The organism is Methyloversatilis sp. XJ19-49 (assembly GCF_024580145.1).
In the GTDB taxonomy this organism is placed as follows: Bacteria; Pseudomonadota; Gammaproteobacteria; order Burkholderiales; family Rhodocyclaceae; genus Methyloversatilis.
In genome coordinates this window covers 54,438-169,780 of the sequence record NZ_JANINI010000004.1, presented here as the reverse complement: position 1 = coordinate 169,780, position 115,343 = coordinate 54,438, and the positions used below count along the sequence as shown (strand labels likewise).

The window sequence follows — 115,343 nt, the reverse complement described above, 5'->3', positions numbered from 1 at the left end:
GATCATTACCCCGATCACCCGGGCGCGCACTGGCTCGGACCGCTGTTCAGCCTCGGCCAGGGCAGCGACGTCATCTGGCCCGAGGGCAGCGGCCCGCGCGTGTTTGCCTATCTCAAGCCCGGTTATCCGGCGATCGATGCAGCGCTGGGTGCGCTGGCGAAACTGCCGGCGCGCGTGCTGGCCCATGTGCCGGGCGCCTCGGCGCAGACCGTCGCCACGTTTTCGCGCGGATCGATGCGCGTCAGCGTCGAGCCGCTGGACATGGAAGCCGCCCGGCGGGACTGCGATCTGGCGGTCTGCCATGGCGGCAACGGCACGGTGTCGGCCATGTTGCTGGCCGGCAAACCGCTGGTCGTGCTGCCGTCACAGATGGAACAGGTCATGACCGCCAAACGTCTCGAAACCCTCGGTGTCGCCGCCGTGGTGATGCCCGATGCCGCGGCGGCCATTGCGGCGCTGTTCAGGAAGGCCCTCTCGAACGCAGCCCTCGGTCGGGCCGCGCGCGCCTTCGCGCAGCGTCACACCGGGTACGAACCGCAGCAGACGATCCGGGCAGTCGCCGATCGCTGCGAAACCCTGCTGGAGCCGCACCGATGAGCACGCCGTCCCGCGCACCGTCTCGCTCACCGTCTTTTTCCATCGTCATCTGCAACTACAACTACGCGCAGTTCGTCGGGCAGGCGATCGACAGTGCGCTGGCGCAGCGCTATCCGGCCGACAAGGTCGAGGTGGTTGTCGTGGATGACGGGTCGACCGACGATTCGCTCGCCGTGCTGGCGCGCTACCGCGACCATCCGCAGGTTAAGGTGGTGCAGCAGCCCAACCGCGGCCAGACCGCCGCCTTCGACGCCGGCGTGCGCGCCGCCACCGGCGAACTGGTGTGCCTGCTCGATTCCGATGACCTGTGCCTGCCGGACAAGCTGGCGGGCGTGGCGGCCTGGATCGCCGCGAAGGCGATCGACACCGAGCGGCTGTTCCTGTGCCACGACCTCATCCTGCGCGACGAACGCACCGGCGAATCGGCGCTCGACACCTGGTTCCAGATCGTCGGCATCGACAAGCTGGACGACATCTACGATCTCGATGGCCGGCCGATGTTCTTCCCGTTCTCGGTGCCGACCGGGCTGGTGTTCGGACGCACGCTGGTCACCGAGTGCCTGGCCGCGATTCCGGCCTGGGCGTTTCCGCGCGGTGCCGACGGTGCGCTGTGCCCGGCGGCGCTGATCAGGAGCGGCTGCGTTCACTACCTGCGCCAGAGCCTGGGCATCTACCGCATCCATTCGGCCAACGAATTCGGCAGCCTGCGCAACGGCCGCTATGCGCCACGCATCGATCTGCGAGACCGCACGCCGCGCCAGCTGCACTTTCTCGACCAGTGGGTGGACATGGCCGATCTGGAACCGGCGCACCACGCGCGTGCCCGCAGCTACTTCCGGCGCTGGGAAAAACTGCAGCGCATGCCGACCGGCGACCGCGGCGTCGCGGCGGCGCGCATCAGCATCGCGCTGATCGGTCGCGGCGACGCCGCCGGCGTGTCGGCGAGCGTCGCTTCGGCACTCGACCAGCGGCATCCGGCCTGCGAGGTGCTGCTGCCCGCCGCGCTGCCCTGTCCGGCAACGCCCGACGGCGCAGACATCCGCCGTTACGACGACGGCCCGGATGAGACTGACGCCCTGACGCGCCTCATCGCGGCCGCGCAGGCGGCCTCCGGTGAATCCATCGTGTTCCTGCCGGTGGGTGACCGCCTGGACCGCGATTTCGTCGAACGCCATCTGTTCTATCGCCAGTACGGCGCGCTGGTCGGCGTGACCTGCAGCGACGTACGGCTCATCACACCAGGCGGCGAACTGGTGCATCAGAACGCATTCGCGCAAAGCGGCGCCTGGGCGCAGGCGGTGCAGCAGATTCCGCCGTTCGCGACCGGGCTGAGTCAGTGGGTTGCACCACCGCTGGCGGCCTGCATGTTCCGGCGCGACCTGCTGGTCGAACTGGCCGGTGCGCCGGACGGCCAGCCGTGGCCGGCGGACATGGGCGAAGCGGGTGGCTGGTGGCCGGTGCAGCTGGCGCTGCACACGTCAGGCCTGCTGCGCTTTCGGGAAACGCTGTGCAGCGTGCGGCTGGCCAGCGGCACGCAGGCGAGCTACGGCTGGCTGTCGGCGCCGCACACACCGGACGGACGGGTGATCGAACCGGCGGTCGCCGGCGTCACCGACTGGCTGCGCCGCTGGCATGCCGGACATCGGGGCACGCTCGCGGCGCGTTTGCCGGACGCCTGGCAGCAGCGGTTTCCGGCCTGGCTGGACGCCCAGCGTGGCTGATCAGCGCTCGACGAAAGCCCGCTCGATCACGTAATCGCCCGGTTCGCCGACGCCCGGCGACACGACGAAGCCGCGAGCGTCGAGCAGGTCGGCGGTGTCCTTGTTCATGCTCGGGCTGCCGCAGATCATCGCGCGGTCGGTGTCCGGATTCAGCGGCGGCAGACCGAGGTCGTCGGTCATCTTGTTGCTGATGATCAGATCGGTCAGCCGGCCGCGGTTGCGGTAGGGCTCGCGCGTGACACTCGGGTAGTACAGCAGCTTGTCGCGCACGAATTCGCCGAGGAATTCGTCGTCCGGCAGTTCGCGCTCGATGTAGTCCTGATAGGCCAGTTCGTTCACATGGCGCACACCGTGGAACAGGATCACCTTGTCGAAGCGCTCGTAGGCTTCCGGATCGCGGATCAGGCTCAGGAAGGGAGCCAGCCCGGTGCCGGTGCCGAACAGGTAAAGATGCCTGCCGGGCTTGAGGTCGTCGAGCACCAGCGTGCCGGTCGGCTTGCGCCCGACCAGGATTTCATCGCCTTCCTTCAGATGCTGCAGGCGCGACGTCAGCGGACCGTCCGGCACCTTGATGCTGAAGAACTCGAGATGCTCTTCGTAGTTGGCGCTGGCGATGCTGTAGGCGCGCAGCAGCGGCTTGCCGCCGGTGTCCAGCCCGATCATGACGAAATGACCGTTGCGGAAGCGCAGGCTCGGGTCCCGCGTGGTCTTGAAGCTGAACAGCGTGTCGTTCCAGTGATGCACGCTGAGGACTTTTTCGGGTGCGACGGTGGCCATGGCAAGAACCGGATTCGTTGAACAGTCTGCTTTATAGCGAGTTCATCGCATATAACTCAAGAGGCGAACAACCAATGATTCGATAACCAAAGGTTATCCGCCTCGGTGATGGAACCGCGGGCGGCCGCATCACCTCATCCGCGCAGCGCCGTTGCGATCTCTGCGAAGGTCGCGGCGACCTCGACCGAATTCAACGGCATGCCGAGCTGGCGCTCGACCTGCGCCGCAGAGAAGATGCCTCGGATGCGCGGCGGTGCGCCGCGTGTCGCGGCCTCGACCGCCAGCAGGTAGGCATGACCGTAGTGCTGCAGCGCCGCCACGACGCTGCCTACGGTGGCGCGCCCGAGCGCCTCGAAATCCACCGCGTCGATGTCACTCAGCGCCTGCATCACATGCTTCACCGTCAGCTCGGTACGGGTCAGACCCTGCGCCTGTATCAACCGGATCGGCTTGCTACCCTGCAGGTCGGACAGCGTGACGATGCCATCCACGCAGGGCATGTCGCTGATGACGAACAGCATGCGGACGCCGCTTTCGCGCATCCGCTGCTCGGCCGCGTCGAGCGAGACCTGCGGGCCGATGCAGGCGGCGCGCACGCTGGCCAGATCGGTCATGACGGCGGTCGCGGGGCTGTCCAGCGACACGCGGGCCGCCTCGGGCGGCGTGGCCTGGGCGATGCAGGTGCCTTCGGCGAAACGGTAAGTCGACAATGCGGGATGTGACATGGCGAATCTCCTTTTCCTGTCAGGCGATCGGTTCGGTATGCGACTGACGCGCGACGCTGAGGTCGCGATGAACGTGTCGCATACGCACTCCTGACTGTAGACCGCCAACCGGGTTCCGGCTCTGCCGGCCGCCTGGCGACAGCCGGCTTACATTCATGAATTTCCCGACAACCAGCTGAAGAACGGACCGAAACACACGGCCACGGACAGGTTCGCACCGGCCCAGCGCCGCGCCGCGGCCGACATCGCGCGACGCGCGTCCACGTCATCGAGCAGCCGGAGACAGGCGCCGGCAAAGACGGCGGGATCGTCGGCCAGCAGGAAGGCCTCGCCAGCGAGATGTTCAATGCCGCGCGCGCCTTCGCGCGTGGTGACCAGCGGCAGGCCCGATGCCAGTGCCTCGACCGTCTTGATCTTCAGGCCGGAGCCCCAGCGCACCGGATTGATTGCCACGTCGACCTCGGCCCACAGCGCTTCGGGCGCCGGCACGAAACCGCATGCGCGCACCCCCGCGGGCAGGGGCAGCGGCAGCAGCGCCGACAGCGGGCCGGCCAGCTGCAGCTCGACCCGGTGCGTGGCCAGCTGCGGCCATACCTCGCCGAAAAACCACTGCACACCATGTCGATTGGCCGGTGAAGGACTGGCCGCACAGCCGAGCACGCGTGACGCCGGGCGCACCGGCTGCGCCGGCAGTTCGACCGGATGCGGCACGCACAGCGCCCGTTCGCCGAGCACGGCGGCGACCCGCGCATGATCGTCGGGCTGGATCAGCAGCACCCGGTCGTAACGGCGCAGGAAGGCGATCTCGCGTTCGAAACCGAGCGGCTCATCGACCGGCACGCCAAGGTGCCGGCGCGACGCGGCGTTGTCGCTGACCAGATCGTGGGTGTCGATCACCAGCCGGGTGCCGGCGGGCACTGCCTGGCGCAGGAAATCCAGTTGCAGGCGCGACAGCAGCACGACATCGGGCCGAAGCTGCCCGCACAGCTGTCGCACGGCCGCCAGCAGCGCTTCACGCGCCGGCTTTTCGCGGCCGCCATGCGCCAGCCGGTAGCGGTGCGGGCTCGCCGCCACCGCGGCTGACGCGTCGGAATCGGCGGCTTCGAGAAAGAAAACCGTCAGTTCGCACACGCCAGCCAGCGCCTCGACCAATGTGCGCGTACGGGTGGCCTCGCCGTTGCCGGCGCGCCAGTAGCGGCTGCGGGTCACGAACAGCACGCGCGGTCGGGTCATCAACATGCGGGCCGGCAGGCCGGGGGACGGATAGAATCCCGCTTTTACCCGATTTCCAGCAGGAGCCGCCATGCCCGCCTACCGCTCACGTACTTCCACCCACGGCCGCAACATGGCCGGCGCCCGCGCGCTGTGGCGCGCCACCGGCATGAAGGACGGCGATTTCGGCAAGCCCATCATCGCCATTTCGAACAGCTTCACGCAGTTCGTGCCGGGCCATGTGCATCTGAAGGATCTGGGCCAGATGGTCGCCCGCGAGATCGAGAAGGCCGGCGGCGTGGCGAAGGAATTCAACACCATCGCGGTCGACGACGGCATCGCGATGGGTCACGGCGGCATGCTGTATTCGCTGCCCAGCCGCGAACTGATCGCCGACAGCGTCGAATACATGGCGAATGCGCACTGCGCCGACGCACTTGTGTGCATTTCGAACTGCGACAAGATCACCCCGGGCATGCTGATGGCGGCGCTGCGCCTGAACATCCCGACCGTGTTCGTGTCCGGCGGGCCGATGGAAGCGGGCAAGGTCGTGCTGTCCAACCCCGGCGGCATGAAGATCATCGCGGTCGATCTGGTCGATGCCATGGTCAAGGGCGCCGACAGCAACTGCTCGGACGAGGAGTCCGACGCCTACGAGCGCAGTGCCTGTCCGACCTGCGGATCGTGCTCCGGCATGTTCACCGCCAATTCGATGAACTGCCTGACCGAGGCGCTCGGCCTGTCGCTGCCGGGCAACGGCTCGACGCTCGCCACGCACGCCGACCGCAAGGCGCTGTTCCTGCGCGCCGGCCAGCTGGCGGTGGAGCTGTGCCGAAAGTACTACGAGAACGACGACGAATCGGTGCTGCCGCGCTCGATCGCCAGCTTCAAGGCATTCGAGAACGCGATGACGCTCGACGTGTCGATGGGCGGCTCGACCAACACCGTGCTGCACTTGCTGGCCGCGGCACACGAAGCCGGTGTCGATTTCACGATGGCCGACATCGACCGCATTTCGCGCGGCGTACCCTGCCTGTCCAAGGTCGCGCCGGCCAAGTCCGACGTGCATATGGAAGATGTGCATCGCGCCGGCGGCATCATGGCCATCCTCGGCGAGCTGGACCGCGCGGGGCTGATACACCGCGACCTGCCGACGGTGCACAGCGCCACCTTGGGCGAAGCACTCGACAAGTACGACATCGTGCGCACCGAAGACGAAGCGGTGCGCACCTTCTACCGCGCGGCTCCCGGCGGCATCCCGACCCAGGTCGCGTTCTCGCAGGACCGCCGCTACCCGACGCTCGACCTCGACCGCGAAAACGGCGTCATCCGCAACAAGGCGCATGCCTTCAGCCAGGACGGCGGCCTCGCCGTGCTGTACGGCAACATCGCCGAGCGCGGCTGCATCGTGAAGACGGCCGGCGTCGATGACTCGATCCTGAAGTTCTCGGGCACCGCCCGGGTGTACGAAAGCCAGGACGATGCGGTGACCGGCATCCTCGGCGACGAGGTGAAGCCGGGCGAAGTGGTCGTGATCCGCTACGAAGGCCCCAAGGGCGGCCCCGGCATGCAGGAAATGCTTTACCCGACGACCTATCTGAAGTCGAAGGACCTGGGCAAGGCGTGCGCGCTGCTGACCGACGGCCGCTTCTCGGGCGGCACCTCCGGCCTGTCGATCGGCCATGCCTCACCGGAAGCGGCGCAGGGCGGCCTGATCGCGCTGGTGAAGGACGGTGACGTGATCGAGATCGACATTCCGAACCGCACCATCCATCTGGTCATCGCAGACGACGAACTGGCGCATCGCCGGGCGGCGGAAGAGGCGCGTGGCGCCGACGCGTGGACGCCAAGGAACCGTGATCGCGTGGTGTCGCAGGCGCTGCAGGCCTATGCGCTGATGACCACCAGCGCCGATACCGGCGCGGTACGCGATCTGACGCAGTTGCGCCGTCCGTAAGGCCGGCTTGCCGTCGCACCGGTCTTGACCGCGCCGCATTCTGCCGGCCGCATCGCCGCGCTGACCGCGCTGGCGATGTTCGCCTTCGCCGCCAATTCGGTGCTGAACCGGCTGGCGCTGGCCGATACGGCGATTGATGCCGCCAGCTTCACGCTGATCCGCCTGGCCGCGGGTGCGCTGGTGCTGTGGGCGCTGGTGCGCCGCCAGTCGGGCAGCCGGCTGGCCGGCGACTGGCCGGGTGCGTGTGCGCTGTTCATCTATGCCGCCGCGTTCTCCTTCGCCTATCGCGCGCTGTCGACCGGCACCGGTGCACTGCTGCTGTTCGGCACGGTGCAGGTGAGCATGATTGCCGCCGGACTGTTCAAGGGCGAGCGCTTCCGGCCGCTGCAGATCGCCGGCTTCGGCGTCGCACTGGGCGGGCTGGGCGTGCTGCTGGCGCCCGGCGTCAGCGCACCACCGGTCGATGCGGCCCTGCTGATGGCGCTGGCCGGAATGGCCTGGGCTGTGTACTCGCTGCGCGGGCGCCACGCACGCGGCACGCCGCTCGCCATGACGGCCGGCAATTTCGTGCGTGCCGTGCCGCTGGCGATCGGCTTGTCGATGGTGTCGGCCGCCGACGCCCGGATCGATATGGCGGGCGTGCTGTACGCCGTGCTGTCGGGCGCGCTGGCATCGGGCGTCGGCTACGCCATCTGGTACAGCGCGCTGCGCGGGCTGACGGCGACGCAGGCCGCCACGGTGCAGTTGAGCGTGCCGGTGATCGCCGCGCTCGGTGGTGCGCTGCTGCTGGCCGAGCCGCTGACCGCGCGGCTGGCGCTGGCGTCTGCCGCCACGCTGGGCGGCATCGCGCTGGTCGTGACCACCCGCCGCTGAACCCTGCCGCTTGCCCGCCTCCACGCCACCCAGCCGACTGTTACATCCCCTTGCGAGGCTTTTTGATGCCTTGCAGCAAGCCGGGGCGGCCGCTCGGGTAAAATCGCGGCCCATGACACCTTCCGCGCAGCACGATGACGGCCCGCACGCCGACGGTTTTTCGTGGCCGGTGCGCGTCTACTACGAAGACACCGACAGTTACGGTGTCGTCTACTACGCAAACTATTTCCGCTTTCTCGAACGCGCACGCACCGAATGGCTGCGCGCGCTCGGCTTCGATCAGGTCGACATGACGGCGCAGGGCCACGGCTTCGTCGTGCGCTCGGTCACCGGCGAATACCTGAAGCCGGCGCATTTCAATGACGCGCTCGAGGTGCGCAGCACGATCGCCGGCGTCAGCCGGGTCGCCATCGACTTCGCGCAGCGGCTGTACCGCGGCGACACGCTGCTGTTCGACGGTCTGGTGCGGGTGATCTGCATCGATCCGGCGCGCGGCCGTCCGGTGTCGATCCCGCCTGCACTGCGCGCGCGGCTCGTCCCTTCATCCCCGCCCCCTCTTCTGCCCCCGCTCACGAACTGACCATGAACCTATCAGAAGACCTCTCGATCATTTCGCTCATCATGAACGCCAGCCTGCTGGTCAAGCTGGTGATGGCGCTGCTGATCGGCATTTCGTTCATGAGCTGGTACTGGATTTTCCGCAAATCCTTCGCCATCCGCGGCGCACGCAGCCGCACCGACAAGTTCGAGCTGGAGTTCTGGTCCGGCGGCGACCTGAACGCGCTGTTCCAGAGCGCGGCCAACGATCGGCACAACGCCGGCGGCATGGAACGCATCTTCGAAGCCGGCTACCGGGAATTCATCAAGCTGCGCGGGCGGCAGAACATCGACACCGCTACCGCGGTCGATGGCGCCCGGCGCGCCATGCGCGCGACCTATCAGCGCGAGGTCGACGAACTCGAATCTCACCTCGCCTTTCTCGCCTCGACCGGCTCGGTCAGCCCCTACATCGGCCTGTTCGGCACGGTGTGGGGCATCATGAACGCCTTCCGCGGCCTGTCGAACGTCGGTCAGGCGACGCTGGCCCAGGTCGCCCCGGGCATCGCCGAAGCGCTGGTGGCGACCGCGATCGGCCTGTTTGCGGCAATTCCGGCGGTGGTCGCGTACAACCGCTTCGCGCACGACATCGACCGCATTTCCATCCGCTGGGAAAGCTTCATGGAAGAGTTCTCCAACATCCTGCAGCGCCAGGGCCCCGGTAAGGCGCAATGAGAAGACAGCGCCGCCTGATGAACCAGATCAACGTCGTGCCGTACATCGACGTGATGCTTGTACTGCTCGTCATCTTCATGGTGGCGCCGCAGGCCACGCCCACCGGCAGCATCGAACTGCCCAGCGTCGGTCAGGCGTCGCAGACCCCGGCGCAGCCGATCGAAGTCATCGTGAAAGCCGACGGCAAGCTGGCGCTGCGCGACCGCGACCAGGGCGGCAAGGAACAAACGATCACGCGCGATGCACTGGTCACGCGCATCCGCGACCTGCAGGGCGCCAGACCCGACCGCGCCGTGGTGGTGGCCGGCGACAAGGCGGCACGCTACGAAGAAATACTGAAGGTGATGGACACGCTGCAAGGCAATGGCATCACCCGCATCGGCCTGCTGGTGCACACCGGCCAGACTGCGAAACCGGCCCGCTGATGCGCGAGCACGCACTCAAACGCCCGGAACCCGGCAAATGGCAGTCGGCCGTGCTGGCCGCCGGCATGCATCTGCTGCTCGGCCTGTTCCTGTTCTACAGCGTGCGCTGGCAGACCAGCAAACCGGCTGCGGTGCAGGTGGAACTGATCAGCAGCATGCCGACGGTGGAGGCTCCGGTGCGTCTGCCGCCGCCGCCCGAGCCGGTAGTCGAGAAGCGGCCGGAACCGGTGGTCGAGCCGCCGCCCCCGCCGCCGCCGCCCAAGCCGGACATCGCGTTCAAGGAACCTCCGAAGCCGAAACCGGTTCCCAAGGTTGAGCCGAAGCCCGAACCCAAGCCGGAGCCCAAGCCGAAACCCGAACCGAAACCGGTCGAGAAGAAGCCCGACGTGAAGCCGCCGCCGGACATGCGGCGCGAGATCGAAGCGCAGGACAGAATGTTCAAGGAAGCCATGGCCCGCGAGAGCGCCGAACAGGCCAAGCGCGAGGCTTCGCGAGAAGCGGACCTGATCGCGCAGGCCGCCGCGGAAGGCGCGCGCAGGAACGCTGCAAGCGCATGGGGAGACAAGATCAGCGCCAAGATACGCAGCAACATCGTGCTGCCGCCGGGCGCCACCGGCAACCCGGAAGCGCTGGTCGCCATCGCGCTGCTGCCGGACGGTTCGGTGGTCGGCGAACCGCGCATGAAAAGATCAACCGGAAATCCGGCGCTCGATGACGCGATACTGCGTGCCATCGTGAAGTCGTCACCGCTGCCGAAGCCGGACGATCCGTCGGTCTTCGTGCGCAACCTGGATCTGGTGTTCCGGCCGCTGGGACAGTAGCCGCCGCCGCACCACCTCTCATCGAAAGGATCAGATGTTCAAGATATTCAGACTGATGGCCACCACGCTGCTGCTGGCAGCAACCGCCGCCCAGGCGCAGCTCACGGTCGAGATCACCGGCGCCGGCGCCAACCGCATTCCGGTCGCGATCGCCAACTTTGCCGGCGACGGCCTGCTGCCGCAGGCGCTGACCGGTGTCGTGCGCGCCGATCTGGAGCGCAGCGGCCTGTTCAAGCTGGTCGATCCGGGCACCACGCCGGTGCCGGAGAACGCGGCCATCGACCTGAACCAGTGGAAGGACCGCGGCGCCGACGCGCTGGCACTGGCCAGCATCCTGCCGGCGCCGGGCGGCCGCTACGAAGTGCGCATGCGTCTTTATGACATCGCACGGCAGAACAAGCCGGACGGCATGATTTTCCTTTTCGGTGCAGCGACCGTGCGCGAAACGGGCCACCGCATCGCCGACTTCATCCACGAAAAGCTGACCGGCGAGCGCGGCGTCTATTCGACCCGCATCGCCTACGTGGTGAAGACCGGCAAGAGCTACGAACTGAAGGTGGACGACGCCGACGGCCAGAACCCGCGCACCGCGCTGCGCTCGAGCGAGCCCATCATCTCGCCCGCCTGGTCGCCGGACGGCACGCGGCTGGCGTATGTGTCGTTCCAGGCCAAGAAGCCCATCATCTACGTGCATTCGCTGGCAACCGGCACGCAGACCGTCGTGGCCAATTTCAAGGGCTCGAATTCGGCGCCCGCCTGGTCACCCGACGGCAAGCGGCTGGCCGTGGTGCTGACCAAGGACGGCAGTTCGCAGATCTACAGCATCAACGCCGACGGCAGCGGGCTGACCCGCGTGGCCGGTTCGACCACCATCGACACCGAGCCGCAGTTCTCGCCCGACGGCCAGCACCTCTACTTCACGTCCGACCGCGGCGGCAGCCCGCAGATCTACCGCGTCGCGGCCACCGGCGGCACCGCCGAGCGCGTCACCTTCGAAGGCAGCTACAACGTGTCGCCCCGGCTGTCGCCGGACGGCAAGATGCTCGCCTACGTGTCGCGCAACGGCGGCCGGTTCCAGGTCACCGTGATGGACCTGGCCAGCCGGCAGATCCAGATCCTCACCGATTCGTCGCGCGACGAATCGCCGTCCTTCGCACCCAACAGCCGCACCATCCTGTATGCATCGGAAGTGGGCGGGCGCGGCGTGCTGTCGGCAGTATCGTCAGATGGCCGCGTGAAGCAGAAACTGTCCGGACAGGCCGGCGGCGATGTCCGCGAACCGGCCTGGGGACCGTTCAACCAGCCCTGACGCCGCACAGACCAACCTTCGAAATCACGTCACACTCCTCGTTCCGACCACAAGAAAGGCCTCCGCCATGCAAACGTCCGCCAGCAAGATCGCCATCGCCACCCTGACCCTTGCTCTGCTCGCCGGCTGCTCGTCATCCGGTCCGGAGCAACCCGCCGCCCCGACCGAAAGCAAGACGCCGGTTGCGCCCGCCAGCCCGAGCGGCACGCCGGTCGCCCCGCCCGCCGTCAGCGGCAAGACCATGACGCCGGAAGAGGCGCTGATGGCGTCGCTGAAGGACCCGAACAGCCCGCTGTCCAAACGCATCATCTACTTCGACTACGACAGCTACGCCATCAAGGACAGCTACGCCAGCCTGGTCTCGGCGCACGCCAAGGTGCTGGTCGCCAATCCGAAGCTGAAGATGCTGATCCAGGGCAACACCGACGAACGCGGTTCGCGCGAATACAACCTGGCACTCGGCCAGAAGCGTGCCGAAGCGGTCAAGCGCGCGCTGATGCTGCTGGGCGTGCAGGAAGCGCAGATCGAGTCGGTCAGCCTGGGCGAAGAAAAGCCGCGCATGGAAGGCAGCGACGAAGCCGCCTACGCCGAGAACCGCCGCTCGGAAATGCTCTATTCGGGTGAGTTCTGATGTTGGCCCGTCGCGGCATCGCGACGGCGCTGGCCATGTTGTCCATCGGCAGCGCCCCGGCGTGGGCGCTGTTCGATGACGACGTGGCGCGCCAGCGGATCGAAGCGCTCAAGCTTGAATCCACTACCCGGCTGGGCAAGCTCGATGCGCAGGTGGAACAATCGCAGCGCGTGCAGCTCGACCTGAACAACCAGATCGAAGCCCTGCGCGCCGAAATCGCCAAGCTGCGCGGCCAGAACGAGGTGCTGACCTACGAACTGGAAGCCGCCACCAAACGGCAGAAGGATTTCTACCTCGATCTGGACAACCGCCTGCGTGCGCTCGAAGCCGCTCCGGCAGCCGCGGCGGCGGCGGCACCGGCCGCCGATCCGGCGGCTGAGGCGCGCGACTACGAAGCAGCGCTCAATCTGCTCAAGGGTGGCAAGTTTGCCGACGCGCAAGCGGCGTTCGAAGCCTTCATCACCACCTGGCCGCAGAGCAGCTTCCAGCCTGCGGCGCACTACTGGGCCGCCAGTTCGGGATTCCAGGCCAAGAATTACCCGCGTGCCGCCGAGCTTTACCAGGCCGTGCACGCGCAGTGGCCGTCCGACGTGCGCGCACCCGAGGCCCTGCTCGGTCTGGCCAACACGCAGCAGGTCCAGGGCGACACCAAGGGCGCGAAGAAGACGCTGGACACCGTGGTGGCCGAATACGGCAGCACGCCGGCGGCCGACGTCGCGCGTCAGCGCCTGAAGCAACTGGCCCCGCCGCCGAAGAAGAAGTAGGAAGGGACGCGCGCAATGGGCAGTGGGGTTTCTTCGCGGCCGGCCGTCGTGCTGCTGTCGGGCGGCCTCGACTCGGCCACCGTGCTGGCGATGGCGCGTGCACAGGGGCACGACTGCCATTGCCTGTCGGTCGATTACGGCCAGCGCCACCGCGCGGAACTGGTGGCGGCCACGCGCGTGGCAAAGGCGCTGGGTGCTGCCAGCCACCGGACGCTGACGCTCGACCTGCGTGCCTTCGGCGGTTCGGCGCTGACCGACAGCGCGATCGACGTGCCGGTCGACGGCGTCGCGCCCGGCATCCCGGTCACCTATGTGCCGGCGCGCAACACCATCATGCTGTCACTGGCGCTGGCCTGGGCCGAAGTGCTCGGCGCGCAGGACATTCACTGCGGCGTCAACGCAGTCGACTACTCCGGCTACCCCGACTGCAGGCCGGAATACATCAAGGCCTTCGAAGCGATGGCCAATCTGGCCACGAAGGCTGCGGTGGAAGGCGCCCGACTGACCGTGCACGCACCGCTGATTGCATTGACCAAGGCGGGTATCATCCGCGCTGGCGCAGATCTGGGTGTCGATTACGGTCTCACCGTGTCGTGCTACCAGGCCGACGACGCGGGCCGCGCCTGCGGCGTGTGCGATTCGTGCCGGCTGCGCCGTGAAGGCTTCGCTGCCGCGGGCATCGCGGACCCGACGCCGTACAGATAGCGCCCCGTGCGAGGGGCCGACAACCGGACCCGAACACGATGGACCTCAACATCCACACCGAAACACTGGCCGCCGTGCTCGGGCTGTCGATCGCGCTCGGCGCGCTGACCTCGCGCACCAATTTCTGCACCATGGGCGCGGTGTCCGACTGGATCAACATCGGCGATCTCGGCCGCATGCGCTCGTGGATGCTCGCCATCGCCACCGCGATGGCCGGCCTGGTCGGCATGGAATCGGCCGGCATCATCGACCTGAGCACCACCTATCCGCCCTACCGCAGCGCGCAGTTCGCCTGGCTGCGCTATCTGGTCGGCGGCCTGCTGTTCGGCGTCGGCATGACGCTGGCCAGCGGCTGCGGCAACAAGACACTGGTGCGCATCGGCGGCGGCAATCTCAAGTCGGTGTTCGTGCTGGCGGTCGGTGCGCTGTTCGCCTACCTGATGATCTTCACCGAGTTCTACGCGCTGGCCTTCGGCTGGATGGGCAGCTTGACGCTGTCGCTCGAGGCGCGCGGCATCGACTCGCAGGCGCTCGGCTCGGTCATCGCCGGCACCGTCGGTGGCGACGCCGCCACGCTCAACCGCGCGCTGGCCTGGCTGATCGCCGGCGCGCTCGCCGTCTGGGCCTTCGCGAATGCCGAGTTCCGGCGTGACCGGGACAACATCGCCGGCGGCATCGGCTTCGGTCTGGCCGTGCTGGCCGGCTGGTGGCTCACCGCCGGCCCGCGCGCCGCGGCATGGAAGGAGTGGGCCGAATTCGCCGACGTGCTGCCCAGCCGCGTCGAGGCGCAGTCCTACACCTTCGTCGGCCCGATGGCCGACAGCGCGCGCTACCTGCTCGACCCGACCAACACCGCCCTGCTCAACTTCGGCGTCATGGCACTGGTCGGCGTCATCGTCGGCGCCTTCCTGTACGCCATCGTGGCCGGCAAATTCCGCATCGAGTGGTTCCGCAGCAGCGCCGACCTGGTGCGGCACGGCATCGGTGGGGCGCTGATGGCCATCGGCGGCGTGCTGGCCTCCGGCTGCAGCGTGGGCCAGGGCATCACCGGCGTATCGACGCTGGCGCTCGGCTCCGCCATCGCGCTGCTGGCCATCATCGCCGGCTCGGCGCTGACCATGAAGGCCTCGATGTGGTGGCTGATGCGCGAGTAACCGGCACACGCCTGCACGCCGCCGATGCCGGAAAGCCTTGACGCATCAAAACCCGCTTCCTATAATCCGCCCTCTTCGCAAGGCGAGGGTCGGTAGCTCAGTCGGTAGAGCAGCGGACTTTTAATCCGTTGGTCGCGAGTTCGAGTCTCGCCCGACCCACCACCAGGTGGGCCGAAAAACAGGTATTGCGAACCAGTTTCGGGTTGTTAGCTCAGTTGGTAGAGCAGCGGACTCTTAATCCGTAGGTCGAGTGTTCGAGCCACTCACAACCCACCAGTAAAATCAGTAAGTTAGGCCAGTTCTTCGGAACTGGCCTTTTTGTTTTCTGGGCCTGAGTAGCCACGGCGTAGCCAGTTTCAATCAACCAAACTGGGCGGCGTCACCCGCGAAACTCGTGAGCTCGATGTATCGACAAGTAAGGCAGGTGTGCCGTCTGGAGGTCTCGAAGCATCCAATCTTGAGAGATCCCAAGTTGCACATGTGCTAACTCCGGCAATTCCGCAGAGATGCTGACGTGTCCCTTGGCAGAAAACGAAATCCACCCCCATCGAACAGCGCGTCGATGTGCGGCGTGTCAAACGACATCAGGAATTGACCCCTGTTGTTGATCAATCGTTTTGGGTTTCGGTGTTTGCGCTGAGCCCGTAGCTGTCGCCGCGGATCGTGATGACATGGCTGTGGTGGCGTAGTCGATCGAGGATTGCGGTGGCCACCACCGCATCACCGAACACGCCGCCCCACTCGGCCACGCATCGACTTTTGTGAAAGCCCCACCCCTTCCATAACAGAATATTCTTGAAAGTACTTTTTTATCACATGCTTGCATCTAATAAGACAGGCTTAAATTTTCAGTAAAAATACCCCTTTTTCCTGAAGTTCATACGCGTGCTGATATCACCCGGCTGGACAACGCATTAATCTTTAGATTCATTTGGCATTGAAGGTGGCGCGGGATTGGCGATGGCGTAAGAAAATCTTGAGGCGACTGACACATCCTCCACAGGAGTAAGATGCGAACTGGAGGTTTCCACCAGTTCTTGCATTCACGCCACTACAAAATGCAAATGAGGATGGCTTTGAACACAGCTAATGCACACCACTTTTCCGGACATGAGACGTTTCCTCTCCGGCAAATGTGGCTAAAAAAGGTTTTTGATCAATCGGTTGCGGGCTATCGCGTTCCAAAAGCAGCGTTCTCCGATGAGAGCGCTATCGCAGCTTTTGGTGTCGGCAAAAACATGGTCAGCTCTATCCGCCACTGGGCACTAGCCTGCGATGTTTTACGTGACTCTAGTGACTCTCGATTTTTCGACCTATCTCCTGTCGCTATCGAGGTCCTTTGCGATGGGGGCTTGGACCCGTATGCCGAAAGCCCAACAACCGCTTGGCATGCGCACTGGTGGCTCGCAGGAAAGGGAAACAGAGCCACGACCTGGAGTTGGCTTTTCAATCATGTGACCTCACCAACCTTTACGCGACAGGAGCTCGAATCACCTTTGGAAAATTTCGCGCGCAAGCACGACCCAAAGCGACGGCTGTCGGCTTCCACCCTGTCACGTGATTTGGACACGTGCCTACGCAGCTACGCGCCGCGCTTTGCCGGTGGCTCGCCGGAAGACTTTGCTGAACCGCTGCTGGGCGAGCTCGGTTTGATCCAAGAAATACACAAAGGCCAATACGCATTCCGAAGAGGCCCAAAGGCCACTCTTCACAACGCCCTTTTCGCCTATGCACTATTGGACTACTGGGAGAGATCGGAAGTCAGCATGAGCTCAATGGCATTTGAAACCATTGCGTACGGCGAGGGCTCACCGGGACGTGTATTCAAACTTGATGAAAATTCCATCGCTGAACGGCTGATGGGGCTGAACGATCTCACAAGTGGCTTTTTGGCATGGACGGACACGGCGGGTCTGCGCCAAGTGCATAAGCAAGCAGGAGACTCCAATGAAATGCGTCTAAATATGATTCGTAGAGCATATGACTGACGACAAAGGCCAATCTCTCTCAGACTTCGTCCACATTGCACGCCATTACCAACGCTCAATACGCGTGGACGCGGACTTGGGCCGTCTCGACGCCTTGGCAGGCTACATCTGCCACTCCACCGCGACCTCCATCTTGGAGAACATGGCTCGGCAGTTAACGGAAACCAACCAACGTTCATTCACTTGGACCGGCCCTTTCGGCGGAGGGAAGTCATCGCTTGCCGTGGCTCTAGCGAGCGCGTTGCATCCTGACAAGAAGCTGCGGACCCACGCACGAAACGTACTCAAGCTCAGCGCGATGCCCGCCTTTGAAAAGGCATTCCCGACCCGCGACGGATGGCTTGTGTTACCCGTGGTAGGCAGGCGCGGAAATGTAGTCGCCGACCTGAACACCGCGCTGCGCAAAGCCAAGGGCAAGGGCACCGACAACCGCAAAGTATCCTCAAGCAGCTTGATCAATGAGCTGTGTCAAACCGCCGAGGATCGCTCGCAAGACGGCGTACTGGTTATCCTTGACGAGATGGGTAAGTTTCTAGAGGCTTCGGCCTTGGGATACGGAGACGATGTCTTCTTCTTCCAAGAACTTGCCGAAGCTGCAGCACGTGCCAATGGCAGGCTAGTGATCGTTGGCGTACTGCACCAATCGTTCGCCCAATACGGAGCGCGTCTGGGCACCGAGACCCGTGACGAGTGGGCCAAGATTCAAGGCCGATACATCGACCTGCCCTTTGTCGCCGCGAACGACGAAATGGTGGCGTTGATAGGTAAGGCCATCGAAGCAGGGTGCCGCCCGACTTGGGTGAAAGAAGTCTCCACAGCCATCGCTGATTCCATCCGGTTGCGCCGCCCCGTCGTTGGCGGCCAGTTTGCCGACGCGCTTGAAGCTTGCTGGCCGCTACATCCGGCCATGGCTGCACTACTCGGCCCGATCTCCAAGCGGCAGTTCGGCCAAAACGAGCGCAGCACATTCGGCTTTCTGGCATCGGTGGAGCCGCACGGCTTCCGCTCCTATCTCGAAGCGACCCCCATCAAGTCGGCCACTTGGTATCGGCCGGACAATTATTGGGACTACCTACGCTCGAACCTTGAGCCCGCGATTCTCGCCTCTCCCGATGGCCATCGTTGGTCGCAAGCTGTCGAAGCCGTCGAGCGCACCGAGGCTAAGAACTGCAATCCGTTCTTGGTCGAGCTGATCAAGAACATTGCGGTAATTGACTTGTTCCGCAATGGCTCCGGCCTGGCCGCCGACACGGCAGTCCTGGGAACAATCTTCTACAAGCAGCCCATCGCTGAAATTGAGAAGGGCCTTGAAGAACTTTCGCGCATGCGTGTGGCTCTCTTCAAAAAGCATATCGGCGCTTGGTCGGTCTTTGAGGGCAGCGACTTCGACATCGACGCTGCCGTCGCCAAAACCTTGGCCGCCTCGCCAGACGTCGACTACAACCACCTCGCCCACTTGATGGGCCTGCACCCAGTCGTGGCAAAGCGGCACTATCACGCGACAGGCACCATGCGGTGGATGAATCTCTCGCTGAGCAAGCTCGACGAGGCAGAACGCTTGGCCGAGAAATACGTTCCGGCCAAGGGCGAGTTCGGCCTGTTTGCCCTTGCCCTCCCTGGTCGCGGCGTTGGGCACAAGGTCGCGCAGCGTAGGGCGCAGGAGAGCTCGCGCCTGAGTCCTTGGCCGGTGCTGGTCGGCATCCCGCGTAACCATGCCCGTATCGAAGAGCTCGGTGCCGAGCTGGTGGCTCTCGAAACCGTCAAGGATCGCCACGAGCTCCAAGGTGACGCTGTCGCGAGGCGCGAAGTCCATGCGCGCCTCGCCGCCGTCAACGCCACCCTTGAAGAGCAGCTCCAAGCTGCAATTACCAACGTTCAGTGGTTCGATGGAAGCAACGAGTCCATCGAAGCCGGCGCTCGCCTCTCCCCCATCGCCTCCAACCTCGCCGACGAGCTCTATTCAAGCGCTCCGCTTGTGTGGAGCGAGCTAGTCAATCGCGACAGCGTGTCGAGCAACAGCGTCAAGGCGCGCCGCGACCTGCTACACCGCATGCTTTCCCACGAGGGAACCGAGCACCTGGGCATTGAAGGTTTCCCCGCTGAGCGCGGCCTCTACGAGACGTTGCTACACAGCACAGGAATCCACCAGGAAGTCAGCGAGGGGAACTGGCGCTTTGTGCAGCCTGACAGAGACGGCGAAGCCCGTTTCGCCGCGATCTGGCAAGCGACACGCGACATGTTCGTGGACTCGTCATCGCGCGTAAGGGCCTCCGACATCCTTGAGCGATGGTCTGCCGCGCCCTTTGGGGTGAAGGCGGGCATTCAGCCAGTGCTCTTCGTCGCGTTCTTGCTGGCGCATCAATCCAATGTGGCCGTCTATAAGGATGGCATGTTCATTCCACGCCTTAATGACGCCGATATCGACGAATACCTTCAAGACGCTGGCCGCTTCTCGCTTCGTTGGGTGGTCATCGATGAGGAGAAGGCGCGCATCTTAGGTGGCATCGCCAACATCCTGACGGAGCTAGGACATGCCGCCGATGCGCGCGACCCGCTCGAGGCCGCCCGCAGTTTGGTCGGCCTGGCGTTCAACCTGCCGGTGTGGACCCAGCGCACACATCAACTCAGCGACAGCGCCCGAGCCATCCGCGACACCTTGCTAAAAGCGAGCGACCCCCACAAGGTCTTGTTCGTCGACCTGGTGGCTCTGTTAGACACCAGCGATGGCGACGCCTATGTGGAAGCCCTGCGTGGCCCCATCGCCGAATTGGCCGGGGCATACGAAGCGATGCTCAGAAGCATGGACTCGGCCATGCTCGCAGCCCTCGACGCCCCGCCGGCTCGCCTTGACCGTCTGAGGGCTCGCGCTGAGGCCGTTGCCGGCATCACCGGCGACCTAAGGCAAGACTCATTCGCAACCCGCCTGGCCAAGCATGACGGCAGCACGGTCAGCATCGAGGGCATCCTGAGCTTAGCCGCCAACAAGCCGCCGCGTGACTGGACGGATCGCGACATCGACGCTGCGACGCTTGAGATCTCAAAGGTAGCGTTGCGGTTCAGGCAAACCGAGGCGTTCGTCTCAGTCAAGGGCCGCAAGCCCAACAGCGAAGCCTTTGCAGTGGTCATTGGCGCTGGCACAGACGCCCGAACGATCTCGCGCTCCTTCGACATCACCGACCGAAATCGCCAGGCCGTGGAAACCAAGGCCGACGAGATCGCTGCCCAACTGCAAAAGGAAGGCCTGGAAACGGATGTGTTGCTTGCCATTCTGGCCAAGGCGGGCATGCGGCTGACGGCTGACGAGGAGCAAAACCATGGCTGATCGCCACGTTCTCGGACTGTCGGGGGGCAAGGACAGCGCGGCACTAGCCGTGCACATGCGCCAGGCTCACCCAGAACTGACCATCGAGTATTTCTTCACCGACACAGGCGAAGAGCTGCCGGAGGTTTATGAGTTCCTTGGCCGCCTCGAGGGCTACCTCGGCAAGTCCATTGAGCGGCTCAATCCGCGACGCGACTTCGACTTCTGGCTACGCGAATACAACCACTTCTTGCCGTCGCCACAAACGCGGTGGTGCACCCGCAAGCTCAAGCTGACGCCGTTCGAGCAGTGGATTAAACCGATGATCGCTGCCGGAGACAAGGTCACTTCATACGTGGCCATCAGAGCCGACGAAGACTATCGCGAAGGCTACTCGTCCAAGCGGGACAACCTCAGCGTGTCCCTGCCTTTCCGCACGGCCGGCATCGACAAGGCTGGCGTGATGGACATCCTCGAATCATCCGGCGTGGGCTACCCCAAGTATTACGAGTGGCGTTCTCGCAGCGGCTGCACGTTCTGCTTCTTCCAGCAGAAGATCGAATGGGTGCGCCTCAAAGAACGCCACCCCGACAAGTTCGAGGCCGCCAAGGACTTGGAGAAAGACGCCTTGGAGCACGGTTCGCCGTTCACCTGGTCTTCAGGGGAGTCGCTTGCTGAGCTGGAGCAACCCGAGCGGGTCGCCCAAATCGTGGCTGACTTTGAGAAGCGCAGGGAGCGCGCTCGCGCGGTCATCCCGATCAATCCGCTCCGCCCAGTTCGCTCATGCCCCGAGGACATCGACGATGTTTATGGCGAGGACGAAGGCAACGGGTCCTGCGTGATCTGTCACAAGTAGGCTTGGACGTCACGCGCTCCGCTCGATAACAATGGTCAACTGCGGCTGGCCTGCCGTAGCCTCCGGGTGAACGAGTGCGTTATACGCGGTGTCGAGTGCGTTCACACTCTTCACTCTCGTCATCAAGACCCCCGCAAGTCGCTTATCGGCGCGCCAACCCTTGCGCAGCGCGGTGCAAACCAAGTCAGCCTCCACCACGATGCTCAGCTTTGCCAACTCACTCCTAAGCCATAGCGAAATCCAAATACAGGCATCGTCCTGAAAGCTGTATAGCTCGCCTTCAAGCAGTAGAGAGAAAATCTTTCCTGTTTTGGGGTTCTCCAAAACAGTGGTGAACTTTCGAGGCAACGTCGGCTCTTGAAGGAACACCTTCGCTTTCATCATCGCCGGCCGAATCATTTTCTGAGAGGCCGAGCGTGAGATGTGGTTGCTTGTGTCAGCGACGACATGCGAAGCAATGTCGCACCTCAAACGCCCAATGACGCGAAGGCTCTGTTCCCGCGCGCGTTGAACCACTTCGACCAACGGCAAAGCCAAAACCTGGCCAACTTCTATGTCCAAATCAAATTCATGTGGCCCAGCACTGTCGTCAAACTTCAAATTCCGAGCAACCAATCGTGGCTTTGTTGAAGGGTCGGGCTTCTCCCATGTTTGAAGCTCCCGTGCCCGCGCACGGGCAAAAATCAAGCAACCGTTGATGTCCTCATCTCGGCTTATGCCGTTCAAGTCGCATTGCTGAGTTATATGAACTAGGCAAATCGAACCAGTCTTCAAGTCCGGGCCGGCAAGAACAGAGCCAAAAGGCAGGCTTCGGCTAATGTTCTTTGCCGCTTCTGCTTCGTTCTCAGATGTAACAAAAGGCACGGAAGGCAATGCACCCACCCATGTGAAATGCGAGATTAGATTTCGCATTGCGTGGACATCGGTAGTCGGCGCGATCAGCCTGTTTTCGATGGCCTTCCCGTCGGCCGACAGCAGCAGCCGAAAAATGCCGTCCAACTTGGACATGCTCGACGAGACACTCGCATCTTTTTCAATATGGACAAGATGCTCGCGCGCGAGCAACTCATGAAGATGCTGGTCAAAAGGATCATCGTCGCTAACAGACGCAAAATGAATTTGTTGCATGGCCGACGCATCCAGATTCCAAAGCGTGGCCGAGGCCTTCTTCTTGGCTTCATCGAGTGCATTAAGCCAGTTGGCCATAAACTGCCGCATCTCACGAGCCGCCGGGCGCTGACGCGTCAACTGATCAAAACTAAGCCGCAAACCGGGAGCGCCGAAAGCCTCACTTGTAATCTTTTGCTTAGGGAGAATCAGCAAGCCCGCGGCACTAATCTGCGACCTCTCGCTGAAACTCCGCCTGTTTTGCTCAAGCTCCTCATGAGATGACATCAACACGATGGGAGGAATCTCATTTCCGGCGGCTGCCCGCGAGACTGACCGCATGTAGTCAGCCAGTCCGTCGACGGGATTGGCCTCACCATTCTCCAGAAACAAGTCCAAGAACAGACCGTCGAACAACAACACGTCCTGCGGAGGAGGACGAGGGGCAGATCGAATCTCAATCACAAAATGCGAAGCGGGAAATGCTTCACGCACTGCGGCTTCTAGCTTTTTAACGCGCGCCGCACGCTCGACGAAGGGATTCAGCAACGCCTTCAACTCATGGTGGGCACTTTGAGCGAAAGCATCACTCAAAATCAAATTTGAAACGGCGTCGTCTGAACCAAAATACTCAGCCACATCATTGATGTTGCCGTCCATGAGCTCAGCAATTGACACAACTGCAAGGCCCACCTGCCGCAAGTATTCGAATCGCGGATCGTTGACATCGGAAATCACGTCATAGAAATCTGGACTAACTCCCCTGACGTGCTCACAACGCAAGCCCGCGAGCTCGTCATCGACCACAAGTATTCTCTTGAGTACTAGCTCCTGCCCCTCGGGTGGCTGAATAGCCAGTCGGGGCGGATCACCAGCCACGAGGGTATTGTCCGGCGCACCTTCCAAATTGATATTCTGCTCGTTCATTTTTAGCCTTCCTTGGGAAGCTCAAGCACAAAGGTTCTCAGTCTCCCATCAGCATCGCTCGTTGAATCTAGATAGAGCTTTCCGCCATGATATTCAACGAGCTCGCGAGCGATGTAGAGACCCAACCCTTTGCCCCTTTTCCGGGTGGTGAAGTAGGGTTTGAAGACATCTTCGCGATACGAAGGATCGATTCCCGGCCCATTGTCGGATACGGAAATCGTGAAAGCCTGCGAGTCAATATCGACAGACATGTATCGAACAACGTCTGGCTCTCGAAGGCTTTGCTGCACCCAATACACAGAATTAGTTAAAAGATTTTCAAGAACTTGAGCTATCAGTCCCCTGACAAGCTGAACGACGAGTCGTTTCCCAGCGGGGTCTTCGCCATCAACGGTCAACTCGAATTCAATCAGATGGCGCTTGAACCTGGCGTCAAACCCTGCCAAGACAGTTTGTGCCTGAGCGATAACATCGTAGCGTTCCTTACGATTCCGCCCTGACGGACTCATAACGTCAATTGACCGAATCCGCTTGTTTGTTGCAATGATCTGTGTCTGCAGGTTATCAACTAGCGATACCATTGCCGAACTCGCCCCCTCCGTCTTTTTGAGATCAGACAGCAGTTCTCCCGTCCTCTGGGTCAGTCGTGTGAGTTCATGGACAACAATCTCAACGACTAGACCGATATTGGCTAACTCAAGCAATTCAACTCGCGTCTCGCGAGCAAGCTGAAGTGCATTTCGGATCGTTTCCACATACTCGACTTGACCTTGTAGGGCACGCCGAATTTCATCGATCTTTTGTTTTGCAGCCGGAATAGAGCGACCTATTTCTTCGACATTTCGCAATGTCTGTCGCAGTGAGTCCTCAGACTTCTTGAGACTCTCATCCGTAGATTCCTCCTCGATGGCGTGCTTGACTTCAAGCTGCTTCACAGCATCGATGTGCGCGCGCAGGTCTCTGACAATCACGTCTCCAAGCAATGTGACGAGCAAATCCTGCTCTGGGCAAGAAACCAGCCTTTCCCGATTCGCCGCATCGACAAGATGGGGATTGGTTTCAGATGAAATGTTGACGCTTCCCACAGTCTGATACCGGTTAAGCGTAAACCCTTTAGTGCGTAGAGCTTTGGCGTCCCACTCAAGCCAGTCATCATCCATTCCGCCTGTTTGACCGACGCGAAATCCATCTCGGTAAATTGCAAACCCTCCGCACCAAACATTGAGCTCATCGACTATCTTTTTCTTCGAGTGCTCAATGCCACCGTGAATAAGCGATCTATTAAACCAGAGGCAACTCACTGAGAATGGCCCTAGGCGCCGGCAGATTTCTATGGGTACGCTCGCCTCACGAGAAATCTCTTCAAGCGTCCAACTTCTGGATTCAGCACTGGTGGCGCTTTTCCAGTTGAGATCGCGTCGCAGTGCCACGGAGGTGGGAGAGTCACCGGGCGTGTATGTGATTTCAGTCTTGAACTGCGCGCACTCTGTTAGCCAGCGCGGCAACGGAACGATGGGCAGCCTGTGTCCGTTTAAAAGAACATCTATGGGGTAGGGCCGCCTGCGTGAGGAAACTGGGTCTTGTAATCGGCGAATGAACTTATTGAGAAACGCTTGCACCTTGGTGGCTGACCAGTTCGCGATAAGTCTACGTATTGTGATGACCGTTCCCTGAACCTCGGAGGCGTCGCTTTGCCCACGAACAACGTGAAACCTTACTTCTCCGAGATATGCAGCTGGATCATCAAATTTTCGCCAATCAAAAGTTATTGAATGCCAATACCGTTCACCTTCAGTTTTGGATTCGACGATTGCGATGTCGCCCAGCTTCATCATGGACAGACGACCTATTCCTTTTTCGCCCAAAACCAGATGCCCCCCCTCTTTTCTGGTTTTCTTCTCCAAGAATTTGTTAGGCGTCCCTACGACCATGAATCTATTCTGTAGATTCGAAGCCGACATACCTTCACCACTGTCGCTTATCTGAATCCAGTAGTCATCAAGCAAAAATTTTTCGATGCATTGCGCCAAGTCTTCGCGCGAGGCGAAATTCTCCTTGAACAGGCTCAATACCTGTGCCCGTTGATCAAGATCAAGATCCACAGAGATCGCTTTATCGAGCCTTTCGAGCGCGGCGACCTTAGAAATCTTTTGGGCTAAGAGCTGTTCACGAACAAGCGCAACGGCGCCTGCATCCGCTGGCGCGGAAATTGAAACCTTTGCCCGTGGCGCACGCGCATCAAAAGCGTTTTTAATGAGCTCATAGAGAGCCATTTCATCAGATGTAATCAGTTCGGCACCGAGCTGCCGCATCGCACGCGCAGCGATTCGAAAAGGCTGGCCTTCTTCATTAAATGAATTTGTCATACTTAATTTCCTTGGGACATCAGCCGACCCAACTATGTCATGTTCAAACTTGAGGCGCGAATCGCGGTAACCGCCAAGGCAATATCGTCGTCAGACAGGAACGGCGCCTGAGCGAAAACAAGTCCTTGCTCGCCATTGAGCTTTGCGGCCATATGGCCCCGTCCGAGCAGCAGTTCGGCGCCTGGACGATCAAGCGCAATCTTTGACGTGGCCTCGCTGGCAACCTTTAGGATCAGCCGGTTGCCGAGGTTCTCGCGCAACTGCATGGGCATCACGTCTTTGTCGGGCCGCTGCGCTGCGAAGGTCAAATGGATGCCTGCGGCGCGTGCCTTCACGCCAAGCCTCTGCACCGCGGCGCTAACAGCGCCCTTGTAGCCATCGTCAAGCATCCAGTCAGCGAATTCGTCGTGGATCAGGAAAACCATGGGCAAACGAGCGTCGGGGGCTGCCTTTGCGTTAAACGTTGCCAGGTCTCGCGCGCGAGCTTGGGCGAACGCCCTGTATCGGCTCTCCATCTCCTCGACCAGCGCGCCCAACACTTCGGTCGAGCGCTCCTTGGTCGTGATGATCGCCTCACGCATGTGCGGTAAGTCCTCCAACGCCGCATAGTCCACGCCCATCTTGGGATCGATGAGGATGATCTGGGCCAGCTCCTTCGGGTTGGTCGCGGCAATATCCAAAAGAATCGCTTGGATCAGCACCGACTTGCCGCTGCCCGTGGCCCCGGCCACCAGAGAATGCGGTTCATGCGAGGACAGGCCGCCGAACTCGCCGCCGAGATTCAGGTAGAGCAGCGAGCCATTAATTTCTTGAAGCCCCAGGACGAAGGAAGTGTTGATGCCGGCTATGTTGCGGTTGAGCTGCCGCTTGGCCCATAAGTCCCAAAGCGACACCGCCTGCCTCTTGACCCCGGCAATCGTCACCACGATCTCGCCTGGCTTGGGCTGAACCGTCACCAGGTTGATGGCGTGGGTGGTCAGAAGTTGAGTGCGCTTGGCCTCAATGTCCTCGACCCTGAGCCGATCAGAACCCGCCAGGCGTACCAAGCAGCCATTGGGCGTCATGCGCGTGCCCAAGACCGCAGCCTGCAAGCCGTAGCTGTTCAATGCTGTCTTGAGCTTCTTGGTGGTCTCCTGCGCCCAAGCTTCGCGCTCGTCGTCCGCCACGGCCAAGCCCGCTTGCTTAGCGGCGATCAAAGCCGACAAATGCGCCCCCATCGCGACCGCGACTGGCAATGGCGCGACTGCGGCAGCGCTTTCAGTGGCGGGCGCCGCGGAGGCGGTCTGCGCCGGAGCGGGCACTGGCTGGACCGACGGGGGCTGCTTATTGGGCTCAGGCGCGCCAGCGGCTTCCTGCGCCTGTTCCGGCTGCGGCCCGAGCTGCTCCATCATGGCGTGCCAAGCTACGCGCGCGGCCGGGCGGTTGAACGCGACGGACGTCCAAGGCTCTGAGCCGCCCAGCTGTGTCCGAGCGCCGGTTGCGCCTGTTCCCGCCGCATAGGCTTCCACCAGTTTGCGCAGTTCTGGCCGGTCAAACACTTCTTGCCAGGCTTGGACGCCATCCGTATTGTCGATCTCGATCTGCTCGGACGCCGATTGGGACTGGCCTGTTTCGGCCGAATGGACGAAGACTTGGGAATAGCCACGCAAGCCGATGTCCACGTCGCCTTCCCGCAGCTTCGAGCGTGCCCGCTCCAACAGGCCGGAGAGGCCTGGCGGAATCTCAGCGTCGATCAGCAAGTCGGCAAGGCGCGAGAGCCACACATCGCGGTCAAGGCGGCCAGGGTCGCCAAACAAGGCCGCCCGGAAGGTCGTCAACGTCGCCATGAGTTGCGCCTTCGATGAGCGCTTCGCATCAGCTAAGCCATCGGCGGCAACGTATTTGGATTCGACCACTGCGATGCGCAGCCGAATCCCGTCGTCCACCTCTTCGACACAAAGGGCCAAGATGTCGGCGATGCGACTTTCGCGCTGGGCCAACCAATCGGCGTAGTCGTCCAGCAGAAAGAATACGCTGAACGATTGGCCCACGCAGGCCTGGGCTGCAAACTCCTCGGCAACCAGGTGGCGGCTGAGGACAAGCCCGAGCATTTCGCCGGCAGAGACGCCGCGCTTGGCGGCGCGCAGAACGATGTCGCCGGAGACGGACAAGGCATCCTTCTTCATGCGGGCGGCCACGGCATCAAGCTCATCGGAGCCAAGAGAGAGGCCCAGCTCGCCGAGGCGTCGGCGAATCAGCACGCCGAGCAGGCGCAGCTCGGAGGTCGAGCTCACGATCATGTTGCGGCCGTTGGTGGACGCTCGGCGATACCGGACCACCGTGATGCCGTTGTGCTGCAGTTGCCGCTTATCGAGGAGCTCATCATAGGTGGCGACCCACTCGGCCAACGCGTGCGCGTCGTTCATGGTGGAAGCCAGCGCCTCATGCTGCAACGAAATGCGGCGGGCGGGCAGGTAGCGTGCTCCAACCGGCGCATCGGTTTGGCGATGCACCGCCGCCACCGCGCCGACATAGGCCCATCCCGAAGCCGTCTGCCACGGGCAAGTCAGGAAGGTGGTGGATTTGAGCTCGTTTTCGCCGGATACGCTTCGATAGGACCAGCGCGATGGAGCGTGCTCCAGACTAGGCCGGTCGTTGGTCCAGTCCACGGAAAGCCACTCTTCAACCGCCGTGCGCGACACTACGTCATGCAAGAACGCGACGTCGAAGGGCTTGAAGCCGCCTTCGTCTTGCCCTGGCGTGGCCGACGCCGGAGTCACCGCGATGCGCAGCTTGGAGATGAAGTTGTCCGAGGTCTCGCTGACCACTGGCAGCTCCGGGTCGTCGCACGCGTTGTTGACCAGCTCGGCATAGACCCGGCGCAGCTTGGCCGAATCGCTGTGCCTGACCGACACATTGCATTGGAAGTCGTCCTCGGTTTGCAGGCTTGCGAGTTCGCGCACGGTGGCCAGCGGCAGCTCAGCCGCGTCGGCGTTGTAGAGCAAAACGCTGAGGTTAGCCGCCTCGTGGGGCTGCAGACCGATGTAGCGCTCCAAGAGCTCACGCGCCTGCTTGGCGGCGGCCGTCGGATCGACATCGGTCATTGAGTCCTCTTCGCCGCGGACCGGCCGCTCAAACAGGCTGTATCCATTGACGGTGCTGCTCTCGGCGACAAGCAGCGGCTCGCTCCCGCGCTGCAGGACGGCGATTTCGGGATAAAACGGATGTGCGAGCTCTTCGGAGAACTCCCGGAAGAAGATGTCACGGTGCCCAAAGAGCACGCTGTCGCTGTTGAGCAAGTGAGTGACCAGGCCCGCAACGCGGCGAGTCTTGACCGCCAGCGCCTTCATCCGCTCGGGATGCCAAGGCGGGATGATTAGCGACGGCTGCGCGCCCGAAATGCGGGCCGTGGCAATCGAGAGCACTTCGGCGACCAGCTTCGCGCGGCACACATCGCCTCGCGCATGGACCATCAGCGCGTTGAGGAGGGTCGAGAACGACTCAGCCTGCCGTAGGACGGATTCGCCTTGCAGACCTGTATCGATGAAGTCCTTCATAGCCGAGATGTAATCGGCCTCGAACGCATCCCATGCAACGCGCAGCTCGTCGCGCTGCTCCTTGGTCAGGCGTCCCTCATTAGCAAGCTCCTTGATCCGGTCCTTGATCTCGGCCCGCAAGCTGCGCAGCTTGTTGGCCGGGGGAATCAGCGAACCGGCATCGCGGGAGAACGTAGCCTCCAGCGTCCCAGTGTCGAGCAGCGAGACGCTTTGAACGCCGCCTTTCTTGCTGACCAGGCGGCGCGGAACTTCGGTGCAGCCGACCGCACCCTTTTCCAGCAGCCGCCGCATGTCCGAGACCAACGCCAAGCCAATGGATTCAGGCCGGTAGCTCCACACAAGCTGTGTCTTGTCGATGACGTTCTCGCGTTCGCCAATGCGCTGCACAAGCGCCACGTCGAACTTGATCTGGACCGCGTTTCGGGCCAGCGACGAAACGGGCTTAAGCGTCGCGCCGCGAAGCTCCTTCTCTTTGGCGAAAAACTTCTCATAGTGGAACAGCGGGTCGGGCAGGTTGCCCACGCCCATACCCTTGACCTCCCACTTCACCCGGGAGCCCATCAGCTCCTGGATGCCGCGATACATCGCCGAGAAATAGCACCCCACGTCATGGTTGAAGCGAGTGCGCCACTCAGTCCGGCCCTTGTTCACCGTAAACCGCAGGAACCGCTCGCCGGCCATGTCGTCGGCGCCAGCCAAAAGGTGGTGAGCCACGCTCGCGAAGCCATCAAGAAAGTCATTGCACTCGATGGCCTTGCCGAAGATCGCCTTCTCCCAGCGGGAATGAAGCTGCCGCGATGGCTCCATGAAGCGGCGGTGCAGCTCGAAGAAGACCTTGTCGTCATCATTCCACTCGGAGCGCTTCTCTCGCGCCTTGAGATCTTCAAGGTGGCGCTTCCACTTTTCGTCAAGGGCTTCTGCGTCGTCGCAGTCATGCTCGAAAAACCGCAACGTGTGCTCGGCAAGACCTTGGAGCTTTTCCTTCGGCTTGTCGAAGATGTGGCATACACCATCGGTTTCCCATTCGAGCTCTGCCACGTCAGCAGCGGGCTGGTTCTCGCCCATAGGTGCGTTGATGAACGCCTCCAAGGCGACGCGCGCGGCATCGGTGATGCTGGCCGCGTTGTCCTCCAAGCGCTGGCGCATTTCGTCGGGGTCCAGCGGCTGGCCGTTGGGCCGCAAGCGCAGCAGCAGCGGAGCGCGGTGGGCGAAGAGCTTCTCGAACGCCTTCTTCCATGGCTTGTAGGACGCACCGTAGGTTTTCGCGCTGGCGAAGAAAGCGGTGTCCCGAGGCAAGCCCACCTTCGGCAGCGACCAGCCAATAGCGTCGCGAATTGGCAGGCCGCGCGTCGCCGACATTGCTTCCGTTACGTGGGCGCAGAAATCGCCAAGCTGAACCAATGACAGGTCGTAGGCAGAGATCAGGCCTCTGAGGGCAGAGCGGAACACCTGCCGATCATCGGGAACCGGCGCCATTCCAGCGACATGGCATGTCGCATCGACCCATGCCTCTTCGTTCGCGCGCAGCTCCTTGGCCCCCAAAGCGGTAACGTGGCCCAAGGTGTCGGCCAGGTTATGCTCGTTGCCGTTGGCCGTGAGGATCGCCTCTTTGCTCGTCTGGGCGTTGTTGCGCACGAAGCCAGCGTTGTGCTGGATCAGAGCCTCGGGAGGCAAGCCCTGGCCCTCGACCAGCGCCTCGGGAATCATGAGATCAACGCGCGCGGCCAAGTCGTGGTTGGCAAGCACCGCGCGGACCACCGAGGCGACCTGGGAAGAAGACAGCTTGTCGAGGCGGAACAGTGCCGCCGAGTCGTGCGCCGAGCCGTCGGCCTCGCGAGCGTCACTGATGCGCTTAGCCAGTATGTCCGCGCCGACGCGCCCAATGATCCGATCGGTCAGCAATTTTCTTCTCCCTTGAACCCAAACGGGTTTTCCACGAACGAGCAGGAGTCGGACAGCCGCCGCACCAGCCCAAGCCCCACCAGCCGCGTTTCGAGATTGGCGCGGTTCTCGCTGAGCACTTCCTGGTCCACCTTCTTGTCGGCGACCAGGCGCGAGCCCTCCGCGTCGCCGATGACGATCCCATATCGGCGCTTGGCCTCGGTAAGGAACTCGTCGAACTGCATCCGGTCATCGACAATGGTGACCACCAGCGTCTTGATGAGCCGGTCATTTGGCGCATACCGCGTTCGCCGCGCAAGGCGACGGGAGCTCAGCCCAACGGCGCGCGACCACGACGCGTGAATCTTGTTAACGTGCTGCTCATGGCGCGAAATCGCCATCTCCACGAGCTTCTCGATAAGCTTGTCGCCAGACATGCACGTGTAGTCGGCTTCGTCGTCCGAATCGGCCGACGGCCACTGGAACAGCTCGCGCATGATGCTGGCCTGCGCCGCGTCGGGGTAATCCGATTTGGACGCAGCCTCCCACTCGGGCAGCAGGCGGGTTTGCTCGATGGACGCGCGAATAGCCTTGACCGAGAGCCCTTGGTTGAGCTGGTAGCTGTCTCCCGACAGGGCGCGAACCTTTGTGCGCTCTTTGGAGACGATCTCGCAGACGAACTCCACGGGTTCGGCGTCGCCGGCCTGCGTCTTAGCCTGCTCCAGGAAATACAATAGGAGGTTGAGGCCCGCCGACGTGATCAAGTGCTCCAAGGCGTCATAGATGGGCATGTCCTTGGCCAAGATCGCCAACCAGTCCTCGCACAGCTGATCAAAGCGCGGATGGGACGCGTGGGGCAGGTAGCCAACGTCACGCGAATTCGACGCCAACTGGGGCTCGCCCTGCATTGCCCGCACGAGGCGGTTCATCGGAGCGGAGCGGTTGAACAGGCGCTGCGAGAGCTGAGCTCCGAGCTGCGGGCCGCGGGCCGCGCGGCTGAGCATCAGGTAGAGCAATTCGCCCGTGCGGGCAAAGAACCGGCGGTCGTTGCTCGCGCCGCCCGAGTCAATCCGCAAGTCCTCGAACAACGCGTCGGGACCGAAGGGAAAGACGAACTTAGAGCTCCAACGCTTGTTGCTGCGGGCCTCGAAGGCCGACGAGCGCAGCAGTTCGATGGCCTTGGCGAAGTCGTCAAAGCTGGAAAACGCCTTGCGCAGGTAGCCCATGTCGTGGTCGCCGAGATTGGTGGCGTCCTGGGCGAACAACGCGCTCCACTCGCGCCACTTCTCGTCGTCGGGGATTGATCTCTCGCGGATGGCCTCGACAAAGGGGTTGTTGAATAGCAGACCGCGCAGGCGGATTTGATGCTGCGGCCGATATCGCACCTTGTCGCTCGGCGTGGCGACCAACGGGCCGTCAAGGTTTGAGCCCAGCACGCCCAAGAACTCGAGCACCGTCAAATGCGGCAACTGCTCGTCATAGAGGCGGTGGCCCCAAATGTGCTCGTCGACAGCGAAATCGACCCGGTCAATGTCAATGCGCTGCCTCATTCTGAAATCCTCACGGTGATGGGCCGAGAGAACCCGTGGCCACCCTGCTCGATGTCGATGAAGTTGAGCGTCAGCGAGCCGCTATCAGCCCCTGCCTCCTCGTCGTCGTCCTGCTGGCTCCGGTTACGGATGAGCTCGGCCTTGCGCAGCAGCTTGGCCTTGAACGCCAGCATGTCCTCCAAGCACTCATTGGAGAAGCTGCCCGGCAGCGCGCCCTCGGAGACCCGCGAGAGAAACTCAAAGCGCACGGGCGTGAGGTCGAAGGCCACGGAATCGACTGCGCCTTGGACCAGTGACACCTCCAGACAGGGACGGCCCGTCTTCGCCTCGAGCTTCACCGCCATGCCGACCCCATTGAGCCGGCGCGACGGAGCCTCGGTGTCGCACAGCACGCTTACGCGCGACTGGGTGAATCCGCCAGAGCTGGCGACGAAGATGCGGTCCACGTTGTCGACCAAGAGGCCTGTCATCACGCGGTTGAGCCCGCGCACGAGTCGGCCGCGCGCGGTCTCGGCGACGGGCTTCTTGTCGAGCAGGGCCGCACGCATCTCCAAGTATTCGCCCGCGAAGCGAAACACCGTCATGGACCAGAAGGGATAGCCTTTCTCATCCGGCGGCAGCGTGAAAAACAATCTGCGGCGCTGCTCCTGCAACAGGTCCATGAAGCCGGCCGCGCCGCCGTCAATGCGGGCGGCCTCCTCGCCTTCGAGATACTTGTCTTGGGCGCTCAACAGTCTCGGCGTAGCCCCATAGACCGGATCGCTGCCGATCAAGCGGGCAAACGCCGGCGCGAGCTTCACGTCATCTTTGCCATAGACCAACAAGCCGTCCGCGCCATTGGTGGTTTCATCGCCCACGCCGAAGGCCGCCATCGCCTTGAACACCGGCCGTTCGCCAAGACGGCTCTTGGGCAGGTTCGCGCCGAAGGCATTGCTGTAGACACTCGCCCGGTCCACTGCCCCTTGCTCCTGAATCCACGCAACCTCGGCGCAGGACATCAAGCCGTCCTTTGCGTCGCGATGGCCCAAGATTATGTTGGCGCACAGCGCAAGCAAGTCCCGGACTGGCAAATGCTGCCCGTTGAGCCTGGCGATCTCGACGAGGTCGCCAAGGCGGCGCCCGAGCTGCGCGCCATCGCCGGTCCCGAGCAAACGCTGCCGATTCTCGAAGATCGGGCAGACCTTACCACTGGACTTCAAGGAGCACCGATCGCAGTTGTTCCACTCGGCATGGTCGGCGACCGCCGCGACCACTTCCTCCAAAGCCATGCGCCCTACGCTGCGGCTTAGATCGAATACAGCGAGGCGATCAGGCTCCTGCGCCGCCTGCAAAAAGAACTCTTGAAGCGGCTTGCGCAAGGGATGATTGCGCCCTTGCCGGCGCCCGAGGTCGCGAAGCCGGTCGAGCACTTGGCCATGGTTGGCTGCCAAGATAATTATTTCACTGTCGTCGCCGCCGAGCACCGACTTTTCGAGGCGCGCCAAAGGGGCGTCGCTCTCTTCGCCATTGAACTCGCTGAGGTCCTTGATAAACACTGCCAAGCGGCCATCGACCAAGCGATGCTCCTTGATGTTTCCCTTGGCGGCCCAAGCGCGAGAGTCACCACCTATAGCTGTCCACAGCGCGCGGCAATGATAGGTCTTGCCATCGCCGGCTGTGCCCGCGATCAAGACTGAGCCGGGTTTGCCCGAGGCGACATGCGCCTTCATCGGTTCTAGCATCGGCGTGCTCAGTGCGATAGGCTGCACCTTGGCTCGGCCCACAGCCCCAGCCACATATTCGTCATACATCGTCAGATTGTTGGGTGTTGGGCCATACGTGCGTAAGAAACGTACCCACGCACTTGATGGAGGCTGCATATGCGGTTCAATGGACATGATTGACTGATCTTGCAATTGTGGTTTATCCATGACAAACGTTTTCGCAATTTTGGCGGAAACCTTTCGTGCGCTGCGATCTTGTACTCGGCATCTCGGATGTTTTTTCATGCAAGCGCCGGGAGCTTGCCGAAATGGTTCACGTTCAACTTCATTTACACCGCTTTGCATCTCGCGACCGATGCGCGCGAGGTCTGACCCACCCTCAGTGACGGTGAATACGCTCATGGCGATACGCCGTTGTAACGACATTGCCTGAGTCGCTGATAACGACATAGACGTCAAGGTGGGACTCAATCGCTTTGGCCAGCGGCCCTGCGAAAGACTTAACTCGGCGACGCGCTCGCTTGTCGAGGTAAAGCTTACTTGTGCCGTTGCCCGCGGGCTCAGCTGTTCCGAACCGCAAGACCAACTCAACGATCAGGGCAGGGATGGCCCGCTGTTGCATCCTCACTGAAGCGTGATCGGAGTAGTTCATCGTCCGCTCCCTTTGTCATTTTTCACTTCGAAGAGAAAGTCTTCGAACTCCTCCATCGCATGCTTCAGCTTCTTGAACTTACTTGTCGTTGGCACCATTGCATCATCGACGAAGCAAGTTGCCCACGTCAGCCCTGGTAGTTCGACTAGGTAAAGCCCGAGCCCGTGTTTAGCCAATATCGCCTGCCGAAGGTAAAAGAACGGGTCATCACGAACTTCTTCCATCGCTTTCAAGGGGCTCGTCGAGAAGGGCGCGCCGTAGTCATTCCTTCCACCTGTAGTCGATGAGACGCCAAGTCTTTTCAGCATCCTGTCTTGCCCGCGGAACAGGATGAGCAATCGGCAGAAGAAAGCATCCCGAACCAGGTTGTGCCGCTTTACAGCTGCATTGAGCCGGTCGGCGGTTGTCTTCTGAATCTCGATATTGACCGCCTTGAGCTCCATTTTTTCATTTTGGTAATTTTGAGCTCTATGGAGGGCCTCGCTGATGAAGCGATTTCCACGAACACTTAGGCTCATACCCTTGAGGTCATCCTCGAGATGTGGGATCTCGCGCGAAAGTACGTGATCGAGGAAGGGCGCGCGTTTTAAGAACAAGTCATCAGCCTGCGTTGAGAAGGCATCCCACAAGGGCACTGGGACGCGGAAGGTAACTTTCGTCTTAGTCATGTTCTTGATTCCAAGTGATTGAGCTGACGCCCTCAAATTAGCAAAGCATTTTCTGTAAAGGAATTCCTTTATTTAAAGGGCGAGCGACAAAACAAGCACATTTGCGCGTCTAGCGTGCGTCACCGCTCTGCCACTATTTGAACTTGGCGTGCTTCAAGTCGGGTCTCTTTCGATCGACTTCCCCCCTTTACGCGAACAGAGTGACCTGCTCCCGACTTTTCGGGCCAGTTGAAACTTGAGAGGAAGGCTTCCAACAGCAGAGAGGAAGTCATGCGAAAGAGTCGTTTTTCGGAAGAGCAGATGGTCAAGATCCTTCGCGAAGCGGACAAGACGCCGGTGTCGGAGGTGTCGAAGAAGCACGGGGTCAGCGAGCAGACGATCTACACATGGAGAGAGCGCTTCGGCGCGATGAACGCCGACGAGGTCAAGCGTCTGCGTCAGCTCGAAGTGGAGAACGCGCGGCTCAAGAAGATGCTCGCGGAACGCGACCTTGAGATCGACGTGATGAAAGAGATTGCGTCAAATAAATGGAGAGCACCTGCGCCCGTCGGGCGCAGGTGCTGCTTGCAGAAGGTAAAGGACTATCGAGACGACGTGCCTGCGCTCTGCTCGACGTATCGCGCTCCGGTCTGGGTTATGTGTCGCGGCTGGATGTTCGGGATCGGCCGGTGATCGAGCAAATGCAGAAGCTGGCGGGTCAGTACCCACGGTACGGTTACCGGCGCGTTCGTATCTTCCTGCGCCGTGCCGGACTCAGCCTGCGCATTGGCTGAACCTGGCGGCTGTGGACCAAGGCGGGCTTGCAGGTGCCGCGCAAGCGACGCCGGCGGCGGGTGGCAAGTCAGCGGGACTAGGTGCAGCGTGCGCCCGCAGCAAACCATGTGTGGGCGTACGACTTTGTGTTCGACACCTGCGCCAACAGTCAGCAGCTCACGTGCCTGACGGTGATCGACGAACACACGCGGGAGGCACTGGCGATCGATGTGGCGGGCAGCATTCGTTCTGAGCGTGTAGTCGAGGTACTGAGCCGGCTGATCAGCGAACGCGGTGCGCCGAAGTTTCTGCGCTCGGACAATGGCCCGGAGTTCGTCTCGACAAGGTTGTTGCAGTGGGCCGCGAACGAGGGTTTTCAGATGGCACTGTCGCAGCCGGGCAAACCGTGGCAGAACGGTACCGATGAGAGTTTCAACGGCAAGTTTTGCGACGAGTGCCTGTCGATGGATACTTCCGGAACCCCACGGAAGCTCGGGTTGTGATCGAACAGTGGAAGCGCCATTACAACGCAGTACTACCGCACTCTGCACTGGGCTACCTGACCCCGGCGCAGTTCGTAGAATTCCTGTCAGGAGAGGACCGCGAAGCCACTTCTCTCCTCAAGTAATTCGTGGTCCGAAGAATCGGGGCAGGTCACGGTGACGCGAAAACACGTGGCAAGGGATGAGCAATGCAAAAGGGGCACTTTATTCAAGTGCCCCTTTTGCGTCTGGCTTCCCGGGCAGCCCGGAAATTTTCGCTTTTACAGTTCAATCACTCGACGAGATTGATGATCACTTTAGCCAGGTCCTTTACTGCCTGTTGATATCGCATGTTGTCTTGATCAACTCTCCCGACACCTTCGAAGTTGTAATCCGTACTGCTGAAACCTGTGTCTGCGTCGTAAAGATCAGAACCATCACCGGCATAGCTGCCGTATGAATGGAGATATTCATCGTCATCAAATTCTTGCTCGACTGCCGACAGCTTTGCTTTTACTCTTTTTACCATGATGAATCCTTTGCGCTGATAAGTTACGTTTTAAAGAGCTTGAGGCCCATCCGCGGTTACAACCACCTCTGGCCACGCCAGACGGCCATTTGGAAGTTTTACCGGGACAAATCCGTAATAGGACCCGCGTTCGCACAGCCGACGCCTTACCGTTTGCGCCTTGACTTTGAATCTCTCCGAAAATTCGAAGGTGGCCAGCGGAAAATGTTTTGCGTGGCTTTCACTTTTTAAAATCATTATCTACCCCCCTAAAGGGCTGTTTATCGTGCTCTAAATGTAATCAAAGACTGCCTAATGCACCATTATCAAAGTAATAATCCAGCCAAATATTTATTTCCTGTCCGCGATCCCCTCTGATTTTAAAGGGGTTTACACACACAAGGATTGATGCTCTACTGCGGCCATTGTGAGGTCATGATGGCGCTACAGAACATTCTTCTCGACAAGATCTTCGATAATCACGAGGCTTTTCGTGCGTATTCCGCCCAGGTTCAGCGCACTGAATTCCCGTGGTCTATGCAGTTTTCCATCGAATTCCTCCCTGGCCACGTATCGATCGTTCTTGATGCACTGAATGAATTTCGTGCGATCGTAGGCGACGCCCGTGTTAACGACACCTCCGCCTTCATCTTTTGGGCCTACGGTGCGTACGGGCCATCCGTTTTTATGTTTATCAAGGACTTGGATGAGGCAAGGACTGCAGCACTCACGGAACGGTGTCGACATTTCCGCTATCTGGCTGCGTATTCCTGTAACGCTTGTGGAAGTCCTTTGGAGAGGGAGAACCACAAATTCTGCACGGAGCATTCTTATCTTGAGGGGTTAAGGGTTGCAGCATGGTTTGATGCAACCGCTCCTCAATCTTCAAGTGCCATCCCTCTTTTTTCTTCCAGCGATTGTGTTGATTCTGTCGTTGGTGACGTTTCGTCTCTTTCGACGGGAGAGGGGGATGCCCAGCATCCGCCTGACGTCGAAGAAGCAGGCTTGGCCGTTATGAAGCGCGAAGAACTTGTGGATGTGTGGGAGGAGAAGGGTGTTGAGCTTTTGGAGACGCGGGTCAGTGGACGAGACTCTGACGCGAAGGTGCGCATTCGTGGCGTCGTTGCCGGGTTGAAGGCGCACAGTTCAAAAAAGCCGCTGAGACAGTTTTCAGGCGTCATTCACGGCCTTTTTGCCGAATTAAGAGCCTTATTTCCAAATTTCACTTCAGTCACTGATTACATGGAAGGCCAGTGCGCGCTGTCCTTGGCGACTGGACGAGCCATTGCGCTCGATCCGGTACTGATCCATAGCCGGCCGGGCCTGGGAAAGACCCTGTATCTGCAACATTTGGCAGACGGATTACGTCTTGCTCCCGTGCTGTTAGTGGACATGGCCAGCGCACAAAGCGGTGCCGCCCTCGCCGGGAGTGAGACTTTCTGGGCGAACTCTCACGAAGGCCGGCTTTTCTGGCACCTCGTCACCTCCCCGGTCGCCAACCCTGTTGTGGTGCTGGAAGAGATCGACAAAGTGAGCAGCATCAGTGGCGGAAGCGGAGAAAGGGCCGCGCTTGGGGCGCTTCACCTGTTGCTTGAACGAAGTACTGCCAGACGTTTTTGTGATCTGTCGCTCCCCGAGTTGCTTCTTGATGCGAGCCGCGTCCTCTGGTTTGCGACCTGCAACGACATCGAACTCGTTCCCGACCCCATCCGGCAGCGATTCGTCACCTTCGAGATCCCGAGCCCGAAAGAGAATGAGGGCCGGCAAATTGCAACCCACGTGTTCTCCCACTTTCTTAAGGATCGTGGATTGACCGACGTGCTGGATCGACACCTGAGCGACGAAGTGTTGACGGTTCTTTCAGCTTTACCGCCGCGCGAGATGAGAAAGCGGCTCACAGCTGCCGCGGGCAGAGCCGTCCTCACGGGGCGTAGTCACCTGATCGCCGAAGATCTGCTCGGGCGAGATCTTTGCGCTGACGCTACGACACTCGCCATCCACTGACGAGCATGGATATCGTCCTCGTCAAAAAGTTGATCGACCGCTACCCGCTCGTTTTCCGGGAGATCAAAGAGCAGGCAGAGCATGAGTGGCGATGGCGTCTGGACTGCGGTAACGGGTGGTTCGATCTGGTCGATCAGGCATGCACGGGCATCGAAGCCGAGTGCCTTTACGCGATGAAGATTCGAAAAGCGCCGGTAGGGAAAGTCCCACACTTGAAGGGCGTCACGCAGAAATTCTGGCAACTCAGGTTCCGAGTCGGCATGAGTACGGAACACTCCAGACGCGTGGTGGAAATCGCCCGGAAGGAGTCGTCCTTTGTCTGCGAGCACTGTGGAGCACCCACTTTGCACCATCAAACGTGCTGGACGACGCTCTGTGACTGGTGTCGAAGGGTAGGCGGCTCATCGGTACGCGGCAAATGAAAGACCGTTTCTCCGAAAATCCGATTTTTGAGCGTAAAAACCCGAAAATTCTGGGTCTATTCGCATGAAATCGAGATCCATCCTCCTTTTTGGGGATGTTCATGGGCGGTTTGACCACGCCCTCCATGAAGCGCTGGCGCGTCGTCCCGCAGGTGTCGTCTTTCTGGGTGACATCGAACCCACGAGGAGCATGCAGGAGATCCTTGCTCCACTAAAGGAAGAAGGCATTCAGACGTGGTGGATACGCGGCAACCACGATACAGAACACGTGACTACCTGGTTGCACCTTGTCACCGCTCTGAATGAGAACCTTGATCAGCGCGTAGTTGAACTCCGAGGCATCCGACTCGCGGGCTTCGGGGGTGTATTCCGAAAAACCGTCTGGTCACCGGATTTACAGCAATTCGACGGCAAAACAGCGAGTTTTAAGAGCTTTAAAGAGTTTGCCACGCAACGAATCCTCGCCACACCCGGCCCTGCTCGGTTCAAAGAGCAGGGGATCACCGCTGAACAAGCAATCGCTGCGCTTGACGATCCCTTATTTCACGCAAACGTACTCTTTGGTTCGGAAATCCTCCATTTATCAAGCATCTTTCCGGAAGATTTCGAACAAATGGCCAACTTGCAAGCTGACGTACTCATCACTCACGAGGCGCCGAGCTGCCACCCCTACGGTCACATCGGTATCGACCACCTTGCCCGGGCCATGGGCGCAAAACTCGTCATCCACGGCCACCACCACGACAGTCTCGACTACAGCGCTGAGCAGAAACGGATGGGATTCGCATGCGTCGGTGTGGGCTTTCGAGGCATCGCCGAACTTGATCTGGACAGCCTCGAGGTCCGTGTCGTCCGACAAGGTGACTACGACGTGGAGCGCGCCGGTCGGATGCGGTCATCCCTCACGGATACCGATGATGAACTCTGAGGCCCGCCGCTCAACCCCTACTTTAAGGCTCTCAAGCGTGCCAGAGAGAACACTTCATTACAGCGCATTGACACCCGTGCAGGGTTTCCCACATAACGGACAGAGGTATCCAAACATAACCAAGGATGCCAGAAGAAAAGAACTCCAAAATTTGACACGATGGATTTCTCAAGATAACCAAGAGGCCCTAATTAAAAACATTATTCGCACCCCTATTAAAGTGCGAATAATGTGGAAGCTCGAGTTTTTTTCGAGATTCCGCGACCCCCTTCAGGGGGAGAATTTACAGCGCTGATACGCGCTGTAAATTCGGGGGCACACAAGGCCTCTTATATAAGAAAGAAATCTCAATCCAGCAGTGAGTTCCGATAAATCAAGCATTCGTGCAGGCAAGATACCCTCATTACGGCCAGGCAGTCCTGATTCTTAACATGGAATCTCACAGCAGAACGGGCGCCCCAACATTTATGCCGGACCACGCTTATGCCCCAAGGACACCAAAACTCAAGAGGGAAGCCTTCGATTACCAAGACATCGCAGCGACCACCGCAGGCGTGGTGATGACCGAAGTTCATCACCACGCTGAGGACGCTCGCTTCAAAGGGCAAACCGACGAACCTCTAATGGCTGGAAGAAAGAAAGGTCATCAAACCTTATCTTCAGGTGCCTTCGAGGAAGACGATGAATTCTTTTGACCAACGAACCCACCACCAACTGATCACAGAATGCCTGGCGGCGACAGGCGAATCCATGATGGTTGTCGAACTCTCCCTGCTTAACGGCCTGAGTCGCGATGAAGTCGAGGTTGCCACTGAAGAGCTGGTTCGAAGGGGACAGATCGAACGCTGCCGCGGTCGCGGCCGGCGCGTACGTCTGGTTCGCAAACCATGTGGCTTTGAGGGATTACTTGCCGAAAATCACTGCGAACCGACCATTTGGACGAGAGAAAAGCAATCTTATGGGGCTATCCAGGAAAAACTCCAGCGTGAATGGATGCCAGCACTTGGATTCTCAGATGTCCAGGTCGCGAACACCGCCCATCAAGGCCGACGCGACACCGGCGGAATCTGGTCGAGGCAGGATCTGTTGGGAAGCGGCACGCATCCGACCTTGAGGCGAGGCGGACCAACGCGCCATGCGGTGACTTTCGAAGTAAAACTTGCCGACCAGTTCGACGTGCGGGCAATACACGAGGCCCACGCGCAGCGCATCCACCTTGATGCCAGTGCAGCGTTCCTGCTGGTTGTTGTCACCCAGAACGGGATCGCGGATGCTCTCATCAAACATTCGAGAAGATTGCTGCAGCACGCGAAGGAGACGAATGTGGGTCTTGTACTCCTGGCTGCTACGCCCACGGATCTGACATGGCTGCCGCTTCAGATGCAACGGGAGTGGAGCGCAGTGCGCATAGCACGCTCTGGCTTGTTGAAAAATTGACTCGATGCTATCTTTGAATCGACAAATTCCTGCGGCTCTTGGCCCGGAGGGATTTGTCGTTTTCAACCGCTCAAATCCTAAAGCAGATAAGCAGCCAGAATCTACCCAATAGAATTCACTGCATAAATAATAAAACCAAGAACAGACGCCAGGACGACGGCGAAGAAATGGCCTCCAATTTTTGTGCTGACGTACCATCCAAACGCACCGGCGATGATTCCGGAGAGCATGAGGTCTGGTGTGTAAGTCCAAAGGCTGATCAAGATCACGCCCCACGCGAACACGAAGGTATTATCCGTGATATTTCTAAGCCCTATTTTTAGTTCCCGTTCCACACAAATCCCCTCATCGGATTACCTAGAGATGATAGCAACAAGGACGCTACCCGAGCAACTGCTGCTTATAAAGGAGCAAGATTTTGATGAGTAGAAGCGTGCATTCTAATTTAAGTCCTGTAGGAAACAACAGGACCATTCCTCGCATTTACATATCGAATCTTTGAGGATTCTGCGAAGGCTCCGATTCTTGGAAATGTTGCACCGCAAGGAAATCGCGGGCGTTCTCGCTTGGAGTGCGTGAATGGGCTATCCGAATGGTGTAGGTCCCCGCAGGGAGTACCCGTCGCTTAGGACAGTGATCGACTCGAATGTAATAAAATCCACTGCTCCCTCGCTTTTCGTCACCCGATAAGCGGTTCGATGACGAAGGCCTACTCCAACACCGATTTGCGTAAGCCCAAGACAAATGACATTGTATCTGTCCGGAGGGCAAGCTGTTCCATCGGAATGGTGGGGACTGCACGATCAGCGCCTACGCCACAGCGAAATAAGCAGGCCGACGCGCGACAGCGTGTCGTGCCAACAGCATCGGCTCTGACCGCGCACGCCCGTCGCCTCCTTCCGCGGCAAGAGCAGTGGTCCCGAATCCCACCCCGACCGAACGATGTAGCCCATCGATTCGGACTAGGGCAAGCAGATGGTAATCACGGGCATTACTATGACTGAACCTGCGCTAAGCAACCTACTGCGCAACAAGCGACTCGATCGCGTCACGCAGCGCCGGACTCAAAGGTTGATGGGCAATAAAAACAACATTGCATTGTCCACAACATCGAAAAGCTCGGGCATCATAGATGCGCAATATAGATAAGTTGGCGGGCAGAACCAGGCCCTCACAGCGCTGACATGCAATGCCGGCACCGGGCGTCAAGAGGTGACGAACGCGGAATTGAAGGGATGAAGAACAAATTCAAGCCGGGCGAGGCCGAACGCAGCAGCGCGCCCCGGGGACGAGATTTTCTCTGCAGCGTCAATGGTTAAAAATACAGTAGTAAGGTGAATTCGATGCGAGGTGAAGCGGCCCAGAACGCCGAGTAATGAGCCCACTTATTGTCCTCGATAGTCATAAGGGGGACGGTCCGGTCGGAAAACTAGGCTTCGATCTGCATTCAGGTAAGGCGGTAAGCTGTTGTTCTTCATCGGTGACAGCGAGTTGAAGTATGATCTTGTCAAGAACGGCCGTGACTGTATTAATATGCATAGTAGATTTTTCAGATTGAAGGCCGATCCTCACGCTTGAAGACCGGCGGGTGCCGGATTAGTGACCAAAATCCCGGGGAATCCATTCCATCAGCAAAGGAACTCCCTTCGGTCACTAGGACTCGCAGCAGGGAATATATTCTTGAGCCAAATTTGAACGTTGAATATCGGAGCTGGAATGGCAAACTCGGATTCTTCAAAAACTAAGGTTTTACTTGCCGTTATCAGTGTAATTGGTGCCATAGCAGTCGCCGCAATTAACTTATATAGCAGTTCGTCTCCTGATGAACTTAATGCGACACCAAAGCCTGTCAGCCTGCCAACTCCCCATATAGAGGTAAGCCCTCATATTGAAGTCAACCCTCAAATAACTGTTACCCCGATATTAGAAGCAAGGCGTGATTACCAAGGCGTTACATCCATAAGCGATCTACGACCACAACAAGATAGCAATTCAACCGCGCGAAAATATATGGCCGAAATTGTTCATAGAGTCGATTATTTGGAGGACGCCTTAAGTTCTGGAAAAACTGAGGATTATGTGTTAAATCAATTTACCCAAAACATTGATCGCGGACCGGTTATGTTTGGAGAGTTGAAGGATGAAAGTTTTTCAGGTCTCTTGTTCAACCTTAGAGAATCAATTAATTCACAAAAGGAGAAGGATGTTGATTTATTGATTGATCTACATAAAAAACTTATTGACAAAACGTCTATTCGCCTAGCCTGCGAGAACGAAAATGACGTGGGCTCTATGCGCAATTGCGTGCAGAAAAAATTTCTAAACCCTTTCAAGATTATCTTAGCCAACGAATAAACCCTGTACGAATGACGAATCAATAATTCGCTCTAATTATCCAATCCAATCCCACCGCCGTGTTTCAGCGCCACTAAGGAAGATGCCGCGTAGCGTCCCTGAACTTAGACCTTGAGACTATAAGAGTTTCGTTTCATCGGAGAGTCATATACTCACGACTTTTCGGAACGCACGCTTGAACGCTACCGGGTGATGCTCGCGCGGACCGCGGCTGTACCGCTGCGCAACCGCCTTGGTATTTGTGTCCACGAATCCGTGGAAAAAATTTGAGGTGCTACGATGCGGTCGATCTTTACCTATTACAGCAATGAGGAAAAGATGATGCCGGCAGGACGCTTACAGCTAGTAGGCCATTATATTAGGTGAAAAGTCCGTCCACCCGCGCAAAGAGCCAAAGATCGAGAGTTCGCCCAATCTTTGTGCTTCTTTGAACTAACCCTATCCGCAAAGGGGTAACCAGCTATTTCACTATGCAAGCCACGCCTTCCGAAAGATATTCAGGCGCTGGCTCACTGACGAACTGATCAGAATTTGACTGCATCAACTGCCATCCTAAATTGGACAATGTGAATCGCCCTTGTGGCGGTTCATTGCTGCATTTTCGCATGTCTAAATGTAACAACCCCCGCGGATAGGGTACGAGTCAAAACGACATTCACCAGCATCGTCTCATGCGGTCGAAAGAATTCATCCATGCGCCCACTTGGAATACAAATGCCACCTTCGCTGGTGGGTGAAAGCGATCGATATCCGACGGGCTGAGTCTTCGACCGTTTATCGAGATACTGCGGATGCGCGTCAATACTCACAAATAACTGCTTTAAATTAATAGCTTCCCCGGGGCGCAATGACTGGAGGCTTCCCACGTCCAAATAAAGTGCTCTGTAAGAACCGTTATCCTTATAAGAATGAACTGAATAAAGAAACGTTTCATAGAGAAACCTCTCAAATTTACCGTCTTCTCCACTGGTGCGATAGAACTCGACGAAGTAGTCGGTTACAACATTTCCTAAGTTGTCGCTGACTCGCGTCACGACATTCTTAAACAAAGATGCGTTAGCGAACCCATCACGCGTCATCTCGACGAGACGCTCTTGCCAGTTAAATTTTTCTGATTGGCCTAGATAATCACCGTCACCAACCTTCAGCGCTTCAAGCACACACTGATGCAGCGTCTCCTCGGCATGGGACTTTGCGGTTGCGTTCGGTACAATACTACTATGATTAAGGGAGTTCACTATCCCAAACGCCACCTTGGTATTGCTGCGCTCGATCTCCAGATTTTTTACTAAAGTTTGGTTTTCATCTAAATGCAAGTTGAGCCTGGAACAATTCAAGTTCGCCGTTGAAATACGAACCGTCCCGTCGGAACCCTTCTCATTTGCAATGGCTCGCACCCCATCGTATCCCTCGTTGCCAATAAGAACTGTTGCAAGCACAGCTCCCTGCCCGTACCAATTTTCATTAGAGAAGAGGTCTCTCTCTGCCAGTGCCCAAGTGAAAGGCGAAGCGAGTTCGAGCCCCTTGAGAATCTGCTCTCCAGTTTCGAAACCATGATTTTTCCAACCTTTAATCGCACGGCCTATAAAAGAATGTCCTTTGTGAGCCAATTGAGACCCAAAATTGGGTGGAGCCAACATCAAAAATCGTTTGATCGGTACCGAACTGGGTTGATAGTAGCGAGTCATCCAATCCCGAACGACCAGTGCGCCTGTGCTGTGAGTGATAATATTTGCAGATCGGGGTTTGGTGGGCAGATTGGCGGCAACCCATGCACGCTGCATCGCTTCTGCAAGATCTGCAAACGTTACATCATCATCCATTGAGATCCAATCTGCTAAATTGATCAGACTGGGCCTTGAATCGAATTCTTTTTCAAGTAACTTTGCGAGCCCGCGAAAGGTTCGAGACTCGTCACTCCATCCATGGACTATAACAATAGGCTCAATCATCGACACCTCGCAATCAAATCGGTAATGATACTAAAAACTTAGCAGGCTTCACAAAATTATTAAAACGGAGTCATCCAACCAGCAAATTAATAATTAAGTTAGTCAAAACCTCAAAATGACTTTAGCGCAACAATACGCAAACGTCGGAATTTCGCCGATACGCCTTTGTAAATGCCTCAATCCCGATGCCATAATCCTTGCTTCTAAGTTGCTCTCGCTGTAGCGCGATGTAGGGGTAAAAGTTCGAGTGGGTAAGGGCTGAGAATCTTCCAAATAGGCGACGCGCCATTTCCTCGTCGCACGCTCCCCCACACGTGCACGCATGAAGTTCGTCAAAGAACTCAACAACAATATCTATCTCCGGCCCCAAGCCACTCTTACCGATAACGCCTAAAATATACTGTGAGAGCACCGCACTCCCCTTTGCACTTCTTGTGAAAAGTTCAGACGCATTCTCTGCGCCATACGCATCAATCTTCATCCTCGCAATCAAATATTGGTCCCGGCCAAATCTTTCGGATAAGGCAATCGTTGTTTTTACGCGTTCTGCGCGTGAGTTGTTGTGATATTCAACGAGCCCAAATGCGCCACTAAATAGAACACCGACAATGGCAACCCATGTTGCGGCTATATCTGAAACTATTTTTAACTTGTCCACTGAATTATTTTTCACACCAATTAGGTGGCGTATTCGAGCTGCAAAGTTCGGGTAACGTATGCTGTGTGCCTTGTTTGTAGCCTGAAACACCGTTACTAGACTCATCGAAGGGTGGTTTGCTCTTGGGATCGTGCGCTACAGGCCCGAAGTATCGAGCGCCACCTTTAGACTCATCTTTATTGCCATCTCGATCTGTCTTTGGAGGTTTGGTACCTTGTGTATCTGCACAGACCGACGCAGATAAAGAACAGAGAACCAATACAGTACAAGGCACTATGGAAAGGCTGATATATTTCATGGAAAAATCTCTGAAAGTTGACTCGGAATGAACCTCATAACGATGATCAGAAACTCCATTTTCAGGTCGGGTATAAGCCGACCATTATGGGCCGCTGGTCATAGAAGCCTTTAAGCTACGCACTTTGCTTTACTCGTCGCCACTTGCTTTTGTTCGAGCATAGTTCACGATTCTTAAGAAGTTGTATTTCGTCGCACCATCCTTTTGGATGACTTTGAGGTGCTCCTGGCTTTTCGGATCACTTGAAACTCTAGAGGATGGCCTGCGACAACTTAGAGGGAGCCATGCGCAAGTGAGTCGCGCCGAGTTCTCCTCCCTGTACCTGAGTCGGCTTGAAGGCTTCCAAGACTTAACGGCTGGCTGGTGGGCTTGCCTGCCGTCTTCAAGCTTCACGACGACGCAGAAGATTTGCTGGCTGAGAGAGACGGGTCCAGGGGTACAAATCGGATCGGTGGGCGTCGTTCATGAATCGCCCCGGGTTTGAACTGACCCCCAGAAGTTGGACGGTTGCCATGCCGCCAACTAGGCGGTGTTTCTGAGCCGGTATCCCACCGGGCTAAGCCCTTTCAGTCTGAGCTTTAGGCGCTCGTGGTTGTAATAGCGGACGTAATCATCTACGCCCGCTTCAAGCGCATCAAGGCTATTGGGTGCTTCAAGATGGAAATACTCGGCCTTCAGCGTGCCGAAGAAGCTCTCAATTGCCGCGTTGTCAAAGCAGTTGCCCTTACGGCTCATGCTTGGCTTGACTTCACGCTGCGCGAGCATTTCTCGATAGGGCTTCATCTTGTAGTGCCAGCCTTGGTCTGAGTGGACGATCAGTTCCGCGGTACAGGCGATCCGCGAAAGCGCTGCCCGAAGCGTGCTGGAAACCAGCTCGAAGACCGGACGCCTTGTCATTTGGTGCGCGATGATCCCGCCGTTGTAGAGGTCCATACAGGCTGACACATAGATTTTGTGGCTCTTCACATTGAACTCGGCGACATCCGTCACCCACTTCCGGTTTGGCGCTGCCGCAAAAAATTCGCGCTTCAGGACGTTAGGCACGCGCGCATCGCTAATGCCTGGGACGTGTCGGGAGCGGTTCTTCGCCCGGATCACCCCGCGCAGCCCCATCTTTTTGCATCAGACGTTGGACGCACTTGTGGTTGACCGGTTCGGCCATTGAATTGCAAAGCGCTGCTGTGATTCGCCTGTATCCGTAGCGCTCCTTGTGCTCGTCATAGACAGCACGGATCCTAGGCTCCATGCCGCCCTGTTGGTTCCCTCGCTGAGCTGCGCACTGATAATTGAACGTACGGCGCGCCAGGCCTGCTATCTGCAGCATGTCCGCCAATTTATGGTGACGCCTCAACCCGGCGATCAGACGCGCTTTGTCGGCGCAACTGATCTTTTCGACGGGATCAAGGCTTGCATTTTTTTAGGTAGGCCACCTCAGCGCGTAGTTGCTCGTTCTATTCGCGTAGCGCCTGCGCCGAATCGTTGATGGCCGTGCTTGGCGGCCCTGGGCAGTGTTGTTCTTTCTTCATACTGGGTTGCCTTGCTCCCTATTCCCGAGTGCCTCAACGCCGCCTTCATCTAGCTTGCGTCGCCAGACCACGACTTGGGTGGGATTACGGATGTCATAGATCGCGGCAACCTGGCGGCTTGATAGCTGTTCGTGGTCCTGGTGGGACAGCGCCTTTAGCTTGAACTGCGCACTGTACGTGCTGCGCTTGGGTCGCAAACATCAACGCCGCGCAGGCGGTAGTGGCTCACCGAGGTGCGGATCATCTGCTCAGGCACTGACCGCCGCCGCGCCAGCAGCTTCGCTCCGCCGTCTCCAGCCAAAGAGCGCTTCACTACCTTGAGCTTGAACTCTGTTTGATACTTTTTCATGAAACCCCCTCGAAGTTTGTCCAACTTCTGGGGGTCAGTTCAAACCCGGGGCGATTCACCCCTCCGTTCCCGCTGCACCGACGACGCCCTGGCCTTTGATCCGGCGGTGCTGCTCAAGATCGTGCTGCTCGCGTACTGCTACGGACTTCTGACTTCGAGTTCGATTGCTGCCTTCGTTTCCGAGTTGGGCGACGAGGCCGCGAAGATGGAAGCGGCGGTCAAGCCCAAGATCAGCTAACAGAAGCCACGCGATACCGCAGGGAACGATGATGATCAGGCGCGTGCGTCGCGCACCTGCTACCGTCTTGCCGACGAAGCAACGAAGATCCGCGACTGGCTCGCGCGCAACCCGGACGAGCGGCGCGGCGCCAAGGACGCTGTGCGGTTGAGTAACCGCACCGACAACGACTCGGCCAACATGGCCACCGGCAAAGGCGTGATCCAGGGCTATACCAATGTGGCCGCGGTCGATGCGGCGCACCAGACCACCGTTTCTGCAGTGCGCTGCGCCGACGCCGGCTACCACTCGGAGAGGAACCTGACCGAACTTGCCACACGACACACCCCGGCCTGAATTTGCGACAACAGCTACCGGCCACGCGATCAACGCTACGCCGAACAGGCGAAGCACGAAGCGAAGCCTGACTCGCTGTGGGACAAGCGCAGCAAGGCGAAGCCCTACGCCAACACCGATTTCACGCAAGCCCAAGACCGCAGCTCCTGCATCTGCCCGGCGGGCAAGCGGCTCAATTGCAACGGTAGGGACGGCACGATCAATGGCTATGCCGCCACGAAATACACGGGCGCTTAGCGCGACTGCGTGCTGTGCGAACAGCGACATCAATGTCTGCGCACCCCGTACAGGGCCCGGGTGAGACAGTTCGCCTTCTTCCGCAGCAAGCGCGGCGGTGACGAATCCCACACCGACCGGATGAAGCAGCGCATCGATTGGGACCTGGGCAAGCGGATGATCGACGCGCACTTCGCCACGGTCGAACCGGTGTTCGGCAACTTGCGGAACAACAAGCAGTTCGGCCGCTTCACGCTGCGCGCGGCGCACCAAGGTAGACGGGCAATGGAAGCTGTATTGCTTGGTGCACAACATCGAAAAGCGCAGGCGCCATGGGTACGCGAATTAGGTATGCTGGCGAGCCGAACAGGTCCCTCCGAACGCTGGCAAGCGATGCCGGCATTGCGTGTCAGGAGATGATGATGCAGCGACGAATGCGGAGTTGAAGCGATGAAGAATGGATTCACGCCGGCGAAGGCCAGATGTATCGACTTGCCCCGGGGTGGGGTTTTCTACAGCGTCGTTATTCAGCGCCGTCACAGACGACCGTCCCCAAAAGCTCCCTTGCCTACAGTCGTCTCAGGCGCTCGATTTCATCAATTCGGTGGATCACCCAGTCTGCGAGATTCAGTGAATCGGCAGTTGGCCTTGCTCGCCCGCGCCCAGAAGTTCATCATTTTCCGCTTGAACGGCTCGCCCCTCTGGGCCAGCGAAACATTGGCCTGTGCGCTCAACCCAATCGAAAGGTGACCGTATGCGACTCCGTCATCTGGTAATCCGTTCGAGTTTGCTTATTGCCATTGCGCTGGGGGGCTGCTCGACGATCGACCCGGCCGAAGAGGGCAACGATACAAAGGCGACAGAAGTTCAGTTCACGGGCGACCCAAACCAGAAGAGAAGCATATTCGTCTTCCTTGATGGCACGGCAAACAACCCTGGCTCAGCGACCAACGTTTGGCGCCTGTATCAGGCTGTCAGTGACATCAGAGACCCTCAGACAACCGCTAAGTACATTGAGGGCGTCGGCTCCGCCGGGAGCCCGGACTTTACGTCGTCAATTGTCTTTGGGCTTATCTGGGGACAAGGCATGGAGGCCCGAATCAAATCGGCATACGATTTCGTGGCGAAGAGCTATCGCCCAGGCGATGATCTGTACGTCTTCGGCTTCAGCCGAGGGGCTCACCAAGCGCGCGCGCTGGCAGGCTTGCTTTCCTACGTTGGCGTTCCAGCCCCCTCGGATCGGAGTATGTTGTTTGGGCAAAGGCAATGGAACAAGATTCTGGAAATTACAAAGAAGAAGAGCGACGCCGATTTCACGGACTATTGGAAGTCGTGGGAGCCAAACCGAGCTCCTCCATTGGCCTTTGAGGCTCAAACCGCCCTACGCGCAGAGTTTCTTCCCGTTTCGATCAAGCTGCTTGGCGTATGGGATACAGTACCCGGCTCATCATTCAAGAAGTTTGGCTCGTGCAAGGAACTGCCAGATCGCAAGGATGGAGATCGATACAAGTCGGACTCGTACCCCACGATCCGGACAATCGCGCACGCAGTTGCGCTGGATGAGAAAAGAGACAAGTTCGGCCCGCTGCTACTTTGTCCGCAGATTGATCTTCACAACGGCCAGCACAAGAACAGGATTCTCGAGCGCTGGTTTCCAGGCGCTCATGCCGACGTCGGCGGCGGGTATGACAGCGAGTATGAGTTGCCCAACATCTCTCTCAATTGGATGCTCAGTATCCTCAGTCAGAGCTATGGCTTCGCAGCTAAGATTCCGCGGCTTCCCGAAAACCCCAACGGCCTCTCCCATTGGTCCGTCCGAGACATGCCCGAGATTCTGCGCATCCAATGTGAGGACAGAAAGCAGCCGCCACAGGAGGCCTTAGACCCTAGCGTATTTCAGCGGAAGGGCAGCCCGCCGGTACTGGTCAAGGGAACGAGGAAGGAGGTTGCCTACCCCATTTCCTGCAAGGACGAGGCGTTGCTGCTGACTGCGCCTTGAGTCTGACTTTCGCACGGGTAGGAGGCCTTTATTCGCACGGAATCGGCCGACCGATGCTGCGGGCGCCGCCTAACCCCTTGTATATGGACACCCCCCAGAATCAAGGCTGATCAATAGTTTGGCGTAGTCGGGTGAATCACTTGCAGTCGTATATCCGGCATCTGTAGCTGGTTCTGTGTGCCCCGTGCCCATATGGAATCTGCGCGGGGATCGCCAATCGCTACAAGCGGCACGCAAGCTGCCGGAAGAGTTGTCGGCGTAAGTCACCGTGGATGTGACCCGTTTGGCCATGATGGATGATCGGTCTCGTTGCAAGTGCTGGCGGGATATGGGTTGAAGGGTTGTTCAGGCGGCGACCGGCCAGCTGGTGCGCTCGATCTTGCGCGCCAGATCGTTGTCGACGCACAGCCACACGGCACCGGCTCCGAGCAGGAACTGTTGCTACCGGTCGTCGATGCCACCGCCGCGCAGGGTACGGCGGAAACGGCAATCTACGCCGATGCCGGCTACCACTCGGAGAAGAATCTCGGCGAGCTGGACAAGCGACACATCCCGTTCTGGATCTGCGACAACGGCTACCGGCAACGCGACCCGAGTGCGGAGAACAGGCGAAACACAAGGCCAAGCCTGATGCGCTGTGGGACAAGAACGCCAAGGCGAAGGACGCGCGCGCAGCGCAGAAGACGAAGCCCTACGCCAACACCGATTTCATCGAAGCGGAAAACCGCAGCCACTGCCTGTCCCCGGCCGGCAAGCGGCTGTATCGCAACGGCGGCAACTGCACGATCAACGGCTACGCCGCCACCAAATACACCGGAGCCGAGCGCGACTGTGTGCCGTGCAACCGGCGCACTCGGTGCCTGCGCACACCGGACAAGACGAAGGTGAGACAGGTCGCGTTCTTCCGCGGCAAGCGCGACGGCGGCGCATCGAACACCGAGCGGATGAAGCGGCGCATCGATTCCGACCATGGCAAGCAGGCCATCGCCGCGAGCTTTGCCACGATCGAACCGGTGTTCGGCAACCTACGGCACAACAAGCGGCTCGACCGCGTCACGCTGCGCGGGCGCACCAAGGTCGATGGGCAGTGGAAGCTCTATTGCATGGTGCACAACATCGAAAAGCTCGGGCACCATGGCTACGCGAATTAGGTAAGCTGGCGGACAGGGAACCAGCCCGATCGGGACACGCTCTGTAGGGGCGTCAGGAGGCGACGATGAAACCGCTGAAACGGGATTGATGCGATGAAGAATGAATTCAAGCCGGCAATGGCCGGACGCAGCGACTAGCCCTGGGATGGGGTTTTTCTACAGTGTCGTTAGGCCTCATAGACTGGAGCAGAAGTGGCTGACCTACTATCTGTAATTCGCCGCCATCCTCCCCTGATCGTTGCAGTTCTACTCGGAATTGGCATAGCGGTCGGCATAGGTGTTGCGCTCTCGGCAATGTCTGTCCTGGCGCCACCACCTTCTCCGCTTCTCCGGCCGTTCGGCGACAACAAGCACTGGATCGTCAGCGAAGACCTCGTCTACCGCATTGGAGATACCGCAGACTACGTCGTCGTACCAAAAGGCTTTGTAACTGACTTTGCCTCCATCCCACAGCCACTCTGGTCAATGGGCCTTTCACCTCATGGACAGTACAGCCGTGCCGCCGTCATCCACGACTACCTCTACTGGGCACAAGGCTGCGTCCGGGAACAAGCAGATCGACTAATGGTACTCGCGATGAAGGAGAGCGACGTTGACAAGTTCGACGAGGTTGCGGTCTATGCGGGCGTCTATCTGGGAGGCAGAGGTTCTTGGGAGTCCAATAGGCTGGAGCGCACTTCCGGCCTGCCAAGGGTGGTTCCGCCGGACTATCTCATCCCAGCAGACCCGAACAGTCGCTGGCAGGACTATCGAAGATTCTTGGTCGCTCAAGGAGTGCGAGACCCAGTGTTCGACCGCACTCCCGCCTATTGTCACCACGGAGACACGACACGCGTTCCACACAGCAGCACGCGTGCACAGAAACAGGACGAATGAGGCCTAACTTGGCGTTAACTCTGCTACCCCAGAGTCTTTGGTCGCTCGGCCTATCTCCTTATGGCCAGGACAGCAGGGCCGCTGTGATACACGACTACCTGTATTGGGCCCAGTGTTGTATTCGCGCGCAATCCGATTGCCTAATGGTGATCGCAATGAAGGAAAGCAACGTAGGTAGCTTTGATGAGTGGGCTGTCTATAGCGCTGTACATCTGTTCGGAAACCGGGGTAGATTAAGAATCTTGGCAGCTATGCGTTAGCCTCGCGCGTAAGGTCTGAGAGACTAGGAAGAGGAGCTTCCAGCAAACGCCCTGCGTGATATACGCCCGCGCCGAAAAGGTCGTTATCCCATCCGGGTGGTGTCGTGCAAATGCCTGATGCTGTAAGTAGGTGTTTAAAAGCAGCCACGCGCGCCCAACGTTGGTCTCCGTACTTTTCGACCAGTGCTGCCTCACCATGTTTAGCAAGCCATAGAACCGCGATGCCTGCACAGATCGCGGTTGCATAGGACGTTCCGTCACCATTGGCTTCAATCACCTGCTTCTCTCTTCCTTTTGATCGAATCATTGACGGGCGACGGATGCGATCCGCGGGACCGCAGATGTCGACATACGTCCCCCGAGCAGAACCGCTCCACGGTTTGAAATTCCAATTGCCGTCTGCTTCAACTGGGGTCACGCCTCCTACTGTTACTACTCGGTTATAGCGCGCGGGGTAAATAACCTCTCGGATATAGTTGCCAGCGGCTGCACAAATGATTACACCGTTCTCATAAGCACAGTCGATAGCCGCGGCAAGACTGCCTAAGCCAAATAGCGCGCCGAGGCTTATGCTGATTACCTTACACCCCTTTTTTTCGACTGCATCAAGAATTGCGGTTGAAATATCGTCCTTCACGTGATCAACGAGGACGGAGTCAGTAACGCGATAAGGAATGATAGAGACTCCAGGCGCAGCTCCAAAAAATGGGGCGACTGGCGCGCCCCGCCTTGGTGGTACATACAGGCCCGCCAAAACACTTGCTGTTCGAGTTCCGTGGCCGCCGTTGGCGCCAGATAGATTATCGAGAGGTTTAGGCGATTCGGATGTACGCCTATACATTGCGCCTTCATCATTCATTGCAAGCGGGTTGTATAAAGTATTAAGACCTAGATTTGGTTTCACAAACGGAGCAGAGTCATTTCTTCCAAATCCAAGTGCAGTATGTTCCGTATATCCTGTGTCGATATGCCCTACTTTAATTCCTGACCAATCTTCCGGATTTACAAACTGGTTCCACGCGTCAGGGATTCCACTCGCCGTAAGGAACCAGTCCAATTCAATATCGGCGTTTCGATAACGTCCTAACGATGTGGGTGCGGTTCTGTTATCCTCTGCGCGGGAAGGGTTCTGGTTATCTTCCGCTGCGCGGGTTCGAAGAATTTCGACGAGCGCGGTCTCCGATATCTCATTAGCAGCTTCTGCACCCGCCGAAAGCAATTTCGTCCTTATGTCGTCAGCGAGCGCATCGGTTATGCCAGAACACACGACGTGCCACCGGTCTCCTGCAGGTAGCAAGAGTGACCCCCATACATCAAGATTCAGTTTCCGCAAATTAGCTTCAAAAATTGCTTCCTGTCCGCGCTTTAACCTCACCTGCCATATCGACTCTGTGGCGCGATCCGTAATGCTCATATTTTCTCCAACGGAGTAAAGTTATTCTTACCAAAACAATCGTTCGTAAAGACAATCGTCGGTAGACTAACTAATTTTAAGCCCATCCGACAATTAGCCATTCGAATTTAGGTCCTCATGTCTTATTGTGGCGCTAGCTTTACCACCTTATTAGTGGGCATGAATCGAATAGCGACGCCATCTCGTTTCGCGAGCACCTGTATCGTGGCGAATGTTCTATCAACTCTATCGATGACATAGGGAAACGCAACTAGTGTTTCGCCTAACGGTCTTGTAAAGTCATCCCAGTGCACTGGGACCACGACCTTTGCTCCTGTTGCCTTAACCGCTGCGTTCCAATACTCCTCGATGAGTTTGACCCGCGTGTATTCATTCGTTTCTGTTCCGATTCCACCGATAGACAATATTGTTATATCGGCCTTGAGTCCCTTAAGTGCGTCACTTAATTTATTGGCGCTGGTCACAAAAAGAATGCCTGCGCTTTCGTGCTCAATGAGAAACGAATAGTTTTCCCCCGGTCTAAAATCGGTAATCTTCGCGGGAAATCTGAAGTCCGGATCAATTGAGTCTTGTGACAACAAGCTTGCGGAGTGGGGGGTTTCAATTGCAATCACTTTAAATTTGTTGTTCTTGGAAGAATAAACACTTCCGTTCCGTATAATTTCTTGATTCGTTAATGGTGCATTGAGTACGCTTTTGAGTTCTGTGTTGTCGACTGCATTGGCTACAATTAATGCCGACCTCGAGCCATATATGGTAGCCCCCGTCAATTTTGCTATGAATCCGGCGTCTAGTGCGTGGTCGTGATGTGCGTGCGCAACGAATATTGAATTCAAGTTAGATGGAATGCAACATTCAACGATTTTCTTAAGTCGCGCTTTGTCAGGGGATAGTCTCCCGAAAAGAATTTTATTCTTGTCCGGCCTTGAGAAAAAGCCATCGATTAGTATTGCGTCTTCCCCGTCGTTGAATAAAATCGTAGTTGTTCCAAAAAAACGCGCAGAAATCTCGCCGTGCTCGGCACTTTCATAAAAATACGATGCCGTTAGCGGTGGAAAATCGGGGTGTGAATTCAGTGCCACTGCACCGACGCCTACCAACGCTACAATTATATTTATAAGTGCCATCTTCTTAGTGCGTCAAAGCAGTAGGAAAGCTCGCCGCGGAACTTGCATACGGGTTTTTACTGGTGTGCTCACCCTGTCCTTCATAGACAGGCTTTTGACATCAGCGTGCAGTCTAGACAGTTTCTACTTTATAGTCTGAATGAATATATTTTCAAGGTTTTTCGCTCAACTGAATTGCATCACTCTTGATGAGGCTGTTGCTCTTTAGATGAATATGACATATAAAACGCAGCCGCGTTTGAGCTCTGCTTGTTGGTGCTCCGGAACGTGATCAGTTGCGCTTGGGCGTAATCGCTTTGGTTTCTAGACATCCTGTAGCCTCAATATCGGGGCATGACTGAGATGTTTATGGAAGAGAAGAAGTCGGGTCGTCGCTTCACCGAAGAGTTCAAGGTCGAAGCTGTCAGGCAGGTCACCGAGCGTGGCCATCCTGTGGCGGAGGTTGCTTTACGCCTTGGTGTCAGCACGTACAGCCTGTACGGCGGGATCAAGCGCTATTAGGTGAGCCCGGCTCAGCGGGTGCAACAGGACGGTCAGGCCGATGAGATTCGGCGCCTGAAAGCGGAGTTGCGCTGGGTGAGCCAGGAGCGCGACATCCTAAAAACGGCCGCCGCGTACTTTGCCAAGCAGTCCGGGTGAAGTACGCCTTCATCAAGGCCCACGAGATGGAATATCACGTACGGCGCATGTGTTCGGTGATGCGTGTGTATCCGAGTGGCTATTACGCCTGGCGCACACAGCCTGCGTCGGCTCGCGCCCGAGAGGATGCCCGGCTGGGAGCTCTAATCCGCACCAGTTGGGAAGAGAGTGGATACGTCTATGGGTATCGCAAGATCAACAACGATCTGCGTGAACTGGGTGAGCACTGCGGCAAGCATCGCGTGGCGCGTCTAATGCGCCTGGCAAAGATGAAGTCACAGACAGGGTATGCGCGCAGGCCGCACTTTCGATCCGGCAAACCGGCAGTGGTGGCGCCGAACCATCTGCAACGCCAGTTCGCTGTCTGCGCACCGAACAAGGCTTGGGTTACCGACATCACGTACATCCGCACGCATGAGGGTTGGCTGTATCTGGCAGCAGTGCTTGATCTGTTCTCGCGGCAGGTGGTGGGCTGGTCGATGGGCGAGCGCATGGCGCGCGATCTGTCCATCAACGCCTTGTTGATGGCTGTGTGGCGCCGCAAGCCGACGGAGGAGGTGATGGTGCATTCCGATCAGGGCAGCCAGTTCAGCAGCCACGACTGGCAGGATTTCCTGAAGGCGCACCATCTGAAACCGAGCATGAGCCGGCGCGGCAACTGTCACGATAACGCGGTGGCCGAGAGCTTCTTCCAGTTGCTCAAGCGCGAGAGGATCAAGCGGAAGATCTATCTGACGCGGGCTGATGCGCGTGCCGACGTGTTCGACTACATAGAGATGTTCTACAACGTGAAGCGTCGGCATGGTTCGAGCAACGTGCTCTCGCCGGTAGAGTTTGAACAGCAATACTTTCAGAGGCTCAGTGAATCGCCCCGGTTTTGCGGAGGCCCACTGGGTTAAGTCAGGCCTCCACCGCGGAAGCCCGACGGGTAAGTTACCGATAGTAGTTTGCCTCTGATTCTGCTGGCGGAATGTAGCCGATGAGTTCGAGCAGGGGGTTGTGGTTGAACCAGGACACCCATTCCACCGCCTCCCGGGTCTTCCACGGCGCCCCACTTACTGATCGATCAGTCGGATTTCCGGTGCTCGCGACGACCTGAGCAGGCGCGGCGGTGCAGTTCAAGGCGTTGCCGAGTAAAAAAACGGTAGCCGAGACGACTGCGCCAGTTAAGCCCAATTCTCAATCCGCCAATTGCCTCAACGATTTCGCTCTGCGCTTTCAAAACCCAGCTGGACCAGCATTTCGCGGCTTTTTTCGACCTCTGCACGGACGCTTTCGAGCGTGCCGCTGCGATAGCTGAAATCGCTGCAACGAGCGTTATAGTCATTGACCACAGCGTTAAACGTGTCGACGGCGCTTTGCGAATTTCTGTTCGCACGCTCATGCCAAGCGGAAATACGTATGCCCTCCGACAGGCAGTAGCGTATCTGTGCCGGGTCCAGTACGAGTCCCTTGCCGATCGGGGGAACACGCTCTACCAACAACGTTCTCGAAACTTTGGTTTGGGGTGGCGTGTTGCCTGCAACGACCGGTTCGAGCGGAGGCAGCGGTGTCGGCGCAGGCGGGACCGCAGTCGCCTGTATGGGCACGGTCGGCGCAGGCGAGGCAGGCGCGCTCGATGCGTGGCCTGACTTCGACGACTTGGCGTCACGGTCGCCTATCGGTACAAAAAGGAGGCCGACGCAGAGGCTGATGATCAGCCAGCCCTTGCCGTTGAAGGCGTATCTCCAGGTTGCGATCGGCTGTCCGACGTAGAGGGCGCGAGACGACCGGCTTGGCGCCTCCAGATCGGTCACCATGCCCTCGATTGCTGCGAATCCTCTTTTTTTTCCGTTGTCTCGCGTCACGATCCGTCAGCCCCTTATCGAGTCGCTGAGTTTCAGGCAACGTCTTGTCAGGCAGTTGCGCACGACGTGCTCAAGCACATGAACATTCCATGTGCTGACGTAGCACGCCGACCCTCTGACATTGCTTTTGTTGCTCTGGCCGATCAAGAAGCAGCCGTCCTTTCGACCGACGCCGACTTCATCCCAACCGACGCGAACCCGGTCGTTCAGCCCGAAAAAGTTTTCCCTTACCAGCGTTACGGCGTCGTCCTCGATCGTGATGCTCTCGAAATGGAAGGATGTGCCCTGGGCGAGCGCCGAAATCATGTCGGAAACCAGTCCGACACAAACTGCCCGCCACAGTCGCTCGATGAACACATCGGCGATTGCCTGATCGAATATCTTGACGGTTTGCTCCGAGAAATTGTCTCCAAACCCAACGATGTATCTGATAACGCCAGTTCCCACCGGCCCATGCCGCATTTCTCCACAGCGCACACGGGTGATCGTCTCGAGCGGGAAGGTTTCGCCGTTCCAGACCACACCCTCCGGCGAGATGCCCAACTCCCGCCTGAACATTGGAAAACCAATCTTCGCGCGAAAGCTGATGCGATGCGGATCGTTCGTTTCGTCAAACGCGCCGATTGCCTTGGAGTCTTCTTCCAGCAATTCCATCAGGTGTGTGAGTTCGGCAAACAGTTCCCGCAGAAATTCAATCATGCTGCGAAGATGATTGCGCATTCCATGCGTGTTGTTCAGTTCAACGCTGAGGTTTCTGAGATCGTTGCCAACCTTCATGCTCATCGGATGCGCAGTGCCGCGAGATTTGGCACTGATCAGGATCGGTTGCGCGACCCTGACCCACTTGCGCACGACCGCCTCAAGCCTCGCCGTAATCACTACGAGTGCTGTCTCGCCGAGCGGCGCCGTCTCTCGGGCAGCATTGAGCAGTGTTGTAATGTTGTCGTGCTCCTTGTGTAGGAACCCCTGCACCTCGACTTCGTAGCTATCGACCAGATCCTCGATCAATGTCGAGCCTTGCTTCTCGCCGTTGCGGGTGGCTCTCTTCACCGCCCCGGTCATGGCGTCGATGAGCCTTGCCGGGTGCATGGAGTCCAGAAGATTCTTCAGCGCCAATCGATATGTTCGACGACGCTCGGCAAGTTCCTCCTCGACAAGGTCAATCCCGCGCACCTCGGGGAACCCGGCGATCACCCTGTCGGCATTCACATTGCGAAGGACTGCTTCAGGCTCGATGCTGTCAACAAGATCGGCAAACTCGCTCATGAATTCGGCCAGGGATGCAGCGGATTCGTCCGCAGGAACGCGCTCGCACGCATCTGACATCAGATTGGCGAGGGCCAGGCTGGACAGGCCCGGCTCAGCCAGAACCGCCTGCGGAGAATCCGCGAGCATCTGCAGGACTTTTTCAACGGTGGCCGGGGCAACTCCGGGCAGCCACGCCATTTCGCAGGAAAGCCGAGCCCGCGGATGGGTCAGGTCGGCGCGGGCCTTCGAGCACAGGTTGCCGTCCAGGTGCAGAGCGCGTTCCTCCGCACTCTCGACGATCTTGCGGCGATCGTCCTGAGGGGTCACGCCCAGAATGCTGAACGGGTTTGCGTGTAGCCCGGTGTTGATGTGGTTCATGCCGATGCTAACCCTTGGCAAATGAGGTTTGGCGTCAGGGAGAAGGGTGTGGATTCCAATTCTCAGAAACCCAAGCGATGCATGCACCCCGCTGCTGCGCGAGCTTCTGCTGCGCGCATGCGGGCGCCCGCAAGTGCGGACCCACAACGCATAGTTCCCTCATCTGGCAAATTCTGAAATACGCCAAATCGGTACCTTTCACACAAATCCTATGCGCTGGCCGGCGTTGTCCCCATCTCTCGACGGCGTTGCATCGAGTGCCGCGAGCAGAAAAGCCTGCCCCAGCGAATTGCGTCCGGCGCGGGCAGACAGTCGGGCGCCTTCGCGAACGACGAAGGTGACATCGGAAAGCGGGCGACCCGTCAATCTTTGGGACAACGGCACCGGATCGACGGTCTCGTCCTTCGGTAGCGTCACCAGCAGCTTGTTGAGCAGCGCAAGCACTTCATCTTCTTTCGCGTAGTCGACCTTGATGACATGGTCGAAGCGCCCACGCCGCATGATCGCTGAATCGATCATGTCGAGCCGATTGGTCATCGCGATGATCAGGACTTCATTTCGGGCGGCTTCAGGGATGCGGCGCAGGAACTCGGCAAGTTCCTCGACCCGGTGGTGGCCACCTCCGCCACCGCTTTCCCGGTCGGCGAGGAAAGCCTCCATTTCGTCAATGACCAGTACGCACGGGGCGATCTGCATCGCTTTCGCGAACACGTCGGATATCTTGCGGCTGGTTTCGTGGATGAAGGCGCTTGCCACGGCGGAAGCGTCGATCTGAATAGCCGGCCAGCCAAGAAACTCGATCAACTGCTCGACCGCATAAGTCTTGCCGCATCCGGGCGGCCCATGCAGAACGATCGCTGATGGAAAACCCACGCCGAGCGCCTTGTAGCGCGCCTGATTGCGAACGATGTCGACGACGTGCTCGTTGAAGAAAGCTTCGAGTTCAGGCCGGCCCGGAAGCTCGAAGGCCTTGTCCGAGGCGACACCGCCGCCCTGCCGCGCGCTTGCTGAAGGCGTGCGTGCGTCGCTGGCCGGCACGCCATCCTGACGTGGTGCCTGCGCTGCGCGAAAGCCATAAGTCGAGGAACCTTCTGAAGCACCCATTCCTGCAGTGTCCACAACGTCCATCAGATCCTGGGCGCCTAACCATGTCAGCATCTGCTGAAGCCTGCGGAATGACCTCACTGACACGCCGGCACCGCCGGTGAGCCACTGGCCGAGAACAACGTCGTCACCCGCGGGCGCGGTGTCGCCGAACGTCGGCAGCAGGCGCCTGAGCTTTGCGACATAGATTGCATCCTGCAGGGGCGTGTGGGGGTCAATCGCGCGGGTTTGCCGCAGCGCCGCCGCAAATGCCAGTGCCTCGTTCTTGTTGTTTGGCGAACGACAATCCGACAGCGGCGCGAGCATCTGGTCAGAGACGCAAAACAACTCCCGGAAAGAATCGGACCCAAATGAAAAGGCGCGGAATTCGGCTTCGCCGGTCAGCCCGGCCGCAGCCCACTTTGCGAAGAGATCCTCTGTGACGATCAGTGCCTTGCCGCCATCGCGGGCGTCGAGGATTTGCCAGTGGGCGTCGCCGTGAAGCGGCCGGCCGCACCGCGTGCCGTCCGGCAGAGTGAATCCGATCGGAAGCCAGCTATCGGGCGTCATGCTCAGCTCACCACGATGTTGGAACTGGCGATTATGTCGTCCTCGCCCGAGGTACCCACGCGAATCGAATCGAGTCGGGCGACGACCTGCCGGAGCTTGTTGATATCGTTGGCTTTCAAAGCCAGTTGCCCCATCTGGCACAGCTTTTCGTGTTCAACTGTGTCGGGAAACAGAAACACGTTCCTGGAAAGCTGCTGGAACCGGTTGATGACAAACCAGTCTTGACGCCAGAGAATCAGAAAGCTCTTGTCGTTCAGCTCCGACAGATGCAGATCAAAGTCCCCACGGTTGTTGTCGATCGCACGCTGCGCTGCCTTGAACAGATTTTCGAAGTCCACGGTTTCCGAAGGGCGGGCCATCTGACGGAGTCGCAGCTCGAAGTTTTCAATTGCCTTGTCGAGTTCCATCTGCCGGATGACCTTGATGTGCTCCTTGCGAACCAGCGCGAGTAGTTTCTTCGCCTCCTGAATGTCATCCATCGCCTGTTTGGCCGTTTCTGGGTCGCCTTCGAGGTCTTTGGCGACCGACGCGCGCCTCAGGCGCTCGCGCGCCTGAGCGATCCGGGGGTCGTCAATCTTTGACTCAACTTCATCCAGACGGTTGCCGATTTGCTCCAGTTCCTCCGTCAGGCGTTCGGTCGCCTTGGAATAGTCGATCTGTCCTTCTTGCCTGGAATAGAAATTTCGGCCGCTGGAGAATGAGTTGCCGATCGAAGGCACCGTGACTTCCAGAACGATGTTGCCCGAATCGAGCACCTCGTATGCACACTGGAGTTCCGCACCCTTGGCGATCACGCCAGCGGAAAAGTCCGATCCTCTGATTTCGAACATGCCGATGAAGCGGTTGTCGGAGACTGGGTCTTCGATCGAACCTTCCCAAAGTTTGAACTTGATCGAACCTCCCGCGCCCGCGAGCAGCGATTCCTCAGCTTTGAAAGTCTTCTTGCCGATTTTGGGCAGCTGGTCGCCATCGCGAACCAGGTAGTCGAGGATCATTCGACCGCCAACCTTTTCCCGCGCCTCGACCCCGATTGAATGAGAGGCCGGAATCGCATCAATCTGTGCAGCGGTTCGCGAGATACCGATCCTGTCCTTCATAAGCTTGACCGGCCCACCGGCGGCATCGAACACGAACACCTTGAACAGATTCTCGCCGGGCTTGGCCAGGGGAACGTCCACACTCGCGCCATCCGTCAGCGCGACGCGGCCGGAAGACCATCCGGTGTCGAGGCTGTCGACCTGGAACTCGACCCCGTCATCGACCTTGCCGCCGATTCTAGCGACCACCTTGGCCTTTGAATCGGGTGTGCGCGCCCGGTAGTTGAAGGCCAGATCCAGCCCGCCACCTGTCGACAGCGCGCCGCGCCCGCTTTTTCGCCCACGGTTCTGGCTAGACCAATCGATGGATTCGGCAAAAACGGCTGCACCTTCAGCCACCGCAGTCATCGGGTTCACGTCGGTGGATGCGGCTATACCCAGTTCGACTGCGACCTTGTCGCGCAAGGGCTTGTACTGGGTCGGGCCTCCAACGAACACCACGCGGCCGATGTCGCCGGCGTTCAGTCCGGCCTTCTCCATGGTTTCGCGAGTCGCTGCGATGGACTCTTCGATCTTCCCCGAAATCAGTTCGTCGTAACGCAGGCGACTCAAAGAAATGTCGAGGTAAATGTCGACGCCCGCCTCGTCGCGAACACGAAGTTCGCTGTCGTCGAGCGTGACAACAGCTTCGTCGCTTGACGAGAGCTCGATCTTTGCCTTTTCCGCCGCCCACGTGGCCATGTGACGTAGCGTGGTGTAGCGCGCGTCTGAGTAGAAGTCCTCCGGCAGATCGAAGTTTTCAAGTAGCCAGGGCTTGACGACGCTGTCGAGCAGGGCGCGGTCAAAATCGCGACCGCCGCACATGGCGATGCCACCGTGAGCCAGCAAACTCACCCGCCCGTTGATGCTCTCGGCGATGGCAACATCGAGGGTGCCCCCACCGAGGTCGTACACCAGGAACATGCCGTCCTCGTTGCTGTGGCGCATCACACTCATGACGGCCGCGACCGGCTCCTGCATCAGGGCGACCTTGCCCATGCCCGCCATCTCGGCAGCCGCCATCGTGGCGTCCTTCTGCATCTGGTTGAACGCAGCGGGCACCGTGATCACCGTGCCGGTGTCCGGGTCGTTGCGCACATCCTCCGGGAGATAGCCAAACAGCACCCGCAGAATTTCTGCGCTGCACTCCTCGGGGGTCAGTGTCAGATCGACCGCCGGCAACTTGACCGGCGTGCTGGTGCCCATCAGCCGCTTGAACAGGGTTGCAGCGTTCTCAGGGTTGCGTGCCGCATTGTCGTAGGCGCGCTTGCCGACATACTTGTTGCCGCGCCTGTCGATGAATATCGCGGAGGGCGTGACATCGTTCTGGTCGGGACTTTTGAACAGGCGCACGATCTCGCCGTCGTAGGCGCTCACTGCACTGTTGGTTGTTCCGAGGTCGATTCCGATGTAGTGCTTCATGGCTGGGCAACCCTCGCAAGCATGACGGTTCCGCCGCGCACCAGTCCTTCGGGCCCCATGACCACCGGCTCGACCATCTGGTCGACCATCAGTACATCGTCCGGCCCGAAGTCTGCGATGTTCAAGGCGGAGACCGCCATGCCAGGGTCGTAGGGCTGGCCTTCGAGGCTGACGATGCGCAGGCCGAACGTTTCGAGTCCGTCGTCGATCTTCTTGGCGAAATAGCGGGCCTGATTGGTGTATCGCCCCGCTTCCCATGGATCGAGTTTGTCAAGCAGGCGGGCGAACACCTTAGCGAAACGCCAGCCTTCGACGGAAACGTCGATCAAGGTCTTTCGTTCGGGATGTTCGCCTTGGTCGCCCCGCATGCTTTCCATGCCTCCTCCCTCACCGCAACGTCATCGAATGAACGGGCATGTCTGATTCGCCGGTCACCGAAAACAGGCGCAGACATGCTACAACGCAGCGTCAATATACCCGTTTCGACTGTACCAGAGCCTCGCACAACGACCCATCGCGGAACGTTCAATGCCTGTCATGAATCTGCAACGCTTGCGTCGAATTTGCCTGGCTGAAGCGCGCGCTCGGTGCCGAGGAAAATCTCGTTCAATTCACAGTTTGATGAGCCGCCTCGGCTGACCCGCACGCGGCACCAACCGCTGGCCGGTACGTGCGGCGACCCGTGCGCAACTGGAGAGCGCGCTGCGCCTGCCTGATGCGCTGGTAATAGACCTCGACCTCGGTACGCCGGGTCAGGCTGGCGCTGATCCCATCGTTGCCCTGCGCGCCGTCTGCAACGATGAAATACCGGCGCTGCTCGTGTCGGCGGGTGTTGCGGTGCTGACCCGAGATCGACCGCCGCTCGCGCCCGCGGCTCAAACCCCTTGATGCGGTCGCACTGGGTTCTGTGCTGACCGGGCTGTTGATGTGAGCCGAAACGCTGCGCGGCGATACGGATGCCGAGGACGAAGCGAACGATAAGGCGAAGGCCTAGGAGCCTGCTGCTCACGCGCCATAGGCGGCTGTGTCGCCAAGGACTGGCAGAGGCTCCGGGAGTACCCGCACACGGCATTTGACGGCCCCGGCGCGGCAGTTCGAGCGGTCGGCGTTTCGCTGAACGATGCACAGCAGGCATGACGTTCTAGAGTCAGCCGTCAGAACTTGGCAGGTGCCCGAGCGCGGCGACTGAGAAGGGTGCCCTCCGATTTTGCACGCGCCGGATCATTCGTCTGATCATCCGTTGCTCATGACCCTAGCCAAAAACAGGTGTCTCCAGTTTTGTGGGGAGGTTGCCTGAAGGTAACCGACTGCACACCAGTTCAAGAAACTGTTGTTCGCTCAGGATCGGAAACATGCCCATATTGCTGTGGGTCCGCCCATGATCCCATTCACAAAAATACGCATGCTCCTTGAGATCGAAGGCTTCGAAGGTGAAATACCTGCTTGATGGTGAAAGGGTTCCGTCATAGGCGGCGTTGTCGTCGAGGCGACGACACAACGCGACGTAGTAGGTTTCTCCACCCACGCGGGGTTGGGGTGTGCGGAGCACCGATATCGCAAATTCTCCGTATATGACCTTTCTGCAGCTGACCGACCCGAGCATGGATCGGATGTACGCGATCTCCAACCTGGTGTGGCTTGCTGATCCCGGCTTGAACATGCCATGACTCTGGCAGACACCAAAACTTTTGGACCACATATGAAGAAAGGCCATCCCGCTCTGTTCGTCAGGGATGAGCGCGCTGATCAATTCCGGGTGGCGAGTGAAAAGTGCGTCGGGCAGCGTGATGTGCTCGAACGCATAGACCAAAGGCCGCGCCAGACTTCCGGCCAGTGGCCCGGTGTCGCGAATCCACTCGTAGGGCTCGGTGATTGATTCGGGTTGACTACTGGATTCCGACGCAGACATGGTTTCTCCTGTTCGAGACAACGAGCCGCCGAAACGGCACTTTTTACGAAGGGCCGGGGACAGGTGATGCGCGCAACGTCCACGCTACTCAGTATTTCATATTGCTACCCGACGGTCGTGCGTGCTTATCGCGCGAACGATCCGATCCGATCCGATCCGCCAACGCTTCATCATCTGCGGATTCCCGGAGAATCAACCGCAAACAGATACAAGAGTAGGCATCGCACGTTTCGCCGAGATATCTCGATATAGCCTCAGCGCAGAAGTCACAGAGGTGACAACCCTTTCAAGAAAGGGAACGGTCATGCGCAACCCGAATGCGCTACCGGGAAACGAACGTTCGACTGACATCGTCTTGCCAGTCAGAGATTGATCCCTGCAAGGCAACGATCGACCTTTCCGACATCGTGGGCATGAGTGCCGAGGGTTGAGTCACCCGTTAAGTTGGACTCTCAGAGCTTTGATTGATGTTCGGGATGCAGCGAGTCTGTGGGGCGTGATTGAATTGGCGCAATAGTGCGCGCCACTGACATCGTCGCGCGAAGCCGATGAGGCGGCGCGTCACACAGAGTCCGCAATCGAATAGCGGATCACGTTCGGGACGGGCGTGACCGGCTTTAATTCAGTCCGACTCGATTATGCCTTTTTTGGCTGAAATTGACTTTCTCAGTTTGCCGCATACATTTCCTGAGTAGTACAACTTATGGAGATGGTAATGACGCAACCTGCAAAAAAAACCACACAACAGTATGAGAAAGTCTTCATCCGCCTGATAAATGGGTGTTCTAGCGCAAATGAGGTACTCGAGAAAGCAAGGCAAACAACCAAGAACAATACATGGTTCTGTTACAAGGCCGCAGTTCTTTTCTGGAGTAATTACAGAGAACATGTGGCGGACGAAGCTCTTGAGCTGTCACGCGTTCCCACCGAGATCCAAGCGCTTTCGCAAAGCTTCTTAAGCGATTTAATTACAGCATTTCAGGCGGCGCCACCGATTCCCAAAGAAACTCGCAAACCACGGCACAGTAAGCGGAAGGACATGCGGGGTGCGCCGTCCAACTGGCGGGAATTGCTTTGGGATGAACCGGGGTTGAAAAAGTACAGGCTGCACTACGCCTTAAGTGCGGTTACCGGATGTCGGCCTGGCGAATTCGGCGAGGGTTTTTTGGTTAAGGTCATAAAGAACTATATTTTATTTGGAATAAAAGGACTCAAAGTAAGGGCGTCGTCAGGACAGCCTGCCAGGGTGTTGATCCATAAGCTCGCGGGAGCAAGGGGCCCATTTCTCTCTGAAATCGTCTTGACCGTCAAAGCTCTGCCGAAAAACAATCAAGGCTTTGTGACGATTGATTCAATAGATACCAAGGCTTACAGCGCCGCCATTAAACGAGCTTCTCTACGTTTGGGGTTGGGGGGTGAGACTGGGCTGAGTGCTTACAATTTGAGGCATTCTTTTGCAAGTGACCTCAAGGCTGCAGGAAAGACACCTGAGGAAATCGCGAGAGCTCTGGGACATGCGTCCACAAAAACTCAAAGCTGCTACGGGCACGCAGGAATGTCAAAAGGAGGTGGCGTTGTACCAGTGTTGATCCAGGCCACCAGGGCCGTGAAACTGCACCCGATTAGCAACGGCAAAAATTACCCTAATCGGAATCAATCCCGACACATCGGTAGGCCCTAACAACGATGTAGATCGACGTCGTGCTCGCCTGTTCCGATTGCCCGATTCACACTTGATTGACGGGTGGGTTCGAGGGTGGTCCGGGGCAGGGGTTGCCTGAAATTAATGGTGAAAACGAAGTCTTGAATGGTCTCAACTCAAAGCTTTAATTTGTTTAAAGTGTTGGATACGTAAGTGTCAGAGTCAGCGTTTGAATCGCTCCGGGTTGAACTGACCCCAAGAAGTTGTAAAAACCTCAAAGAATATTATGGAAAAATAAAAAATAAATTTTAAATTTTAAATTTTGGGCAATTCAGGGCACTGAACGAAGCGCATTCAGTGGAGCAGTGTAAGCAGTTGATCTGAGAGCATCGCGTTTCCAGACAGCCTCTTGATGATCCAATCCCGTCGCAGCTTCTTGTCATCGAACGCAGGCAATTCTGAGACATATCTCGCTAGCGGAGTAGCCATATGGTAAGGGCTGTGCCAAAGTAGATCGAACGTACTTTTTACGTCCAACTTGCCTGATTCAAGGATCCTAAGTACGTCCTCTTCGCTAAGCTGCCAGAGCCTCTTGGCAGCAGGCTCGCCTTCAGGTGTACCCAGCCGTTTGAGAAGTAGTGTTCGAGCCTCCGTTCCAGCCGTTAAAATGAGTTCGTCGCGGTCACCCCTTTCGCTTATGGGGAGGGCTTCTAACAGAGCGTGCCTCCACGAATCCGGGAAAATGTGTGGCTGAGCCTGCAATACAGAGATCTGCGCATAATCGATCTGGGCAATGTACTGAGCAGGCGCCGAATGCTTAATTGCCCACCTCCATAAATTTGATTTGAAGAGAAAGAAGGACCAACTAGGAAAGTTGCCAGTCGGCATCCCCTCATAAACTGCCGTCAAGATTAAACGGAGCGCGACGGTTGCAAGGCCATCTGATCGCTGCTTTTCCAATTGCTCGACCACAAAGTCGATGGCCCACTGGTGGAGAGCCAGCTCTGCCCACAATTCAACAGATATTCGCTCCCCTCTAGATAGCCCTGCAGCTATCAACAATGGTGCCAATACGTTGCTTCGCGGTTCGTCTGAGCCAGCTGGCCACGACTCGATCTCGATGAATACCCTGTACAAGGCCGTCATAAATCGACGCCACCGAGATGAACTTGAGTGTTCCGAGAAACCTCTTGCGCCAGCATGATCTGGCATCGGCGGTAGCGAAACGCTATTGCCCGCCCACCCAGGAAACAGCTGCAGAACCGCAGGGTTAAGCTTTCCGTACATCTTTGGTTTAATCGTTAAGCTCCAGCCCATGCACGCAGAGATCGTTTGCAACACGTCGGGATGATCAACGCGGGACACTGCCTTTCGCGTCAAAAGTAGTTCGACGCCACTATTGCCAGATTCAAAGTATCGGTTAAGCACCATTTCGGTGACGATATGCATGTCTGCATCAAGCACATGTCCTTCGGCCCGGCGATTTCCCAACTCGAGGAATAGCGACTCACTCGCGCCCACGGCCGAGGCTTCCCAAGGGTTGGCAGACCGAAGCATCCGGACTGTCTGCAGCAAGTCGGTCATCGACGCAGCCGAGAGGGCTGCATCGATCAGATACTGCCTGTCCGGATCTAAGGACAGCCGTCCCCAGGTCTGGAAATTGGCCGACTGAATCTCGGCTGCCAGCAGGTCTCTAATTCGCAAGTCAGCCAGTAGCTGTGGCTTCAACGCATAGTCACCCGATGCTCGTCGAGGCACCGATGCCAGAAGGCCATGGCGCTTGAGATCATCGAGTAACGTGGAAACTGCGTCGATTTTTTGCCGCGGCCTTTTACTCGACTTGACCGTCTTTACCGCGTTCGGATCGTTTGGGGCATCCATGTTTAGCGCTGGGCTCCCCTCAAATGAACACAAATGACGCCATTTTTCCCATTCCATGGGATCACCCCAAGGATGGTTTATGTGTTGCCAGACCGCATCGGCCAGACGATTAAACGTGTCTGATGTCCTGGAATCAATGGGTGCGAAACAAGACTGCAGGCGACGGCCGACGTCCCGACCCGCTGGGTCCGGCCGACCTTTCTTGGATCGACTATGAAACATGCGGCAGACGGTCAGCACATCCGATGGTGTCCTGACGAGACGCTCCTCGGGATCAAGGACCTCCAACCAAGTCATGACCTCCGCTTGCGCGAGCAACGTGTCGATCTTCTTCGTATCGAGCCGTTGCTGAACCCACACTATCAGCCTTTTCCTCCAATCGTCGTGCAGCGTCCAAACGAAGGACTTTTTAAACCAGGGAGGATTCGAAGTTCTTGGTGGCGAGTTCGAGAACTCGCCGTCAGGAGGGCTTGTACCGTGATTGGACGTAAATCCGTTTGGCATTGAAAAAGGGCAGATCACTAACAATGTGATTTCAGGCCAGCTTTCAGAAAGGACCAGATCTTCGCCGTCAGACTGGGTTGAAAGCACAATCACAAGAGGCATTGCTGACTGTGCATCCATCTTGACGTCCTGAAGACTTTCAACCTTCAGAACCTTGAACGCGGACGTGGCTTGAAGCTGCTTGATGAGCAGCTCTGCGCCTACTTCAGTTGGCACCCACAACCAAGAAACGCCCCGGGGCATTTTTCGCGCGTCACGCATCTGGTCCTTGAGCAGCCACGGCTTGAGGTCAAGCTCCCGAGGGTGATCGCTGTTGGCGAGGCCCTTGAGCTCAATAGCTATCCGGGCAAATGCAAGTTCGTACGGAGCCTCTGACCTAAGATCCAGAGGTGGCAGCTCCGGGAACTCAGCGAACGAATAAAGTTGTCCACCGTTCCCCTCGTGAATGCCGATGTCTGATGGATCTACGTTCAGCACCTCGGTGAGCGCGTCTAGATACCCCAGGTTCCTTTGCCACCAATCGACCTCACCCTTCGCAAGTTTGCCTATCCTCGTGCCCAGACTTCTTCGCTGTATGTTTAAGGCCAGCTCGGGCCTATGCAGAAGGATGGCTTCCGCCAAGGCATCGTTAGATTTGAACCCGACCTTAAGGCGGGCTTGTTCGATCAGCTGGCTCATCTTCAACTCCTTTAGTCCCGAAGACTAACAGAGGGTGATACCGATGCATCACAAGTGCATCGATGCGCATCGATGCATGCGCAATTGCGTATCAATGCAGGACTCTTATTCTGGCGTGGTTGAAATCTTCATCCCCACCCACTCAATAAGGAGTTCAATGTGCAAGTTCGTTTTCTTGGCCCACTTGGAGTCGTAACCGGTTCATGCACCTGGATGAGGGACACGGAACATGACTGGAGCTTTCTGGTTGACTGCGGTATCCAGCAGGGCGAGCCAACGCAGGATGTCTGGAACAAGGCGAACTGGCCGTTCGATCCCAAGGAGATCAAGTTCGTCATCCTCACGCACGCTCACGCGGATCACAGCGGCCTGATTCCGGCCCTTTACCGAAACGGCTTCCAAGGAGTTGTCTACTGCACGAGCGAAACCCAACAATTAGCTATCGAACTGCTGAAGGATGGCACCCGTCATTCGACGCTTACGTATGGCCTTACCGACATCGAAAAGGTTGTCTGGCGCACGACTGGTCCGGACCAACCGTTCGGGAGTTACTTTCCGGTCGCCGACGATTTGTTTCTGCAGTTTTTTCGAACCGGGCACATTGTCGGGGCCGTTTCTGTCGTTGTGTCTTGGGGCCCGAAGGGCTCTGACCAGCGAAGCATTCACTTCTCCGGAGACCTCGGCCCTGGGGCTGAAGACAGCGAGAGTCTGCCATTGCTGCGGTTTCGTATGGACCCTAGCAAGACTTGCAATTACGCTGTTGTTGAATCCACTTACGGAGACGTTATTCGAGCAGCAGAGAAGCAAGACTCTCAAACCCGCCGCGAGGAGTTGCGTCTGCTGCTTGATCAAACGATCGAACAAAACGGGGCACTCGTGCTGCCGGCGTTCTCGATCGCCCGCACTCAGGACTTGATGTTCGATCTTCACTGGGTCGTCGCAGACGGCAGCGGTAAATATGATCGCTTGAGATTCCTTCTCGACTCGCCACTTGCGAGAAAGGTGCATCCTGTGAATCGGCAAGCACTTCAGAAGACCGAACGCTCCTCTAAAGGTAAGGTCCGTGCGCGGTGGCTGGGTAAGCAATTCTTTCGGGACCTTGGCCTCGATGACGCGAACCCCGCTGACATCGCCGCAGGTCAATCCATTTTGGGGATGGTCTTCGATGACGCGCAAAATGACCAGTTGCGAGGTATCGCGACGGGCAATCAGATTGCAAGAGATTGGCGTCCGATATTCCGAAGCGCCGAGGAGGCTCGCCAGGCACGCCACGCTGATCTCGTCGGCCCAACAGTGATCGTTACGAGTTCAGGGACTTGTGACGGCGGCCCAGTCGTACAGTGGTTGTCCGCACTGCTTTCGCTGAAAACTACGACAGTGGCGATGACGGGCCATTGCTCACAAAGCACCGTCGCCGGACAACTGCTCGCAATTGCCCACGTTCCCTTGAACGAGCGTGTGCGCGACTCGGGATCGATTGCGTTGCCTGGCAAGGAGCCGATCCCGGTCTTCAAGGTTCAAGCAAGCATCTACAAGGTCAATGGCTACTCTGCACACGCCGACCAAAATGATCTGCTGAACTGGCTCCTGCGGGAACGCGAAGGCGTGTGCAACCTTGCTGCGCGCGAGGTTTTCATCCAACACGGTGAAGATCGTCATCGCAAATCGCTGGCTTCCGCACTCAGAGAACGAGCCCGATTGCGGCAACTTGATGTCCTTACTCACCTCCCGTCTGACCCGGAGCTTTGGTGGAGTCTCGAGCGGTCCGTAGGTTCTAACATCATCGACCTTGTTGCGGAGCGCTCCAGGATTGAACAAGAGATACTCGCGCTTCAGAGTCGACTTCGAGCGATGGGTTAGCGCAACTAAAAAGGCCTTCTGGAAAGGCGAACGCCCTTGGCCATATGGCGCGCGATCTATCTTTATCGAAATTATCGGGTTCTTTTTAGATGCAAAAGATCGAGCATTAGACCAAAGTTCCGGGATTGCGCGGCGCCGGGCGGGCTGCGGGTCGTTATGACAACCAACGTCTTGCGGCCGTTGTGCTTGCATTCCGGCCGGTGTTAAGCTTATGCCCACGGTCTTTCTGGGACGAAGGGGAATTGTTGTGATCCGACAAGTCAGCGCAACACATACCATTGCAGCCATTGCCATCAGTGCTGTTCTCATCGTTGCAAGCCAGAACGTGCAAGCCATCCTTCCGGTCGATAATAGATCCCCAGATCCTCTGCGGGTCACTAATAGCGACTTTAAGAATCTCTTTGACACATCTGCGCTCGTCGATATCGTAATAGTCCCTTCCGATTACCCACAAGGCGCGGCAGGCTGCTCCGGGTATTCAGTGGGGCAAGGGCTTGTGCTAACTGCGGCCCATTGCTTGTCAAAGGTTGTGGAGGAGGACCCTACAAAACCTGCAGGGCAAAGCGCCACGGCGGGAAAAATATTTGGAATCCGCAGTCCAGGATCAGTTTGGGTCTCTTCCGGCGCGGATAATCCCCGCACCGTTAAGGCGTATGACGATAGCTGGCTAGTAACGCCGAATGCGAGAACAGAGGCGTTTGGAAGAGGATATGCGGTGGAATTCCATCCTGTTTGGGACCTAGCATTACTCAGGACTACTTCAGAGACTCCCTCAAGGTTCTACGGCGCATCGGTATTCTTGATTCCGGACCTGATAATGGGCCCTTCGGATCGAGCAGCCGTCGTGGAAGTCAATAACCTATTTTTCCCATTAGAGCCACCGGCAGGATTTCCCTCACAAGAGGTGTTTAACTTCATTCCAGCCTTCAAAGCGGGGTACAGCTACCCCGGCGGGGATTTGACCCGGACAGCTTTGATTTCAGCCGCATTTATTGCACCCACACCGCGCATCATTAATGACGGCGATTTTTCCTTGGCCTATTGCCTATCATTACGAATCAGCCGAGATGCTTAATCTACTCCACGGGACATTTGAAACCTACGGTAACCAACTAATTCACGTGGGAACTATGGAAATGATGCGCGCCCTCGGGCAATCCTATGGCCACATTATTAAAGGCGACAGCGGAGGGCCTCTTTTTGTAAGCGTAGTCGACAGTGCCGGGAACGTCCGTTTAAGCTTGGTGGCGTTGTGGCACGGGAGGATAATCCCGTCTCCGGCGAGCTGCCGGCGAACGCATTTATTCGAAAGGACCAGTCGTACACTCGGCTACAGCCTGCGTATGACTGGGTGACGGCTGCTGCGGGACGCCTTGGCCAAGCACCCGCGGCGGGTGAGACCTTGGCGTTTGCAGCGCCATTTAGACAACGCATCCAGGACGACACCCTTATTCAGACAATTAATGTCGATTTTGGCGAGGCATCAGGAACTTATATAGACACGCTAGATGCTTTTGTTGTCTACGGTACGGGACTGAGCGGAGAGATAGATAAAATAGCGGTTTCAGGGATTTTTGAGATTTCCGGCTTGGCGTTTTTTAGCGAAGACAACACCGCTCTTGATATCGTCGCCAGCCCGGTAGCCGACATCATGGCGATAGGGTCCCGCCCCTTGCTGCAATCATCGCTGCCGCCTTTCGAAATTTTAAGCGCCACCGGAGTTTTTGATAGCGCAGATCCCGTTTCTTACCTTTCATTCGCGACCGGACTAGCCGGCTCCGCGCCCCTGAGCTAGCACGTTAGGCCTCACATCCTACTTACCTTGCTTATCACGAGGGTTGCACTTCAATGATCGACACCATAAAGCTTCTGCTGGAGCAAGGCCTAGCACTGGTACGTGAAGGACATGCGCAACGGCAAAGGTTTTACAAGGAGATCGTGGAGCCCGTTCACGCGCACTACCTTCGAATGGCTGAGCGGCATGATGCCACCTTCGCGTATGTGAATCTCCAGCTCAGCAGACCTAATTGCAGCCTAAGGACCATCTTTGAAGAAGTCAATGAGCGCCTAGCTTCGGAGGCAAAGGACTGGCACATAATTGACCAAGTCGCCCGGAAATGCGATCTTGACCCAAGGCGCGATGTTGAGCGCGCATATCTGTACTATGTCTCTTCGCTCGCGGAGTGTCTTGAGGTCGTTCACGCTGGCGGCGACGCGCACTCGATCGTCTTTTATCGCGGACTCCTAAACACTTTGGAGATCGAACTTTGGACAAGCGACACTGCGTCCAGCATCGCTCGAGTTCGGGAGCAAGTTAAGGACTTGCAAGCTGACTACACAAAATACTGCGCCAAAGTCGAAACCGGATTGCTCATGCTAAAGAGAGCATGCACCGTCTGAAGGCGAACGGTGAGGCCTAACCCCTCGCTCAAGCTGAGGCCCAACGGCAAGTCACCAAGCCCGGGCCGGCGGTACGCGGTGCATTTTCGCCAGCCCGGGCTTGGCGCCTCGCCGTCGGTCCCAGCTTAGCTCGAACGTTGAGGCTGTAGAAGAACCGTTTTCATCATCCGTTTGCATGCCGTTGTTATGATCGGTCATCGCTTCGACGGAGCCCTGCGATGCCGCGCTTCAAGACGCCCGACTACGGGCTGAAGATGATTCCGGTCGATTTCGCGCAGCAGGTGCTGCCCGGCACCTTCGAGTTCGCGCTCTGCCATCTGGTCGACAACGAGCTCGATCTCTCCACCCTCCGTTCCCGCTGCACCAACGACGCCGGTGGCGCCCCGGCCTTTGATCCGGCGGTGCTGCTCAAGATCGTGCTGCTCGCCTACTCTCGCGGGCTCATCAGTTCGCGCTCAATTGCCGGCGCGTGCCGGAACAACGTACTGTTCATGGCCGTCTCGGGCGACAGCGCGCCGCACTTCACCACGATTGCCGGCTTCGTGGCCGAACTGGGCGACGAAGCCGCAGCCCTCTTCACCCAGGTGCTGCTGGTGTGCGACCGCCAGGGCCTGATCGGGCGCGAGCTCTTTGCCATCGACGGCGTGAAGCTGCCGTCGAATGCATCGAAGGCGAAGAGCGGCACACGGGCTGACTTCGAGCGCGAGGCGGCGAAGATGGAGGCGACCGTGCAGCGCATGATGGGCGAGCAGAAGGCGCGCGACCTCTCGGGCTGTGACGACGAGCAAGCGCGCGCGGCCCGCACCCGTGAAAGGCTCACCCGCGAAGCCACGCAGATCCGCGACTGGCTCGCGACAAACCCGGACGAGCGACGCGGTGCCAAGGGCGCCGTGCGCCAGTCCAACCGCACCGACAACGAGTCGGCCAAGATGGCCACCGGCAAGGGTGTCATTCAGGGTTACACGGGTGTGGCCGCGGTCGATGCCGCCCACCAGATCGTGGTCGACGCACAGGCACACGGCACCGGCTCCGAGCAGGAACTGCTGCTACCCGTGGTCGATGCGACCGGGGCGCAGCGCACGGCGGACACGGCGATCTGCGCCGATGCCGGCTACCACTCGGAGAAGAACCTGGCCGAGCTGGACAATCGACAGATCCCGGCCTGGATCTGCGACAGCGGCTACCGGCAACGCGACCCGAGATACGCCGAACAGGCGAAGCACAAGGCCAGGCCCGACCCGCTATGGGACAAGAGCGACAAGGCGAAGGACGCGCGCGCGGCGCAGAAGACGAAGCCTTACGCCAACACCGATTTCATCGAAGCGGAAGACCGCAGCCACTGCCTGTGCCCGGCGGGCAAGCGGCTCTATCGCAACGGCGGCAACTGCACGATCAACGGCTACGCCGCCACCAAATACACCGGAGCCGAGCGCGACTGCGTGCCGTGCGACCAGCGCACCCGGTGCCTGCGCACGCCGCAGCAGACCAAGGTAAGACAGGTCGCCTTCTTCCGTGGCAAGCGCGATGGCAGCGCATCGCACACCGAACGGATGAAGCGGCGCATCGACTCGGACCAGGGCAAGCAAATGATCGGCGCGCGCTTTGCCACGGTCGAACCGGTGTTTGGCAACCTGCGGCACAACAAGCGGCTCGACCGCTTCACGCTGCGCGGGCGCACGAAGGTCGATGGGCAGTGGAAGCTCTATTGCATGGTGCACAACATCGAAAAGCTCGGGCACCATGGCTACGCGAATTAGGTAAGCTCGCGGGAAGGGAAACGCCCCGATCAGCTCACGCAGGAGCCCCCCTGTGAGGGCGTCAGGAGACGACGATGAAACCGCTGAACCGGGACTGATGCGATGAAGAGTGAATTCAAGCCGGCAATCGCCGGACGCAGCAACTTGCCCCGGAACGGGGTTTTTCTACAGCGTCGTTAGGCGACACTATGGCTCACTCGCGAAATCCCGCCGACGCATATCGGGTACCTCGCTGGCCATTCATTGTTGTGGCCACCACTTGTATTGGCGTAATCGCTGCGCGGATGTTCTGGCCAAAAATCCACTTCGACACCACATCGCTGATACTTCTATCTATCGCCTTCGTTGCTTTCCTGATCCCCTTCCTCGACGTAAAGAGACTCAAGTGGGGAGATTTTGAGCTGGAGCTGCAGGGATTGGTTGATGATCTCGAGAAGACTGTCACTGCCACAGAATCAAGCATTTCGGAACCTAATGGCCAAGGAATTTCCAGGGCTCATAGGAGTCGTCGTGATGACACGGGAAGCACGTGGCAGAAGTATTTCGATGATTACTCCCAGATAATCCAATCGTCGGTTTCTAATACCGAGAAGATCTTGGCCGCCGCGATCCTCATCGAACGCATGATTGAAACGGTAGCAGCCGATTTTGATCTTCAGTTGAGACCCGGAGGCGGTCCGCGCGCGACGGTCAGTTCGCTGTTGACTCAGGGATTAATAACAGCTGACGAAATTCGAGCATTCCACGACTTTTGGGCAATCAGGAACAGAATTGTCCATGGAGGCGCTGAGCCCACAGACGACATCACGGCGCGAATCCTTGAATTGGGGTGGCGCCTAGTCAGGGTGTTCGCATGACGGGCTCGGTCCTAGTGCGGAGCCAAGAATATGCGCTGTGCTCATGTCGCCCAACAAATCGTTGGAGCACAGCCGCGATCGATAAAGTGCCCTGTCATGGCGCTAGCGGGCGGCGCGCTCAACTCAAACGTTAGGCCTCTCTTTACAAGCAATTGGGCGCGAAAGCTCGGAGAGTTAGTGATGAATCAAAAAATTGTCTTAGCTGTTATTGCAATAATTCCAGCGACCCTCACTGCCCTCGCTGGGTATAGTCAAGGGCAAAAGTCAAGCGACTCAAACAAATCGCTTGCCGAGTTGGATAGCAAGAAGATTTCCCTGCAAGCAAGTCAGAACCCAAATTTTAAACAATTGGTTTATCCAAACTACGGGATCATGCTAAATGTCCCTGCCAATTGGACAGCAGAAGACAGTCCTGCTCGCCTTGCCGGCGGGGAGTTTAATCTGGTCAGCCGCTATGAAGAAACAAAAGGCTCGATTGGCATGAACTTTAGGCTAAGGCCCGTTCAACCAAATTACATCAATGATCTCCCCGCTCAAGTCGAAAACCAACGAGTAACCTTAGAGAAAAACTTTGGCGCCGTCAAAGTCGAAGACACCACAATATCTGGGGTACAGGGCAAGCTTTTTACATATGAGTCCGCGACAGGGAAGCGGAAGATGCTAATAAAAATGTATTGGGTTCGTGTTGTTCCTGATGTTCAATTACAAATACTGTGCGCCCAGTATCTAGATGCAGCAGACTTCAACGAGTTTTGGATGCAGGCCACGCAAGCAATAAGCTCCATCGTGATTGCAATCGACTCATGGCAAGCACGCTACAAAAAAGATAAGGGAATTTGATGACCAAGAACACACAGTCCAGCCCGAACCTTCGGACATTCGCACTCAATGCATTTGTAGCATGTTTGCCCAGAAGGGCCTACGCCACCAGCCTAACTGTAGGTTCAACCTGGACGTCAATGCTTCGCATTGCCATCGGTTAACCATGGCGTTAGGCCTCACAGATCCACGCTACCTGCCCATAACGGTCCAACCATGAAACGCCTCACCGGTACCTTGCCTCGCAACCAAAGGAAGCAAATGCTGAAATCGTCTCAAGCAGACAAGCGCATAGAGCATCTCTACGACTACACGAAGTTCCACATAGGAATCTACCTATCCGCTGCCGCAGGTCTCACAGGACTCATTTCGGCAATAGCTGGCGGGAAACTACCAGATACGTTTGTCGGACTAGTTGGATCGCCGGCATTTCTAGGAATGTCTCTGCTGTTCATGGTCCTAGCCGGCGCATGCGGCGGCGTCGTGGCAACCTCACTGACACAGGCCCAATCGTTTGAGGACTTCTGGAACCAACCTACAGGTCCCTCGTGGTGGCTGCTTGGCCCCAAAGGCCAACGCTGGGTTGCTGCAGAGCATCTCTTCTTCTGGTGCAGCCTTGTATGCGCCCTAATTGCCGTGCTGTCACACCGCAGAACGTGGTCATGGGTAACATCATGGTTAGTGCCGTGAGGCCTAACCATTCGCTCAACCGGACCCATTGCGGCATTGGGCACCCCAGGACTGGAGAAGAATAGTGAAACTACGTCAACTTATCTCGGTAAGTGCTGCGGTGTACGGAATTGGGTCTCAGACGTCGGCGGTCGCTTCGGAGTCATACAGTTGCTCAAGATCTGATGGTCCCAAAATCGTCGAGCTATACAAGTTCTCCGCTGATGGTTCAGTCATCCAACAGACGCGTATCTTGCCTAAAGCGGAACCCGAAAAAGGTACGCGACATTTTCAACTAGTGTTTAACAATGAAGACGTCGCCATATTTTTGTTCAAAGGGAACACCGCTGAAGATGGAGTATTTCGCCCGGACCCATGCCTTAGTAACGATCTGAAGGCACGTCGGCAGGACGAGACGTCTACGTTTCGCCCTTGCCCAGGGAATATACAAATTGACATGATCGACAAGAGACAACGAAAACATTATCACTTTACGGCCAACTCAGTGGCGACAATAAGTGAGTTACTGGCCAAGAAACAGCAAAGTCTTCCCTACGGCTTCATGATGTCAATCTGTACTACGAAATCAGATTGAGTTATCTGGCTGTAAATGCGGCATAACCGATCATTCTAAAAGTCACTGCTCTTTGTTCAAGTTCATCGAAGAACAATTCATAGACACGATTGCGTGACTGCGGTTTTCTGACCATATTGAATCTCCCGATAAATTTCATACCACCAATGCAGTGATACTTAATCGATTATAGGGATGGGGATTGGGAAAGCGTTCGAGCAGTCGGGGGAAATCAAACGACTCAAGAAGTAGTATTTTCCGTCGCCAAAGTGGTTATCCTTTTACCCAGAGAAGATCGCCTTATAGAATCGATCTCGAGCGGATGTAAAGTCGACGGAAACGCATTTTTAAAGCTGCTGGCTCAACGATAGAAGGCGAATACCGCTGATGGACTAATCCGGTCTCAGGGCAGCATGCTTAGTGTGCAGTGGCGACCGAGCATGGCGCGATCTGCATGACGCCAAATTCGGAGCGACCTATGCTGCGATTTGGTGCTGTCTTCGTACCGCTAATCGGAGGAGAGAACGCGAGGATTGGCTTCGTCTCAAACTATCCATTGCTTTAGCCCCTGCGGTGTGGCTCGCCTACTTGCCGGACCAGCGCAGTGCGCATCCGCAGAAGCACTAAGCGATTTCAGCGGCATCGTGCAAGCCATGACCTTCGTGAGCTTCGATGCGCTGTAAGCCGAAAGTCTGATTCACGAGGCCGGTTGCTTGGCGCGTGTGCGACGCAAGTTCTTTGATGTCGTGCGCGCGCAAGACTCTACGTTGGAGTTCAAGCAGGAAACAGTGCGAATGCTCAAAATTGGCACAGCATTGCCGAGGCAATAAGAACCTTCGACAAGGTCGATAAGACCTTGTCCGACTAGGTCAAGGACAGCTGGCAGAGCAGGCACACGGGGGGGCAGCAATCCGGTAAGCGCGGATCAAGATGGGGCGCGACATTCTGGGAAAAGCGACCGCGTATTTCACAAAGGTCGCAAAGTGAAGCACGAGTTCATCAAGTGCCGCCGTCGCGTAGAGCAGAACTCGGTGCTGTGATGGCACGCTTTTCGTCCTCGCGCTTCTGCATTTCGATCAACGTCAGTGGATGGGTAATGCTGCAGGCCTAGAACTCAGTCCATAGGCTTCCGGTGCGATGTTCGAGTTCGTCCGTTAGCATGCGCTCGCTTAACCTAGGTATTCGAGTTTGAAATGGCGCTCGGCGAGTTTGTGCAGGCGGACAGTTTTACCGGTCACCGCGCCAACCGACTTCAGCCAGGACTTGAAGGACTTGCGGGGCGAAATGCGCGAGGTGTTGACGCGTATGTCCGTTTCGAACAACTCACCGTTCGCCTCAATGGCGACAGCGCCGTGCGCGTGCTCGGTCGTGCCGCGGCCGCCAAGGCAGTCTTCGGGAAAAAAGGATCTGTGAGCCGCGTCGAGATAGAGGCGCCCATTGTCGATGCTGGACTGGGTGATGTTGAAGTCGATGTAGAGCATGTAACTTCCTTAAGTGACGAATTGGTATGGCTTGGTGCTGCTGAGGGTTCAACGTGCGGCCGGTTGTGGCGGAGTCCCAAAGCAACTTGCACCAGCCCTACGAGCGATCCTTTCGGGCATCTTTGCTCCGACTGGCCTCACTTCGTGTTGTTGAATTGCCCTAAGCAACCTGACTCACTGTCAAAAGGGAGGTCGCCCAGTTCGTCGAAGCACTTTCTGCCCTCAGCTTCGCAAAAGCTACTTTCCATCGGCGACTATTCACTGACTCCGAACCAGCGCAGGATTGCCGTATCTGTTGCTCGGTCGAGTAACATCTGCTCGCGTAAGCATAATGACCTTACATTATTAGCAGTTTTCCGGCTAAGCGATTCCGCTGTGTCCTCGTTCTTACCGAACTCATGCCCTCGCATCAATAAGCCTCGCAGCACCCAATTTACGTCTAACCGGCTTCCAACGCCTCCGGCGTCACGAAGCGCATCTCGAACTCGTTTACCAGTTTCTTTCAGATCGAACTGGTGGTCTTTCAGGTCCTTTGCAATAAACGTGAAAACGAGCTGATAGTCGGTTGGACTAAGCAGAGGAACGCTAGAAACTTCATGAATTTGAGTAGCGATTTGGAGAAGTGCTGCATCGCCATCCCATTTGCTCATATCTACATTCGGGGTTCTTTCTAATCCGACGTGGGGATGTCGCGCGGGGTCTCTCACCGAGCCTCCGCTGAAAGACCAGTCAAATCGGAGTGGCGCGACATTCAATGTTTCTACAAATTTGCGAAATGTACCTTGGCCATTCCAGTCCGCGGCCAGCGAACCAAACTGCCGAGTCAGCACGCTTGCTAAGCGGCTGCAAGGTACAGGCTGACTTGAATTCGCTACTTCCTGATGAACTACCTTTACAACCTGCTTCAACTCATCGTCGATCGAAGTTGAGGAGTCTGGTTGAGCTCGTGAGGGCACGGAGTGGCGCTGCGGGTCATAGATCGTCCCACCTCCATCTGAAGTGATGCGCAGCGACGCCAAGTTCCAGGATTCGAGGAGCTCGCGAAAGCTCCCATGTCCAGCCCACGTAGAAGCATCCATGCCTTTCACATTGGCAAGTACCTTTGCTGCAAGTTTTGCCAGAGGCACTGCAACAGTTGATTCGTCAACGGTCTGCTCAACGATGTCTCGACAGGCGCGCGCTAGAAACTCAGTGTCCGAACCAATGGGCGTTGCTAACTCGGATGTTTCAAGCGGCAGGGTGTCATCGTCATCCTTGAACCCAAGGGCCTTTCGAATGAAATCGTCTTGGTCGATGAGCAAATCTGCTGAAGCCCTGTAGGCAGCAGAAGGGAAGCCAATAGCGAGTACGGTCGTACGTCTGTCCCATCGACGCAGTTTTCTCAGCACCGGTGTGAAGTCAGCGTCCGCCGAAAAGACGATGAACTCGTCGTACCGAGTTTCATGCTGCAGAAGATCAATGATGTCGAGCACCATATGAATATCCGTGCTGGTCTTACCTTCGCTCGTAAGAGCAGGGCAATCGATGATCTCAAAGCCCGCAAGATTGAAGGAAGGCCGAAAGCGCTGATAGGCCTGCGGGTTGAGGTAGCAGCGCCTGACAAGGACACGTCGTTTAGAGTCGAGGGGAACATGCTCTGGAAGTTCAAGACACTGAACGATCCAAGTGATCCATGCGAGCGGCTGCCGGGCAAAGCGATCTGCGACAGTCTGGTCCAGTTTCCGAAGACCCGAATAGACATTATCGAAATCAACAAAAAGCGCACTTTTCACTGCTTCTCCTCAGTTCACACGCGGGACCGAAAAACTCATAAGCAAGCGATATTAAACACTTTGGCGTGAAAGCACCGCACGAGTCATGTAGGAACTGTGTCAATCGACGAGCGTGCTGCCAAAGAAGCTAGCTCTTAATTTAATAATTAAATAATTTAATTTATTTTTTTGCACCGGCTGCAGCCATGCTTTAAAGTTGCTTCAAAATTGATTTGATATTTATGCTTTCGAACATGCTAGTGGGCACGCTTTATTCGTCAATTTAGAGGGCCCATTGACCGGAGATAATAACTTTTAATAATTTATACACGCGTGGTTAAAAAAGTTGAAAAAGATTTAAATTATTAGTTGCATTTGAAATGCAGCGGGGTACATTTAATGTGCGCACCGCATTGATTAGACTTTGCAAAGGAGATCGCCATGTAATAAATAAAATTCAAATACCAAGGTTCAACTGAAATCGAAATAGATTCGATTTCTTCTAATGCGCAGACTTATCCAACCTTATTTTTAAAGGTGATATATGAAAAATGTTAGCAAAGTAATGAAGATGTGTGTTGCGGCTCACATTCCATTTTCAATCCACATCTTGGCAATCCTTTGTTTTCAAGGAAGCTTTGTACGTGCTCGCAACGCTTATTTGCGTTATCGAGATTCGTATAAAAGAAAAAGTGGGAAAAAGGAGTGGGCATGTTGGTACGCTAAAGCAAGTATGCTCACCTCACAACCGAGCTACGGTTTCATGAGTATCAATGACATCCTCAATCACGAGTATTCGAACCTGAGGTTATCTCGTGAAATCGAATGTGGACGGTTGTTTGTGGGGCTCAATATTGAAGCCGCTCCGCCTATATCTTAAATGTAATCAATAAGAAGCTCGGGCCACCAGGCTTTTTATTGCCGTAGGTACCGTGCCCACCGTTCCGCTGATTCACTTGTATTCAGCTGACGCGGTGTCGCACGGTCAGGCGGCCTCGGGCGCTTTTCAAGATACCGTTCCATGTCGTTTCCGAGGATCTCCCTCGTGCGCATCATGGACCCCTAAAAGCCGCTCGGATCAGGTAACTCGATCGAAAAGTGCGCCGTCTCGTAGCGCTCGACACTCAGGGCAAGGACCTCAAGGCGATCCGCCGCGGCGCTACCTTCCTGAGCGTCCCACAATCGTTCGATTTCGGCCAAGGCGAGAAAGTGCTCGGCTTCGGTTTGGTTGGGCTTCAGTTCCATATCCGGTTCTTCGTTTTCGATCCATCGATTCGAACGCGCGCGGCGTTCGTGCCGACGATACCGATGACTATGACGTCCCCCGTGTGGTGTGAGACTAACCTGTCCCGCTATCGAAGATTTTGTCATTTAACGACTGCGTCGACGATTTGGGACAGCTGTTCCTCCGACTGCGTGATGCCGGCCTGCTGCAACATCCATTGCTCGATCTTGATGTGCCAAACGCGCAGAAAATCGAGCGACCGGCGGAGGTAGTACTTCTCGGCGATCGCAGACGGCTTGTGGCCCATGATTTGCGCGCTTATGCCGCTCGGTGCTTCCACCCACTCGCACAGCGTGCCGAACGACCGACGCAGACCATGCAGCGTCAGCGGTGGTAGGCCAGCGGCAGCCAAGGCCTTGTTGTGAGCGATACGTGGCTCCTGCAGCCGACCGGATGCTGCGGTCGGACTGCTGAACACCCATTCACGCACCCGCTCGGCGATTTGCTCGGCTTTTTCCTTGTCCGCACCGCGCAGTTTGCTCACTCGCTTTTCGTGCTCATCATGGAGGTTCTTCAGATCCTGCAGCAAGCTCGCGACGTAGGGTGTGAGCGGGATGACGCGTTGGCCTTCCACCTTGTCCTTGATGAAGAGGCGCTTCCATCGGAAGTCGACATCCACCCAGCGCAAGCCCGCGATCTCCTCGCGGCGAGCACCGGTAAGCAGTAGTACCTGCAAATACACGGCATGCACGGGGTTGGGCAGGGCGCGCACTTTCTCGAACCACAACGCGAGTTGTTCCCGCTGCATGCAGTCGTCTTTCGCGGATCTCTTTGGCAACTCATCGCGCGCAGTGCGAGTTTTGCACGCGTCTGCATGTATCAGTGGAGCAAACTCCTTCCGGCTTAGGCACCAGTTTAAGAAGGCTCGCAACAGACGAAATGCCAGTGCGGTCGAGGTGGGCCGCTTCTTCACCTCTTCCTTCAGCCAGTCTCGCACTGCTTCCGCGTCGATGCTCTCCAACGGGCGCAACAGCAGTGCGCGCAGGATGCCTGGCTGGGTGGTATCACCCTCGCCCTTCTTCCGCCCGCGGGTCTTCGGCTTTCCGCCCTCGGAAACCATGCTTTGATGGTCTGCAAGCGTACGCGCACCCCACTTCGAGCGCCGCGCCTCAACGTATTCCGCCCACGCATCAAGCGCAGGGGACTTAACTCGTTTTTCCCGCTCACGCTGCGCTTCGATGGATGCAAGTTTTTCGGCACGTTCCTGGCGAGGATCGACTTTCCTGTTGACCAGGGTCTGCAGCCTGCAGGCCTCGGCGCGCGCATCTTCGATCTTCCATGCCGCCGCGTCGCCGATAGTCAGGCGGATGGTCTGACCATGAAGTTTGGCCTCGAAGACGAAAGACTTTGCGCCCGCAGTAGCACGCACCGCAAGACGCGGGGCCTCGGTATCCCAGAGGAAGCTCTGCTTCACATCCTTCGGGCAGGTGAATCGGCGGATGCGTTCGGCAGTCAGTCGTTCGCGTTGCATGAGCTCTCCTGTGGCTACACACGATAGGCCAGGTAGCCACCGTGTAGCGACATTCTAGCAATCCGACTGAACGCAAATCAACAAGCTTTTTAGCAAATTCGTTTAATAACAGTAGGTTATAATGTACGATAAATGGAGATCAACGCGAAGAAACTCTATTTTTTTCGGACTCTTAATCCGTAGGTCGAGTGTTCGAGCCACTCACAACCCACCAGTAAAATCATTTAATTGGGCCAGTTCTTCGGAACTGGCCTTTTTGTTTTCTGGTGGGTCAGTCAGGCGCTCAATGCTCACCCGCCTGCGGCACCTTCAACCCGACCGCGACCACGTTGCCGGCGGCGTCCATGCGGCGCACGGTGAGCTGGATGGCGCCTACGCTGACGCGATCGCCGACGACGGCGCCGCGGCCGAGGCGGAACAGCATCAGCGTCTTCAGGTCGAGTTCGGCATCGTCGGGCGACAGTTCGAAGCCGTAGTTCAGTGCGAGGTCGCCGGCGCGGCAGCTGGGATCGACGACGAATTCGCCGAAGAAACCCGCGTGCGCACTCAGGCCGCCGGACACGGCGCCGAAGGCGCGGGCGATCGGTTCGGCGAGCGCTTCCGGCGCGGCGAACCACACCGCGTCGCCCTCGGCCAGCCGGGACGCCGGCTGCAGGCGCACCAGGCGCTGATCGCGCGTGACTGCGACACAGCGCACTTCGCCGGGTTCGCCAAAGTCGGCCGCGATGTCATCCGGGTGGCGCCCTTCGGCTGCGGAGCCGGCACCGACGAGATATTCGAGCAGCTCCAGCGCGGCGTCGCCGCCGACCCACACTTCGCGCCGGTCCACCGGCTCGTCGCGCGGCGGCACCTCGACGCCGAACACCCGCGCGGCCGCCGGCACGGTGGCGCCCTGCACCAGCAGCGACAGCAGCACGACGGCGAAGGCGACGTCGAACAGCAGCAGCGAATCGGGCACGCCCATCATGACCGGCACGATGGCCAGCACGATGGGCACGGCGCCGCGCAGCCCGACCCACGATATGTAGGCCACCTCGCGCACCGGGTAGCGGAAGGGCAGCAGGCCGGTGGCGACCGCGAACGGGCGCGCAACCAGGATCAGGAACACCGCCATCGCCAGCGCTTCCCAGGCGTGGTCGAGCAGGTGCGACGGCGTCACCAGCAGGCCGAGCACGACGAACATGCCGGCCTGCGCCAGCCAGGCCAGGCCGTCCATCACGCGCAGCACGTGTTCGGTCGCGTGACTGCGCCGGTTGCCGACAATGAGCCCCGCTATATATATTGCGAGAAAACCGCTGCCGTTGAGCAGATTGGTGGCGGCGAAGATCAGCAGACCGCCGGACAGGATGAGCAGGGCATACAGGCCTTCGGCCAGCTTGAGCCGGCGCAGCAGGCGCGCCAGCACCCAGCCGCCGGCAAGACCGGCCAGCGCACCCAGCCCCATCTGGCTGACCAGCATCAGCGCAAAGCGCAGCGGGCTCGACTGTTCCGGGTGCAGCAGCATTTCGACCAGCATGGTCACCATCAGGATGGCCATCGGGTCATTGGCGCCGGATTCGATCTCCAGCGTGGCCTTCACCCGCTGGTTCAGGCGCACCCCGCTGTTGCGCAGCAGCGCGAACACGGCGGCGGCATCGGTCGAGCCGACGATGGCGGCCAGCAGCATGCCGAGCCGCCAGTCCACATCGAGCAGCCAGGTGGCGAACAGCCCGAGCGGCAGCGCGGTGGCCACCACGCCCCAGCTCGCCAGCACGGCCGCCGGGCGCAGCGCTACGCGGAAGGTTTCGGTGCGGGTGCGCAGACCGCCGTCGAGCAGGATGACGGCGAGCGCGAGCTGGCCGACCAGCGTGGCGCTCGTGAAGTCGCTGAACAGGATGCCGCCCGGCCCGTCTTCGCCGGCCAGCATGCCGACCACGAGAAACAGCAGCAGCAGCGGCAGCCCGAGCCGGGTGGACACGGTGCTGCCGAGCACGCTGACGAACAGCAGCAGGCCGGCCAGCAGAAGATATCCGTTGATTGCGGTCATGCAGCAGTGATCCGTGCAGGGTGGCTTCGGGACGCCCGCGCGGCCGAACAGCGGAATGTCTGCCGCGCCGACGCTCTGCTGCATGGTTTAACACGAAACCGCCCGCAGGCTGCGCCTCAGAACTGAATCTGCACACGCGCCTGAAGTGCAGAGAGGCGCGCATCGCGCCCGCTGCTGGCAGGTACTGCCTCGGCCTCGACCCAGTTTGCCATCAGACGGAGGTGGTCATTGACATGAACATTGAGCCCGAGCGTCCAGTTGCGCTCTTCGCCGCCGGTGATCGGTCCGTCCTGGAGGTCCAGCACGCTGTAGCGTGCCGCCACCTCCCAGGTACCCCAGCGACCGCTCGCGCGTATCGGGTCGAAGGTGGCACTGCGCGGGTTGTAGCCGCGGCGGGTGCCGTTGATCAGCCAGGCAGCGAGCAGATAGCCACCCTGAAAACGCACGTCTTCGCGCCCATGGCGCGCCACCGACGTCTGCAGATACTCGCCTTGCAGCAGCAGCGGGCCATGGGTGAGCGCCAGTTCGAGCCCGGCGGTCACGCTGCGATCGACGTCGCTCAAGGTTCCGGTGGACAGCAGCCGTCGCGTCGCCAGGTGCACTTCAGGCAGCGCGCCGAAGCGGACACGGTCATCACCGGGCGGCGTGCGGTGTTCGGCCGACAGACCGACATGCAAGCGGCTTCCACGGTCGAGCTGCGCCGACCACACGACGCGCCCCGCCAGCGCCCAGCCCTGACTTTCGCCGTGCTCGCGGCCCTGCACACGGCCCTCGAACACGCCCGCAGCGGCGTACCAGTCCGCACCGGCAGCCTCGCGCCAGGTCTCGCCGAGCACACCCAGCGAATAGCCGCGCACCAGTGCATTCGGCAGCGCACGCTCCATGAACACTGTAGCGTTCGAGCCGGTCATCTGCTCAAGACTGACCGGTTCCACCAGATTGCCGATGCGCAGGCGCACCCGCTCGAAACCGTAGTAGCCGATGTAGGCGTCCTTGATCTGCGCGTTCTGGTCCGACGTGAAATCGTGCTCGTAGCGGAAGCGCACATCACGGAACAGCCGGCCGGCGATGAACAGGCGGGCGCGCCGCCACTCGCCGCCGCTGCGGTCATCCGGCTCACGGTCACTGTCCACATGCGCGTAGTCCGCGTGCACGCGGCCACCGACGCGCACACCGAAACGCTCATCGGCCGATTCGATCGCCAACCCGTCGTCACGCGCACGGGCCTCGTCCGGGCGCAGGCAGATCAGACCGATACAGGCGGCGAACATGAGCCAGCGGATCATCGTGCCGGCGTTCATGCGCAATCCCGGTCGGTACGCCAGGGAAAGGCAGTCTGCGCCGCCGCTGGCAACACGCCGGATGAACCCGATGGACACGAAACCCCATGGACGGTGCATTCGCCCTGCTCGCCAAACAGGAAGCGGAACACGGCTGCACCGAGACCACCTTCGGTCATGGCGCGCGTGAAATCGTGCCCGACACCGGGCAGTACCGAGTAGCCGTAAGGCGTGGCAAGACTTCGCTCGCGCGCCGCGTGTCGCATGGCACCTATCCAGCGCCAGCCGCGTTCGCGACGGTCGACGCCCTGCTGACGGTCGATGCGCGGTGACAGGTTGAGCGCGGCGTCGCGCACCGTGTCTTCGTTGCCCACAACCACCGCCATCGGGATGCGCAGGAAATCCGGGGCGGCGATGTGCACCGCGCCGCCTGCTGACTCGGCCAGACCACGCGGATAGCGCACGCCTTGATCCGGAAAGGTGTACCAGCCTGCAGCACCGACCACGACGCGCGCTACGCGCGCCGGATGAATCATCGCGTAGCGATGCGCGAATTGCCCGCCGCCGGAAAAACCGAACAAGTGGATGGGGCGGTGCAGCAGGCCAAGAAGACGTCGCACATCGTCAACGATGGCGTCGAGCAGCGCGTCGGGCGCATGCCCGCGTGCGTCCGGCGTCAGCCGCTGATAGCGCGGGAAGCGCTTGCGGCCGAAGCGCGGCGCCACCAGAACAACGCCATGACGTTCGGCGAACGGAGCAAAGCGCTCCGCGTGCTCGCGTGCGTTGCGCGAAATGCCGTGCACCGTGACGAACACCGGTGCGGTCGGGCTGACATTGACCGGCAGGTAGAGAAAATAGGTCTGGCGATGCGCGCCGGGCAGCGTCATGCGCAGCACGCGCGATGCGGGCAGGCAGTGCCGCTGACGATCGGCATCGCGCCGGGCCGACGACATGTCGACCGGGGAGGATTCAAAAAACATGGGAGCTCCAGGGGCAAGGGCGATGCGCGCCGGGCGCGGCAACGAAATCACGCGTGCAGTGGATGTGTTGACGGGTGGCGATCTCATCACAGCAGCCTCAGCGCGCGCGGCGACGACAGTTGCAGACGGATCAGCGCCTCTTCCGGTGTCAGCGTGTCGAGCCTGCACGCGCGCAGCGCCAGTACGCGATCAGCGCGGGCGAGTCGCGCCGGGTCGTGCGTCACATGGATCACGCTGCCCTCGAAGGTATCGATCACACGGTCGAGCGCCTCGCGTGCGGGTCGGTCAAGGTTCGCCTCGGCTTCATCCAGCAGCAGGAAGCGCGGGCGCACCAGCAGCGCACGTGCGATGGCGATGCGCGCGCGCTCGCCGGTCGACAGACCCTGCCCGCCTTCGGACAGTCGCGCCTCCAGCCCGCCGGGCAGCCGGGCAATCAGCGCGTCGAGCTGGCACAGCTCGATCACCTGCTGCAGCTGCGCGGCGTCGACGCCCGGCGCGCCATAGACCAGATTGAGTCGCAGCGAGCCGCGCAGCAGCGACAGCTCGGGCGTGACAAGGGCAAAGGTGCTGCGCAGATCGGGCCACGCACTTCGGCTCAGATCCTGCCCACCCAGACAGACGGTGCCGCTGTCCGGTTCGACCAGCCCGGCCATCAGTCGCAGCAAGGTGGACTTGCCCGAACCATTGGCCCCGATGACAGCGATGCGTTCACGCGGCCCGATGTTCAGATCGACACCACTGAAGAGCACGCCATAGCTGACCGCCGTCATCTTCAGGCGAGCCGGCCGCTGTGTCAGCGGCGCATTGCCGCGTCGTACAACGCTGCGGCCGGCGGGCAGCAGGGCAAGCACTTCAAGCTGCTTTTCGCGTGCGACCAGTGCCGCATTCCAATACTCGAATACACGACCCAGATCATTAAGTCGCGGCGCCAGCAGACCGGCCACCACCATGGCGGCGACCACAGTACCCGGTGTTGCATGACCCGCCGCCACCTGCACCGCACCGACGGCGAGCGCGCACAGGCTGGCCAGCGCGGCGCCCGCGTCGGACACGGCGCGCAGCAGGCCGACCACGCGCGCGCGCCGGAGCATCGCGGCCTTCAGGTCGCGGCTGACCTCGCGTACCCGACGCGACTCGCGTGCTTCCTGGCCGAATGCCTCGACAACGCCGAGGTTGGCGATGCGATCGCTGATCAACGCTGCAATGCGCCCCCTCTGATAGCGCGCCTCGCGGGTGCGCACACGCAGTCGCGGACCGATGGCCAGCGCGAGCAGCATCGACGCGCTGACCGCGCAGCCCACAGCCACCGCAATCACCGGTTCAATCGCCACCAGTGCGGCCAGCGCCAGCACGGTCGCCAGACCGCTCACGCTCAATCGCGCCAGCCCGAGGCTGACCCAGTTGCGCGTCGCGGTGAGGTCACCGACAAAGCGCAGCAGCAGCGCGCCGCGGCTCATCCGGCGCGCGCCGGCTGCACCGATGGACGTGACATGCTGGAACAGCCGCATCCGCACCGCATGCACATAGGACTGGCCAAGATGCTCTGCATCGACGTGGCTGCGCCAGCGCAGCCACGCGCTGGCGGCGAGCACGCCACACAGCGCGCCGACCCGCAGCAGGCCGTCGTGCAGCGCCGCGCCGGCACCGACGACCACCGCGCGATCAAACACCTCGCGTACCAGCAGCGCGGTAGCCACTGCGGCGATTGCCTCGCCGACCCCGTTGGCCAGCAACAGCGCGAAGCGAGCACGCCGGCGACCGGAAATGACGCGCGGCAGGCTCATGGCAATTCCCGCCACGGCGCTGTCCCGCATGTGCGGGCCGGCTTCATGCGGCGCTCCGCTGGCTGACCGGCTGGCGCAGACGCGACGCCACGACGCTGCTCACCACCTTCGGATCGAGCAACTGCGCGCGCGTCAGGATGGGGATACCCAGCGCCGCCTGCGCTTCACGCTTGCCCAGCGGCGAACATGACAGCAGGCCGGACAGCAGGAAGGGCTCGATGCCGAGCGTACGCGCCGTCAGCACGCCGCCGACGGCGCCCGCCGCATCGCCCGCTGCGAACACGAAGCCATCGATGCGTTCGCGGATGGTCGAGCCCGCCAGCACGGCATGGGTTTCCTTCTGGAACACGCCGTCGGCGAACTCCACCACGACCACGCGGGCGCCGCGCAGCGCGGCGGTACCGACCAGTGTCTCGAATGCACACTCGATGCGCTCGAGTGGCATGCGGTAGGTCGTGGCCATGCCGGCGTCGGTGAAGTCGAGTATCGGCACGCCCGCATCGGCAAAGGTGTTGTAGTCGGCGATGGCGCCGGTGCCGGTCGCCTTCACGGCCGCCACGGCGTGGCCGCCGCGCAACAGTCCGTGCGCCAAGGCTGCGGCCGCGGTGGTCTTGCCGGCATTCATCGAAGTGCCGAATACCCCCAGCACGGTCACATCGTCGGGAATGAAGGCGCGCGGCAGCTGGTAGGACACCACGTTGATCACGTCGCCCTCGCTGTCCGTCAGCAGGCCGAGCGGTGCAATGCGCGTGGGCGCCGACATGCGGTCGTGCGCCTGCACCACGCGCCCGATGATGCCGCCGGCAGCGACCACATCGCAGCCAGCGGGGTTGATCTCCGCAAATCCCTCGAACTGGTCTGGCGCGTAGCGATCACCCAAGACCATCACGACATGGTCGCCGACATGGGTCTGTGACGCCCGGCCACGCGCCAGATGGATGTTCTTGTGCTGTCCAATCTGCGTGATGCGCCCGAGCACCAGATCACCCGGCATCGCGGCGTCGAAGTTCTTCGACAGGCCGGCGACGTCGGCAAGATTGACGCGGCGGGTGGTGAAGGCCCATTTTGTGCCAGACGGAATCGTTCCAGCTGTGATATCGATGATTTGCATTGTCGCTCTCCAGGAAATGACTGCCGGCAAATGCCTTCGCAGTACTTGACAAGACTCATTCTGGAGAAGCGATCTGTCGGGCGACTGTAGCGAAAATTAACGGGACCTGACCCGATCATGAAAGAAATATAAATTTCGGAAATAATTCACACTGCGGGCTGGCTTTCTGAATTCACACCTCGAATTTCACAAAAATGAAGTTCCTTGCGCCCGGATGGCCGTGCCGGCCGAGATCGAATACACGGCTTAGAACATTCGTTCAAAGCGGTTTATTCGGGAATAATTCCCGAATTCTTCAGAACTGAAGAATGGCTTGATACGGGGCTCATCGAGCTTGTCCGTTCCGGGCTACACACCTGTCAGCGCAGTCCTACATACGCTTTGACCGAGCCGATGCCAAGCTGGCGATAGCTTCACTGGAAAAGGGATTGCGGACTGTCCTACAGAAATCTGGATGATCCGCAGAAGTGCAGACCCGGCCATTCGGGCTGGCATGAAACATTCGGAGCATTGCGAATTGACGCTGGTATCCCGCATCAGGATCTACTTCCTGATCTTCATCATTCTCAGCACCGGCAGCTCGATGCTGGCCGCGTGGAGCATTCAGAAGAGCAATTATCACATTCAGCGACTGACTCTTTCTCATCAGGTTCTGGACGATTTTCTGCTGATCGAGAGCCACACCTATCAATTGTTCAAGCAATTCGGCGACGCATTGCTGATCGGCAATCAGGATATATCGGCTGAAACACGGCTATTGAGTCGTTCGATTCAACAGGATATTGAACGGGCGCGAACCGCGATTCGCGCCGAAATGAAATTCCTGCAGGCGCGGCAGAACGATGAGCACACGGAACTGGAGAAGCTTGCGGAGATCGAGACAAGGGTCAATCACCTGACCGCATCGCTGGAGAAGCTCGCCGAACGCCGGGTGAGCGGCAACCTGCGCACGAACTGGAGTGAGGTGTCGCGCATCCTCAATGCGGATATCGACCTCGGTTTCAGTCAGTTGATTCGCGATGTGATAGCAGGCGAATCTGCTGAGGTGCTGCGCGCGCGGGAAGCGGCCCATCGACAAGTGCAATTGCAACAGTCGCTCGTCGTGCTGTGCGCGCTCACTGCGCTGGGTACGGCCGTTTATGGCGCCCACCGATTCAAGCGGCTGATCACCGAGCCCGTGGAGCGGCTGGCCGAAGGGGTGAGGCGGTTCGCCGAAGGCGATATCCATACCCGTGTCGAATTGAAGGGCCGCGACGAGATTTCGAGCCTGGGTGCTGAGTTCGACGTCATGGCCGAGCGGCTGGCCGAGCAGACCCACTCGCTCGAACTGCAGAAGATGAGTCTGACGCGGGTCGTCGATCAGCGCACCGAACAGCTGGAGCAGCTGTTCAGGGAGCTGAAACGTTCCGAAGAAGCCCGCAAGCAGATGATCGCCGACGTGAGTCACGAACTGCGTACGCCGCTGACCATCATCAAGGGCGAAGCCGATGTGGCATTGCGCAGCCACGACACCGGTGCGGCGCCCTACCGCGAAGCCCTGGAACGTACCCGCGACGCGGCCAGCCACACGGCTCGACTGGTCGATGACCTTCTGCTGGTGGCGCGTGCAGAAAGCGGCGAACTCGCCTTGAAGGAGGAGGTGATCGACCTGGGCACGATCGTCGATGAGGTGACGCGCTACTTCGGTCGCGACACCACCGTGATCAAGGAGATCGAACCGGCGCCGATGATCGGCGACCCCGGACGCCTCAGGCAGGTGCTGCTGATACTGCTGCAGAACGCACGCAACCACGGCGGCCAGGCCGTTCGCGTCCGGCTGGCCGAGTTTCACCACGGTTACCGGCTGCAGGTCGAAGACGACGGCCCCGGCATGACCGACGACGAAAAGCAGTTTGCATTCATGCGCTTCTTTCGCGGCTCGAATGCTGCCGCGCGCTACAGCGAAGGCGCAGGGCTCGGCCTGCCGGTCGCTCAATCCATCGTCCACGCCCATTGCGGACAGATCACGCTCGGCGACGCGCCCAGCGGCGGGCTGCTTGTGGACATCACCCTGCCCTTCGGGCCGAAGCCGGAGTTTCTTGCATGAACATATTGCTGGTGGAAGACGAAACGCGCGTCGCGGACTTCATCGTGCGCGGCCTGCAATCAGAAGGCTGGACCGTCACCTGTGCCGGCGACGGCGAGCGCGGGCTCGAACTGCTGGCACAGACCGGTTTCGACATCGTGCTGCTCGACCTGATGCTGCCCGGCATCAGCGGACAGGAAACCTGTCGACGCATGCGCGCGCGCAGCCATTTCATGCCGGTGCTGATGCTGAGCGCACTGGATTCGATGAAGGACCGCATCGAAGGCCTGCACGTCGGGGCCGACGACTATCTGCCCAAACCTTTCAACTTCGACGAACTGGTGGCGCGCATCAAGGCCATGGTGCGGCGCGCGAACGCCTTCCGCGGCGCGGGCGATGTGCATGTACTCGAATTCAAGGGGCTGCGACTCGACACCCGCTCGGCCATCCTCTCCATCGAAGGTGAGGAAGTCGACATGACGTCCCGCGAAAGGGAAATCATGGCGCTCTTCCTGTCCAACCAGGGCAAGGTCTTCGCCCGGGAACGCATCCTCAACGCGATCTGGGGCGCCCAGAAGGATCCGCTGACCAATGTCGTCGATGTCTATATCGGCCGCCTGCGCAAGAAACTCGGGCCGCTGGGCGACGAACTCCAGACCGTACGCGGCCTCGGCTACCGCCTCGGACGATAACCGCGCAGGCGTCCGGCCGCCTCCCTCGATGGGCTGCGCCCCACACGCCACGTAGTATTTCGGCGGTATTGACCGCATAAGCTTGCCGTAAGGTAAGCGCCCTAGTATCCGGCACGCAGCAGTAAAGGGCGCCCGGCATCACGGTCAGAAAAGCTCCGGCACAACAGCCGCGGAGCCGGGTAGTTCAAAAAACATCGGAGGAGAAACACCCATGGAAAAAGGTAACAGTGGCTACTGGCAAGCCACATTGGGCCTGCTCACCAAGATCCTGATCGTCTGGTTCGTGGTGTCGTTCGGCGCCGGCGTCCTGTTCGCGGACGCACTCAACGGCATCAAGCTGGGCGGCTATCCGCTCGGATTCTGGTTTGCACAGCAGGGCTCGATCTACGTCTTCATCGCGCTGATCTTCTATTACGCCAAGAAGATGGGCGACATTGACCGTCAGTTCGACGTACACGAGGATTGATGCCATGGATCTGCAAACAACCATCTACATCGGTGTCGGCCTGAGCTTCGCGCTCTACATCGGCATCGCCATCTGGGCTCGTGCAGGATCGACGAGCGAGTTCTACGCTGCCGGCGGCAGCGTGCACCCGGTCACCAACGGCATGGCGACTGCGGCTGACTGGATGTCGGCTGCGTCCTTCATTTCGATGGCCGGCCTGATTTCCAACATGGGTTACGGCGGCGGTCTGTTCCTGATGGGCTGGACCGGCGGTTACGTGCTGCTGGCCATGCTGCTTGCGCCGTACCTGCGCAAGTTCGGCAAATTCACGGTGCCGCAGTTCATCGGCGACCGCTTCTACTCGAAGTCGGCCTCGATGGTGGCCGTGATCTGCCTGCTGACTGCATCGATCACGTACATCATCGGCCAGATGACCGGTGTGGGCGTGGCGTTCTCGCGCTTCCTCGGCGTGTCGTCCGAAACGGGCATCTATGTCGGCATGGGCATCGTGTTTCTGTACGCCGTGTTCGGCGGCATGAAGGGCATCACCTACACGCAGGTCGCGCAATACATCGTGCTGATCCTGGCCTACACGGTGCCGGCCATCTTCATTTCGCTGCAGCTCACCGGCATGCCGATCCCGCAACTGGGCCTGGGTTCGAACATGGTGGGTACCGACGTGTCGCTGCTGAGCAAGCTCGACATGGTAGTGACCGATCTGGGCTTCGGCCAATACACCACGACCACGGCGGGCTCGACGCTCAACATGTTCGTGTACACGCTGTCGCTGATGATCGGTACCGCCGGTCTGCCGCACGTGATCATGCGATTCTTCACCGTTCCGACGGTCAAGGACGCACGCAGCTCGGCCGGCTGGGCGCTGGTGTTCATCGCCATTCTCTACACGACCGCTCCGGCTGTCGCGGCGATGGCCAAGCTCAACCTGCACGGCACGGTCAATACGGCTGTCGTCAAGGGCGGTGACCTGTACGCCGAAGAGTCGAGCATCAAGGCCGATGATCGTCCGGACTGGATGAAGCGCTGGGAAAAGACCGGCCTGCTGAAGTTCGAGGACAAGAACGGCGACGGTCGCATCCAGTACTACAACGACAAGCCGAAGAGCGAAGAAGCGGCGGCGAAGGCCGAAGCGGCCGGCTGGAAGGGCAACGAACTGACGGTTAACGCCGACATCATCGTGCTGGCCAATCCGGAAATCGCGCTGCTGCCCAACTGGGTGATCGCACTGGTGGCTGCGGGTGGTCTGGCTGCGGCGCTGTCGACCGCTGCCGGCCTGCTGATGGCCATCTCGTCCGCCGTGTCGCACGACCTGATCAAGAACATCTTCGTTCCTGACATCAGCGAGAAGAACGAGCTGCTGGCCGGCAAGATCGCCATGGCGGTGGCCATCGTGATTTCGGGCTGGCTCGGTCTGAACCCACCCGGGTTCGCGGCCGGTACGGTGGCCCTGGCTTTCGGTATCGCGGCATCGTCGCTGTTCCCGGCCATCATGATGGGCATCTTCTCGAAGAAGATGAACAAGGAAGGCGCCATCGCCGGCATGCTGTCGGGTCTGGCCGTCACGCTGTTCTACGTGTTCGCGCACAAGGGCATCTTCTTCGTGAAGGGCACCGAGTACGTCGACATGATCGGCGGCGCGAACAGCTTCTTCGGCATCACGCCGGAAGCCTTCGGTGCCATCGGCGCGCTGGTCAACTTCATCGTTGCCTTCGCGGTGGACAAGGTGACCAAGGAGCCGCCGGAGCACATCCAGCACATGGTCGAAGCCGTGCGCATCCCGCGCGGTTCCAAGGCGGTGGACGGCGCGCACTGAGCACGCGGTTCATGCTGACCGGACCATCGGCCCGCCGCGCGGACTGATGGTTTAATGTGAGGCCTCGCCGGTCCTGCCGGCGGGGCCTTTTTTCTCCCGCATCCGCCGCGCAGGCCTGCCGGCGGAGCAGGTCAGGAGCCCGACATGGTTTTCGACATCAGCGTCGCAATGACGTGGATATTGTTTCTCGCGCTGTTCCCGATGGCTTTTTTCTGGCTGCGCCGCGCCTGGCGCATCATGGTCAAACGCGATTTCTCGGAAGTGGCGATCAAGCGCGGCGAGCCGCCGGCCGACGCCGTGCGCTGGGCACCGTATGAAATGACGATCAATCTGGTGGCCGGCATCGTCGTGGTGTTCGTCATCCTCGGCGTGGTCAGCGGTTCGCTGTCGTATGAAGTCTGGTCGGCCATCGCCGGCTCGACCATCTGGTGCAAGTTCTTCGCCAGCTTTGCGCTCAGCCGGCACGCCCACCTGCAGACCGGAAAGAAGACGGCCTGAGCCGACAGCACCGGGTCTGATCCAGCGCAAGGCGCCGGCCTGTCCCGACGGCTAGAGTGCAGCCTACAAGAGGCCCGCCGGACCCCGCGCGGGCTGCAGAAGGAGGAGATCACGATGACGCATCGCATCCTGATTGCGGTCGACGACCCCAATATGCGGATGTCGCTGGAATTCATGTTCCGGCGCGAAGGCTTCGACGTTTCGGTCACACAGGATGGCGAGGCCACGCTGGCCGCCGTCGCGGTGCAGCCGCCCGAGCTCGTTCTGCTCGACCTGAATGCCGCCGGCCACAGCAGCTTCGACGTCTGCCAGGCGCTGCGCGCGCAGGACGCGCCGTCCGGACCGCGCATCGTGCTGCTGAGCGCGAAGGGTCGCGACACCGACATCGCCAAGGGCCTCGCGCTCGGCGCCGATGCCTACCTGACCAAACCCTGTACCACCCGGGCGCTGCAGCAGCAGGTGCGCGCCCTGCTCGAAGTCACCGCGTGAATCCGCGCAACCGGCCGGATCGGCGCGTGCTGCTGGCACTGGCTGCGCTGGGCGGCGTCATGCTGCTGTGGGCGGCGGTCACCGCCGCCCTGGTCTGGTCGACGCTGGAGCCGGCCGGCCGCAGCGCGCTCGGTGAGCTTGCCGACAGCATGGCGGCGCTGGGCGGCCTGACGCTGCTGTTCGTGCTGCTCGGCGTTGCACCCGGCCTCAACGCGCTGGTGCGCCATTACATCAAACCGCCGGCGCGCCTGCTCGAAGAAGCCCGCACGCTGCTCGGCACCGACGCGACACGCGCGCCGACCGCGCAAGGCACACCCGACAACCGCGCGCTGGGCGAGGTCATCCTTGCGCTGGCGCAGCAACGCGACGCCCTGCGCGCCGACGTCGCACAGCAGGTGCGGGAGGCGAGCCGCTCGATCGACCAGGAGCGCAGCCGGCTCGCCGCGCTGATGTCGGAACTGACGCAGAGCGTCGTGGTGTGCAACCTCGACGGCCGCATCCTGCTGTACAACACGCGCGCCCGGCTGCAGTTCCGCGCGCTGTCGGATGCGCCCGGCGTTGCCTCGGGCGCCGAACTGATCGGCCTCGGGCGCTCGATCTACACAGTGTTCGACCGCAAGCGGGTGGCGCACGCGCTGGAGAACATCCAGCAGCGCCGGCAGCGCGGCGTGGTCAGTCCGTCGGCGCAGTTCGTCACCACCACGCGCGCCGGCCAGTTGCTGCGCGCCCAGATGACCGCGGTCACCCGTGCGCCTGATGACGGCGACGGCGCCTCGATCACCGGTTTCGTGCTGATGCTGGACAACATCACGCGTGAGTTCGAAGAAGAATCGGCGCGCGACGCGTTGCTGCTCGCGCTGACCGAAGGCAGCCGCGGGTCGCTCGCCAGCATGCAGGCGGCGATCGACATGCTCGACCTGCCCGATCTCGAGCCGGCGATGCGCGAGCGCTTCCAGACGGTGATCCGCGACGAGATCGGCGCGATGGGCGCGCGCCTGCATACGCTGGCCGACAACGCCGCAAAAGGGATCAAGACGCGCTGGCCGCTGGAAGACATGCTGGGCGAAGACCTGCTGTCGGCGGCGCAGCGGCGCATCGACGTGCCGGGCAGGCTGCGCGCCGGGATCGAAGAAGGCGATGAAGGCGGCGGCGCGCTGTGGCTCAAGGTGGACAGCTTTTCGCTGCTGCAGGCGCTGGCCTCGCTGGCCGAGCGGCTGGCCGACGAGTACGACATCCGCAGCGTGAGCCTGCGCCTGGGTCGCGCGGCGCAGGCCGGGCGGGCCCACCTCGACCTGATCTGGCAGGGCCAGACCATGAGCACCGAAACCATCATGGGCTGGCAGATGGACGACATGGTCAGCGGCGGCGAACGCTCGCCGCTGTCGGTGCGCGACGTGGTGGAACGGCACGGCGGTGAATTCTGGCTGGAGCGCGAGCGGGTGCGTCACCGCGCTTTCTTCCGCTTCCTGCTGCCGCTGGCGAGCGAGCGGGAACAGCTCGACGCGGCCGAATTGTTCCCGCTCGGCAGCCGGCCCGAGTATTACGACTTCGATCTGTTCCAGACCAGCGAATCCGGCTGCGCGCTGGCCGACCGTCTGCTCACCGAACTCACCTACACGGTGTTCGACACCGAAACCACCGGACTGAACCCGGGCGGTGGTGACGAAATCATCCAGATCGGCGCGGCGCGCATCGTCAATGGCAAGCTGCTGCGGCAGGAAAGCTTCGAACAGCTGGTCGACCCGCAGCGGCCGATTCCTGCAGCATCGATCCCGATCCATGGCATCACGCAGAACCAGGTGGACGGTCAGCCGACCATCGCCGCCGTGCTGCCGGCCTTCCATGCGTTCGCGCAGGACACCGTACTGGTCGCGCACAACGCCGCCTTCGACATGCGCTTCCTGCAACTGAAGGAAGCGGCCACCGGCCTGCGCTTCGAACAGCCGGTGCTGGACACGCTGCTGCTGTCGGCGCTGGTGCACCCGAATCAGGAATCGCACCGGCTCGAGGCCATCGCCGAACGCTTCAACATCACCGTCATCGGCCGCCACACCGCGCTCGGTGACGCCATCGTCACCGCCGAGGTGTTCCTGCGCCTGATTCCGCTGCTCGCGGAAAAGGGCATCCACACGCTGGGCGAAGCACGCGAAGCGGCGCAGCAGACCTATTACGCGCGGTTGAAGTACTGATCGGTCGTCGGAACGGCGGTCGGAGTTGCGGGCGGATGCGTCGCGCGCGGGTCGGGCGCATCGGCCACCACATAGCCCTGACTCAACGCGTCCACCAGCCCGCGTACCGCCGGCAGCAGGCCGCGGCGCGATGGAAACACCACGTGCGCGATGCCGCTGCGCGGTGCCCAGTGCGGCAGCACGTCGATCAGGCGGCCCGCTTCGATATCGTCGCGCACCATCATGGTCGGCAGCTGCGCGACCCCGACGCCGTGCAATGCGGCGCTGCGCAGTGCCGACAGGTCGTCGGTGACCAGCCGGGGCGTGTGCACCACCTGGGCGCTGGCACCGTCCGGCCCCTGCAGATTCCAGCGGTGGTCGCGCTGCGCCGGCCCCCAGGCGACGCTCGGCAGCGCCGACAGGTCGGCCGGCACGCACTGGCCGGCCAGCGGCTCGACCAGCCGCGGGTGTGCGACCAGCCGCTGGTGGCTGTCGCCCAGCACCTTCATCACGAGATCGGTGTCTTCCAGCGGCGGAAAGCGCACCCGGATGGCGAGGTCGAATCCTTCGCGGATCACGTCCACGCGGCGGTTCGTGCTTTCGACGTGGATCTGCACGCGCGGGCACTCGGCCATGTAGCGCGACAGGATGTCCGCCACCTGGTATTCGAGCAGCGCGGTCGGGCAGGCCAGCCGCACGATGCCCTGCGGCTCGGCGCGCGTGCGCTCGACCGCCTCCTGCGCCGCCTCGGCTTCGACCCGCATCGCCACGCAATGCCCGTAGTAGGCCTGCCCGATCTCGGTCACCGCGAAGCGCCGCGTCGAGCGCTGGATCAGGCGTACACCGAGGCGCTCTTCGAGCAGCGCGATGCGCCGGCTCAGTTTCGACTTGTGCAGGTCGAGTGCGCGCGCGGCCGGCGCGAAGCCGCCGTGCTCGACCACCCGGGTGAAGAAGTACAGATCGTTCAGATCCTGCATTGCAGTGGCCATCGCACCTTCCATCGTTCCACCAATGGAACGCTGAAGTGCCATTTTGCCATCTAGTGCATCGATTGTCCTGAATCTAGTATTCACCTCAACGCAGCACCCTTCCGACGGAACGCTGCCAACGAACGGGAGAAACACCATGAAGAAGATTTCAGGTCTGTACAGCGCACCGAAAGGTCACTGGGTCGGCGACGGCTTTCCGGTGCGTTCGCTGTTTTCGTATGACTCGATGGGCCGTCACGTCAGCCCCTTCCTGCTGCTCGACTATGCCGGCCCGGCCGAATTCGAGCCGTCGGACACGCCGCGCGGCGTCGGCCGCCATCCGCACCGCGGCTTCGAAACGGTCACCATCGTCTATGCCGGCGAGGTGGCGCATCAGGATTCGACCGGCGCCGGCGGCGTCATCGGCCCGGGCGATGTGCAGTGGATGACCGCCGGTGCCGGCATCATCCACGAGGAATTCCACTCGCCCGAATTCACCCGCCGCGGCGGTCCGCTGGAAATGGTGCAGCTGTGGGTGAACCTGCCGGCGCGCGACAAGCGCGCCACGCCGGGCTACCAGCATCTGGCGAAGACCGACATTCCGGTGGTCGAACTGCCCGGGGGCGCGGGACATCTGCGCGTCATCGCCGGCGAGTATCTCGGCCATCGCGGCCCGGCCCGCACCTTCACGCCGGTCGATGTGTGGGACCTGAAGCTGAAGGCCGGTGCGAACGTCGAACTGACTGTGCCGGACGGCCACACGCTGGCGCTGGTGGTGCTGCACGGCCTGATCCGCGCCAACGGCAGCCAGCCGGTGCGCGAGGCGCAGATGGCGCTGTACCACCGCGAGGGCAGCACCTTCTCGATCGCCGCAGACAGCGACGCCAGCGTGCTGCTGCTGGCCGGCGAACCCATCGACGAACCGATCGCCGGCTACGGCCCCTTCGTGATGAACACGAAGGACGAAATCCGCGAGGCGATCGAGGACTTCAACAGCGGGCGTTTCGAGGCAGCCGCGACCACCTGATCCATTTCACCCCTGCGCGCACCGGGCGCGCAGGGTTCTCACCGCCGGACGCCTTGCAGGCTGACGGCCCTCAACCGCAAGGAGAATGACATGAACACGCCCTACAGGAAGCTGGACAAGGACAACGCCGTGATGCTGCTGGTGGACCACCAGGCCGGCCTGCTGTCGCTGGTGCGCGACATCGATCCGGACAAGTTCCGCAACAACGTGCTGGCCACCGCCGACCTGGCGAAGTACTTCAAGCTGCCGACCATCCTGACCACCAGCTTCGAACAGGGCCCGAACGGCCCGCTGATGCCGGAGCTGAAGGAGATGTTCCCGGACGCGCCCTACGTTGCTCGGCCAGGGCAAATAAACGCCTGGGACAACGAGGACTTCGTCAAGGCGATCAAGGCCACCGGTCGCAAGCAGCTCATCATCGCCGGCGTGGTCACCGAAGTGTGCGTCGCCTTCCCGGCGCTGTCGGCGATCGAGGAAGGGTTCGACGTGTTCGTCGTCACCGACGCCTCCGGCACCTTCAACGACATCGCCCGCCATTCCGCCTGGGACCGCATGTCGCAGGCCGGCGCGCAACTGATCAACTGGTTCGGCGTGGCCTGCGAACTGCACCGCGACTGGCGCAACGACGTCGAAGGCCTGGCCACGCTGCTGTCCAACCACATCCCCGACTACCGCAACCTGATGACCAGCTACGCGGCGCTGAAGGGCTGAAGGCACTCCGGCGCAGAGACATGCGCTCGCGAGCCGTGCAGGCTGTGTGGGCGTTATCCCTGTGAGGCTGCCCCTGTGGGGAGTGCCCTTGTGGGCACTGTCCCTGTGGGCACTGTCCCTGTGGGCACTGTCCCTGTGGGCACTGTCCCTGTGGGCACTGTCCCTGTGGGAGCGGCGGCCTCGCCGCGATTGATGCCGCGATGATCGTTGATCAACGCGCCGATCGCGGCGAGGCCGCCGCTCCCACAGGCCGCCGCTCCCACAGGCCGCCGCTCCCACAGGCCGCCGCACCAACAGGCCGTCGCTCCCCCAGAGGTCGCTCTCACCGGATCACCACGGGTGGAATCCGGCCGTGCTGTCGCAATCCGCCGGACTGAGCGATCATCCCCCCGCCCCATCCCCGGCGAACCCGAAACCACCGCGATGCGAAAAACCGCCCCTTCGAAAGCGGAAACCGATCTGTTGCCCGTATTTCCCGGCGTGCCGCCGGACTGCATCCATGTGCCGGCGACGCCGGCTGCCTTTGCGGCGGCGGCGGCCGACATCCGCGCGGCGCGGCAGGTCGGCTTCGACACCGAGTCGAAACCCACCTTCAAGCCGGGCGAGGTGAGCAGCGGCCCGCATGTGGTGCAGTTCGCGCTGACCGATCGTGCGTACGTGTTCCAGCTGCATCATCGCGACTGCTGGCCGGTGCTGGCCGAGCTGCTGCATGACGAAGAGGTGCTGAAGATCGGCTTCGGCCTGTCGTCGGACCGCTCGCAGGTGCTGGCCAAGCTGGGTGTGGTGCCGCGCGGACTGGTCGATCTGGACCGCGTGTTCCGCAAGCAGGGCTACAACAACTCGATCGGCGTGCGCGCGGCGGTCGGTGTCGTGCTGGGGCAGAACTTCCGCAAGTCGAAGTCGGTGACCACGTCGAACTGGTCGCTGCCGGTGCTCACGCCGGCTCAGGTGCTGTACGCCGCGAACGACGCCTGGGCGGCGCTGAAGGTGTTCGAGGCGCTGCAGCTGCCGGCGGACGATCCGCTGTTCCGCGGCTGAAGCCCGCATTCAGCGAGACGCAGCGGTTGGCGTCGCCCTACAGCACCGGCGCCAGCCAGCGCTTCATCACCGGCTCGGGCAGGCCCTTGCGCGCCGCCAGATCGGCGACCTGGTCGGGGCCGACCTTGGTGATCGCGAAGTACTGCGCGTCAGGGTGCGCCAGGTAGAAACCGCTGACCGCAGCGGTCGGAAACATGGCGTAGCTTTCAGTCAGCGACACACCGATGGCCGCTTCGACATCGAGCAGTTTGAACAGGTCGCCCTTTTCGGTGTGGTCGGGGCAGGCCGGGTAGCCCGGCGCCGGGCGGATGCCACGATACCTTTCGGCGATCAGTGCAGCGTTGTCGAGCGTCTCGTCGGCGGCGTAGCCCCAGTCCTCGCGCCGCACGCGCGCGTGCAGATACTCGGCGAAGGCTTCGGCCAGCCGGTCGGCCAGAGACTTCAGCATGATGCTGCTGTAGTCGTCGTGGGTCTTCGCGAATTCGGCCAGCTTCGTTTCGATGCCGATGCCGGCGGTCACGACGAAGGCGCCCGCCCAGTCGGCCACGCGGCTGTCGCGCGGCGCGACGAAGTCGGACAGGCAGAAGTGCGGCTTGCCGGCCGGGCGTTCGTGCTGCTGGCGCAGGTTGTGCCACACCATCGCCGTGTTCAGGCGCGTGTCGTCGGTATAGAACTCGATGTCGTCACCGTTGCTGTTGGCCGGCCACACGCCGAACACGGCGCGAGCGGTCAGCCACTTTTCGTCGATGATCCGCTGCAGCATGGCCTGCGCGTCGACCAGCAGCTTGCGCGCCTCGTCGCCGACCACGGCGTCGTCGAGGATGGCCGGATACGGACCCGACAGCTCCCAGGTCTGGAAGAACGGGCTCCAGTCGATGTAGTCGACCAGCGCCGCGAGGTCCTGGTCGACGATGACCTGGCGGCCGGTCTTCGACGGACGCACGGGAATGACGTCACTGCCCCAGCCGCAGCAGTAGGCGTTGCCGCGCGCCTCGTTCAGCGACACCAGCTTCTGCCCCTTCTTGGCGGCGTGCTGTTCGCGGATCTTCACGTAGTCGGCGGCCACGTCGGCGGCGAAGCCGGCGCGCTGGTCGATCGACAGCAGGCTGGTCGCCACGCCGACCGCGCGCGAGGCGTCGGGCACGTACACGACCGGATGGTCGTAGAACGGTGCGATCTTGATCGCGGTGTGCGCGCGCGACGTGGTCGCGCCGCCGATCAGCAGCGGAATGTCGAAGCCTTCGCGCTTCATTTCCGACGCGACATGGCTCATTTCCTCGAGCGACGGCGTGATCAGGCCGGACAGGCCGATCACGTTCGCCTTGTGCTCGCGTGCGGCGGCGAGAATCTTCTCGCACGACACCATGACGCCGAGGTCGATCACTTCATAGCCATTGCAGCCCAGCACCACGCCGACGATGTTCTTGCCGATGTCGTGCACATCGCCCTTCACGGTCGCCATGACGACGCGGCCCTTGGTTTCGCCGACCTTCTTCGATGCTTCGATGTAGGGCTGCAGGTGAGCCACCGCCTGCTTCATGACGCGCGCCGATTTCACCACCTGCGGCAGGAACATCTTGCCGGCGCCGAACAGGTCGCCGACGTGGTTCATGCCGGCCATCAGCGGGCCTTCGATCACGGCCAGCGGCGGCTTGCCTTCGGCTTCGAGACGCGCGCGCACCTCTTCGGTGTCGTCGACGACGAATTCGGTGATGCCCTTGACCAGCGCGTGCTCCAGCCGCTTGTCGACCGGCCACTCGCGCCAGGCCAGATCCTTCTCGTTCTCGCGCGCCGAACCCTTCACCGTGATGGCGAATTCGACCAGCGCCTCGCCGGCCCCCGGGCTGCGGTTGAGCACCACGTCCTCGACCTTGTCGCGCAGCGACTGCGGAATGTCTTCATACACGCCGAGCTGGCCGGCGTTGACGATGCCCATCGACAGGCCGTTGCGGATCGCGTGGTACAGGAACACCGTGTGGATGGCTTCGCGCACCGGGTCGTTGCCGCGGAACGAAAAACTGACGTTCGACACGCCGCCCGAGGTCTTGGCGTACGGCAGGTTCTGCTTGATCCAGCCGACCGCCTCGATGTAATCGACCGCGTAGTTGTCGTGCTCGGCGATACCGGTGGCGATGGCGAAGATGTTCGGGTCGAAGATGATGTCTTCCGGCGGAAAGCCCACCGTTTCGGTCAGCAGCGTGTAGGCGCGCTGGCAGATTTCGGTCTTGCGCGCATAGGTGTCGGCCTGGCCCTTTTCATCGAAGGCCATGACGATGACCGCTGCGCCGTAACGGCGCGCCAGCTTCGCCTGACGCAGGAATTCGGCTTCGCCTTCCTTCATTGAGATCGAATTGATGACGCCCTTGCCCTGGATGCACTTCAGGCCAGCTTCGATGACCGTCCACTTCGACGAATCGAGCATGATGGGCACGCGCGAAATGTCGGGTTCGGAGGCGATCAGCTTCAGGAAGCGGTCCATCGCGGCGACCGAATCGAGCATCGCCTCGTCCATGTTGATGTCGATGACCTGGGCGCCGTTTTCGACCTGCTGGCGGGCGACTGCCAGCGCGTCGTCGAAGCGGCCTTCGAGAATCATGCGCGCGAAGGCCTTCGAGCCGGTGACGTTGGTGCGCTCGCCGACGTTCACGAACAGCGCGTCGGCACCGACGTTGAAGGCCTCCAGCCCGGACAGGCGCAGCTTGCGTTCGATCTCCGGCACGCGGCGCGGCGCGATGCCTTCCATGGCTTCGGCGAACGCGCGGATGTGGTCAGGCGTGGTGCCGCAGCAGCCGCCGACGATGTTCAGGAAGCCGGATTTCGCCCACTCGGCGATGTGCTTCACCATGTCGGCCGGCGATTCGTCGTACTCGCCGAAGGCATTCGGCAGGCCGGCGTTCGGGTGCGCCGACACGTGTGTGTCGGCGATGCGCGACAGCTCTTCGACGTGCGGCCGCAGTTCCTTCGGGCCGAGCGCGCAGTTGAAGCCGAACGAAATCGGATTGGCGTGGCGCAGCGAGTTCCAGAACGCCTCGCCGGTCTGGCCGGACAATGTGCGGCCGGACGCGTCGGTGATGGTGCCGGAAATCATGACCGGCCAGCGGCGGCCTGCTTCGTCGAAGAACTTCTCGACCGCGAAAATGGCGGCCTTGGCGTTCAGCGTGTCGAAGATGGTTTCGATCAGCAGCAGGTCGGCGCCGCCTTCGGTCAGGCCGCGCGCGGAGGCGACGTAGTCATCCACCAGCTGGTCGAAACTCACGTTGCGGTAGCCCGGGTCATTCACGTCGGGCGACAGCGAGCAGGTGCGCGAAGTCGGGCCGAGCACGCCGGCGACGAAGCGCGGCTTGCCCGGGTCTTTCGCCGTGTATTCGTCGCACACCTCACGCGCCAGGCGGGCGCCGTTGAAATTGATTTCGTGCACTACCGACTCCAGGCCATATTCGGCCTGCGAAATCACGGTGGCGTTGAAGGTATTTGTTTCGATGATGTCCGCGCCGGCTTCCAGATAGGCGGCGTGGATGCCGCGGATCACGTCGGGCCGCGTCAACAGCAGCAGATCGTTGTTGCCCTTCAGATCTTTCGGATGATGCGTGAAGCGCTCACCGCGATAGTCCGCCTCGACCAGTTTGTGCCGCTGCACCATGGTGCCCATCGCGCCATCCAGGATCAGGATGCGGCGGGTCATCAGGCTTTTGAGCAGGTCGGTGCAGTCGGGGCGAATCATCTGGGTCTCCGTGGTGCGGGGCGGTCGGCACTGCAGAGGGTCAAGGCAATGACGTCACGCCATCATGGCGGCACCAATGCAAAAACCCGTCGAACGCAGGAAGCGTACCGACGGGTCGGGACTCTCTTTGTAACGCGCCCGCAAGCTTTTGCTCAAATCGGCGCGAGTGCGCACATTAAAAGCGTGTGCGCATCAAGTCAAGCGGACCTATCTAACATCGAGCGAAAGGATCCAGCCGACCAGCTTTTTCGCATCGGCTTCGCTGATGGCGACCTCATTCGGCGGCATCGCCAGTCCACCGACCTTGCCCTTCCAGTGGCTGGAATACGGGCTGGAGCCGTGCATGACGATCTGCGTCAGCGTGGTCTGCGCATCCTTGACGCCGTAGTAGCGCGACGCGACGTCGCGCCACGGCGGGCCGACCGGCACACTGCCGTCGGCCTTGGCTGCAGGTTCCACGCTGTGACAGACGGTGCAGCCGCTGCTGGCGGCCAGCTTGAGCATGGCGGTATCTTTCGCCGGATCGGCCAGCGCAGGCGTGCTGATCAGGCTGAGCGACACGAGGCCGGCAGCCAGTGCGGTGTGGACGATGTGCATGATGAAACTCCTGATGGTTGAAGGCTTCGTAACGATGCGTACACGCTACGACCGGCGCCTGACCGCAGGATTGATGCACATCAAACTGATGTTGCGCCGCAACAGCGGCGCGTGGTGAAACCGCCACTCAAGCCTTCGACAAGGCCTTCAAGGCCTGCCGGATGCCGTCCGACACGCCCACGCCCTCGGGCAGCGTGCGCAGCGCAGACTGCGCTTCGCGCTCGCTGTAGCCGAGCGCCATCAGCGCATTCAGGATGTCGGCGCCGGCGTCGGGTGCCACGGCGCTGGCCAGCGAGGCGGTCGGCAGCAGCTTGTCGCGCAACTCCAGCAGCAGCCGTTCGGCGGTCTTCTTGCCGATGCCGGGGATCTTGGTCAGTCGCCCGGCTTCCTGCATGGCCACCACGCGCGCCAGTTCATCCACCGACATGCCGGACAGCACGGCCAGCGCCATGCGCGGCCCGATGCCGGTGATCTTCACCAGCTGGCGAAAGGCCGCCTGCTCGGCCGGCGACGCAAAGCCGAACAGGAAGTGTCCGTCTTCCCGCACCACGAAGTGGGTGTGCAGCGTCACCCGCTCACCGACCGCCGGCAGGTTGTAGAAGGTGCTCATCGGCACATCGACTTCGTACCCCACGCCCTGCACGTCAAGCAGGATGCGCGGCGGGTTCTTCTCAAGCAGCGTGCCGGTGAGGCGACCGATCATGGGGACTCCGGAATCAGGGGTGACCGGGGGGCGCTCCGCATGCATGCCTGGTCGCAAGCGTGCGCGTCCCCGTGAATGCCGCGATTGTAGGCGAGCGACCGCCCCGGGATGCGGCCTGAGAGGCCGCGCCGGGATGGTGTGGGCTGTGGGCTGTGGGCTGTGGGCTGGGCTGTGGGCTGGGCTGTGGGCTGGGCTGTGGGCTGGGCTGTGGGCTGGGCTGGGGGCTGGGCTGTGGGCTGGGCTGGGGGCGGGGCTGGGGGCTGGGCTGTGGGCTGGGCTGGGGGCGGGGCTGGGGGCTGGGCTGTGGGCTGGGCTGGGGGCGGGGCTGGGGGCTGGGCTGTGGGCTGGGCTGGGGGCGGGGCTGGGGGCTGGGCTGTGGGCTGGGCTGTGGGCGCGGCGGCCTCGCCGCGATTGATGCCGCGACAATCATTGATCAACGCGCCGATCGCGGCGAGGCCGCCGCTCCCACAGGGCGCCGCTCCCGAAGGGGCCGCTCTTGCCGGGGACCGCCGCTTTGCGCAGCACCGATCCCTGCTGCACGCCAGACGACGCGCAATGATGCGGCCGCCGCGCCGGCGGCTGCCGGGGCCGGCCAGTGCGCCGATGCCGCGGGCGGCGTGCGCGTGACAGATGGCGCAGGCCAGTGCATCGGCGGCGTCGGTGCCCGGCGTGGCGGCCAGCGCCAGCAGGCGCGTCACCATGAACTGCACCTGTTCCTTGTTCGCCTTGCCGTGTCCGACCACCGCCTGCTTCACCTGCAATGCGGTGTATTCAGCCACCGGCAGGCCGCCTGCGGTCAGCGCCGACAGCGCCGCGCCGCGCGCCTGGCCAAGCAGCAGCGTCGATTGCGGATTGACGTTCACGAACACGATTTCGACCGCGGCATGCGTCGGCTGCCAGGTGTCGACCACCTCGCGGATGCCTTCGAACAGCGTGGCGATGCGCGACGGCAGCGGATCGCGTTCGTTTGACGTGATGCGGCCGCTGGCCACGTACTGCAATTTCGCGCCCACCGCTTCCAGCACGCCGAAACCCGTGATGCGCAGGCCGGGGTCGATACCGAGTATGCGCATCACTGCACCGGCGTCATGCCGGTGTTGATGCGCTCCAGCTGCTCGCGGATGCGCAGCGGGTCGTCGGAGCGCAGCAGCTTGAGCACGCGCGGTGCCACGTCGCCGCAGTCGCAACGGAGCACTTCGCGCTTCACTTCCAGCAGCTGCGAGGGGTGCATCGAGAACTGGCGCAGCCCCATGCCGAGAAGCAGGCGGGCGAACTGCGGCTCGCCGGCCATCTCACCGCACACCGCCACCGGCATGCCGGCGCGCTTGGCCTGCGCAATCACCTGCTGGATCAGCCGCAGCACCGCCGGATGCAGCGGATCATAAAGATGCGCCACCGCCTCGTCGGCACGGTCGATGGCCAGCGTGTACTGGATCAGGTCATTGGTGCCGATGGACAGGAAGCTGAAGTGGTTCATCAGCGTGCCCAGCGCCAGCGCGGCGGCCGGAATTTCGACCATGGCGCCGACCGGCACGCGTTCGTCGAACTTGCGTCCGGCCTCGCGCAGCTGCTGGCGCGCCAGCGCGACCAGGGCGAGCGCCGATTCGATTTCGTGCTGGAACGCCACCATGGGCAGCATGATGCGCACGCTGCCGTAGTGCGAGGCGCGCAGGATGGCGCGCAGTTGCGTGACGAACATGCGCGGTTCGGCCAGGCAATAGCGGATGGCACGCAGGCCCAGCGCCGGATTGGCTTCGCTGCGCTGGGCGCCACGCAGCGCCTTGTCGGCACCGATATCCAGCGTGCGCAGCGTGACCGGCTTGCCCTTCATCGCCTGCACGACGCTGCGATAGGCCTCGAACTGTTCGTCCTCGTCGGGCAGCGTATCGCGGTTCAGGAACATGAATTCGGTGCGGAACAGGCCGATGCCGTCGGCCTCCACCTCGCGCACCTGCTCGATGTCCTGCGGCAGTTCGATGTTGGCGTACAGCTGCACCACCTCGCCGTCGAGCGTGCTCGCGACACCGCCGACCAGTCGCTTCAGCTTCGAGCGCTCGATCTCGATCTCGCGCGCGCGCAGCCGGTACTCGTCGAGGATGTTGTCGTCCGGATTGATGATGAGCACGCCACGCAGGCCGTCGACGATGAGCATGTCGTCGTCCTGGATCAGCGTGCGTGCTTCGCGCATGCCGACCAGCGCCGGAATGGCCAGACTGCGCGCGACGATGGCGGTGTGCGAGGTGGCGCCGCCCAGATCGGTCACGAAGGCGGCAATGCGCTGTGCCTTGAACTGGATGGTGTCGGCCGGCGACAGGTCATGCGCGACGACGATGCTGTCGGTGTCGCGTCGGCGTGTGCTCATGCGGTTGCGCTTGCCGGCCAGCACCTTGAGCACGCGCTCGACCACCTGCACCACGTCGGCGCTGCGACTGCGCAGGTAGGCATCGTCGATCTGGTCGAACTGTTCCACCAGCCGGTCCATCTGCCGCTTGATCGCCCATTCGGCGTTGCAGCGGCGTGTGCGCATGAATTCGCGCGCCTCGTCGAGCAGCATCGGGTCGTCGAGAATCATGCTGTGCAGATCGACGAAGGCAAGCAGTTCGCCCAGGGCTTCGGAGCTGTCGGTGACCAGCCCGCTGCGCAGCTCGGCCAGCTCGGTGCGCACCGTGTCGAAGGCTCGCGACAGGCGGAGGATTTCGTCCTCGATCTTGCGCGGGGCCACGGCGTAGTGCGCCACCTCGAGCGTGGCGTGCGACACGAGGTAGGCATGGCCGATCGCGATGCCGCCCGACACCGCGAGACCGTGCAACGTGAAGGTCACGTTACTCGCCTTCGCCAAAACGGTCTTCGATCAGCGCGACCAGCCCGGCCATCGCCGCGTCGGCATCGCTGCCTTCGGTATCGATGGTGATCGTGCTGCCCTTGCCGGCGGCCAGCATCATCACGCCCATGATGCTCTTGGCGTTGATGCGACGGCCGTTGCGCTCCAGCCAGACTTCGCACTGATGACGGCTGGCCAGCTGGGTCAGCTTGGCCGAGGCGCGCGCATGCAGGCCCAGCTTGTTGATGATGGTGATGTCACGTCTTGGCATCGCGCGTCGTCCTCATGGCCATCACTCCGTCGCGACCGCCGCTGACCGCGCGGTTCACCAGACCGGGGAGTGTTTCGCGTTCGCGGTAGGTCAGCGTACGCAGCAGCATCGGCAGATTCAGGCCGGCCACCGCCTCGATCCGCCCCGGCTCGCACAGCTTCTGCGCGAGGTTGGACGGCGTGGCGCCGAACACATCGGTCAGCAGCAGCACGCCGTCGCCGGTATCGACGACCGACAGCCACTTGCGGGCCAGCGGCAGCAGGTCGAGCGGGTCGTCCTGACCCGACACGCCCAGCTGCGCCATCTGCACCGGCCGGGTGTTGAGCACGTGGCAGGCGCACTGGATCAGCGATTCGCCGTAACTGCTGTGGGTGATCAGAAACAACCCGATCATGGAAATCCTCCGTAGGCGAGCCCGCATTCTAGGGTCTGTTGGCGCCAAATCGCATATCGCTCGACATCTTCCACGGGCCGGCCCGGTCGGATGATGCGCGCGGGCACGGGCTTCACAGCTCGGGCGGACTTTTTTGGGAGCGGCGAATCCCCTGTGGGAGCGGCGGCCTCGCCGCGATGCACACTTCGCACAGCGACCATCGAGGCACTATCGCGGCGAGGCCGCCGCTCCCACAGGACTGCTCCCACAGGCAGCCGTTCCCACGGCCCGCGCGAAGGTTCAGAACGTGGCGCAGCGCTCGCACGGCACCTGGAACACCGCGCGGTCTTCCAGCCGCAGCGCGGTCAGCGCGCCGCCCCACAGGCAGCCGGAATCAAGTGCGATGACGTGGTCTGCGCTGCGATAGCCGAGCGCCGACCAGTGGCCGCACACCACCGTGTGGCTGCGCCAGCGCGCGGCAGCGTTGTCGAACCACGGCAGATAGCCATCCGGCGGCTCTTCGGGCGCGCCCTTGCTGTGGAATTCCATGCGCCCCTCCGGCGTGCAGAAGCGCATGCGGGTGAGCGCATTGACGACGATGCGCAGGCGGTCCCAGCCGTGCAGTTCATCCTGCCACTGCGCCGGTTCGCTGCCCCACATGCGCTGCATGAATTCGACCGACTGCGGCCCGCGCAGCGCGGCCTCGACCTCGTGCGCCAGCGCCAGCGCCTGCGCGATGTCCCACTGCGGCAGCAGACCGGCGTGCACCATGGCGTAGTCGCCCTCGACATGCATCATCGGGCGCTGGCGCAACCAGTCGATCAACTCGTCGCCATCGGGTGCGTCGAGCACGTGGTGAAAGGTGTCGAGCCGGTGCCGCTTGCCCTGACCGGCCGCGATCATCAGCAGCGACAGGTCGTGGTTGCCGAGGACGGTGACGGCCGCGTCGCCCAGATCGCGCACGAAGCGCAGCGTTTCGAGCGATTTCGGGCCTCGATTGACCAGATCGCCGACGAACCACAGGCGATCGTGCCTGCGATCGAAGCCGCAATGTTCAAGCAGCGCTTCGAGCGGATCGAAACAGCCCTGCAGATCGCCGATCGCGTAGGTGCTCATGCCTGCTGACTGTCCGGTCCGTCTGCCGCGGGCGCCAGCATCACCGGCTGCGGTGCGTCG

92 protein-coding genes, 2 tRNA genes and 3 pseudogenes (2 of these 97 cut by a window edge) are annotated in these 115,343 nt (G+C 60.0%); 51 read left to right on the top strand and 46 right to left on the bottom strand.

Annotation, left to right across the window (positions count from 1 at the left end; translation table 11 throughout):
* Together NMQ16_RS06920 and NMQ16_RS06915 are read left to right on the top strand one after the other, a co-directional pair.
* Window positions 1-597, top strand: partial view of a glycosyltransferase gene (locus tag NMQ16_RS06920; RefSeq protein ID WP_257079805.1) — the end only. 609 nt of this gene lie to the left of the window's left edge; the window shows 597 of its 1,206 coding nt (coding positions 610-1,206); its start codon lies beyond the left edge, outside the window; it ends in the stop codon at window positions 595-597.
* Window positions 594-2,318 carry a glycosyltransferase family 2 protein gene (locus tag NMQ16_RS06915; protein ID WP_257079804.1) on the top strand — a complete coding sequence of 575 codons (1,725 nt, stop codon included), beginning with the start codon at window positions 594-596 and terminating at the stop codon, window positions 2,316-2,318. Before NMQ16_RS06920 ends, NMQ16_RS06915 begins: the two co-directional genes overlap by 4 nt.
* Here NMQ16_RS06915 and NMQ16_RS06910 read toward each other — a convergent pair whose 3' ends face one another.
* From NMQ16_RS06910 to NMQ16_RS06900, 3 genes are all read right to left on the bottom strand, one after another.
* The gene (locus NMQ16_RS06910) at window positions 2,319-3,095 is read right to left on the bottom strand and encodes a ferredoxin--NADP reductase (protein ID WP_257079803.1); all 777 of its coding nucleotides are present in this window, start codon (window positions 3,093-3,095) and stop codon (window positions 2,319-2,321) included.
* Between the two features lie 134 nt (window positions 3,096-3,229).
* Window positions 3,230-3,820, bottom strand: a complete 591-nt coding sequence (locus NMQ16_RS06905) for a hypothetical protein (protein WP_257079802.1) — start codon at window positions 3,818-3,820, stop codon at window positions 3,230-3,232.
* A 153-nt stretch (window positions 3,821-3,973) separates the two neighbouring features.
* The gene (locus tag NMQ16_RS06900) at window positions 3,974-5,053 is read right to left on the bottom strand and encodes a glycosyltransferase (protein WP_257079801.1); all 1,080 of its coding nucleotides are present in this window, start codon (window positions 5,051-5,053) and stop codon (window positions 3,974-3,976) included.
* 70 nt (window positions 5,054-5,123) lie between these two features.
* Here NMQ16_RS06900 and ilvD point away from each other — a divergent pair, with 70 nt between their 5' ends.
* The 13 genes from ilvD to NMQ16_RS06835 all read left to right on the top strand — a co-directional run bounded on the left by ilvD (window position 5,124) and on the right by NMQ16_RS06835 (window position 15,219).
* Window positions 5,124-6,989, top strand: a complete 1,866-nt coding sequence (gene ilvD, locus NMQ16_RS06895; protein WP_257079800.1) for a dihydroxy-acid dehydratase — start codon at window positions 5,124-5,126, stop codon at window positions 6,987-6,989.
* Window positions 6,990-7,064: 75 nt separating this feature from the next.
* Window positions 7,065-7,862, top strand: coding sequence for a DMT family transporter (locus NMQ16_RS06890; protein ID WP_373566766.1), 798 nt, complete (start codon window positions 7,065-7,067; stop codon window positions 7,860-7,862).
* 112 nt (window positions 7,863-7,974) lie between these two features.
* The gene (gene ybgC, locus NMQ16_RS06885) at window positions 7,975-8,442 is read left to right on the top strand and encodes a tol-pal system-associated acyl-CoA thioesterase (protein WP_257079798.1); all 468 of its coding nucleotides are present in this window, start codon (window positions 7,975-7,977) and stop codon (window positions 8,440-8,442) included.
* Between the two features lie 2 nt (window positions 8,443-8,444).
* On the top strand, window positions 8,445-9,134 hold the full coding sequence (gene tolQ, locus NMQ16_RS06880) for a protein TolQ (protein WP_257079797.1): 690 nt from the start codon (window positions 8,445-8,447) through the stop codon (window positions 9,132-9,134).
* 14 nt (window positions 9,135-9,148) lie between these two features.
* Entirely contained in the window at window positions 9,149-9,559 is a 411-nt protein-coding gene (locus NMQ16_RS06875; protein ID WP_257079887.1) for an ExbD/TolR family protein, read from the top strand.
* On the top strand, window positions 9,559-10,380 hold the full coding sequence (locus tag NMQ16_RS06870; protein WP_257079796.1) for an energy transducer TonB: 822 nt from the start codon (window positions 9,559-9,561) through the stop codon (window positions 10,378-10,380). Before NMQ16_RS06875 ends, NMQ16_RS06870 begins: the two co-directional genes overlap by 1 nt.
* Window positions 10,381-10,414: 34 nt before the next feature.
* Window positions 10,415-11,689: a Tol-Pal system beta propeller repeat protein TolB gene (tolB, locus tag NMQ16_RS06865; RefSeq protein WP_257079795.1), complete on the top strand. Its 1,275-nt coding sequence runs from the start codon at window positions 10,415-10,417 to the stop codon at window positions 11,687-11,689.
* 67 nt (window positions 11,690-11,756) lie between these two features.
* Entirely contained in the window at window positions 11,757-12,320 is a 564-nt protein-coding gene (gene pal, locus NMQ16_RS06860) for a peptidoglycan-associated lipoprotein Pal (RefSeq protein ID WP_257079794.1), read from the top strand.
* Window positions 12,320-13,084, top strand: coding sequence for a tol-pal system protein YbgF (ybgF, locus tag NMQ16_RS06855; protein ID WP_257079793.1), 765 nt, complete (start codon window positions 12,320-12,322; stop codon window positions 13,082-13,084). Before pal ends, ybgF begins: the two co-directional genes overlap by 1 nt.
* A gap of 15 nt (window positions 13,085-13,099) precedes the next feature.
* Entirely contained in the window at window positions 13,100-13,789 is a 690-nt protein-coding gene (gene queC, locus NMQ16_RS06850; protein WP_257079792.1) for a 7-cyano-7-deazaguanine synthase QueC, read from the top strand.
* 38 nt (window positions 13,790-13,827) lie between these two features.
* The gene (locus NMQ16_RS06845) at window positions 13,828-14,943 is read left to right on the top strand and encodes a YeeE/YedE family protein (protein ID WP_257079791.1); all 1,116 of its coding nucleotides are present in this window, start codon (window positions 13,828-13,830) and stop codon (window positions 14,941-14,943) included.
* A gap of 86 nt (window positions 14,944-15,029) precedes the next feature.
* A tRNA-Lys gene (locus NMQ16_RS06840) sits at window positions 15,030-15,105 on the top strand.
* 38 nt (window positions 15,106-15,143) lie between these two features.
* Window positions 15,144-15,219: transfer RNA gene (locus NMQ16_RS06835), tRNA-Lys, on the top strand.
* A 332-nt stretch (window positions 15,220-15,551) separates the two neighbouring features.
* On the opposite strand, the gene NMQ16_RS06830 is transcribed toward NMQ16_RS06835, so the two are convergent.
* Entirely contained in the window at window positions 15,552-15,692 is a 141-nt protein-coding gene (locus NMQ16_RS06830) for an ATP-binding protein (protein WP_373566763.1), read from the bottom strand.
* Between the two features lie 321 nt (window positions 15,693-16,013).
* On the opposite strand from NMQ16_RS06830, the gene NMQ16_RS06825 reads away from it, so the two are divergent.
* The 3 genes from NMQ16_RS06825 to NMQ16_RS06815 all read left to right on the top strand — a co-directional run bounded on the left by NMQ16_RS06825 (window position 16,014) and on the right by NMQ16_RS06815 (window position 21,088).
* Window positions 16,014-16,931, top strand: a complete 918-nt coding sequence (locus tag NMQ16_RS06825; protein ID WP_257079790.1) for a DUF4007 family protein — start codon at window positions 16,014-16,016, stop codon at window positions 16,929-16,931.
* Window positions 16,932-17,007: 76 nt separating this feature from the next.
* Window positions 17,008-20,253, top strand: a complete 3,246-nt coding sequence (locus NMQ16_RS06820) for an ATP-binding protein (RefSeq protein ID WP_257079789.1) — start codon at window positions 17,008-17,010, stop codon at window positions 20,251-20,253.
* Complete coding sequence (locus NMQ16_RS06815; protein ID WP_257079788.1) at window positions 20,246-21,088, top strand: phosphoadenosine phosphosulfate reductase family protein; 843 nt, start codon at window positions 20,246-20,248, stop codon at window positions 21,086-21,088. Before NMQ16_RS06820 ends, NMQ16_RS06815 begins: the two co-directional genes overlap by 8 nt.
* 9 nt (window positions 21,089-21,097) lie before the next feature.
* Here NMQ16_RS06815 and NMQ16_RS06810 read toward each other — a convergent pair whose 3' ends face one another.
* From NMQ16_RS06810 to NMQ16_RS06780, 7 genes are read right to left on the bottom strand one after another with little or no spacing between them, the layout of a single operon-like run.
* Window positions 21,098-23,122: a hypothetical protein gene (locus NMQ16_RS06810; protein ID WP_257079787.1), complete on the bottom strand. Its 2,025-nt coding sequence runs from the start codon at window positions 23,120-23,122 to the stop codon at window positions 21,098-21,100.
* Between the two features lie 2 nt (window positions 23,123-23,124).
* The gene (locus tag NMQ16_RS06805; protein WP_257079786.1) at window positions 23,125-25,488 is read right to left on the bottom strand and encodes an ATP-binding protein; all 2,364 of its coding nucleotides are present in this window, start codon (window positions 25,486-25,488) and stop codon (window positions 23,125-23,127) included.
* Between the two features lie 32 nt (window positions 25,489-25,520).
* Window positions 25,521-30,926, bottom strand: a complete 5,406-nt coding sequence (locus NMQ16_RS06800; RefSeq protein ID WP_257079785.1) for an FtsK/SpoIIIE domain-containing protein — start codon at window positions 30,924-30,926, stop codon at window positions 25,521-25,523.
* Window positions 30,920-32,455, bottom strand: a complete 1,536-nt coding sequence (locus tag NMQ16_RS06795) for a hypothetical protein (protein ID WP_257079784.1) — start codon at window positions 32,453-32,455, stop codon at window positions 30,920-30,922. Before NMQ16_RS06795 ends, NMQ16_RS06800 begins: the two co-directional genes overlap by 7 nt.
* Window positions 32,452-34,560: a hypothetical protein gene (locus NMQ16_RS06790; RefSeq protein WP_257079783.1), complete on the bottom strand. Its 2,109-nt coding sequence runs from the start codon at window positions 34,558-34,560 to the stop codon at window positions 32,452-32,454. The genes NMQ16_RS06795 and NMQ16_RS06790 overlap by 4 nt, the downstream gene beginning before the upstream one ends.
* Window positions 34,538-34,810 carry a DUF4258 domain-containing protein gene (locus NMQ16_RS06785; RefSeq protein WP_257079782.1) on the bottom strand — a complete coding sequence of 91 codons (273 nt, stop codon included), beginning with the start codon at window positions 34,808-34,810 and terminating at the stop codon, window positions 34,538-34,540. The genes NMQ16_RS06790 and NMQ16_RS06785 overlap by 23 nt, the downstream gene beginning before the upstream one ends.
* Window positions 34,807-35,478, bottom strand: a complete 672-nt coding sequence (locus tag NMQ16_RS06780; RefSeq protein WP_257079781.1) for a hypothetical protein — start codon at window positions 35,476-35,478, stop codon at window positions 34,807-34,809. The genes NMQ16_RS06785 and NMQ16_RS06780 overlap by 4 nt, the downstream gene beginning before the upstream one ends.
* Window positions 35,479-35,748: 270 nt before the next feature.
* Here NMQ16_RS06780 and NMQ16_RS06775 point away from each other — a divergent pair.
* Window positions 35,749-36,859, top strand: a pseudogene (locus NMQ16_RS06775) (IS3 family transposase).
* A 146-nt stretch (window positions 36,860-37,005) separates the two neighbouring features.
* On the opposite strand, the gene NMQ16_RS06770 reads toward NMQ16_RS06775, so the two are convergent.
* The gene (locus tag NMQ16_RS06770) at window positions 37,006-37,242 is read right to left on the bottom strand and encodes a hypothetical protein (RefSeq protein WP_257079780.1); all 237 of its coding nucleotides are present in this window, start codon (window positions 37,240-37,242) and stop codon (window positions 37,006-37,008) included.
* A gap of 414 nt (window positions 37,243-37,656) precedes the next feature.
* Between NMQ16_RS06770 and NMQ16_RS06765 the strand changes: the two genes are divergently transcribed.
* The 6 genes from NMQ16_RS06765 (at window position 37,657) to NMQ16_RS06740 (ending at window position 44,367) form a co-directional block, all read left to right on the top strand.
* Window positions 37,657-39,225 carry an AAA family ATPase gene (locus NMQ16_RS06765; RefSeq protein ID WP_257079779.1) on the top strand — a complete coding sequence of 523 codons (1,569 nt, stop codon included), beginning with the start codon at window positions 37,657-37,659 and terminating at the stop codon, window positions 39,223-39,225.
* A 5-nt stretch (window positions 39,226-39,230) separates the two neighbouring features.
* Complete coding sequence (locus tag NMQ16_RS06760; protein WP_257079778.1) at window positions 39,231-39,647, top strand: hypothetical protein; 417 nt, start codon at window positions 39,231-39,233, stop codon at window positions 39,645-39,647.
* 64 nt (window positions 39,648-39,711) lie between these two features.
* Window positions 39,712-40,575: a metallophosphoesterase gene (locus NMQ16_RS06755; protein ID WP_257079777.1), complete on the top strand. Its 864-nt coding sequence runs from the start codon at window positions 39,712-39,714 to the stop codon at window positions 40,573-40,575.
* A 431-nt stretch (window positions 40,576-41,006) separates the two neighbouring features.
* Window positions 41,007-41,270 carry a hypothetical protein gene (locus NMQ16_RS06750; RefSeq protein WP_257079776.1) on the top strand — a complete coding sequence of 88 codons (264 nt, stop codon included), beginning with the start codon at window positions 41,007-41,009 and terminating at the stop codon, window positions 41,268-41,270.
* Window positions 41,257-42,012, top strand: coding sequence for a hypothetical protein (locus tag NMQ16_RS06745; protein ID WP_257079775.1), 756 nt, complete (start codon window positions 41,257-41,259; stop codon window positions 42,010-42,012). The genes NMQ16_RS06750 and NMQ16_RS06745 overlap by 14 nt, the downstream gene beginning before the upstream one ends.
* A 1,716-nt stretch (window positions 42,013-43,728) precedes the next feature.
* Window positions 43,729-44,367, top strand: a complete 639-nt coding sequence (locus NMQ16_RS06740) for a hypothetical protein (protein WP_257079774.1) — start codon at window positions 43,729-43,731, stop codon at window positions 44,365-44,367.
* A gap of 587 nt (window positions 44,368-44,954) precedes the next feature.
* On the opposite strand, the gene NMQ16_RS06735 is transcribed toward NMQ16_RS06740, so the two are convergent.
* The 6 genes from NMQ16_RS06735 to NMQ16_RS06720 form a co-directional block, all read right to left on the bottom strand.
* Window positions 44,955-46,319, bottom strand: coding sequence for a triacylglycerol lipase (locus NMQ16_RS06735; RefSeq protein ID WP_257079773.1), 1,365 nt, complete (start codon window positions 46,317-46,319; stop codon window positions 44,955-44,957).
* Window positions 46,320-46,440: 121 nt separating this feature from the next.
* Window positions 46,441-47,082 (bottom strand): hypothetical protein, encoded by a 642-nt coding sequence (locus tag NMQ16_RS06730; protein ID WP_257079772.1) that lies wholly within the window; start codon window positions 47,080-47,082, stop codon window positions 46,441-46,443.
* A gap of 715 nt (window positions 47,083-47,797) precedes the next feature.
* Entirely contained in the window at window positions 47,798-48,388 is a 591-nt protein-coding gene (locus NMQ16_RS06725; protein ID WP_257079771.1) for an IS3 family transposase, read from the bottom strand.
* Window positions 48,330-48,521, bottom strand: coding sequence for a transposase (locus NMQ16_RS19350; RefSeq protein WP_373566765.1), 192 nt, complete (start codon window positions 48,519-48,521; stop codon window positions 48,330-48,332). The genes NMQ16_RS06725 and NMQ16_RS19350 overlap by 59 nt, the downstream gene beginning before the upstream one ends.
* A 276-nt stretch (window positions 48,522-48,797) precedes the next feature.
* A complete protein-coding gene (locus NMQ16_RS19345; protein WP_373566762.1) occupies window positions 48,798-48,998 on the bottom strand; it encodes a helix-turn-helix domain-containing protein in 201 nt (66 codons plus the stop codon).
* A complete protein-coding gene (locus NMQ16_RS06720; protein ID WP_257079770.1) occupies window positions 48,956-49,150 on the bottom strand; it encodes a hypothetical protein in 195 nt (64 codons plus the stop codon). Before NMQ16_RS06720 ends, NMQ16_RS19345 begins: the two co-directional genes overlap by 43 nt.
* On the opposite strand from NMQ16_RS06720, the gene NMQ16_RS06715 reads away from it, so the two are divergent.
* The 7 genes from NMQ16_RS06715 to NMQ16_RS19340 all read left to right on the top strand — a co-directional run bounded on the left by NMQ16_RS06715 (window position 49,149) and on the right by NMQ16_RS19340 (window position 54,226).
* Entirely contained in the window at window positions 49,149-49,388 is a 240-nt protein-coding gene (locus NMQ16_RS06715) for a transposase (protein WP_257079769.1), read from the top strand. The two genes, NMQ16_RS06720 and NMQ16_RS06715, sit on opposite strands and share 2 nt — an antisense overlap.
* A gap of 147 nt (window positions 49,389-49,535) precedes the next feature.
* Window positions 49,536-49,724: a hypothetical protein gene (locus tag NMQ16_RS06710; RefSeq protein ID WP_257079768.1), complete on the top strand. Its 189-nt coding sequence runs from the start codon at window positions 49,536-49,538 to the stop codon at window positions 49,722-49,724.
* A gap of 297 nt (window positions 49,725-50,021) precedes the next feature.
* On the top strand, window positions 50,022-50,360 hold the full coding sequence (locus NMQ16_RS06705; protein WP_257079767.1) for a hypothetical protein: 339 nt from the start codon (window positions 50,022-50,024) through the stop codon (window positions 50,358-50,360).
* A 334-nt stretch (window positions 50,361-50,694) separates the two neighbouring features.
* Window positions 50,695-51,939 (top strand): DUF2235 domain-containing protein, encoded by a 1,245-nt coding sequence (locus tag NMQ16_RS06700; RefSeq protein ID WP_257079766.1) that lies wholly within the window; start codon window positions 50,695-50,697, stop codon window positions 51,937-51,939.
* 296 nt (window positions 51,940-52,235) lie between these two features.
* Window positions 52,236-53,090, top strand: a complete 855-nt coding sequence (locus NMQ16_RS06695) for a transposase (RefSeq protein ID WP_257079765.1) — start codon at window positions 52,236-52,238, stop codon at window positions 53,088-53,090.
* Window positions 53,091-53,282: 192 nt separating this feature from the next.
* The gene (locus NMQ16_RS06690) at window positions 53,283-53,966 is read left to right on the top strand and encodes a DUF1353 domain-containing protein (protein WP_257079764.1); all 684 of its coding nucleotides are present in this window, start codon (window positions 53,283-53,285) and stop codon (window positions 53,964-53,966) included.
* Complete coding sequence (locus NMQ16_RS19340) at window positions 53,963-54,226, top strand: DUF1353 domain-containing protein (RefSeq protein WP_373566761.1); 264 nt, start codon at window positions 53,963-53,965, stop codon at window positions 54,224-54,226. Before NMQ16_RS06690 ends, NMQ16_RS19340 begins: the two co-directional genes overlap by 4 nt.
* On the opposite strand, the gene NMQ16_RS06685 is transcribed toward NMQ16_RS19340, so the two are convergent.
* Both NMQ16_RS06685 and NMQ16_RS06680 read right to left on the bottom strand, forming a co-directional pair.
* Entirely contained in the window at window positions 54,216-55,640 is a 1,425-nt protein-coding gene (locus NMQ16_RS06685; RefSeq protein ID WP_257079763.1) for a S8/S53 family peptidase, read from the bottom strand. The genes NMQ16_RS19340 and NMQ16_RS06685 overlap by 11 nt on opposite strands.
* Window positions 55,641-55,762: 122 nt before the next feature.
* Window positions 55,763-56,722: an MBL fold metallo-hydrolase gene (locus tag NMQ16_RS06680; RefSeq protein WP_257079762.1), complete on the bottom strand. Its 960-nt coding sequence runs from the start codon at window positions 56,720-56,722 to the stop codon at window positions 55,763-55,765.
* A gap of 393 nt (window positions 56,723-57,115) precedes the next feature.
* Between NMQ16_RS06680 and NMQ16_RS06675 the strand changes: the two are divergent.
* Window positions 57,116-58,305 (top strand): annotated as a pseudogene (locus NMQ16_RS06675) (IS3 family transposase).
* Window positions 58,306-58,602: 297 nt separating this feature from the next.
* Here the strand turns inward: NMQ16_RS06675 and NMQ16_RS06670 are convergent.
* The 6 genes from NMQ16_RS06670 to NMQ16_RS06645 all read right to left on the bottom strand — a co-directional run bounded on the left by NMQ16_RS06670 (window position 58,603) and on the right by NMQ16_RS06645 (window position 66,939).
* Entirely contained in the window at window positions 58,603-59,205 is a 603-nt protein-coding gene (locus NMQ16_RS06670; RefSeq protein WP_257079761.1) for a hypothetical protein, read from the bottom strand.
* A gap of 54 nt (window positions 59,206-59,259) precedes the next feature.
* Window positions 59,260-60,879 carry a hypothetical protein gene (locus NMQ16_RS06665; RefSeq protein WP_257079760.1) on the bottom strand — a complete coding sequence of 540 codons (1,620 nt, stop codon included), beginning with the start codon at window positions 60,877-60,879 and terminating at the stop codon, window positions 59,260-59,262.
* A 198-nt stretch (window positions 60,880-61,077) separates the two neighbouring features.
* Entirely contained in the window at window positions 61,078-62,532 is a 1,455-nt protein-coding gene (locus tag NMQ16_RS06660) for an ATP-binding protein (protein ID WP_257079759.1), read from the bottom strand.
* A gap of 2 nt (window positions 62,533-62,534) precedes the next feature.
* Complete coding sequence (locus NMQ16_RS06655; RefSeq protein WP_257079758.1) at window positions 62,535-65,030, bottom strand: Hsp70 family protein; 2,496 nt, start codon at window positions 65,028-65,030, stop codon at window positions 62,535-62,537.
* Window positions 65,027-65,359: a hypothetical protein gene (locus tag NMQ16_RS06650; RefSeq protein ID WP_257079757.1), complete on the bottom strand. Its 333-nt coding sequence runs from the start codon at window positions 65,357-65,359 to the stop codon at window positions 65,027-65,029. Before NMQ16_RS06650 ends, NMQ16_RS06655 begins: the two co-directional genes overlap by 4 nt.
* A 923-nt stretch (window positions 65,360-66,282) precedes the next feature.
* Entirely contained in the window at window positions 66,283-66,939 is a 657-nt protein-coding gene (locus tag NMQ16_RS06645) for a hypothetical protein (protein WP_257079756.1), read from the bottom strand.
* 715 nt (window positions 66,940-67,654) lie between these two features.
* Between NMQ16_RS06645 and NMQ16_RS06640 the strand changes: the two genes are divergently transcribed.
* Entirely contained in the window at window positions 67,655-68,620 is a 966-nt protein-coding gene (locus NMQ16_RS06640) for a site-specific integrase (protein ID WP_257079755.1), read from the top strand.
* A 315-nt stretch (window positions 68,621-68,935) separates the two neighbouring features.
* Here the strand turns inward: NMQ16_RS06640 and NMQ16_RS06635 are convergent, their stop codons facing one another.
* Window positions 68,936-71,644, bottom strand: coding sequence for a hypothetical protein (locus NMQ16_RS06635; protein WP_257079754.1), 2,709 nt, complete (start codon window positions 71,642-71,644; stop codon window positions 68,936-68,938).
* Between the two features lie 159 nt (window positions 71,645-71,803).
* Between NMQ16_RS06635 and NMQ16_RS06630 the strand changes: the two genes are divergently transcribed.
* From NMQ16_RS06630 to NMQ16_RS06600, 7 genes are all read left to right on the top strand, one after another.
* Window positions 71,804-73,504 carry an MBL fold metallo-hydrolase gene (locus NMQ16_RS06630; protein WP_257079752.1) on the top strand — a complete coding sequence of 567 codons (1,701 nt, stop codon included), beginning with the start codon at window positions 71,804-71,806 and terminating at the stop codon, window positions 73,502-73,504.
* A 211-nt stretch (window positions 73,505-73,715) separates the two neighbouring features.
* Window positions 73,716-74,579 (top strand): hypothetical protein, encoded by an 864-nt coding sequence (locus NMQ16_RS06625; protein ID WP_257079750.1) that lies wholly within the window; start codon window positions 73,716-73,718, stop codon window positions 74,577-74,579.
* 327 nt (window positions 74,580-74,906) lie between these two features.
* Window positions 74,907-75,299 (top strand): hypothetical protein, encoded by a 393-nt coding sequence (locus tag NMQ16_RS06620; protein WP_257079748.1) that lies wholly within the window; start codon window positions 74,907-74,909, stop codon window positions 75,297-75,299.
* A 53-nt stretch (window positions 75,300-75,352) separates the two neighbouring features.
* The gene (locus NMQ16_RS06615) at window positions 75,353-75,904 is read left to right on the top strand and encodes a hypothetical protein (RefSeq protein ID WP_257079746.1); all 552 of its coding nucleotides are present in this window, start codon (window positions 75,353-75,355) and stop codon (window positions 75,902-75,904) included.
* Between the two features lie 218 nt (window positions 75,905-76,122).
* A complete protein-coding gene (locus NMQ16_RS06610) occupies window positions 76,123-77,661 on the top strand; it encodes a transposase (RefSeq protein ID WP_257079744.1) in 1,539 nt (512 codons plus the stop codon).
* A gap of 188 nt (window positions 77,662-77,849) precedes the next feature.
* Window positions 77,850-78,518, top strand: coding sequence for a hypothetical protein (locus NMQ16_RS06605; protein ID WP_257079743.1), 669 nt, complete (start codon window positions 77,850-77,852; stop codon window positions 78,516-78,518).
* A 180-nt stretch (window positions 78,519-78,698) separates the two neighbouring features.
* The gene (locus NMQ16_RS06600; RefSeq protein ID WP_257079741.1) at window positions 78,699-79,358 is read left to right on the top strand and encodes a hypothetical protein; all 660 of its coding nucleotides are present in this window, start codon (window positions 78,699-78,701) and stop codon (window positions 79,356-79,358) included.
* A gap of 2,391 nt (window positions 79,359-81,749) precedes the next feature.
* Here NMQ16_RS06600 and NMQ16_RS06595 read toward each other — a convergent pair.
* The 9 genes from NMQ16_RS06595 to NMQ16_RS06555 all read right to left on the bottom strand — a co-directional run bounded on the left by NMQ16_RS06595 (window position 81,750) and on the right by NMQ16_RS06555 (window position 93,749).
* A complete protein-coding gene (locus tag NMQ16_RS06595; protein WP_257079739.1) occupies window positions 81,750-82,061 on the bottom strand; it encodes a hypothetical protein in 312 nt (103 codons plus the stop codon).
* A 254-nt stretch (window positions 82,062-82,315) separates the two neighbouring features.
* On the bottom strand, window positions 82,316-83,833 hold the full coding sequence (locus tag NMQ16_RS06590) for an NYN domain-containing protein (RefSeq protein WP_257079737.1): 1,518 nt from the start codon (window positions 83,831-83,833) through the stop codon (window positions 82,316-82,318).
* A gap of 1,041 nt (window positions 83,834-84,874) precedes the next feature.
* A complete protein-coding gene (locus NMQ16_RS06585) occupies window positions 84,875-85,057 on the bottom strand; it encodes a hypothetical protein (RefSeq protein ID WP_257079735.1) in 183 nt (60 codons plus the stop codon).
* Between the two features lie 122 nt (window positions 85,058-85,179).
* Window positions 85,180-86,568 (bottom strand): integrase family protein, encoded by a 1,389-nt coding sequence (locus NMQ16_RS06580; protein ID WP_257079733.1) that lies wholly within the window; start codon window positions 86,566-86,568, stop codon window positions 85,180-85,182.
* A gap of 283 nt (window positions 86,569-86,851) precedes the next feature.
* Window positions 86,852-88,594, bottom strand: coding sequence for a potassium/proton antiporter (locus tag NMQ16_RS06575; protein WP_257079731.1), 1,743 nt, complete (start codon window positions 88,592-88,594; stop codon window positions 86,852-86,854).
* Between the two features lie 116 nt (window positions 88,595-88,710).
* Window positions 88,711-89,895, bottom strand: coding sequence for an OprO/OprP family phosphate-selective porin (locus tag NMQ16_RS06570; protein WP_257079730.1), 1,185 nt, complete (start codon window positions 89,893-89,895; stop codon window positions 88,711-88,713).
* A complete protein-coding gene (locus NMQ16_RS06565; RefSeq protein WP_257079728.1) occupies window positions 89,892-90,854 on the bottom strand; it encodes an alpha/beta fold hydrolase in 963 nt (320 codons plus the stop codon). The genes NMQ16_RS06570 and NMQ16_RS06565 overlap by 4 nt, the downstream gene beginning before the upstream one ends.
* A gap of 86 nt (window positions 90,855-90,940) precedes the next feature.
* On the bottom strand, window positions 90,941-92,638 hold the full coding sequence (locus NMQ16_RS06560) for an ABC transporter ATP-binding protein (RefSeq protein ID WP_257079720.1): 1,698 nt from the start codon (window positions 92,636-92,638) through the stop codon (window positions 90,941-90,943).
* A gap of 43 nt (window positions 92,639-92,681) precedes the next feature.
* The gene (locus tag NMQ16_RS06555; protein WP_257079719.1) at window positions 92,682-93,749 is read right to left on the bottom strand and encodes a DUF1611 domain-containing protein; all 1,068 of its coding nucleotides are present in this window, start codon (window positions 93,747-93,749) and stop codon (window positions 92,682-92,684) included.
* Between the two features lie 454 nt (window positions 93,750-94,203).
* On the opposite strand from NMQ16_RS06555, the gene NMQ16_RS06550 reads away from it, so the two are divergent.
* The 7 genes from NMQ16_RS06550 (at window position 94,204) to NMQ16_RS06520 (ending at window position 101,958) form a co-directional block, all read left to right on the top strand.
* Complete coding sequence (locus NMQ16_RS06550; protein ID WP_257079716.1) at window positions 94,204-95,835, top strand: cell wall metabolism sensor histidine kinase WalK; 1,632 nt, start codon at window positions 94,204-94,206, stop codon at window positions 95,833-95,835.
* Window positions 95,832-96,506, top strand: coding sequence for a response regulator transcription factor (locus NMQ16_RS06545; RefSeq protein ID WP_257079715.1), 675 nt, complete (start codon window positions 95,832-95,834; stop codon window positions 96,504-96,506). Before NMQ16_RS06550 ends, NMQ16_RS06545 begins: the two co-directional genes overlap by 4 nt.
* A gap of 211 nt (window positions 96,507-96,717) precedes the next feature.
* The gene (locus tag NMQ16_RS06540) at window positions 96,718-96,972 is read left to right on the top strand and encodes a DUF4212 domain-containing protein (protein ID WP_257079714.1); all 255 of its coding nucleotides are present in this window, start codon (window positions 96,718-96,720) and stop codon (window positions 96,970-96,972) included.
* A 4-nt stretch (window positions 96,973-96,976) separates the two neighbouring features.
* On the top strand, window positions 96,977-98,782 hold the full coding sequence (locus tag NMQ16_RS06535; protein WP_257079713.1) for a sodium:solute symporter family protein: 1,806 nt from the start codon (window positions 96,977-96,979) through the stop codon (window positions 98,780-98,782).
* A 144-nt stretch (window positions 98,783-98,926) separates the two neighbouring features.
* On the top strand, window positions 98,927-99,280 hold the full coding sequence (locus NMQ16_RS06530; RefSeq protein WP_257079712.1) for a hypothetical protein: 354 nt from the start codon (window positions 98,927-98,929) through the stop codon (window positions 99,278-99,280).
* Between the two features lie 114 nt (window positions 99,281-99,394).
* Entirely contained in the window at window positions 99,395-99,769 is a 375-nt protein-coding gene (locus NMQ16_RS06525; protein ID WP_257079711.1) for a response regulator transcription factor, read from the top strand.
* Window positions 99,766-101,958, top strand: a complete 2,193-nt coding sequence (locus tag NMQ16_RS06520) for an exonuclease domain-containing protein (RefSeq protein WP_257079710.1) — start codon at window positions 99,766-99,768, stop codon at window positions 101,956-101,958. The genes NMQ16_RS06525 and NMQ16_RS06520 overlap by 4 nt, the downstream gene beginning before the upstream one ends.
* Here NMQ16_RS06520 and NMQ16_RS06515 read toward each other — a convergent pair.
* Complete coding sequence (locus NMQ16_RS06515) at window positions 101,937-102,914, bottom strand: LysR family transcriptional regulator (protein ID WP_306441721.1); 978 nt, start codon at window positions 102,912-102,914, stop codon at window positions 101,937-101,939. The two genes, NMQ16_RS06520 and NMQ16_RS06515, sit on opposite strands and share 22 nt — an antisense overlap.
* Window positions 102,915-103,062: 148 nt before the next feature.
* On the opposite strand from NMQ16_RS06515, the gene NMQ16_RS06510 reads away from it, so the two are divergent.
* The 3 genes from NMQ16_RS06510 (at window position 103,063) to NMQ16_RS06500 (ending at window position 105,681) form a co-directional block, all read left to right on the top strand.
* Entirely contained in the window at window positions 103,063-103,932 is an 870-nt protein-coding gene (locus NMQ16_RS06510; protein WP_257079708.1) for a pirin family protein, read from the top strand.
* A gap of 90 nt (window positions 103,933-104,022) precedes the next feature.
* Window positions 104,023-104,643: an isochorismate family cysteine hydrolase YcaC gene (gene ycaC / locus NMQ16_RS06505; RefSeq protein WP_257079707.1), complete on the top strand. Its 621-nt coding sequence runs from the start codon at window positions 104,023-104,025 to the stop codon at window positions 104,641-104,643.
* A gap of 462 nt (window positions 104,644-105,105) precedes the next feature.
* Complete coding sequence (locus NMQ16_RS06500) at window positions 105,106-105,681, top strand: 3'-5' exonuclease (RefSeq protein ID WP_257079706.1); 576 nt, start codon at window positions 105,106-105,108, stop codon at window positions 105,679-105,681.
* Between the two features lie 37 nt (window positions 105,682-105,718).
* Here the strand turns inward: NMQ16_RS06500 and metH are convergent, their stop codons facing one another.
* The 9 genes and pseudogenes from metH to NMQ16_RS06455 form a co-directional block, all read right to left on the bottom strand.
* On the bottom strand, window positions 105,719-109,402 hold the full coding sequence (gene metH, locus NMQ16_RS06495) for a methionine synthase (RefSeq protein WP_257079705.1): 3,684 nt from the start codon (window positions 109,400-109,402) through the stop codon (window positions 105,719-105,721).
* A 207-nt stretch (window positions 109,403-109,609) separates the two neighbouring features.
* Complete coding sequence (locus tag NMQ16_RS06490; protein WP_257079704.1) at window positions 109,610-109,999, bottom strand: c-type cytochrome; 390 nt, start codon at window positions 109,997-109,999, stop codon at window positions 109,610-109,612.
* A 127-nt stretch (window positions 110,000-110,126) separates the two neighbouring features.
* Window positions 110,127-110,702, bottom strand: a complete 576-nt coding sequence (gene ruvA / locus NMQ16_RS06485; protein WP_257079703.1) for a Holliday junction branch migration protein RuvA — start codon at window positions 110,700-110,702, stop codon at window positions 110,127-110,129.
* A 539-nt stretch (window positions 110,703-111,241) separates the two neighbouring features.
* A pseudogene (gene ruvC / locus NMQ16_RS06480) lies at window positions 111,242-111,775 on the bottom strand (crossover junction endodeoxyribonuclease RuvC); the annotation flags it as partial.
* Entirely contained in the window at window positions 111,775-113,523 is a 1,749-nt protein-coding gene (gene ptsP, locus NMQ16_RS06475; protein WP_257079702.1) for a phosphoenolpyruvate--protein phosphotransferase, read from the bottom strand. The pseudogene ruvC and the gene ptsP, both read right to left, overlap by 1 nt.
* Before the next feature lies 1 nt (window position 113,524).
* Window positions 113,525-113,794 carry an HPr family phosphocarrier protein gene (locus NMQ16_RS06470; RefSeq protein ID WP_069039008.1) on the bottom strand — a complete coding sequence of 90 codons (270 nt, stop codon included), beginning with the start codon at window positions 113,792-113,794 and terminating at the stop codon, window positions 113,525-113,527.
* Window positions 113,781-114,188: a PTS sugar transporter subunit IIA gene (locus NMQ16_RS06465; protein ID WP_257079701.1), complete on the bottom strand. Its 408-nt coding sequence runs from the start codon at window positions 114,186-114,188 to the stop codon at window positions 113,781-113,783. The genes NMQ16_RS06470 and NMQ16_RS06465 overlap by 14 nt, the downstream gene beginning before the upstream one ends.
* 279 nt (window positions 114,189-114,467) lie before the next feature.
* Window positions 114,468-115,283: a symmetrical bis(5'-nucleosyl)-tetraphosphatase gene (locus NMQ16_RS06460; RefSeq protein ID WP_257079700.1), complete on the bottom strand. Its 816-nt coding sequence runs from the start codon at window positions 115,281-115,283 to the stop codon at window positions 114,468-114,470.
* A protein-coding gene (locus NMQ16_RS06455) for a nucleoside-diphosphate sugar epimerase/dehydratase (RefSeq protein WP_257079699.1) crosses the window boundary here: on the bottom strand, window positions 115,280-115,343 show its 3' end. It continues 1,823 nt past the right edge of the window; the window shows 64 of its 1,887 coding nt (coding positions 1,824-1,887); its start codon lies beyond the right edge, outside the window — the gene reads right to left on this strand; it ends in the stop codon at window positions 115,280-115,282. The genes NMQ16_RS06460 and NMQ16_RS06455 overlap by 4 nt, the downstream gene beginning before the upstream one ends.

Coding starts and splice junctions, on each gene's coding strand:
- NMQ16_RS06755 (WP_257079777.1), top strand. CDS start 39,712: ATGAAATCGAGATCCATCCTCCTTTTTGGGGATGTTCATGGGCGGTTT.
- NMQ16_RS06745 (WP_257079775.1), top strand. CDS start 41,257: ATGAATTCTTTTGACCAACGAACCCACCACCAACTGATCACAGAATGC.
- NMQ16_RS06810 (WP_257079787.1), bottom strand. CDS start 23,122: ATGAACGAGCAGAATATCAATTTGGAAGGTGCGCCGGACAATACCCTC.
- NMQ16_RS06490 (WP_257079704.1), bottom strand. CDS start 109,999: ATGCACATCGTCCACACCGCACTGGCTGCCGGCCTCGTGTCGCTCAGC.
- tolQ (WP_257079797.1), top strand. CDS start 8,445: ATGAACCTATCAGAAGACCTCTCGATCATTTCGCTCATCATGAACGCC.
- ybgC (WP_257079798.1), top strand. CDS start 7,975: ATGACACCTTCCGCGCAGCACGATGACGGCCCGCACGCCGACGGTTTT.
- NMQ16_RS06670 (WP_257079761.1), bottom strand. CDS start 59,205: ATGGTGACCGATCTGGAGGCGCCAAGCCGGTCGTCTCGCGCCCTCTAC.
- NMQ16_RS06665 (WP_257079760.1), bottom strand. CDS start 60,879: ATGAACCACATCAACACCGGGCTACACGCAAACCCGTTCAGCATTCTG.
- NMQ16_RS06610 (WP_257079744.1), top strand. CDS start 76,123: ATGCCGCGCTTCAAGACGCCCGACTACGGGCTGAAGATGATTCCGGTC.
- NMQ16_RS06685 (WP_257079763.1), bottom strand. CDS start 55,640: ATGAGCATTACGGATCGCGCCACAGAGTCGATATGGCAGGTGAGGTTA.
- metH (WP_257079705.1), bottom strand. CDS start 109,402: ATGATTCGCCCCGACTGCACCGACCTGCTCAAAAGCCTGATGACCCGC.
- NMQ16_RS06565 (WP_257079728.1), bottom strand. CDS start 90,854: ATGTTTTTTGAATCCTCCCCGGTCGACATGTCGTCGGCCCGGCGCGAT.
- NMQ16_RS06655 (WP_257079758.1), bottom strand. CDS start 65,030: ATGAAGCACTACATCGGAATCGACCTCGGAACAACCAACAGTGCAGTG.
- NMQ16_RS06575 (WP_257079731.1), bottom strand. CDS start 88,594: ATGACCGCAATCAACGGATATCTTCTGCTGGCCGGCCTGCTGCTGTTC.
- NMQ16_RS06870 (WP_257079796.1), top strand. CDS start 9,559: ATGCGCGAGCACGCACTCAAACGCCCGGAACCCGGCAAATGGCAGTCG.
- NMQ16_RS06695 (WP_257079765.1), top strand. CDS start 52,236: ATGATCGGTCTCGTTGCAAGTGCTGGCGGGATATGGGTTGAAGGGTTG.
- ybgF (WP_257079793.1), top strand. CDS start 12,320: ATGTTGGCCCGTCGCGGCATCGCGACGGCGCTGGCCATGTTGTCCATC.
- NMQ16_RS06910 (WP_257079803.1), bottom strand. CDS start 3,095: ATGGCCACCGTCGCACCCGAAAAAGTCCTCAGCGTGCATCACTGGAAC.
- NMQ16_RS06915 (WP_257079804.1), top strand. CDS start 594: ATGAGCACGCCGTCCCGCGCACCGTCTCGCTCACCGTCTTTTTCCATC.
- NMQ16_RS06605 (WP_257079743.1), top strand. CDS start 77,850: ATGGCTCACTCGCGAAATCCCGCCGACGCATATCGGGTACCTCGCTGG.
- NMQ16_RS06845 (WP_257079791.1), top strand. CDS start 13,828: ATGGACCTCAACATCCACACCGAAACACTGGCCGCCGTGCTCGGGCTG.
- ycaC (WP_257079707.1), top strand. CDS start 104,023: ATGAACACGCCCTACAGGAAGCTGGACAAGGACAACGCCGTGATGCTG.
- NMQ16_RS06560 (WP_257079720.1), bottom strand. CDS start 92,638: ATGAGCCTGCCGCGCGTCATTTCCGGTCGCCGGCGTGCTCGCTTCGCG.
- NMQ16_RS06890 (WP_373566766.1), top strand. CDS start 7,065: ATGTTCGCCTTCGCCGCCAATTCGGTGCTGAACCGGCTGGCGCTGGCC.
- NMQ16_RS06780 (WP_257079781.1), bottom strand. CDS start 35,478: ATGACTAAGACGAAAGTTACCTTCCGCGTCCCAGTGCCCTTGTGGGAT.
- NMQ16_RS06735 (WP_257079773.1), bottom strand. CDS start 46,319: ATGATTGAGCCTATTGTTATAGTCCATGGATGGAGTGACGAGTCTCGA.
- tolB (WP_257079795.1), top strand. CDS start 10,415: ATGTTCAAGATATTCAGACTGATGGCCACCACGCTGCTGCTGGCAGCA.
- NMQ16_RS06905 (WP_257079802.1), bottom strand. CDS start 3,820: ATGTCACATCCCGCATTGTCGACTTACCGTTTCGCCGAAGGCACCTGC.
- NMQ16_RS06660 (WP_257079759.1), bottom strand. CDS start 62,532: ATGACGCCCGATAGCTGGCTTCCGATCGGATTCACTCTGCCGGACGGC.
- NMQ16_RS06550 (WP_257079716.1), top strand. CDS start 94,204: ATGATCCGCAGAAGTGCAGACCCGGCCATTCGGGCTGGCATGAAACAT.
- NMQ16_RS06720 (WP_257079770.1), bottom strand. CDS start 49,150: ATGAAAAAGTATCAAACAGAGTTCAAGCTCAAGGTAGTGAAGCGCTCT.
- NMQ16_RS06750 (WP_257079776.1), top strand. CDS start 41,007: ATGGAATCTCACAGCAGAACGGGCGCCCCAACATTTATGCCGGACCAC.
- NMQ16_RS06595 (WP_257079739.1), bottom strand. CDS start 82,061: ATGCTCTACATCGACTTCAACATCACCCAGTCCAGCATCGACAATGGG.
- NMQ16_RS06715 (WP_257079769.1), top strand. CDS start 49,149: ATGAAACCCCCTCGAAGTTTGTCCAACTTCTGGGGGTCAGTTCAAACC.
- NMQ16_RS06625 (WP_257079750.1), top strand. CDS start 73,716: ATGCCCACGGTCTTTCTGGGACGAAGGGGAATTGTTGTGATCCGACAA.
- NMQ16_RS06555 (WP_257079719.1), bottom strand. CDS start 93,749: ATGCAAATCATCGATATCACAGCTGGAACGATTCCGTCTGGCACAAAA.
- NMQ16_RS06790 (WP_257079783.1), bottom strand. CDS start 34,560: ATGAGCGTATTCACCGTCACTGAGGGTGGGTCAGACCTCGCGCGCATC.
- NMQ16_RS06530 (WP_257079712.1), top strand. CDS start 98,927: ATGGTTTTCGACATCAGCGTCGCAATGACGTGGATATTGTTTCTCGCG.
- NMQ16_RS06815 (WP_257079788.1), top strand. CDS start 20,246: ATGGCTGATCGCCACGTTCTCGGACTGTCGGGGGGCAAGGACAGCGCG.
- NMQ16_RS06765 (WP_257079779.1), top strand. CDS start 37,657: ATGATGGCGCTACAGAACATTCTTCTCGACAAGATCTTCGATAATCAC.
- NMQ16_RS06640 (WP_257079755.1), top strand. CDS start 67,655: ATGACGCAACCTGCAAAAAAAACCACACAACAGTATGAGAAAGTCTTC.
- NMQ16_RS06545 (WP_257079715.1), top strand. CDS start 95,832: ATGAACATATTGCTGGTGGAAGACGAAACGCGCGTCGCGGACTTCATC.
- ruvA (WP_257079703.1), bottom strand. CDS start 110,702: ATGATCGGTCGCCTCACCGGCACGCTGCTTGAGAAGAACCCGCCGCGC.
- NMQ16_RS06825 (WP_257079790.1), top strand. CDS start 16,014: ATGGCTTTGAACACAGCTAATGCACACCACTTTTCCGGACATGAGACG.
- NMQ16_RS06785 (WP_257079782.1), bottom strand. CDS start 34,810: ATGAACTACTCCGATCACGCTTCAGTGAGGATGCAACAGCGGGCCATC.
- NMQ16_RS06525 (WP_257079711.1), top strand. CDS start 99,395: ATGACGCATCGCATCCTGATTGCGGTCGACGACCCCAATATGCGGATG.
- NMQ16_RS06585 (WP_257079735.1), bottom strand. CDS start 85,057: ATGGAACTGAAGCCCAACCAAACCGAAGCCGAGCACTTTCTCGCCTTG.
- NMQ16_RS06600 (WP_257079741.1), top strand. CDS start 78,699: ATGAATCAAAAAATTGTCTTAGCTGTTATTGCAATAATTCCAGCGACC.
- NMQ16_RS06900 (WP_257079801.1), bottom strand. CDS start 5,053: ATGACCCGACCGCGCGTGCTGTTCGTGACCCGCAGCCGCTACTGGCGC.
- NMQ16_RS06635 (WP_257079754.1), bottom strand. CDS start 71,644: ATGAGCCAGCTGATCGAACAAGCCCGCCTTAAGGTCGGGTTCAAATCT.
- NMQ16_RS06470 (WP_069039008.1), bottom strand. CDS start 113,794: ATGCCAAGACGTGACATCACCATCATCAACAAGCTGGGCCTGCATGCG.
- NMQ16_RS06700 (WP_257079766.1), top strand. CDS start 50,695: ATGCGACTCCGTCATCTGGTAATCCGTTCGAGTTTGCTTATTGCCATT.
- NMQ16_RS06540 (WP_257079714.1), top strand. CDS start 96,718: ATGGAAAAAGGTAACAGTGGCTACTGGCAAGCCACATTGGGCCTGCTC.
- NMQ16_RS06730 (WP_257079772.1), bottom strand. CDS start 47,082: ATGAGTCTAGTAACGGTGTTTCAGGCTACAAACAAGGCACACAGCATA.
- NMQ16_RS06760 (WP_257079778.1), top strand. CDS start 39,231: ATGGATATCGTCCTCGTCAAAAAGTTGATCGACCGCTACCCGCTCGTT.
- NMQ16_RS06645 (WP_257079756.1), bottom strand. CDS start 66,939: ATGTCTGCGTCGGAATCCAGTAGTCAACCCGAATCAATCACCGAGCCC.
- NMQ16_RS06795 (WP_257079784.1), bottom strand. CDS start 32,455: ATGAGGCAGCGCATTGACATTGACCGGGTCGATTTCGCTGTCGACGAG.
- NMQ16_RS06770 (WP_257079780.1), bottom strand. CDS start 37,242: ATGGTAAAAAGAGTAAAAGCAAAGCTGTCGGCAGTCGAGCAAGAATTT.
- NMQ16_RS06725 (WP_257079771.1), bottom strand. CDS start 48,388: ATGGGGCTGCGCGGGGTGATCCGGGCGAAGAACCGCTCCCGACACGTC.
- NMQ16_RS06465 (WP_257079701.1), bottom strand. CDS start 114,188: ATGATCGGGTTGTTTCTGATCACCCACAGCAGTTACGGCGAATCGCTG.
- NMQ16_RS06510 (WP_257079708.1), top strand. CDS start 103,063: ATGAAGAAGATTTCAGGTCTGTACAGCGCACCGAAAGGTCACTGGGTC.
- NMQ16_RS06535 (WP_257079713.1), top strand. CDS start 96,977: ATGGATCTGCAAACAACCATCTACATCGGTGTCGGCCTGAGCTTCGCG.
- NMQ16_RS06740 (WP_257079774.1), top strand. CDS start 43,729: ATGGCAAACTCGGATTCTTCAAAAACTAAGGTTTTACTTGCCGTTATC.
- NMQ16_RS06570 (WP_257079730.1), bottom strand. CDS start 89,895: ATGAACGCCGGCACGATGATCCGCTGGCTCATGTTCGCCGCCTGTATC.
- NMQ16_RS06515 (WP_306441721.1), bottom strand. CDS start 102,914: ATGCAGGATCTGAACGATCTGTACTTCTTCACCCGGGTGGTCGAGCAC.
- NMQ16_RS06615 (WP_257079746.1), top strand. CDS start 75,353: ATGATCGACACCATAAAGCTTCTGCTGGAGCAAGGCCTAGCACTGGTA.
- NMQ16_RS06805 (WP_257079786.1), bottom strand. CDS start 25,488: ATGACAAATTCATTTAATGAAGAAGGCCAGCCTTTTCGAATCGCTGCG.
- NMQ16_RS06460 (WP_257079700.1), bottom strand. CDS start 115,283: ATGAGCACCTACGCGATCGGCGATCTGCAGGGCTGTTTCGATCCGCTC.
- NMQ16_RS19350 (WP_373566765.1), bottom strand. CDS start 48,521: ATGGAGCCTAGGATCCGTGCTGTCTATGACGAGCACAAGGAGCGCTAC.
- NMQ16_RS06580 (WP_257079733.1), bottom strand. CDS start 86,568: ATGCAACGCGAACGACTGACTGCCGAACGCATCCGCCGATTCACCTGC.
- pal (WP_257079794.1), top strand. CDS start 11,757: ATGCAAACGTCCGCCAGCAAGATCGCCATCGCCACCCTGACCCTTGCT.
- ilvD (WP_257079800.1), top strand. CDS start 5,124: ATGCCCGCCTACCGCTCACGTACTTCCACCCACGGCCGCAACATGGCC.
- NMQ16_RS19340 (WP_373566761.1), top strand. CDS start 53,963: ATGAGGCCTAACTTGGCGTTAACTCTGCTACCCCAGAGTCTTTGGTCG.
- queC (WP_257079792.1), top strand. CDS start 13,100: ATGGGCAGTGGGGTTTCTTCGCGGCCGGCCGTCGTGCTGCTGTCGGGC.